84 protein-coding genes and 2 pseudogenes are annotated in these 106821 nt (G+C 69.3%); 46 read left to right on the top strand and 40 right to left on the bottom strand.

Annotation, left to right across the window (positions count from 1 at the left end):
* Window positions 1-108: 108 nt before the first annotated feature.
* A pseudogene (locus tag PSH25_RS27000) lies at window positions 109-520 on the top strand (DALR anticodon-binding domain-containing protein); the annotation flags it as partial.
* 103 nt (window positions 521-623) lie between these two features.
* Here PSH25_RS27000 and PSH25_RS27005 read toward each other — a convergent pair.
* Window positions 624-1232, bottom strand: a complete 609-nt coding sequence (locus PSH25_RS27005) for a hypothetical protein (RefSeq protein WP_238661708.1) — start codon at window positions 1230-1232, stop codon at window positions 624-626.
* Window positions 1233-1260: 28 nt separating this feature from the next.
* On the opposite strand from PSH25_RS27005, the gene PSH25_RS27010 reads away from it, so the two are divergent.
* Window positions 1261-1668, top strand: coding sequence for a winged helix-turn-helix transcriptional regulator (locus PSH25_RS27010; RefSeq protein ID WP_238661709.1), 408 nt, complete (start codon window positions 1261-1263; stop codon window positions 1666-1668).
* 266 nt (window positions 1669-1934) lie between these two features.
* On the opposite strand, the gene PSH25_RS27015 is transcribed toward PSH25_RS27010, so the two are convergent.
* The 6 genes from PSH25_RS27015 to PSH25_RS27040 all read right to left on the bottom strand — a co-directional run bounded on the left by PSH25_RS27015 (window position 1935) and on the right by PSH25_RS27040 (window position 8467).
* Window positions 1935-3605, bottom strand: coding sequence for a hypothetical protein (locus tag PSH25_RS27015; RefSeq protein ID WP_238661710.1), 1671 nt, complete (start codon window positions 3603-3605; stop codon window positions 1935-1937).
* Between the two features lie 443 nt (window positions 3606-4048).
* Window positions 4049-4144 (bottom strand): ATP-grasp domain-containing protein, encoded by a 96-nt coding sequence (locus tag PSH25_RS27020; RefSeq protein ID WP_238661711.1) that lies wholly within the window; start codon window positions 4142-4144, stop codon window positions 4049-4051.
* Between the two features lie 192 nt (window positions 4145-4336).
* Window positions 4337-4549 carry a hypothetical protein gene (locus PSH25_RS27025; protein WP_238661712.1) on the bottom strand — a complete coding sequence of 71 codons (213 nt, stop codon included), beginning with the start codon at window positions 4547-4549 and terminating at the stop codon, window positions 4337-4339.
* Between the two features lie 223 nt (window positions 4550-4772).
* A complete protein-coding gene (locus PSH25_RS27030; protein WP_238661713.1) occupies window positions 4773-5927 on the bottom strand; it encodes a GNAT family N-acetyltransferase in 1155 nt (384 codons plus the stop codon).
* A 3-nt stretch (window positions 5928-5930) separates the two neighbouring features.
* Window positions 5931-7139, bottom strand: a complete 1209-nt coding sequence (locus PSH25_RS27035; RefSeq protein ID WP_308193739.1) for an ATP-grasp domain-containing protein — start codon at window positions 7137-7139, stop codon at window positions 5931-5933.
* Window positions 7140-7210: 71 nt separating this feature from the next.
* Entirely contained in the window at window positions 7211-8467 is a 1257-nt protein-coding gene (locus PSH25_RS27040) for an MFS transporter (RefSeq protein WP_238661714.1), read from the bottom strand.
* Between the two features lie 1137 nt (window positions 8468-9604).
* On the opposite strand from PSH25_RS27040, the gene PSH25_RS27045 reads away from it, so the two are divergent.
* Both PSH25_RS27045 and PSH25_RS27050 read left to right on the top strand, forming a co-directional pair.
* The gene (locus PSH25_RS27045; protein ID WP_238661715.1) at window positions 9605-10660 is read left to right on the top strand and encodes a cytochrome P450; all 1056 of its coding nucleotides are present in this window, start codon (window positions 9605-9607) and stop codon (window positions 10658-10660) included.
* A gap of 1045 nt (window positions 10661-11705) precedes the next feature.
* Complete coding sequence (locus PSH25_RS27050; protein ID WP_238661716.1) at window positions 11706-12359, top strand: hypothetical protein; 654 nt, start codon at window positions 11706-11708, stop codon at window positions 12357-12359.
* Window positions 12360-12768: 409 nt separating this feature from the next.
* Here the strand turns inward: PSH25_RS27050 and PSH25_RS34055 are convergent, their stop codons facing one another.
* Window positions 12769-16803 carry a golvesin C-terminal-like domain-containing protein gene (locus tag PSH25_RS34055; protein WP_238661717.1) on the bottom strand — a complete coding sequence of 1345 codons (4035 nt, stop codon included), beginning with the start codon at window positions 16801-16803 and terminating at the stop codon, window positions 12769-12771.
* 209 nt (window positions 16804-17012) lie between these two features.
* Here PSH25_RS34055 and PSH25_RS27060 point away from each other — a divergent pair, with 209 nt between their 5' ends.
* The 4 genes from PSH25_RS27060 to PSH25_RS27075 all read left to right on the top strand — a co-directional run bounded on the left by PSH25_RS27060 (window position 17013) and on the right by PSH25_RS27075 (window position 22421).
* On the top strand, window positions 17013-17279 hold the full coding sequence (locus PSH25_RS27060) for an AfsR/SARP family transcriptional regulator (protein ID WP_238661718.1): 267 nt from the start codon (window positions 17013-17015) through the stop codon (window positions 17277-17279).
* 74 nt (window positions 17280-17353) lie between these two features.
* Complete coding sequence (locus tag PSH25_RS27065; RefSeq protein ID WP_238661719.1) at window positions 17354-17845, top strand: hypothetical protein; 492 nt, start codon at window positions 17354-17356, stop codon at window positions 17843-17845.
* A gap of 212 nt (window positions 17846-18057) precedes the next feature.
* Window positions 18058-21309 carry an AfsR/SARP family transcriptional regulator gene (locus PSH25_RS27070; protein ID WP_238661720.1) on the top strand — a complete coding sequence of 1084 codons (3252 nt, stop codon included), beginning with the start codon at window positions 18058-18060 and terminating at the stop codon, window positions 21307-21309.
* Window positions 21310-21641: 332 nt separating this feature from the next.
* The gene (locus tag PSH25_RS27075) at window positions 21642-22421 is read left to right on the top strand and encodes an AfsR/SARP family transcriptional regulator (RefSeq protein WP_238661721.1); all 780 of its coding nucleotides are present in this window, start codon (window positions 21642-21644) and stop codon (window positions 22419-22421) included.
* Window positions 22422-22833: 412 nt separating this feature from the next.
* On the opposite strand, the gene PSH25_RS27080 is transcribed toward PSH25_RS27075, so the two are convergent.
* The gene (locus PSH25_RS27080; protein WP_238661722.1) at window positions 22834-23754 is read right to left on the bottom strand and encodes an immunity 49 family protein; all 921 of its coding nucleotides are present in this window, start codon (window positions 23752-23754) and stop codon (window positions 22834-22836) included.
* A gap of 120 nt (window positions 23755-23874) precedes the next feature.
* Here PSH25_RS27080 and PSH25_RS27085 point away from each other — a divergent pair, with 120 nt between their 5' ends.
* From PSH25_RS27085 to PSH25_RS27130, 10 genes and pseudogenes are all read left to right on the top strand, one after another.
* The gene (locus PSH25_RS27085; RefSeq protein WP_238661723.1) at window positions 23875-27051 is read left to right on the top strand and encodes an AfsR/SARP family transcriptional regulator; all 3177 of its coding nucleotides are present in this window, start codon (window positions 23875-23877) and stop codon (window positions 27049-27051) included.
* Window positions 27052-27168: 117 nt separating this feature from the next.
* A pseudogene (locus PSH25_RS27090) lies at window positions 27169-27348 on the top strand (response regulator); the annotation flags it as partial.
* Between the two features lie 243 nt (window positions 27349-27591).
* Window positions 27592-30681, top strand: coding sequence for an AfsR/SARP family transcriptional regulator (locus PSH25_RS27095; RefSeq protein ID WP_238661724.1), 3090 nt, complete (start codon window positions 27592-27594; stop codon window positions 30679-30681).
* 308 nt (window positions 30682-30989) lie between these two features.
* The gene (locus PSH25_RS27100; protein ID WP_238661725.1) at window positions 30990-31520 is read left to right on the top strand and encodes a hypothetical protein; all 531 of its coding nucleotides are present in this window, start codon (window positions 30990-30992) and stop codon (window positions 31518-31520) included.
* 1651 nt (window positions 31521-33171) lie between these two features.
* Window positions 33172-34398, top strand: coding sequence for a condensation domain-containing protein (locus tag PSH25_RS27105; RefSeq protein ID WP_238661726.1), 1227 nt, complete (start codon window positions 33172-33174; stop codon window positions 34396-34398).
* The gene (locus PSH25_RS27110) at window positions 34395-35660 is read left to right on the top strand and encodes an MFS transporter (RefSeq protein WP_274528019.1); all 1266 of its coding nucleotides are present in this window, start codon (window positions 34395-34397) and stop codon (window positions 35658-35660) included. Before PSH25_RS27105 ends, PSH25_RS27110 begins: the two co-directional genes overlap by 4 nt.
* A complete protein-coding gene (locus PSH25_RS27115; RefSeq protein ID WP_238661728.1) occupies window positions 35653-36750 on the top strand; it encodes a condensation domain-containing protein in 1098 nt (365 codons plus the stop codon). The genes PSH25_RS27110 and PSH25_RS27115 overlap by 8 nt, the downstream gene beginning before the upstream one ends.
* Window positions 36734-36964, top strand: coding sequence for a phosphopantetheine-binding protein (locus PSH25_RS27120; RefSeq protein ID WP_238661729.1), 231 nt, complete (start codon window positions 36734-36736; stop codon window positions 36962-36964). Before PSH25_RS27115 ends, PSH25_RS27120 begins: the two co-directional genes overlap by 17 nt.
* The gene (locus PSH25_RS27125) at window positions 36961-38172 is read left to right on the top strand and encodes a cytochrome P450 (protein WP_238661730.1); all 1212 of its coding nucleotides are present in this window, start codon (window positions 36961-36963) and stop codon (window positions 38170-38172) included. Before PSH25_RS27120 ends, PSH25_RS27125 begins: the two co-directional genes overlap by 4 nt.
* Entirely contained in the window at window positions 38169-39494 is a 1326-nt protein-coding gene (locus tag PSH25_RS27130; RefSeq protein ID WP_238661731.1) for an amino acid adenylation domain-containing protein, read from the top strand. Before PSH25_RS27125 ends, PSH25_RS27130 begins: the two co-directional genes overlap by 4 nt.
* A gap of 8 nt (window positions 39495-39502) precedes the next feature.
* Here PSH25_RS27130 and PSH25_RS27135 read toward each other — a convergent pair whose 3' ends face one another.
* From PSH25_RS27135 to PSH25_RS27150, 4 genes are all read right to left on the bottom strand, one after another.
* Entirely contained in the window at window positions 39503-41806 is a 2304-nt protein-coding gene (locus tag PSH25_RS27135) for an ATP-binding protein (RefSeq protein ID WP_238661789.1), read from the bottom strand.
* A 745-nt stretch (window positions 41807-42551) separates the two neighbouring features.
* Entirely contained in the window at window positions 42552-43256 is a 705-nt protein-coding gene (locus PSH25_RS27140) for a hypothetical protein (RefSeq protein ID WP_238661732.1), read from the bottom strand.
* A 194-nt stretch (window positions 43257-43450) separates the two neighbouring features.
* Complete coding sequence (cspE, locus tag PSH25_RS27145; protein ID WP_238661733.1) at window positions 43451-43654, bottom strand: transcription antiterminator/RNA stability regulator CspE; 204 nt, start codon at window positions 43652-43654, stop codon at window positions 43451-43453.
* A gap of 301 nt (window positions 43655-43955) precedes the next feature.
* The gene (locus PSH25_RS27150; RefSeq protein WP_238661734.1) at window positions 43956-44390 is read right to left on the bottom strand and encodes a hypothetical protein; all 435 of its coding nucleotides are present in this window, start codon (window positions 44388-44390) and stop codon (window positions 43956-43958) included.
* Between the two features lie 460 nt (window positions 44391-44850).
* Here PSH25_RS27150 and PSH25_RS27155 point away from each other — a divergent pair, with 460 nt between their 5' ends.
* Both PSH25_RS27155 and PSH25_RS27160 read left to right on the top strand, forming a co-directional pair.
* On the top strand, window positions 44851-45213 hold the full coding sequence (locus PSH25_RS27155; protein ID WP_132344441.1) for an SH3 domain-containing protein: 363 nt from the start codon (window positions 44851-44853) through the stop codon (window positions 45211-45213).
* A gap of 240 nt (window positions 45214-45453) precedes the next feature.
* Window positions 45454-45798: a cupin domain-containing protein gene (locus tag PSH25_RS27160; protein ID WP_238661735.1), complete on the top strand. Its 345-nt coding sequence runs from the start codon at window positions 45454-45456 to the stop codon at window positions 45796-45798.
* 116 nt (window positions 45799-45914) lie between these two features.
* Here PSH25_RS27160 and PSH25_RS27165 read toward each other — a convergent pair whose 3' ends face one another.
* Window positions 45915-47159: a PQQ-dependent sugar dehydrogenase gene (locus PSH25_RS27165; protein WP_238661736.1), complete on the bottom strand. Its 1245-nt coding sequence runs from the start codon at window positions 47157-47159 to the stop codon at window positions 45915-45917.
* A 226-nt stretch (window positions 47160-47385) separates the two neighbouring features.
* Here PSH25_RS27165 and PSH25_RS27170 point away from each other — a divergent pair, with 226 nt between their 5' ends.
* Together PSH25_RS27170 and PSH25_RS27175 are read left to right on the top strand one after the other, a co-directional pair.
* A complete protein-coding gene (locus PSH25_RS27170) occupies window positions 47386-47895 on the top strand; it encodes a hypothetical protein (protein WP_238661737.1) in 510 nt (169 codons plus the stop codon).
* Between the two features lie 106 nt (window positions 47896-48001).
* The gene (locus PSH25_RS27175; RefSeq protein ID WP_238661738.1) at window positions 48002-49240 is read left to right on the top strand and encodes a low temperature requirement protein A; all 1239 of its coding nucleotides are present in this window, start codon (window positions 48002-48004) and stop codon (window positions 49238-49240) included.
* Between the two features lie 99 nt (window positions 49241-49339).
* Here PSH25_RS27175 and PSH25_RS27180 read toward each other — a convergent pair whose 3' ends face one another.
* Entirely contained in the window at window positions 49340-49948 is a 609-nt protein-coding gene (locus tag PSH25_RS27180) for a TetR/AcrR family transcriptional regulator (RefSeq protein WP_238661739.1), read from the bottom strand.
* A gap of 181 nt (window positions 49949-50129) precedes the next feature.
* On the opposite strand from PSH25_RS27180, the gene PSH25_RS27185 reads away from it, so the two are divergent.
* From PSH25_RS27185 to PSH25_RS27195, 3 genes are all read left to right on the top strand, one after another.
* A complete protein-coding gene (locus PSH25_RS27185) occupies window positions 50130-50690 on the top strand; it encodes a hypothetical protein (RefSeq protein WP_238661740.1) in 561 nt (186 codons plus the stop codon).
* A gap of 1 nt (window position 50691) precedes the next feature.
* Window positions 50692-52113: a dihydrolipoyl dehydrogenase family protein gene (locus PSH25_RS27190; protein WP_238661741.1), complete on the top strand. Its 1422-nt coding sequence runs from the start codon at window positions 50692-50694 to the stop codon at window positions 52111-52113.
* Between the two features lie 122 nt (window positions 52114-52235).
* Window positions 52236-53099 carry an alpha/beta fold hydrolase gene (locus PSH25_RS27195; RefSeq protein WP_238661742.1) on the top strand — a complete coding sequence of 288 codons (864 nt, stop codon included), beginning with the start codon at window positions 52236-52238 and terminating at the stop codon, window positions 53097-53099.
* On the opposite strand, the gene PSH25_RS27200 is transcribed toward PSH25_RS27195, so the two are convergent.
* From PSH25_RS27200 to PSH25_RS27215, 4 genes are all read right to left on the bottom strand, one after another.
* Entirely contained in the window at window positions 52980-55274 is a 2295-nt protein-coding gene (locus PSH25_RS27200) for a HelD family protein (RefSeq protein WP_238661743.1), read from the bottom strand. The two genes, PSH25_RS27195 and PSH25_RS27200, sit on opposite strands and share 120 nt — an antisense overlap.
* A gap of 219 nt (window positions 55275-55493) precedes the next feature.
* Window positions 55494-56048 carry a hypothetical protein gene (locus PSH25_RS27205; RefSeq protein ID WP_238661744.1) on the bottom strand — a complete coding sequence of 185 codons (555 nt, stop codon included), beginning with the start codon at window positions 56046-56048 and terminating at the stop codon, window positions 55494-55496.
* Between the two features lie 125 nt (window positions 56049-56173).
* The gene (locus PSH25_RS27210) at window positions 56174-58021 is read right to left on the bottom strand and encodes a glycoside hydrolase family 15 protein (protein ID WP_238661745.1); all 1848 of its coding nucleotides are present in this window, start codon (window positions 58019-58021) and stop codon (window positions 56174-56176) included.
* 151 nt (window positions 58022-58172) lie between these two features.
* Window positions 58173-59177, bottom strand: coding sequence for a LacI family DNA-binding transcriptional regulator (locus tag PSH25_RS27215; protein ID WP_238661746.1), 1005 nt, complete (start codon window positions 59175-59177; stop codon window positions 58173-58175).
* A 262-nt stretch (window positions 59178-59439) separates the two neighbouring features.
* Between PSH25_RS27215 and PSH25_RS27220 the strand changes: the two genes are divergently transcribed.
* From PSH25_RS27220 to PSH25_RS27235, 4 genes are read left to right on the top strand one after another with little or no spacing between them, the layout of a single operon-like run.
* Entirely contained in the window at window positions 59440-60624 is a 1185-nt protein-coding gene (locus PSH25_RS27220) for an extracellular solute-binding protein (RefSeq protein WP_238661747.1), read from the top strand.
* The gene (locus PSH25_RS27225) at window positions 60621-61619 is read left to right on the top strand and encodes a carbohydrate ABC transporter permease (protein WP_238661748.1); all 999 of its coding nucleotides are present in this window, start codon (window positions 60621-60623) and stop codon (window positions 61617-61619) included. Before PSH25_RS27220 ends, PSH25_RS27225 begins: the two co-directional genes overlap by 4 nt.
* Before the next feature lie 2 nt (window positions 61620-61621).
* On the top strand, window positions 61622-62482 hold the full coding sequence (locus tag PSH25_RS27230; RefSeq protein WP_238661749.1) for a carbohydrate ABC transporter permease: 861 nt from the start codon (window positions 61622-61624) through the stop codon (window positions 62480-62482).
* Between the two features lie 38 nt (window positions 62483-62520).
* A complete protein-coding gene (locus tag PSH25_RS27235; RefSeq protein WP_238661750.1) occupies window positions 62521-64845 on the top strand; it encodes a beta-xylosidase/alpha-l-arabinosidase in 2325 nt (774 codons plus the stop codon).
* An 82-nt stretch (window positions 64846-64927) separates the two neighbouring features.
* Here PSH25_RS27235 and PSH25_RS27240 read toward each other — a convergent pair whose 3' ends face one another.
* From PSH25_RS27240 to PSH25_RS27260, 5 genes are all read right to left on the bottom strand, one after another.
* Window positions 64928-65854, bottom strand: a complete 927-nt coding sequence (locus PSH25_RS27240) for a hypothetical protein (protein WP_238661751.1) — start codon at window positions 65852-65854, stop codon at window positions 64928-64930.
* Window positions 65855-66045: 191 nt separating this feature from the next.
* Window positions 66046-66906 carry an oxygenase MpaB family protein gene (locus PSH25_RS27245; protein WP_238661752.1) on the bottom strand — a complete coding sequence of 287 codons (861 nt, stop codon included), beginning with the start codon at window positions 66904-66906 and terminating at the stop codon, window positions 66046-66048.
* Window positions 66903-68141 (bottom strand): MAB_1171c family putative transporter, encoded by a 1239-nt coding sequence (locus PSH25_RS27250; protein WP_238661753.1) that lies wholly within the window; start codon window positions 68139-68141, stop codon window positions 66903-66905. Before PSH25_RS27250 ends, PSH25_RS27245 begins: the two co-directional genes overlap by 4 nt.
* 7 nt (window positions 68142-68148) lie before the next feature.
* Window positions 68149-68721, bottom strand: coding sequence for an ImmA/IrrE family metallo-endopeptidase (locus PSH25_RS27255; protein ID WP_238661754.1), 573 nt, complete (start codon window positions 68719-68721; stop codon window positions 68149-68151).
* 2 nt (window positions 68722-68723) lie between these two features.
* Complete coding sequence (locus PSH25_RS27260) at window positions 68724-69245, bottom strand: hypothetical protein (RefSeq protein ID WP_238661755.1); 522 nt, start codon at window positions 69243-69245, stop codon at window positions 68724-68726.
* Between the two features lie 581 nt (window positions 69246-69826).
* Here PSH25_RS27260 and PSH25_RS27265 point away from each other — a divergent pair.
* Together PSH25_RS27265 and PSH25_RS27270 are read left to right on the top strand one after the other, a co-directional pair.
* On the top strand, window positions 69827-70342 hold the full coding sequence (locus tag PSH25_RS27265; protein ID WP_238661756.1) for a hypothetical protein: 516 nt from the start codon (window positions 69827-69829) through the stop codon (window positions 70340-70342).
* Window positions 70339-73167 carry a M48 family metalloprotease gene (locus PSH25_RS27270; protein WP_238661757.1) on the top strand — a complete coding sequence of 943 codons (2829 nt, stop codon included), beginning with the start codon at window positions 70339-70341 and terminating at the stop codon, window positions 73165-73167. Before PSH25_RS27265 ends, PSH25_RS27270 begins: the two co-directional genes overlap by 4 nt.
* Before the next feature lie 192 nt (window positions 73168-73359).
* Here PSH25_RS27270 and PSH25_RS27275 read toward each other — a convergent pair whose 3' ends face one another.
* Entirely contained in the window at window positions 73360-74406 is a 1047-nt protein-coding gene (locus tag PSH25_RS27275) for an SMP-30/gluconolactonase/LRE family protein (RefSeq protein WP_238661758.1), read from the bottom strand.
* Window positions 74407-74688: 282 nt separating this feature from the next.
* Here PSH25_RS27275 and PSH25_RS27280 point away from each other — a divergent pair, with 282 nt between their 5' ends.
* The 4 genes from PSH25_RS27280 (at window position 74689) to PSH25_RS27295 (ending at window position 78178) form a co-directional block, all read left to right on the top strand.
* Window positions 74689-75867 (top strand): MalY/PatB family protein, encoded by a 1179-nt coding sequence (locus PSH25_RS27280; protein ID WP_238661759.1) that lies wholly within the window; start codon window positions 74689-74691, stop codon window positions 75865-75867.
* A gap of 119 nt (window positions 75868-75986) precedes the next feature.
* Window positions 75987-76502 carry a SigE family RNA polymerase sigma factor gene (locus tag PSH25_RS27285; RefSeq protein WP_238661760.1) on the top strand — a complete coding sequence of 172 codons (516 nt, stop codon included), beginning with the start codon at window positions 75987-75989 and terminating at the stop codon, window positions 76500-76502.
* Window positions 76499-77668 carry a hypothetical protein gene (locus tag PSH25_RS27290; protein WP_238661761.1) on the top strand — a complete coding sequence of 390 codons (1170 nt, stop codon included), beginning with the start codon at window positions 76499-76501 and terminating at the stop codon, window positions 77666-77668. Before PSH25_RS27285 ends, PSH25_RS27290 begins: the two co-directional genes overlap by 4 nt.
* 126 nt (window positions 77669-77794) lie before the next feature.
* Entirely contained in the window at window positions 77795-78178 is a 384-nt protein-coding gene (locus PSH25_RS27295; RefSeq protein WP_238661790.1) for a hypothetical protein, read from the top strand.
* Between the two features lie 15 nt (window positions 78179-78193).
* Here the strand turns inward: PSH25_RS27295 and PSH25_RS27300 are convergent, their stop codons facing one another.
* Together PSH25_RS27300 and PSH25_RS27305 are read right to left on the bottom strand one after the other, a co-directional pair.
* Entirely contained in the window at window positions 78194-78589 is a 396-nt protein-coding gene (locus tag PSH25_RS27300) for a hypothetical protein (RefSeq protein ID WP_238661762.1), read from the bottom strand.
* 170 nt (window positions 78590-78759) lie between these two features.
* Complete coding sequence (locus PSH25_RS27305) at window positions 78760-79485, bottom strand: TetR/AcrR family transcriptional regulator C-terminal domain-containing protein (RefSeq protein ID WP_238661763.1); 726 nt, start codon at window positions 79483-79485, stop codon at window positions 78760-78762.
* Window positions 79486-79580: 95 nt separating this feature from the next.
* Between PSH25_RS27305 and PSH25_RS27310 the strand changes: the two genes are divergently transcribed.
* The gene (locus PSH25_RS27310; RefSeq protein ID WP_238661764.1) at window positions 79581-79811 is read left to right on the top strand and encodes a hypothetical protein; all 231 of its coding nucleotides are present in this window, start codon (window positions 79581-79583) and stop codon (window positions 79809-79811) included.
* 7 nt (window positions 79812-79818) lie between these two features.
* On the opposite strand, the gene PSH25_RS27315 is transcribed toward PSH25_RS27310, so the two are convergent.
* On the bottom strand, window positions 79819-80694 hold the full coding sequence (locus tag PSH25_RS27315; RefSeq protein ID WP_238661765.1) for an alpha/beta fold hydrolase: 876 nt from the start codon (window positions 80692-80694) through the stop codon (window positions 79819-79821).
* 105 nt (window positions 80695-80799) lie between these two features.
* Window positions 80800-81144 carry a DUF1330 domain-containing protein gene (locus tag PSH25_RS27320; protein ID WP_238661766.1) on the bottom strand — a complete coding sequence of 115 codons (345 nt, stop codon included), beginning with the start codon at window positions 81142-81144 and terminating at the stop codon, window positions 80800-80802.
* Between the two features lie 167 nt (window positions 81145-81311).
* Between PSH25_RS27320 and PSH25_RS27325 the strand changes: the two genes are divergently transcribed.
* Window positions 81312-82157, top strand: a complete 846-nt coding sequence (locus PSH25_RS27325; RefSeq protein WP_238661767.1) for a helix-turn-helix domain-containing protein — start codon at window positions 81312-81314, stop codon at window positions 82155-82157.
* Here the strand turns inward: PSH25_RS27325 and PSH25_RS27330 are convergent.
* A complete protein-coding gene (locus PSH25_RS27330) occupies window positions 82130-83137 on the bottom strand; it encodes a hypothetical protein (RefSeq protein WP_238661768.1) in 1008 nt (335 codons plus the stop codon). The genes PSH25_RS27325 and PSH25_RS27330 overlap by 28 nt on opposite strands.
* A 101-nt stretch (window positions 83138-83238) precedes the next feature.
* Between PSH25_RS27330 and PSH25_RS27335 the strand changes: the two genes are divergently transcribed.
* Together PSH25_RS27335 and PSH25_RS27340 are read left to right on the top strand one after the other, a co-directional pair.
* Window positions 83239-84225, top strand: coding sequence for a hypothetical protein (locus PSH25_RS27335; protein WP_238661769.1), 987 nt, complete (start codon window positions 83239-83241; stop codon window positions 84223-84225).
* A 352-nt stretch (window positions 84226-84577) separates the two neighbouring features.
* Window positions 84578-87574, top strand: a complete 2997-nt coding sequence (locus PSH25_RS27340; protein WP_238661770.1) for a glycoside hydrolase family 95 protein — start codon at window positions 84578-84580, stop codon at window positions 87572-87574.
* Between the two features lie 213 nt (window positions 87575-87787).
* Here the strand turns inward: PSH25_RS27340 and PSH25_RS27345 are convergent, their stop codons facing one another.
* Together PSH25_RS27345 and PSH25_RS27350 are read right to left on the bottom strand one after the other, a co-directional pair.
* Window positions 87788-91249: an alpha-glucuronidase family glycosyl hydrolase gene (locus PSH25_RS27345; RefSeq protein ID WP_238661771.1), complete on the bottom strand. Its 3462-nt coding sequence runs from the start codon at window positions 91247-91249 to the stop codon at window positions 87788-87790.
* 148 nt (window positions 91250-91397) lie between these two features.
* A complete protein-coding gene (locus PSH25_RS27350; RefSeq protein ID WP_238661772.1) occupies window positions 91398-92480 on the bottom strand; it encodes a LacI family DNA-binding transcriptional regulator in 1083 nt (360 codons plus the stop codon).
* A gap of 185 nt (window positions 92481-92665) precedes the next feature.
* Here PSH25_RS27350 and PSH25_RS27355 point away from each other — a divergent pair, with 185 nt between their 5' ends.
* The 4 genes from PSH25_RS27355 to PSH25_RS27370 are packed head-to-tail and all read left to right on the top strand — an operon-like array spanning window position 92666 to window position 96781.
* Window positions 92666-93886 carry an ABC transporter substrate-binding protein gene (locus tag PSH25_RS27355; protein ID WP_238661773.1) on the top strand — a complete coding sequence of 407 codons (1221 nt, stop codon included), beginning with the start codon at window positions 92666-92668 and terminating at the stop codon, window positions 93884-93886.
* Window positions 93883-94995: an ABC transporter ATP-binding protein gene (locus tag PSH25_RS27360; protein ID WP_238661774.1), complete on the top strand. Its 1113-nt coding sequence runs from the start codon at window positions 93883-93885 to the stop codon at window positions 94993-94995. The genes PSH25_RS27355 and PSH25_RS27360 overlap by 4 nt, the downstream gene beginning before the upstream one ends.
* The gene (locus PSH25_RS27365; RefSeq protein WP_238661775.1) at window positions 94992-95891 is read left to right on the top strand and encodes an ABC transporter permease; all 900 of its coding nucleotides are present in this window, start codon (window positions 94992-94994) and stop codon (window positions 95889-95891) included. Before PSH25_RS27360 ends, PSH25_RS27365 begins: the two co-directional genes overlap by 4 nt.
* Complete coding sequence (locus tag PSH25_RS27370; protein ID WP_238661776.1) at window positions 95891-96781, top strand: ABC transporter permease; 891 nt, start codon at window positions 95891-95893, stop codon at window positions 96779-96781. The genes PSH25_RS27365 and PSH25_RS27370 overlap by 1 nt, the downstream gene beginning before the upstream one ends.
* A 26-nt stretch (window positions 96782-96807) precedes the next feature.
* Here the strand turns inward: PSH25_RS27370 and PSH25_RS27375 are convergent, their stop codons facing one another.
* From PSH25_RS27375 to PSH25_RS27395, 5 genes are all read right to left on the bottom strand, one after another.
* Window positions 96808-98391 carry a gluconokinase gene (locus PSH25_RS27375; protein WP_238661777.1) on the bottom strand — a complete coding sequence of 528 codons (1584 nt, stop codon included), beginning with the start codon at window positions 98389-98391 and terminating at the stop codon, window positions 96808-96810.
* An 804-nt stretch (window positions 98392-99195) separates the two neighbouring features.
* Window positions 99196-99381: a DUF397 domain-containing protein gene (locus PSH25_RS27380; RefSeq protein WP_238661778.1), complete on the bottom strand. Its 186-nt coding sequence runs from the start codon at window positions 99379-99381 to the stop codon at window positions 99196-99198.
* A 254-nt stretch (window positions 99382-99635) separates the two neighbouring features.
* Window positions 99636-100349 carry a hypothetical protein gene (locus tag PSH25_RS27385; RefSeq protein WP_238661779.1) on the bottom strand — a complete coding sequence of 238 codons (714 nt, stop codon included), beginning with the start codon at window positions 100347-100349 and terminating at the stop codon, window positions 99636-99638.
* A 106-nt stretch (window positions 100350-100455) separates the two neighbouring features.
* Window positions 100456-101118 (bottom strand): response regulator, encoded by a 663-nt coding sequence (locus tag PSH25_RS27390; RefSeq protein WP_238661780.1) that lies wholly within the window; start codon window positions 101116-101118, stop codon window positions 100456-100458.
* Window positions 101119-101143: 25 nt separating this feature from the next.
* On the bottom strand, window positions 101144-102274 hold the full coding sequence (locus PSH25_RS27395; protein ID WP_238661781.1) for a sensor histidine kinase: 1131 nt from the start codon (window positions 102272-102274) through the stop codon (window positions 101144-101146).
* A gap of 144 nt (window positions 102275-102418) precedes the next feature.
* Here PSH25_RS27395 and PSH25_RS27400 point away from each other — a divergent pair, with 144 nt between their 5' ends.
* Genes PSH25_RS27400 through PSH25_RS27410 form a run of 3 tightly spaced genes read left to right on the top strand, consistent with a single transcriptional unit; the run spans window position 102419 to window position 104113 of the window.
* Complete coding sequence (locus tag PSH25_RS27400) at window positions 102419-103408, top strand: carboxymuconolactone decarboxylase family protein (RefSeq protein WP_238661782.1); 990 nt, start codon at window positions 102419-102421, stop codon at window positions 103406-103408.
* Window positions 103409-103418: 10 nt separating this feature from the next.
* A complete protein-coding gene (locus PSH25_RS27405) occupies window positions 103419-103871 on the top strand; it encodes a DUF6220 domain-containing protein (RefSeq protein ID WP_238661783.1) in 453 nt (150 codons plus the stop codon).
* The gene (locus tag PSH25_RS27410) at window positions 103868-104113 is read left to right on the top strand and encodes a hypothetical protein (RefSeq protein WP_238661784.1); all 246 of its coding nucleotides are present in this window, start codon (window positions 103868-103870) and stop codon (window positions 104111-104113) included. Before PSH25_RS27405 ends, PSH25_RS27410 begins: the two co-directional genes overlap by 4 nt.
* A 7-nt stretch (window positions 104114-104120) precedes the next feature.
* Here PSH25_RS27410 and PSH25_RS27415 read toward each other — a convergent pair whose 3' ends face one another.
* The 3 genes from PSH25_RS27415 to PSH25_RS27425 all read right to left on the bottom strand — a co-directional run.
* On the bottom strand, window positions 104121-104732 hold the full coding sequence (locus PSH25_RS27415) for a dihydrofolate reductase family protein (RefSeq protein ID WP_238661785.1): 612 nt from the start codon (window positions 104730-104732) through the stop codon (window positions 104121-104123).
* A 16-nt stretch (window positions 104733-104748) separates the two neighbouring features.
* The gene (locus PSH25_RS27420) at window positions 104749-105315 is read right to left on the bottom strand and encodes a hypothetical protein (protein WP_238661786.1); all 567 of its coding nucleotides are present in this window, start codon (window positions 105313-105315) and stop codon (window positions 104749-104751) included.
* 17 nt (window positions 105316-105332) lie between these two features.
* Window positions 105333-106821 (bottom strand): S9 family peptidase (locus PSH25_RS27425; RefSeq protein WP_238661787.1); only part of this gene is annotated, 1489 nt, incomplete at its 5' end.

Below are 106821 nucleotides of genomic sequence, written 5' to 3' on the forward strand. Positions count from 1 at the left end.
CCTTCGAAGGTCCCTGCGCCCCTGGTCTGTCCCGGCCATCGCCACATGACGGGCGGCGGTGGCCGGTGCCGCTTCGATCTCTCACAACCATCTCACGGGCGGTCGGGCTCCAGCGACCGGCACAAGGGCTACGTGCTCGACTGAAAACGGATGCTGTCCCTGGACGGAAACACCGCGCCCTACCTGCAGTACGCGTACTCCCGAATCCAGTCGATCTTCCGGCGAGCCGGCGTGGCAGCACGGCCCGAAGCGGCGATCTCATTGGCCGAGCCGGCTGAGCTGGCGCTGGCGATCGAGCTGGTCGGCTTCGGTGCGGTGGTCGGGGAGGTGGCGGACAGTCTGGAGTTTCCACCACCTGGCCGGCTACCTGTACCGGCTGGCCGCGTCGTTCGGTGCGTTCTACGAACGCTGCCCCGTGCTGCGGGCCGACGGGCCGGTCCGGGACAGCCGACTGGTGCTCTGCGACCTGACCGCCCGGGTGCTTCGGCAGGGCCTGTACCTGCTCGGCGCGCCGGATCCCGGCCCTACACCTAAGGAAACTGCCCTGTGCCCAGTCGTGCAGGTTCCCCGCGTGAGAGGCACTTCGTAGGTGCATCGTGACTTGTCCGCCAAGGGGTCAGGTCTCAGCCGCCGTTATCAATTCGATTGTCCACGGCGATCCAGTTCGTCTCCCACGTCTGCCCACCGTCGTCTGAGTAGGCCTGTTCGAACCTCGCCTTGTCCGGGCCCTGCCGGAAGATGAGGAAGCGCACCGTGATGGCACGTCCCCTGAGCTGGTCGTCGCCGTAGAACTCGCCCACACCGTCGTGGAACCCGCCGTACACGGACGGGGTGAGCAGTCCATCTCGGATGTTGACAAAGGTCAGGCTCCAGCGCATCGCCTGGGGCTCATAGAGCCGCAGATTGAGGCCTTCGATCCGTCCGTTCGGCCCCGAGACCTTGAGTTCGACGACATTCGCACGCCGGTCCAGCAGCGGACGCACGACGCTCGTACCCTCGAACTGGAGCCATTCATCCTCGGATTCCGAGAGCGGATCGGCGAGCACCCGCACCTTGGTATGCCAGGCACCGATCTCCCAGTCGAAGTCACGTTGGCCATCCTCGACAGCCGCCGGAGCCCTGAAGGAGGCTGTCGCCGCGCCGCCCGACGCCGCCATCGCCAGCATGAGGAGCGGGAGGCACGTGACGAGGATTCGCTTGTATGGCACGGCGATTTTGGTGTGAAGGTTCATGATTCGACTATCTGAGTGGAGCACTCCCATGAGCAAGAAGGCACCTGCACGTAACCCCTCGCCGTCGCGCCCCAATCCTCTACCCGGCTGCCCGATGGCCGCGGCGTTCGCCGCGGTCGGTGGAAAGTGGAAGCTGACCCTTGTGTATTGGCTAGCCCATGGCGAGTGCCACTTCGCCGGCCTCCGCCGTCTGGGCGCGCCGATCACGCCCAAAGTGCTGGCCGAGCAGCTGCGCGAACTCCAGGCTGACGGGCTCGTCGAGCGCGTCGTGACCGGACCCATCCCGGCGCCGGTCATCTACAGGCTCACCTCCTATGGCACTACGGTTCTGCCTGTCGTGGAAGGCGTCCGGGTCTGGGGCGAGGCGCACCTCCAGCGCACCCATGGTCAGGCCACACCCGACGAGTCGATGCGCTGCCCGCATGCGATCGCGTAGGCCCGCCCCGGCCTTGGTCGGGTGTCGCCCCTGATCTTGGGCACTTGAACCTTTGGATCGTGACGGTCATCGGACACGATCTGAATTCCCACGGCACAACCACTGCCGCAGCAATCATCTGCGTATCAGTTGCAGTTCTGCGCGGACGGCGATCATGGATTCCTGGTCGACGTCGACCCACCGACATGAACCCCCATGTTTGCGGTAGGCGGGATCGCGACGGGTGGGACGCCCCGTGTCCCGAGGACACGCCCAACATCGTTTCGTTAGGGGTTCTTGGTGTTGGTGTCGATGGTGTAAACCACGTCTGGCCCGACGTCATGGCGGGTGATGCCGGGTACGTCGGGGATGTCAAGCAGTGGTTCGTACGGGGTACCTTGTACCCGGTCGCGCAGCAGGACGACGCTGCGGATGCCGAGCTGGTGCAACCGATCCAAGGCCGGCTCGCTGGGGAAGGTCGCCATAACGTCGCGGATCGACTGACGGTTGGGTGTGGTGTAGCTGGCCGCACCGTTGACCATGGTGGGAAAACCGTCGGTCGACCAAAGCAGGACGTGGAGGTCGATACCGTCGTTGGATGGCAATACCATTATGGGAGCGTGCGCGGAGGCTAGCGCCATCGCGGCCGGTTCGGCTGGGGTTTGGGGGTGGTCCAGGTCAGGCAGGCCCTCAGCTAGCACGAGGACCAGCAACGGAACGGTCAGCAGACGTGCCGCTCCCACCGACCATTTCGGCTTGGCGCCCCTGCGAGCCACCTCGGCCAGGTGGGTAACCAGGCCAGCCGCGAGGATGGCCAGGCAGAGAGTGGGCCACAAGATCAACCGGCCTGGTGTACGGGATCCATCGAACCCGGGCACGTAAAGATAGAGCAGGCGGTAGATCGGCCCGTTCGTGCCCAGCGCGAACAACACTCCGACGACCGCCCCAAACAGCAGCAGAAGCCGTTGCACCGGTGACCAGCGCGATAGGAACAGGCCGGCGAAGGCCAGTAGATACAGTGCATACCCGCATAGCAGCACTTTCTCAGTCGGTACGTCACCAAGAGCGGTGCGGGCGTCGCTGTGCAGGGTGCCCCAGGGCAGCGAGGACTGCGGCGCCACGAGAAGCCCGCGCAGTGTCGGGGAGAAGAACGCGACGTAGTCCCAGTCCCGGGTGACATCTGGGTTGAGCTCGCGCACGTGTTTGTACGCGTACGCGAAGTATCCGGTCACCGCGGTGAAGACCAGCCCGCCGATCAGATCACCGACGATCAGCCGGAGGCTAAGGCGTGGGCGGTGGATCAGCCAGGCTGCCAGTGTGATCAGGCAGAGGGCGGCGAGGACGTACACGAATCCCAGCCCCACGCCGAAGCCTAGGCTGACCTGCCAGGCCGCAACCAGCCAGCCAGCGAACGCCCAGCCCGGCCGGACTCGTTCGGCAAGGTAGCCGCGGGTGAACGAGAGTCCGTGGCCGCGCGCCAGCATCGCCAGGGCCAGAGTGATACCACCGGTGGAGAGAATATTCAAATGGCCGTCGTGGCCGTAGCGCCAGGGCGCGTAGGCGAGGGCGGCCCCGGCTACCGCGGCGGCGACCTTATTCGCGCCAAGCTGGCGCAGGAGCGCGTAGCCGCCGAGGAAGGCGAGCGCGAAAGCCAGCACGAACAGGATGTTGTAGCGCAGCACGGCGCCGACTACACCGTTGCCTATCAGCCCTGCCGGGGCATAGCCGAGCAGGCTGTCGTTCAGGGCTAGGCCGTACGTGTCGGGATAGAAAGCGTTGGTATCCCACAGGCCACGCAGACCGTGGGTGAGAGCGTGGCCACCCCATCCCACCAGCCATGCTTGGGCCGTCGGGTCACCCACGTCACCGACGATGGTGTGGGCCGGGTCGGCGATCGGCACAGTCTTGGCGCCGGCAGTCACCACGCGAACCGCGTACGGCGGAATCAGCCAGATCATCGCGACAGCGAGGAGCACTGAACCGAGGCCCGCGATGCTCAGTTCCCGCCGATGGGCCCCACGTGTCAGCCAATCCCTCGTGCCTGAACTGGCACGCGCGAGTCGGCCATTTTTTCCAAGCTCGCTGAGAGCGACGGCTGATGTGGGGCCTCCTGCCGGTGGCTCTACCTGCGTCATCACATTGACCCTCACTGTTGAACCGCCGCAGTAAATCATGAGCAGGGCGGCGCATAGAGTCAAGACCTCGATCAATGTCCTTCCGGTAGCCGGGCCTTAACGCTGTTTGTCAAAGGCGCCTTGTCACGCAGGAGTCGCGATCGGTGCAGCGGCGAAAGTTGCCGCTGTCGGAACAGGACACGCCAGGGTTGCTGCAGGCCCTCGCCCGGGTTCCGGACCCACGGGACAGTGGGCCGACCGGGGCCCAGGCGCATCTGCTGGCCGCACTAAACCAGGCAGGCGGTGGTCGGGTCGGTGAGGTCGGGGATGAAGGTGGCGTCGTGCCAGTGGTATTTCATCGACTTCGTGTAGTCGCGCAGCACGGCGGCGCCGGTACCGAGCCGGATGCGGGCCTGGGCGAATGCGGCCCGTTCCTTGCTGGTGGTCCAGGCGGAGGTTGGGGTGACCGGGGCGAGTTGGTGGTACCAGCCGGGAAGTTCGTGCGCGCGGCGGTAATCATCGCCGCTGGTGCGGAGGGTTACGCCACGAGCGGCGACGGCGTCGTCGAAAGCTGCTTACTGGTCGCTGCGGAGCATCCACCCGTGGTAAACCGCGGAACCGCTGGCGGGCACGGCCGCGATCGCGCGGTGCGGGTCGTCGCGGGTCAGCGCGTCGTGGTCGATCACCGCGACGTCGATCCCGGCGGCACGGGCCGCGTGGGCTTCGGGCGCGAAGTGGTCGGCGGGCCGGCGTGGCTGTAGGGGGTTCGCAGGGACCAGCAACATCATCCGGGCATCGTGCCGGAGTGACGACCTCGGGCTCTACCTGATATTCCGATCGGGCAGGTCATCCTGATGATGTCCCCCGGGTAACCGCCCACCCGTCCGCTCAGCGGTCGGCGTTGTTGCGGCAGCGGCCGCAAGAAAGTTCGTAGTCGGGCCGGGGTTGCCGTGGAGAAGCCGAAGACGTCTTCGTCGCTCATCATGGGGTAACGGACGCGTTGCGGTCGGGTTAAGCATCTACAGTAGACATCGACAAGCGTCGCCACTGGTCTCGGACAGTCTGTTCGATGCGGACCGCCTCGCTCGTGGCCATCGATCCCAGTCGCGCATCCGCCAGGTCTGCTGCTTGAGGGATATGTTCGGCCCGCGGTGGCAGTAGAGACCAGAGGGGTCTTATCCGGGCCCCCCGCCGGACCTTCGCCTCGTAGGAGCTCACTCCGAGGTTCAACCGTGGTATCCCGCGCTGATAACAGAAGTCAAGTGGGGCATGTACGGCTAGCCTCGCGTACTCGCCGACACCGGGCAGGGCGTCGTAGTCGAAGCCGACGCCGCGGAAGCTCAGTTCTCCCGCAGTCTTGTAGAACAGGGAGAAGCCGACTAGCCGATCGGCCAAGAAGCAGCCGAACACGACGGCGTCCTCGTCCAGCATGGCTGCTTGGCGAGCGAGAGAGGCAGCATAGACTTCGGTCGGGCTGTGGTCGCCGTACTTTCGCTGGACGTTGGCCAGCAACGGTGCCAGGTCTCGCCAGCTCTCAGAGAGGCGCAACTCCTTGATTCGTAAAGGGCTCCTGTCGAATCGCGCAGCTTCACGGCGGTAGTGGGACCGTCTGTTGGCCGTCGGTAGGGCTTCCACGTGATCCTCAACGCTCGAGCCTGCTAGGTCAATGACACAGTCTGCCCGAGCGAGCCGCGTGTGGGGCTGGGGAATGCCCCCGTCAAGTAGACTCGCGCTGAGCACTGATTCAGCATCCTCGAACAAAAGGAATGGCCACCAGCAACCACATTCCGGGTTCGCTGCCTCTATGGCGCGAAGCAGCTTGGCCAACGCAGATTCTACGACATGGGCTGGGAAACGCTGGTTCCGGATAAAGCCCGACAGGTAGCCCTGCCGACCGCCGAGGATCGCGGGTGCTGAGTAGTGGGATGTGTCGACGTCAAACAGTGCGCTGAAGTTGTACGCCTTGCTCATCAGGGACAGCGGATTATGCGATGAAACGCCCGCAACCAGGGAGCCGTCCGCATACGCACCCCAGTAAGTGCCTCGCCCGCGGGCATCCGAGTCAACATAAGCCAACCAGCGAGGGTTCAGATAGAAGGTCTTGTCGATAGCGAGCTCGCCCCATCCGGATAGATCTGCCGCGCGCTCGGCTTGCATGATGTTCATCCCTCAGCTGCCTTGGGGTTCGACGATGACCGAGACGCCCTTCAGCAACTCGTCGGCTCGTTGGTCGGCTGACGTCTCGTCCTCGGCGGTGACGATGAAGTAGGCGACGCGGGCGCTGTTGCTGTCCGGACTGGCCACCGATGCGCCGATTTCGGTGGTCACCTCGGAGAAGGGCACGTTGTCTCCGGTGCAGGGCATGCCCTGCACGGCGACGAGCCGGCCGCCGCGCGGCGCTAGGGGACGCCTGATGGCCGCGACGGCACGCCGAGTTGGGGCAAGTTCAACCGGTTGCCCGAGGGCGACCGCCAAGGCCGCTCCGGCCATGTCGATTCCAAGGGCGAGGCTGGTCAGCAACGTGATTCGGCCACCGCCGATCCGTGGAGCGATCTCCAGCACCACCCATGCACCATCCGGCTTCCGCTTCACCTCGCAATGTGACCAGCTATTGCGTATACCCGTTGCTGCTGCTGCCATCGTCACCTGCTGCAGAACCAGCCGCGTGGCGATCGGATCAAGGTTCGACGGGAGAGTGTGACCCGTTTCGACACGGTAGGCGCCAAAGGTCGTCTGCTTCTTGGTGATGCACACGTGCTCGGTCTGGCCATCCTGCGTCAGCGATTCGACGCTGAACTCCTCCCCGTCGATGTATTCCTGCACCACCACACGGGGGTCGAGGTGGATCCCATACGGTCCACGTTGCAGACGTACACGTTGGAACGCCGCGGTCAGCTCGTCCAGCCGTTCCACCACGCTGACCCCCGTTGAGCCGGCGTTCTCGGCAGGCTTCACGACAAGCGGAAATGAGAAGGTCTGGCGACGGAGGTGATCATGAACCTCTTCTTCGTCGGTCACCGCAATCGTCGATGGCACAGAAACTCCGGCTTCACGCAGCCGCTCGACCATTGTGATCTTGTTTCGAGCTGCCATGGCGAGCGTGGCGTCATTTCCGGCAAGACCCAAAGTCGCACAGGCGAGTGCTGCCACCGGGGTGAGGAACTCGTTCACGGTCGCGATCGCCTCTACCCTCCGGGAACGCGCAAACGCGACGATGTCTGAGACTGCCGCGTCGTAGGAGGAAAAGTCCACGACGACGGTGCCAGTGACCCCCCTCGGCGTTGTCGCAGACGTTTGACCGCGCGGTGTAGCCGCGTATACCTCATGCCCCATGGCGATGGCCGCCTTGAGTAGGTCCTCACGGTCAGGGCCGGACACATCTAGGAGCAGAACCCGATTCAATGCGTGCCCCTCATCGTCGTCGTCGCAGCGCCAGCACGACTGGTGCGCTAGCCGTGCCGAAGGTTGTAAACGGAGCGGGAAAGCAGCGGAAGAAGCGCCGCCGCGAGAAACAGGATGCCACCGACCAGGGCGACGCGCTCATTGCCGAATATGGCGCCGGCAGGGGCAGCGCACATCATCCCAATAGGAACTGTGACGTAGGAAAACAAGTCGTCGTAGGAAGCGACCCTGGACAGGGCGTTGTTCGGAACGTGCTCTTGTAGCGAAGTTTCCCATGCGGGACCAAACATGCCCGAGCCGATTCCAGCCATGAACGCCGCGATGAAGAGCAATAACGCGTTGGCACCGACCCCGAGCGCGATGAGGGGGAGGCACCCCAGCGCGAAGAACAGTTGGCCGGTGCCGAGTAAACGTCTCACCGTCAATCGGTACATCACAAGTCCCATGACCAGCAGGCCTACTGCACGCGCGCTGAGGACCCCACCCCACGAGGCAGCCCCGATGGTGGTGATAGCGATAGCCGGGCCAAGAACAACCCAGATCCCGGTCTTGAGGAGATTGGTAACCGCCAGGGAGGCAACGACGGACCAGACCCAGGGGATACTGCGGAACTCGCTCCACCCTTCGCGTACGTCCGACAGGACGCTCCGGGAACTGCGGGTGATCTCTTCGCTTAGGCGGATGCGGGAGATGAAGAACGCGGCCAGTAGGTAACTGGCCGAGTCGAGCGCAATCGCCCAACCGCCGCCGACCGTGGCGACCGTGATTCCCGCCGCAGTAGGACCTAAGATCGTTATTGCGTTCTTGGACGAGGCGACCAGGGAATTCGCCCGTCGCATCTGTGCCTTGGCGACCAGTTGGGGAATGATCCCCCGCATGGCGGGCTGAGTGAACGCGGTCAGGGAGCCGTTGAGAAATTCAAGAGCGATGATGAGCATGAGGCTGTATCTGCCCGACAGCAGCAGGAAAGCGACGACGCCTTGAGTGGACGCAGCTCCGAGGTTCGACAGCTTAAGGACCGTGCTGCGTGGGAATCTGTCGGCCACAGCACCGCCGACGAGGAGGAATGCCACTAGCGGAATGCTCCGTGCGGCTAATACCCAGCCGAGGTCATACACGCTGCTCGAATGCTCGAGCACGGAGAATGCCAAGGCTACCGGGGCCATCGCGGTGCCGAGGAGGGACACGGACGTGCCGGTGAGATACCATCTAAAGCCGGAGGTCCACAGTGTGGTTTCGGCATTACCAATATCCGCCTCCGCGGGCGCGTCCATTCCATGCTGCTGCAACTCTTTATCCTTCATGAGGAACAGGAAGTCCGAGGGTCTGGGGTAGTGGACCTCGACGGGTCAGTGAACCTCTGTCGGGCCCGGCGTGGTCGCCGAGCCCGACAGGCCTCAGGCTCAGTGGTCGTAGCTCATGATTACACCTCCTTTGTGAGGGAAATTTATCCCCGGGCGCCCTGAGGCGTCTCCGGTGGCATGGGCGTCCGTAAGGCGCGATATTGTTCAACGCGGCCTGTGGCCGTTTGAGAACCGACGGAGCTGCTGCCCGATTGCTCAGCATCGTGGCTGCTGTCGACACGCTGATAGCCGGCTCACGCGCTACGCCATGGTGACGACGAAAAAGCGAGGAGTCTCGGGATGCCCATTTACTTCAAACACTAGTTTGAAAAAATGGGCGAACCGTAGTTGCTGCCGACTAGCACGACTCTGTCTACCGACAACTGGGCACGGAAGTAGACATCGATCTAGAGCGCGGCGTGTTTCGCCACTGAGTGCGTGCGGCCTATGGCAGGCGCGCGCAGGCAACGCGGGCTTCTATAGAATGATCAACCATCACGCACTACCCCCGTGGTGTCATGTCGGCCTAGGTGATCGCTTGATCACGTGACGACTGCAGATTTGCATCGTTCCGCGACTAGCGTCAAGAGGCACTTTGATGAGAGTGCCTTGGGTGTGACCACGTCATGCATAGCAAAGTCGGCCGACGGCTGAAAGAGATCACCCCTGTTAATCGTGAATCCCTGGCCCCGCCAACCAGCCTGACGCATGTCGCACAGTAACCCGGACGGTTGCCTGGGGCAACCCCCTGGCCAAGCAAGAGGGGTTTCCGCAGGTGGGCGACCATTACACAAGGAGCTGCAGGCAGTTCACGGGTAAATTTTCTTCGCCTGCAGCCCACGTCGTTGACAACGATGTCCAGCCGGTCGTAGCGTCAAGTCAGTACCGATCACGGAGTCGGGCCTAGGACAAGCTGTCAATTGACCAGGCTCGGACGCGTCGTTATGTCGCGCACATTGCGCACGGGGAACCCATCAAAGGGGTGGCAATTTGACTACAGCCGTGGAATACGACCCTCTGTCTCCAGAAATGCTCGCAAATCCGTACCCTCAGTACGCTCGGTTCCGTAGAACAGCGCCCATCTTCTGGCACGAGGGAATGAAGTCATGGGTGCTCAGCCGGTATCAAGACTGCCGCGACGTGCTGCGCGACAACGACATGTTCGCGCGAGACCGCCGGCGGGTAGGGGCGGAGCTGCCGGAGTTCCTGCAGAACATCCAGACGATTGATCCACCGGACCAAGGCCCACTGAAGAGCGTCCTAATGAACGCCCTGCGTTCTCAAGACCTTGACACCGCTGGCGCCCAGGCTCGGGAGCAGATCACGGGGATCTTCGCCGACCTCGCGCAGCGTGAACGCTTCGATTGGATCAAGGAGGTCGCCGCTCCGGTCGCCCTCACGATCACCTCGCACTTGTTTGGAGTGCAGCGCCCCGACCTGCACTGGTACGTCAAGTTGTCCGACTCCATTGCCCGCCGGATGGATATCGGGCTGCGCCCCGAACGAGCAGCGGTCGGGAACGATGCCCGCACTCAGCTCAACTCGTTGGTCGACCAGTGGTACGCCGCCGAACGACGGCCTGGAGTGTTCGCCACCATCCGGGAAACCGCCGGCCAGCTCCAGGTTCCGCCGCACTACGTGCACAACACCGCAGGTGTGATGTTCAACGCGAGCTACGGGACCCTGTTTGCGACGGTCAGCAACATTGCTATGACACTGATCGAACGACCTGAAACGCTCGATGCCCTGCGCGGGGCAGACCGCAAACTCCTCGATTCCGCTACTGACGAGCTGATCCGCTTCGAGGGGCCGGCCCAGGGAACTAGTCGCGTCGCTACCGAGCGAACGGTCATCCATGGCACGACGATCGAGCGTGGCCAGATCGTGCTGACCCTGATGGCCTCCGCGAACCGCGACGAGACCGAGTTCACGCGTCCGGATGAGCTGGTGCTGGACCGATCGCCTAACCGGCATCTGTCGTTTGGCTGGGGCGTTCATGGCTGTCTCGGAGCAGCCTTCGGCAGAGTGGCGGTTCGCGAGCTGATTCTATGCTTGACCGAAGCCCCTCGGCTGCGGCTAGCTGGCACACCGGTGCGACGGACGACGGCAACGGTCCGAAGCCTCGATTCATTGCCGGTCTCCTTCACCGCCTGACGCCGTCATCGTCCGGCAGCCTCAGGGGACAACTAGGGCAGTTGCGAAAGAGAGCAGATCGGTAACCCTAGCCCGGGTAGCGGCCCGTTCCCCTACGTGCTGAACTCAAGCTCCTACTGCCGAACCTGCCGCCAAGACGCGGCCATGCCTGTCGACTAGTCGCAACCCTGGTCACACGCCCTGTCTGCGGCTCGGGTCGTCCGCCCCCGCCTACCCTTGGTGATGGGCGGACGACCTCAGCACGATCAATCGGGGGCGCGTCGGCCGTCTGCGCGATTGCGCGGGCACGGCGGACGTAGCTGCTCGCATGCCGGCCCTTATCCCGCGTCGTGCGCCGCGCGAGTTGAACGAGCCGAATCGTTCCGGCGGAAAGAATGCGCACGCGACGACGCCACTCGGACGCGATCCGTCGCCGGCTCCCCTTCGGCGGCCGGTAGCCACAGGACTCCGAACGGGTGCAGCCCTGCCGACGGCACGACACGAAGAAGCCCCGGGCCACCAGCGGAGGCAGCTCGGAGGTTGTGTCGTTGACGGCGAATCGGGGTCGCAGTACCGCCGACGCGGAGGTGGGAGGCGACGTGCTCTCATGACCGCCTGCAGCTGACGTCGTTGATCCGGGCAGTAAACGCAATTCTTCTGGGTGCAGTGATGTGGGGCATCGGCGTTCCGCTCATTTTCTACGCCCTCTCCCAAGGGATGCCGACGCTCGACCTCATGGGTTTGACAACCATGGCCGCGGGCAGTGGCATCGTCGCGACGTGTCTGCGGCAAGCGGCCTCCCGGCAAGCAGCCAGCGGCCGTCAGCTCACTGATCTGCGACACGTCTCGCTGCGGCGGTGCAGGCGGTATCCGAGCGGCACGACCCTACTCGGTGGCAGCGGCGGACCCGTTTGCCGCGCGACACGCGATCACCGGAGAAGTGCCACTCGACAGCGTCCGGCGAGTCGCCGTGCTGACCAACGGAGCAGCACGTTTGGTCGTATCAGGACCTGGGTGACACGGCTTGGGGGTAGCTGGGGCCTGAGCGATCAATCACGATGAGCGAGTGATCGAGCGATTGATCGAGCAACGACCGATGAACATCGTCCGTCGGCGGGTGATGGCAATCGTGCTCACCGGCCTGGTCGTCGTTGCGGTGCCAGCCGTGCTCGTTGCCTGGCGCAATCCGTGGCACTACGTACACCTCATGCCGTTCGGCAGCTCGTCAGTCGTGGCGGCTGTGCTATTCGCCGCATCGGTGTTGCTCGGCGTCGCGGCGTGGCTTGTTCTGCGCCCAGCACTCGCGCGGGCGGTGGCTGTGGTCGCAACCGTCTTGGCGTTGATGGCGGCCTGTAGTGGCGCCGAGTTTTTGGGGCCGTCGCTCTACGGCGTGGAGCCGGACCGGGATACCGAAGTTGTAGCCCTTTCCTCAGGCGGTTCGTTCGAGGTGGTCCTGCTGCACTACCCCGAATTTATGATGGGCTTTGATGTCTTACGTATTCGGTCGCGGGCGGGGCTGAGGAGCCGGGAGGCCAACCAGGACGTCGCATGCTTCGCCACGCCATTCGATGGACTTGGCCCCGAGGGCACCTTCGGTACCGCTCGTTTCCTCAGCGATCACGAGATCGAAGTCCGCACCGAGGCAGGCCAGCCCTGGACGACCCGGTTTGACCCGCGCACCCTCCTGGCCGTCTCCACCCTGTCCCACGGCTGCCAGTAGGCGGCGGTCTAGCCGCAATTGTCACCCACGTCCCGAGACTGATCTGTCACCCAGGTCCTGAGACCCGACACCGGCTGCCGGCGAAGTGGTGAGAACTTTCTGTACGTCTTCAAGGCGGCCCTGAACGGGCCGCACGCGCCGCCGCCTGGGCGCGCGTCCGTCGCTCCGCTGGCGCTCCGACTCCGGCCGCGCAGAACGCCCGGCGGCTGGCGCGGAAGAAAGGGCCGCCGCAGAACGACAGGCGGTTCATCGGTGTAGAAGTGGGCCGGCACCCGGCCGGGAGCCTACGACGACAGGTGCGCCAACTGCGCCCCCGAAAACGTACCGGTACTGGCGGTGACGAGCACGAGCGTGGCCAGGAGCCCGAGCGGCAGTCGGCCGCCCGGGCTCCCGGATCGTGACGCGTTCGTCACGGGTACATCTGCGTGACGGTGAAATTCATCGATTGAGCGAAGAGGCTGACACCGGTCGGGCTGTTGGGGTGGAAGGACTGCTGCGACGTCGGGCCGTCCGGGGTGTCACCCGGCGACTTGTCCGTCACGACCCCGTGGATGCCCGCCGGCGAGCCGCAGACCGACTTGCCCGCGAACTCGTCCATCGGGTCGGAGTAGTACGCGATCGTCCCGCCGCGCGCGGTGTTGAATTCGCGGACGACGTCCAACTGCTCGTCACGCAGCAGCACGCTCATTTCGGACAGCCACACCCGCTCCTCGTCGCTGAGGACGAGCTTGATGGCGCAGAGCGGGTCGCCGCCGATCTCGACGAGCTTCGGGTACCCCATGAGCATGATCTTGGCGTTCGGCGCCTTCTTGTGGATCTCCTCCAGCACCTTCGTGTTCGACCGGGGAATCGTGTCGGTGATGCGGCGCCTGGTCGAAACGTCCACGGTGTCCGTCTCGCCCGACAGGTTCGCCTTGAAGCAGTCCAGCGGGCCGGCCATGATGACGCACTCCTTGACCACCGGGCCGAACTTCGCGTCGTTGCCGCCGATCGAGACCGTGACGAGCGTGGTGTTCTCGTCCAGGTAGCCCTTGTCGAGCTGGGACACCTCCAGGTACTGGCCCTTGCCCCGTTCGTTGTCGGCGTTGCGGGGCTCGTTGCTGACGGTACGCAGTGGCAGGATGTTCTCCGTCTCCGCGCCCGAGCAGGCGATCAGGTGGTAGTCCATGTTGACGTCGTGCTGCTGGCTCGTGATGTCCGCCCGCGACCCGATCGGCGTGGACGACCCGGGCAGCACCGCCTTACGCGACCACGCGTTCTTCGAGCGGTGGCAGCCGTTGCGGAAGGCGTTGTCGCGGTTGTTGTCCGTCTCGCGGTAGTAGTCCGAGCCGTTCACCGGCGAGGCGCCCTCGCCCGACGAGAACGAGTCGCCGAGCGCCACCACCTGGTGCTGCGGCTTGCCCGGCAGCGGGATGAACGCCGCCGCGTCGAAGGCCACGTTCTCCTGCGGCCGGCCCAGGGCGAGGTCGCCCTGCCCGCTGGTCGGCACGTCGTCCCGCAGTTGCGCCAACTCCTCCGGTGTCAGGTCCGACACCATGTTGGTCAGCTCCACCTTCGGGACGTTGTTGAACTCGAACACGCCGAGCGCCACCCAGCGGTTCGCGTACCCGCGCTGCTGGACCATGCGGGTCTTGACCACGCCGTTCTTCGTCGTGATCTTGTACGCCGCCTGCTGGGTGGTGCCGAGGTGATCGGGGATGTGGACCATGACCCGCATCCAGCCGTTCACCGTCCGGTCCAGCGTCCACGTCCCACTGACGTAGAGGTTGCTGCCCGGCTGGCGGGTGTGCGTGAACCAGTAGTGCGCGCCGTACCCGCCGCCGACCTGGTGCAGGTCGATCTTGCCGGGGTACTGGAGCGTGCCGTTCTGCGTCTCGCCGGCGAACCCGTGCGTGAACGTGCCGCTGTTCGTCCGTCGGGTGCAGAGCCAACCGGCCTCGTCACGGCGTGGGCTGACGACCTCGTTGATCACGTCGTCCACCACGAGCGCGTTCGCCGGCAGGTCGGTGCCGCACTTCGGGTAATAGCTCACCCCGGCGGCCGGATACGCCCAGCCGGGGTCGTACCTGATGGCGGCGTTACCACAGTCCAGACAGCCCGGTTTCCAGTCCGCGGATCGGTTGTACCAGCACTTGAGGTCCCGTTCGCCAATGCCGTTCACGTGGTGGCACGGGCCGGCCGGCTCGTCGATCACATCGGGCGCCGTCGGCGGGAGGTTGTTGCCGTAGAAGCAGTCGTTGGACTGGTCGCAGAACGTCTGGAGGTGCGGCTTTACCCGCGCGCGCCCGTCGTTCGTGCTCCACCACGCGTACCGGTAGCCGTCGGTGTAGGTGTCCGGCTTCTCGATCGCGTTGAGCGGGTGTCCGGCCCAACCCATGATCTTCTCCGGGTACGGCCAGTGGCTCGGGTGCCGCGCGTCGTCGTAGGTGAACTCCAGGAACGCCTTGCGATTCGCCGGGTACCGCGGGTTGGCCGGGTTGTTCGCCCAGCCGACGCCCCACGGCCCGTCCGTGCTGCCCTCCGGCGCGTAGAACCCGGTGTTGTAGGCCCACACCGCGAAGAACCAGCTCTCGATGTACTGCGGGTCGCCGCCGTTGACCTTCATGTTGTACGCGTGGACCTGGTTCCACTTGTCCTGCAGGATCCGCAGCGACTGGGAGATGTTCGCGGCGAAGTCCACGGTGATGGCCAGCTGCTGGTTGTACGGCAGCGGGACCTCGTTCGGCTTCTGGAACCCGGGCTTGCGCATGCCGTCGGTGACCTGCCCGACGCCGTAGCCGCAGTCGGATTTGTCCCAGCGGATCGTCCAGTCGTCGCTCGTGTCGGCGTCGTAGATGTCCAGCCCGTAGTAGTTACCGACGAGCGGGTTGCCGAACTCGCCGGGCAGGACGTGCGGCGAGGCCTGCCACAGGTTCGACTCCTGGGCGAGGATGCCGAGCATGATCTGCGCGGGCACGTGGCCACCGCCGTTGAGCGGCCGCATCGGGAACCAGTCTGCGACGTTGTAGCCGGGCAGGCCGGACTGGTTGAAGTTGTTGCCCCGGTTGAGGACCAGCGCGTCCTGCACCGCCATGTCGACGACCCACTCGATCTCCCGGGCGCGGGGCTGGTACACCTGTACCCGCACGTCGTTGCGGGGGATCGCGCACCAGGCGGCCGTGTCGACCGGGTCGTGCAGCGGTGTCGCCAGCGTCGTGGCGCCCGGTGCCGACCGGGCCCGCCCCGGCGTCTTCGGGTTCGCCCGAGCGCCGGCGTCGCCCGACGCCGGCGTGGTTGGCGCGACCGCGAAGTCCACGCTGCGACCGGTCGCCGGCACCTTGGCCTTCATGGTGAGCGACCGTTCGCGGCGGCCGTCCGCGGCCTGCGCCGCCCGCGGGTCGGTCGTCCACCGGATGTCGTCCAGCAGCAGGTCACCCTCGCTGGACATCTCCGCCTGCACGGTCGCGTCGAGCTTTGCGACACCCGTGGGCAGCTTGTGCACCTTGCCGGGGGTACCGGTGATGCCGACCCGACCGCCCGCGCCCTTGACCACGTTCATGTCGGTCGTGCCGCCCTCGGCCAGGGTGGCTGTCGCGCCGGACTTCACGACGGTCCGCTTGACCCGGCCGGCCTTGCTGTCGGCATCCATGTACACGACGGCGTCGCCGTTGGCCGCCAGCCGGAACGGTACCCCGGTGGTCCTCGCCACTGCCGACCGGCGCCCCTTGCCGTCGACCCTGACCAGCGCGCCGTTGTCGGCGGCGATGATCTCGTTCTTGACCGGTAGCGCCGAGGTGAGCTGGCCCGCCACCTGAATCGGCGCGGCCACGGTGCCGGTCGCGGCGTCGAGCTGCGTCAGGCGGGTCCTGCCCGAGCCGGTGTCGCCGCCGGTGAACGTGCTCAGCACGACGTTCTCACCGGTACCGCAGCCGGGGCTGAAGTATGCGAGGGACGCGTGCGCGGCCACCTTCCGGACGGACTGGTCCTTGATGTCCACGACCGCCACGAAGGCGCCGCGGTCGAACAGGTCGGGTTTGTTGGTGTAGGCGCGCGGCGCGTACGTGACGACCAGCCGCCGGCCCGACTCGGTGAGGCAGCCGTTGCCGATCCACTGGTCGGTCTCCAGCCCCGGCTCGCTCAGCGTGGCTGCGGTCGTCCAGCTGTAGCCAGAGGCCGCCGATGCCACGAGCACGTGCAGGCCGGTCATGTCGCCGGAGAGGGTCCAGGCCCGGTCCTGCGACGTCCGCCAGCCCTGCTTGAGGGCGGAGTCCCGCTGACCGGGCGGTATCGTCGTGGACGCCGCATACTTCGGGGGCGGGTCCGGCGCCGCGGCGGCCGGCGCGGGGAGCGCCACGAGACCGCTGGCGACGATCGAGGCGGTGGCGAGCGCGACGGTGGCGCCGCGACGGGCGGTTCCGGGGCTGAGCCCGCGCGGCGGCGCGGGGCGGTGCGGTGATGCTGACACTGCGGTTCCTCCAGGATGGCTTGGGGTCGATGCAGTGTCGGAGCCGCGCTCATCGTCGGCGCATCACGATGTCATCGTGGGCGTACCGCGCCGGCGTCACGGCACGCCCGAGGGGCATCACGAAACGCGCACATGCTTCGACACTCCGCATCACCACAGGCGCCGGCCCGATCGAGGTCACGGGCCGGCGCACCCAGCGGATCACCGCGATGCTGCTCGTCAGCTACCGCCGGACGGTCGCGACCACCGACGTGACCGACGCGCTCTGGTCGGGCAACCCGCCCACCACGGCGGTCGACCAGGTTCGGAACGTGTCCCGGCTCCGGCGGACGCTCTTCCGCGCCCACCTCGACCGGAGCACGGGCGGCCACACGCTCGAGATCGCCGCCGAGTACGTGGACGTCGCCCGCTTCGAGCGGCTCCTGACGGTCGCGCGCGAGGAGAGCAAACGCCGCAGCATGACACGGTGCGGATGAGCTGACGATGCGGCCGCAGTGCAGGGACGCCGAAGGATCACCCCACGACATGCAGCACGACTGAGGAGGACGGCATGACAGTAGGGAAGGTTCGGAAGCATCGCCTGGTGGGGGCGCTGGTCGCCCTGATGGCGTTCATGGGACTCGGTGTGGTCACCGCGGCGGTACCGGCGTCGCCGGCGCTGGCCGCGTGTTCGGGCACCGGCTGTTACAACGTCAATCCCAACGGCCAGTGCAGCGGCACCCGGTACGGCTGGACCGGCGGCGGCTATGACAGCGGACTCGGCATCGTCGTCGTGAAGTCGTCCGGCTGCAGGGCGGCCTGGGCACGCCTGCAGAACGACCAGTACATCCGGTACGCGGGTGCGACCTTCACCGTGCGCATCGAGCGCCGGGTGTGGTCGTCTTACGGCTGGTGGTACACGGGCAGCCTCAGCAAGCAGTTTCTCTCCACCAACGGCGGGGTGTGGACCAACATGCTCGAGGATTTCGACTCCTCGGACGAGCACCAGGCCTGCTTCAGCTTGAATGGCGGCGCCTGGACCTGCACCCCCTGGGTCTTCTGAACAGCAGGCGGACGTCAGGGCCCCCGGCGGCGCGGGGGCCCTGAGATCCGTCATCCGGCCAGCTGGGTGTCGACCCGGGGGAACTGCGGCATCGGGTCATCATCCCCCGTCGTGGCGGACATGCCGAGCACCGGGGAAACTGCCCGCCGGGTACGCCCCGCATAGACGTATGGCCCTCCATCGAAATCAGTTTGCCTTGTTAGCCTGCGGCTGTGGAGCTGCGCCTGCTTGGCCCCGTCGAGGCTGTCATCGACGGACGGGTCGTGCCCGTCCGACGCCGTCAGGAGCGACGGCTGCTCGCCATCCTCTCGATGCGACCGGGCCAGTTCCACTCCGCGGAGCGACTCATCGACCTGCTCTGGGAAGACCGGCCTCCGGCCCAGGCACGAGCGGGCCTGCAGGCCATGATCTCGCACCTGCGGTCCACGCTGGAGCTGGGCCGGTCGATGGAGCCCGCCTTGCTCGCCCGACCCAACAGCTACGCACTGGAGATCCGGGCAGAGCGTGTCGACGTGCACCGGTTCACCGCCCTGGTGGCCCAGAGCAGGGGCGTCACCGACGCCGATCAGCGCATCGCGATGCTCAGCACCGCGCTCGGTCTGTGGCGGGGCGCCGCCCTGGCCGACGTCTTCGACGACGCCCAGCGGGGCCGGCTCTTTCCGGATCTCGACGAGGCACGACTGACCGCGCGGGAAATGCTGCTCGACGCGCGCCTCGACGCCGGCCAGCACCGAGAGATGTTGGCGCCGCTGCACGAGCTGATCAGTGAGGCGCCGACACGCGAGCGCCCGGTCGAGCTGCTGATGCTGGCCCTGAGCGGGACCGGTCGTCGCACCGAAGCCATCGCGGCCTACGCCGCCCTCACCGAGAGGCTCGCCACCGACCTCGGTGTCGCTCCCGGTAAGCAGATCCAGGAGACCTACCGGACGCTGTCACGCGCCACCGCACCCTCGGACGCCGCGCTGACGTCTCCCGGCGGGCCGGCGCAGCTACCGCGGCCGCCGGGGCACTTCGTCGGCCGCGGCGCCGAGTCGCGTCAGCTCGACCGCCTGCTCGCCAACGCCGCAGGGGCGCAGGTCCTGATCCTCTCCGCAGTCGTCGGCACGGCAGGTGTCGGAAAGACGGCGACCGCCATCCGGTGGGCGCACAGCGTCCGGGACCACTTCCCGGACGGGCAGCTCTTCCTCAACCTGCGTGGTTACTCTGCCGGCCGGCCCATGCGCTCGGCGGAGGCGCTCGGCGCGCTGCTGCGGGGTCTGGGCGTGCTGGCGGCCCACATTCCGGCGGATCCTGAGGAGGCAGCGGCCCTCTACCGCACTGTCGTCGCCGATCGCCGGCTGCTGATCGTGCTGGACAACGCCCTCGACGCCGAGCAGGTGCGGCCGTTGCTGCCCGGGTCCGCGGACAGCCTGGTGGTGGTCACCAGCCGCGACCGCCTGACCGGGCTCGTGGCCCAGCAGGACGCCCACCGCCTGACCATCGGACTGCTCCCGGAACCGGACGCGATCGAGCTGCTCACCGTCCTGCTCGGTGCCGACCCGCGAGCCGCCGAACGCGACGCGATCCGGGACCTCGCCCAGGTCTGCGGTCGGCTCCCGCTGGCCCTGCGGATCGCGGCGGCGCTGCTGCACGACGAGCCTGACCTCGCGGTGTCGGCCTACGTGCGGCAGTTGCGGCAGCGGAGCATCGCCGCCCTGGCGATCGACGACGACCCCAGCGTCGCCGTGCAGACGGCGTTCGACCTCTCCTACACCCGGCTTCCCGGCGAGGCCCAGCGGATGTTCCGCCTCCTCGGCACCGTTCCGGGGCTCAGGCTGTCGGTCGACGCGGTCGCGCACCTGGCGCAGACAACCGTGGACGCGGCCCGTCGGACGCTGGCCCGACTCTTCTCGGCGCACCTGCTGGAGTTCGACGACGATCGCGTCGCGCTGCATGACCTGCTGGGGCGCTACGCGGGTCAGCACAGTGCGCGGCAGGCCGGCCGGCCGGAGGCGCAGACCGTCCTCGCCCGCCTGTTCGCGTGGTACCTGGTCCGCGCGCAGGCTGCCGGTGACCTGTTGGCGCCGGGGCGGGTCCGCCTGGAGCTGCCGGCGGGCCTGGCGGCCGGTGACGCGGGCCTTCCGGACCGTGACGCGGCACTGGCCTGGCTCGAGGCCGAGGAGTCGAACATGGTGGCACTGATCAGGGCGGGCGCCGACGGCACGTCGAGGGCCGCTGCCGCCCTGCTCGCCGACCAGCTACGAACGTACTTCTGGGTCACCCGCAATTCACTGAACTGGCTGCTCGTGGCGCAGGCGGCGCTGCACGCGTCGGGTGGGGACGCCTACCCGGCCCTGCGGGCGTCGGCGCACATGAGTCTGGGCAACGTGTACCACCTCACGGGCAACCAACTGGTCGCGATCGCGCACCAACGACGGGCGGGTCACCTGTTCCGCAGCGCCGGGCACGCGCAGGGCCAGGCCGCCGCGGCCGGCTCGCTCGGCGCGGTCTTCGGCGACCTCGGGCAACTGGCGAAGGCGGCGGCCTGCTTCGAGCACGCGTTGCGGCTCAACGAGCGGATCCGCCACCGTTACGGCATCGCGGTGATGTCGAGCAACCTCGGGACGATCTACGCTATGGCGGGTCGACTGCGGCTGGCGGTCGAGCGACTCACCGCCGCCATCGTCATCCACCGGGAGGACGGCGGACGACCCAACGAGGCGGTCATCCTCACCAACCTTGGCCTCGTGCGAATCATCCGGGGTGAGTACCCGGCCGCCCTGGGCGATCTTCACGCGGCGGTGCGGATGGCCCACGAGGTCGACATGGCGTCGATCGAGGCGAATGCGTTGGCTGGGATCGGCCAGATCCACACGCTACGCGGCGACGTGCCGGAGGCGAGGTCGGCGCTCGCCGCCGCGCAGCGTCTCGCCGACCGTACCGACGACTGGCACTGCAAGGCGTCGATCGACATCGCCGAGGGGTGCCTGCTCCGGCTGACCGGCGACCCCGCCCGAGCGGCGGCCCGGTACACCCGGGCCGCCGAGTGGGCCAGGTCGGCGCGCACGCTGGCGACGGAGGCCGAGGCCCTGGTCGGCCTCGCCGCATCCGTCGCGGAGCGGACGCCGCTGTTGGCCAGGTCATCCCTGGAGCGGGCGGTCACGTTGGCCCGACAGTCCGGAGCCGCGGTGATCGAGATCGACGCGCTGGCGGCGTTGGGCGAGGTCGCCCGGAGGCACGGCGACCCCGTGCAGGCGGCCCGGCTCGCCGGCGAGGCGGCGCATCGCGCGGAGGCGATTGGGGCACCCCTGGTTCGCGCCCGCGCGCTGATCACCCTGGGTCACCTGGAGGACTCCTCGCGGGCCTGGCAGGAGGCACTGAGCATCCTGGATTCGCTCGGCACTCCCGAGGCGGACATCGTCCGGGCCCTGCTGGAGCGGCACGACGGCCGTCCGGCCGGTGTCCCGGCCGGACAGCCGACCTGACCTTCTCTCCCGGGGCGGGACCGGCGCCCGGGTGTAGTACCTCCGGCAACTGGTCGACAACCCGCTCACCGAGCAGTAGTCGCTTGTCGCTAGCGGCGGCGACGCGACAAGCAGCGGCGCCTCCGCTCCCGCGACCGCTGCGGCGGCCAGGCATCTGCGGGCCCGTCTGGTGATTTCCACCGTGCCTCCTGATGGGTGTTCTCAGCCCCGCGAAGCCGGGGACGCTCCGTTTGGTTGCCACGGCGTACGCGCTGCCAAGGAAACGCCAACCCGTGCTGCGCAACCTGATGACCAGGCCGTGCGCGGGGTGCGGTCGGCATGGAGGTCATCGCATGGAGTTCCGGATCCTCGGCCCGCTGGAAGCGTCCGTCGAAGGAACGCCCCTGCCGCTCGGCGGACGCCGGCAGCAGCGGATCCTGGCTGTGCTGCTGCTGCGGGCCGGCCGGGTGGTCCCGGCCGACAGACTGGTCGACTGCCTGTGGCCGCTGCGGCCGCCGGCCACCGCGGCGAGTCAGATCCGCAACTGCGCCGCGGCCCTGCGCCGCCAGCTCATCGCCGGCGGCCTGCCCGAGCGCTCGCTGGTACGCCGGCCGGGCGGTTACCTGCTGACGGTGGAGCCCGGCGCGCTGGATCGGACCCGGTTCGACGATGAGGCCCACCGGGCTCGGCGAGCGCTGGCCGCGGGTCGCGCGGCGGAGGCCGTCGGGTCCTTCCTGCGGGCCGAGGACCTGTGGCGCGGACCCGCCATCGCCGGTCTAGCCGATGGCATGCTGGAGCCGGAGGCCATGAGCCTGGAGGAGTCGCGGCTGCAGGTGATCGAGGAACGGCTGGAGGTCGAGCTGAGCCTGGGCCGGCACGCACGGGCCGTACCGGAACTCACCGCGCTGGCCCGGACTCATCCCGGCCGTGACCGGCTGCAGGCGGCCCTCATGGTCGCGCTCTACGGCAGCGGGCGGGGTGCCGACGCGCTGGCCTCCTTCGACCGGCTGCGCTCGTCGCTGCGCCGTGAACTCGGCCTGGAGCCGAGCCGGCGGCTGCGGGACCTGCGCCAGGCCATCCTCACCGAGGACGAGGCCCGGCTGCCGCCGATGGGCGTGGGGGCCGGCGCGTGACGGTGAGCCTCATCGGCGGGCATCTCCTCTTCGTCCGCAAGGAAGGTGACGAGATGCAGCTTGGGCAGTCGAGACATCAGCGGAGCATCGTCACACCCCCGATGTCGTCCGGTGCCGTCTGCACCGGTCGCTGCGAAACAGCATCGAGAGGCCACCGTCGGGTGAGGTCCCGGTGACGGTTGTACTGGCCGAGAAAGGGCTGCCACAGGTTATGTCAGTCTGCATGCCGTGCGGCGGGCGCTGCGCGCCAGCGGAAGGAGATTAGACCTGGCGGGTTCTGTATGGGACCCCCGTTCGCCCCCCGAAAACCCTGCCCAACACCGGGGTCGGCGACCAGTATTCGTCATCCCTGTGCATCGTTGGGCAATGCGGGTGTGGGACGTCGCCCGTGGTCGGTGCCGAGCGGCGCCACCTACGGCTGCGGGGCAGCCACTAGTGCTTCGGGCAGATAGGCGGACCGGATGCCCAATTGCCAGCCGTGCGCGAGATGGGCGAGGGCGGTCAGCGTGACGGCCCCGACCGGTAGCAGGCTCCGTGCGGCCGGGTCGGCGCCGACGCTCTCGCGGTGCGTCACGAGGCGTTGCTGAAGGGCCTGCTCGAACGCGGGCTGGTCGTCGTCGAGCAGGACGCGCAACAACCGCTGGTCCGGTGTCAACGTCCCCGCTGCGTCGAGCTGCTCGGCCGCACGCGTGCGCTCGAAGGTCGTTGGCTTCTGCAGCGGCGCCGGCTCGGAACGTGCGTCGGGATAGCCCCCCTGGACAAGGGGCAGGTATCCGCACAGAGCATCCATCTCGGCGAGGTCAGCCGCGGCGGACACCGACTCGCGCTTCGAGTACGGAACGCCGTCACGGATGGCGGGAGCGTAGTCGTCGCGCAACAGGGGGCCGAAAGCGCGGTCCGGCTCCCACAGCAGTCCGCTGAGGACGGACCACGCGAACGCGTCGGTCCACGTCCGCGCCGAGGTCCCGGGTAGGGCCGGCTCCCACGCCTCCTCATAGTGCAGCTCCTCGCTGTCAAGTGTCCTTGTCGCGAGCGGGAGGGGCACCGAAAAGTCACCGTCAGGGAAGCAGGCGAGGCTGAGCACGCCCATCGCGCACTCGGCAGCTGTGATCAGGGCGGTGCGCGACTCGGGCGCACGTAGAGCCGGGTCCGGCAGGGTGCGCGCGGCGAGGTGGTCGGTCAGCTCCTCGCCGAGTTCCCGCAGCCCGCGCCGCAGCGGCATGTCGCCGTAGCGCATGTCGTGCCATCGGCTGAAGGCCCGCCCCGACATGTCCTCAAGTGCCGGCATTATTCGCTGCTCCGCGACTGAATGACGCGTCACCTCAATCGTCATGCGTACCATCCTGACAGGGCCACGACAGCGCGGTCCCCGCTGGGTCATCCGTCAATCGATGTCAGTACCGACGGTGCCCGTCGTCATCAGGGCACTGCCGCCCGTGGCAGGATCTGCCGCGTGAAGATCGGGATGCTTGGGCGTTTCGAGGTTCGCACCGACGATGGCGCTCTGGCCGACGTGCCGGGCGCGCGGCTGCGCGGCCTGTTGATCGCCCTCGCGCTGCAACCTGGTCGCGTGGTCCCCAAGGCGGCGCTCGTCGACTGGATCTGGGGTGAACATTCCCCCGCCGACGCGACGAATGCCCTGCACCGTCTGGTTTCCCGGCTGCGCAAGGTGCTGCCGGAGGGATCGGTCGAGGGACAGACGGACGGCTATCGGTTGGCGGTGGGACCCGACGACGTCGACGCCGTGCGTTTCGAACGCCTCGTCACCGCTGCCCGGGTCCGAAATGACGACGACCCGCAACGGGTGCGTCTCCTGCGTGAGGCTCTGGCGTTGTGGAGCGGCGCCGCCATGCAGGATGTCGATCTGCCGGACAGCGGAGCATTCGACGCGGCGGCCGCCCGGCTCGAGCGGCTACGCCTGACGGCCATGGAGGATCGGTTCGAGACGGAGATCAGCCTCGGCCACGGCGCGGAGCTAATCGCGGAACTGACTGACCTGGTGGCCGCACAACCGCTGCGAGAGCGGCTTGTCGCGGCGCTGATGCGGGCACTTGTCGCGACCGGTCGCGACACCGAGGCGCTGCTCGTGTACGAGCGCACGAGGGAAGCGCTGGCTGACACGCTCGGTGTGGATCCCGCACCGGAGCTGTCCGCGCTGCACGTCGCACTCCTGCGGGGTGAGGTGGGACGGCGGGAGGAGGAGCGGAAGACGAATCTGCGTGTCGAGCTGACCAGCTTCGTCGGCCGGGACGCCGACGTTGCCGCGGTCTGCGAGCGCATCGGCGTCCATCGGCTCACCACCCTGATCGGGCCGGGTGGGTCGGGGAAGACCCGGTTGGCCACGGAGACCGCGCGCACGCTGCTCGGCGACCTGCCCGACGGGGTCTGGCTGGTGGAGCTCGCGGCCGTCGGCGCCGACGGTGACGTGGCACAGGCCACGCTCGCCGGGCTCGGTCTCCGGGATGCCCTGCTCGGCGAGACACCGGGCGCGGAGCCGACGGATCGGGTCATCGCCGCAGTCCGCGACCGGGCGATGCTGCTGGTGCTGGACAACTGCGAGCACGTGATCGGGTCGGCGGCGACATTCGCCCATCGGGTGCTCGGAGAATGCCGATGGCTTCGGATTCTCGCGACGAGCAGGGAACCACTCGGCATCACCGGTGAGTCACTGTGGCCGGTCGCGCCACTGGTCCTGCCCGCGCGAAACGCGAACCCGGGCGAGATCGCGTCCGCGCCGGCCGTACGGCTGCTGCGGGACCGGGCCGGCGCGGTGCGCAAGGATCTCGCGGCCGACGTCCACACGTTGGCGATGATGGCGCGCGTCTGCCGTGCGCTGGACGGGATGCCACTGGCGATCGAACTCGCCGCGGCCAGGTTGCGCACCATGTCCCTCGATCAGCTCGCCGACCGGCTCGACGACCGGTTCCGCCTGCTGACCGGTGGTAGCCGCACGGCACTGCCGCGGCACCGGACGCTGCGTGCCGTGATCGACTGGAGCTGGGAACTGCTCACAGACGCCGAGCGAGTGGTGCTGCACCGGCTCTCGGTGTTCTCCGGTGGGGTGAGCCTGAAAGCGGCCGAGCGGGTCTGCGTCGGCGACACGGTCGAGACGGATCAGGTGTTCGACCTGCTGACCGCGCTGACCGAGAAGTCACTGGTGCTCACCGAGGGGGAGAGAGCGCCGCGCTACCGCATGCTCGGCACGATCAAGGAGTACGCCCAGCAGCGTCTCGCCGAGGAGGGGGAATCGGAATCGGCCCGCCGCGCGCACCTCGCGTACTTCACCGAACTCGTCGAAACCGCGGAGCCGCATCTCTACCGCGCTGAGCAACTGGATTGGCTTGCAGTGCTCGATGCCGAGCACGACAACATCGGTGCGGCGATGCGCGGTGCGATCGCGGCCGGCGAGGCCGACGAGGCGATGCGGCTCGCTGCCGCGGCCGGCTGGTACTGGTGGCTCGGCGGGCACAGGGCGGAGGGCAACGAGCTGATCATGGCGGCCGCTGCCCTGCCGGGCGAGGTGGCCGACGAGAGCCGGGCCGTGGTGTACGCCCGCGCCGTCCACGCCGGCGTACACGCTGGTCGTTCCGTTCGTGACCTCGCGACCTGGGGGCCGGGTGATCAGCAGCAGGCGGAGGAGTGGATCCGCAAGGCGTACGAGATCAGCCAGCGTGTCCCCAGACACCACCGCGCGCTGAGGTTCGTCGCCGCGCTGGAACGCCTGTTGCACGCCCCGGACGCGGCCATGCCCGCGTTCGAGCAGCTGCTCACCGACGAGGATCCCTGGCTGCGCGCCCTCGCCCGGCTGCACCTCGGCAGATTGCGGATCGTGCTCGGCCATGACGGCTACGACGCCGACGTGCACCTGGAGACGGCGCTCGGCGAATTCCGTGCCCTCGGTGACCGGTGGGGGACGTCGTTCGCCCTGACCGAGCTGGCGAACCGGATTGCGATGCGTGGCGAGTTCGCCGGTGCCTGCGAGTACTACGAACAGGCGATCGCGGTCGTGACCGAGGTCGGCGCCAACGAGGATGTCGTCTCGATGCGGTCGCGGCAGGCCCAGTTGTACTGGCTGTCGGGGGATGCGGAGTCGAGCGCGGCCGCTCTCGCGGAGGCGCAGCGGCTCGCCGAGCAGGTCTCCTGGCCGAACGCGCTTGCGGAGCTGGCCCTGGCAAGGGCGGATCTCGCCCGCTGGCGCGGCGACGCCGAGCAGGCACGCCGGCAGCTCGACGTCGCGACAGCGATGCTGGGCGACGAGGCCAGGCGTGCCTACGTACGCGCCGTGGCACATGACCTGCTCGGCTACCTTGCCGAGGACCTCGACGAGGCTCGCGAACACCGCATCGCCGCCTTTCGCACGGCGACCGAGACGGGACACGGGCCCCTGATCGCCCAGGTTCTCGTCGGGGTCGCGGACCTGGCACTGCGCCTCGACCAGTACGAGCAGGCCGCGCGGTTGCTCGGGGCGAGCGCCGGAGTGCGCGGACTGCCGGACCTTTCCCATCCCGATGTGGCGAGGATCGAGCGGACGGTGCGGTGCCGCCTCGGCGAAGCGGTGTTCGCCGAGGCGACGCTGGAGGGCGCCTCTGCGGACTGGGGTCAGTTGGTGACGGTCACGCTCGCTTCGTGAACGTGGATCGGGCCCAGAAGTATCCGACGAGGGCGATGCCGACGCACCAGGCGAGGGCGGGGATCACGTCGTTGGCGGCTGGTGCGCCGTTGAGGCATCCGCGCAGGGTTTCGATGATCGGTGGCCGCCGCGCTCGTGGTGGCCCCGTGCGACCTGCTGCTGCTGGACCTCAACCTGCCGGACGGCGACGGCATCGAGGAGTGCCGCACCCTGCGAGGACGCAGTGCCGAGCTGGGCATCATCGCGGTCACCGCGCGGGGTGAGGAACGCGACCGGGTCACCGGGTTGCGGGTGGGCGTACCCGGGTCCAGGCAGCTTCCAGACTCGCCGGCCAACGGAACCGCCTCGCGTCGCGGTGAGCCCGGGTGGAGCGCCAGTCAAGATTTGCTCACGCTCGCGCGCGATCTCCCAATCGTCGATCTCCGAAGTGGCACCGCCGGTCGGGATGGGCGCGATGACTCGCAGCCAGCGCCCAGGAACCACGCAGCCAGCTGACCGACCGTCCACAACGGACAGGCATACTCACGGGCAGGAGGTTCGATGGAGTTCCGGCTGTTGGGCGCGGTCGAGGCGTGGGCGCAGGGCGCCCGGATCGACCTGGGTGGGCGCCAACCCCGACTGGTTCTCGCGGTGCTGCTGCTGGAGCCCGATCGAGTGGTGACGGTGGACCGGCTGGTCGACCTGGTGTGGGGCCACGCGCCGCCCCCCAGCGCCAGGGCCACCGTGCAGGCGTTGATCTCGCGGCTGCGCGCCGCGCTGCGCCGGGCCGGGGCGCCGGTGGAGCTGATCAGCCGCGTACCCGGCTACCTGCTCCGGGTCGACCCACTGGCGGTCGACGCCCACCAGTTCACCGCACTGATCGCGCGAGCCCGTACGGTCGACGACGACACCGCCGTGGACCTGTTCGACCAGGCGTTGGCCCTGTGGCGGGGAGAGCCGCTCACCGACGTGGCCGACGAGCAGGTGCGGCACCAGCTCTGTGCGGGCCTGCGCGAGGCCCGCTGGTCGGCGGTGGAGGATCGAGCGGAGGTGTTGTTGCGACAGGGCCGTTCCCGACGGCTGATCGACGAGTTGACCGACCCGGTGGCTCGGGAGCCCGGCCGTCAGCGGCTGGTCGGCCAGCTCATGATCGCCCTGTACCGGGAGGGCCGCGCAGACGAGGCGTTGGCCACCTATCGGCGGGTCCGGGACCGTCTCGCCGATGAGCTGGGCCTTGACCCGGCCCCGACGCTGCGCCTGCTCGAGGCACGGATCCTGCGCGCCGACCCGACCCTGGGGTCGCACGCTGACGCCGTCGCGACGGGCGGGGGAGCGAGCGCCGTGCCGATCCGCCCTGCCGGGCTGCCGCACAGCCTTTCCAGCCTCGCCGGGCGGGACGCCGAGCTGGCCCAGCTCGATGCCGGGCTGGCCCAGTCTGGCACCGGTACCCGGATCTGGGTGGTCAGTGGAACCGCCGGGGTAGGCAAGACCGCCCTCGTACTGCATTGGGCGCACCGGGTTCGCGCGGCGTTTCCGGACGGCCAGCTGCACCTGGATCTGCGTGGCTTCGACGCCGATCGGGATCCGCTGCCGCCCGAGGCAGCGCTCGCCCACCTGCTGACGGCGCTCGGGGTCGACCCGAGAGCGGTGCCGGATGACCTGGACAGCCGGGGGGCACTGCTCCGGTCGCTGCTGGCCGGCCGCGACGTGCTCCTGGTGCTGGACAACGCCCGTGACGTCAGCCAGGTCCTGCCACTGATCCCGTCCGCCGGCACCGTGCTGGTCACCAGCCGGCATCGCCTCGGCGAGCTGGTGGTGCGAGCCGGGGCACGGTCGCTGCCGCTGGGCGTGCTCACGCCCGGGGCGTCGGTACGGCTGCTGGCGACGCTGTTGGGCGAGGCGGCTGTGCAGGCCGAGGCGGCCGCGGTGGCGGAGCTGGCCCGGCTCTGCGGTCACCTGCCGCTGGCGCTGCGCATTGCTGCGGCCAACGTTCAGGCGGCGGGCGAGCCGGACATCGCCGGCCTCGTCCGCGAGCTGACTGACGGTGACCTGCTGGCAGGTCTCACCCTCGATGGCGCCGAGGAGGGCGCGGTCACGAAGGCGTTCGCCGTGTCGTACCGCGCGTTGCCGGCGCCGCAGCAGGAGATGTTCCGCCGCCTCGCTCTGGTGCCCGGGTCGAGCGTCACCGCCGGTCCGGCGGGCGCGGTCGCGGGCGTTCCGGTGGCTGCCGCCACCCAGCGACTGCGCGCGTTGGCTGCGGCGCACCTGCTCGAACGGCACGCCGGGGAGCGCTACCGCTTCCACGACCTGCTGCGCCGCTACGCCGTGGACCGGGTCGTCCGGGAGGAGGACGGAACCTCTCGGGAGGAGGCCCGGCGGCGGCTGCTCGACCACTACCTGAACACGGCGGACGCAGCGGGTCGCCGGATCATCCCGCACTTCGTGCGGTTGCCGCGCCCGGCGACCGCGGATCCGTTTCCCGACAACGATGCGGCTGTCGCCTGGTTGGACGCCGAGTCGTCGAACCTGACCGCCGCGGTGGAGCAGGCTGCCCAGCGCGGTCCCCGCCGGTACGCCTGGCACCTCACCGACGCGCTGCGCGCCTACTTCCACCAGCGGGGTCGGCGAGCGGAGTGGCTGACCGCGGCGACGGCCGCGCTGGTCGCGGCCCAGGCCGAGGGCGACGCTCAGGCCCAGGCCGCCATGCACCAGAGCATCGCGCTGGTGCAGGTCAACAGCGGCCGGTACGAGGAGGCCCGCCAGCATCTGCTCGACGGGCTGTCCTGCATCGACGCGGACAGCTGGGAGGAGGGACGAAACGGCATCCTCAACAACCTCAGCGCCGTACACCAGCGGCTCGGCGACCCGCAGGCGGCGATCGACTGTGCCCGTCTCTCGTTGGCGCTGAGCCGCCGATCGGGCAATGACGGCGGGGAAGCGATGTCCCTGGCCAACCTGGGGTTCTCCCACTGGCAGCTCGGCGCGTTCGCGGAGGCGGACGCGCACTTCAAGGCGGCGCTGGAACGGGGTGAGCGGGCCGGGGCGAACTACAACGTGGCTGTGCTCCTGGTCGACCTGGCCAATGTGCGCCGGGATCGGGGTGACCACCGCAGCGCCGAGGACCTCTATGCCCGGGCGCTCGCCGCCAATCATGACCTGGGCTACCGCTACGGCGAGGCGACCGCTCTGGCCGGCCGGGCCGTGCTCCGGTGCGACACGGGTCGGGCGGAGCTCGCCCGCGCCGACGCCGAGCGGGCGGTGGCGCTGACCCGCGAGATCGGCGACGCGGGCACCGAGGCGTGGGCGGCGGATGCGTTGGGGCGGGCGTTGCTGGCGTTGGGACGCCCGGGGGAGGCGGCCGAGCAGCACGGCCGGGCACTCGAACTGGCACGGCGTACACGCTTCTGCTGGTGCGAGGCGACGGCCCTGACCGGCCGCGCTGCCGCCGAGCTGGCCGCGGATGACCCGCTGGCCGCCGGGCGGCACGGCCGGGCGGCGATGGCCCTGGCCGTCCGGTCCGGCTACCGGCCGATCGAGGTACGGGTGTCCCGCATCCTCGCCCGTGTCGCCGAGCGATGCGGCGACGCGGCTGAGGCGCTGCGGCTGAACGATCGTGCCGCACGACTGGCCGAGGAGATCGGGTACGCGTAGCCGTGCGGATCGGCTCCACAGTCGCGGCGGGCGCCCCGACCCCGACGACGACGAGCGCGAAGGAACCGGCCCGGTCCGGCTGAAACCCCATCTTCCACCGCTGATCGGCGGATCGTTGGCTTCTTCCGCAGGGCGCTGCAGGGCCATTGCAAGCGCGTTGCAGGTGCTGGTCGAAACCATGCCACGAGACAGAGCGTTGCGACCGGAATGGCAGGTGGGCGCTGCGGCGCAGCTCGGGCGGTCCGGTGCAGGGGCAGCTCGAACGACCACGCCGCCCCCGACCGTACCGGCCCATCTCAAGGAGATCCGTGAAGAAGCTCATCCGTTCGGCCGCGGTGCTGATCGTCGCCGCTGCCGCGGGCGCAGTCGTGGTTGCGACGCCCGCGCAGGCAGCGACCACGAAGTGCTACGGCGAGGTCGGCAATTTGTGGGAGGTCGACCTGCCCAACAAGACCGACCTCCTGCTGGGCGCCGACCCCTGCATCGTGCGCGACGGCAGCGGCCTGTACGCGTACTTCTCCGTCCGCTGGCAGCAGTGCTGTATCCCGGCCTACGGCAGCGGCCACAAGTTCGACGGTGTGAAGATCACCGTTCGGCTGGAGCGCCGACCCAACGGCTCCAGCGACGACACGGTGATCACCTCGCGCACCTGTGACATCACCAGCGCCGTGAATTCCACCTGGAGTGACATCAGAGCGACGTGTTTCACCGACATGAAGTTCGTGTACGACTCCAGCTACGACTGGTCCGCCGACGGCACCATCCAGTGGGACATTGACAACGACGGCGATTCCTGGAAGCCGGCCAAGGCCCTGAACGGCAGTCCGTTGATCACCTGAACCGCCGGTTGCGGCGGCGATCGACGCGAGGAATCCCGGCCGTCTCACTTCAGCTGGGATCCGAATTACCAGAGGCGTACTTCGCGAACGGCAGCGATACCAGCACGGTCCAAGTCGGAATACCCACAGATAGGGAGAGAATTATGAGGAAGGTAACGGCGAAGCGACTCGTAGCAGCGGGAGGGACACTCGCGCTCGCCTTTTACGGCAGCCTTGCTCTCGCGGCACCGGCATCTGCGGCGGTCGCACCCGTTCCCAGCGCAACGGCGATCGAGACGGAAGTCGGAACCATGGCCTCATGCTCGGCCTGGACGCCGCACGTCAGGCGAGTCATCGTCGCCAACGCCGCCGTCCACAGCAGCTATTCGGGGTCGTCCTCCGTGATAGCTACGTGGAAGTTCAGGCAGCTCTTCCGTGTCGACAAGCGTTGCGTGAACAGTGCCGGAAACCTGTGGTGGCACTCGGACTGCTGCACCGGTGTGCAGGGCTGGATCTGGAACGATTACACAGAGGTGGCCGAATGGAACTAGCAGTAGCGCAGGCCATGGCATAGGGGACCAGCGTCGCGCCTTGGAGGTGGAGTGGCTAGGGCGATAAGGCGGTGCAGCGTCGTATCGGCACACAGCTTTGTCGCCCTGGCCCCTGCTGCCTCGACATCAGCGGAGGCACAGCCGACGGTTCCCCGGCCGTAGCGTGTCCCACCGTGCCGTGGACCCAGATTGACAGCGAATTCCGGTCGGGCGGTCGAAGGCGCACTCCGACGGTTCGTCGTTCGAGGGATGGGACCGCCCGCCGTTGGGCGGGCGGTCCGTCGACAAACCCGAGCAACCGGTCGCGAGGTGGTGCGCCAGGGCCGAGGGGTGGCGGACCGTTGTCGATCGCGACGTGGATGCGGGTCGCGTGCTCGGCGAGCACTTCCTGAGACGGCCCAGTTGCGAGCGGGCGCGTCTGCCCGTTCGACAGCCATCACGCCTTCTGAAGACCGGACCACGAGTCCGGCGGTGCGACAGACCCGGTCAATCTCTCGCCTCAGTCCGCGGTTTCGTGCTGGCGGACTGCCCGGTCTATGCGGCGGTCGGGAATGATCCAGATGATCGCCGTGGCGACGAAGCACGTCACAGCACCCCGCCGCGGACCTGCCGCACCAGATGGAACATGTGATGGTGGTTGCCGGGAACAGGGCGCCGATTTTCGCGGTAGCTCTGCTGGGCTTTGCGCAGGCTGACCGTGGGGTGCTCAGAGTCCGCTGACCTAGGTGCCGCAGGCCGCACGGACATGCGAATCGGCGGTGACCGTCAGCACCGCCTCTGCGACGGCGTGGAACTCGCCCTATCGCGCCCACATGAGCCAGCTCTCGATGACAGTGAAATCGCGCTCGGTCAGCCCCGCGGTGTGGAAACCACAACAGGTTGAGCGGCGACCCGCGTGATCTCGCACGCTTTCGGACACTCGCGTACGGCCCCTTCCGTTGACGCTGCTCGCCGCCGGATGTCAAGGTCGACGGTGTTCCGAACACCAATCCGGAGCAACGGGGGAGGTGAAAAGAATGGTGAAGAACGACTGCGCTGGCTGAGTCCGGCAGAAACCATGCTCGTAGGGTCGGGGCGGCCGGTGCGACAGCCGCGACCGCCCCGATTCCTGTGGAGATGCCGTGGTGGCTGGGAACGCTGAGAACGTCTATCCGCTGACGATGGGGCAGTTTTCGCTATGGCAGGACGCTGTGCGTCGCCCCGCCGGTCAGCGGTGGGAATCAAATATGAACCCGGTCTGGTCCGTGCCGCCGGGCATTGGCACGGATAAGGTCAGGTGGGCGCTGGCCGCACTTGCGGATCGGCATGAATCACTACGGACGCACTACGTCACGGCCGGCGGCTCCAGTGATGTCCGCCAGGTTGTTGCCGCATCTGCTCCAGCCGCCTACCAAGGAACGGTCGAGCAGGAACAGTGGTCAACGATGGCTGCCGAGCAGCTTCGGCTTCCGTTCGACCTGACCCAGCAGGCGCCGTGGCGGGCCTGGGCCGTCCAGAAGGACGGCTTGACGTCCCAGGTCCAACTGGTTGTCCACCACCTTGCCGCCGACGGCGCGGCCCTGGCGGTCCTCCAGCAGGACTTCCAATCACTGATCGAATCACGACAGGCAACGCGGCCGGCCCCCACCCCCCGAGGGCTGGCCGCACGGCAGCGAGAACCGGTATACGTAGCGAGGCTCGCGGCTGCCGCCGAATATCGTGAACAAACGATTGCTGCCGCGCCGCAGGAGGCGGGGATTGTGCGCGAGGGCCTTCTGCGGGCCTGTGCTCATACCGGGATCTCCTTCGGTCTTGCTCGGCGAACCGCACAGAGACTCGAAGTAACGTTACCCAATCTACTTTTCGCGGCCTATTCGCACGCTCTTGCCGGCGCGGCCGGCGGCGACTCGCCCCTGCTGTGCCTGCTGTCCGCGAACCGGCTGGAGCCATCGGTGCGAAACCTTGTCTCATCGATGACGCAGTGGGTTCCGGTCCGCAGCGCCGGAGACGCGGGACGCCCGTTCGCTGCCGTTGCCGCCGACGCCAACATCAACGCGATACGTGCCCTTCAGCACGGGATCGTGGACCCCGCTACGGTCGCGCCACTGGACCTCGACCGGGGGTGCTTCTTCACGTTCGTCTCGCCGCCACCCGGAACTGATGCCGCAGCCGGTGGTGGTCTTGGACCGAGCCGGATTGAGTGGTTGCCGCCACGAGGACGCAGCGGTCCTAGCTTCTACCTCATTGCCAGCGTCTTTCCTGAGGTCAGTCTGACCCTTCGTGTCATGCGATCGGGTTATGAGCGGGAGGACCTGGAGAGATTGCTGAGCTCGATGACGACGATGTTGCGGCAAGAGGCGACACGATGAGTCGGAGCCTTTGGCGTCACCGCGATTTCATGGTGCTCTGGTCGGGGCGGACGTTGAGCGAAACCGGCGACGCGATCTCGTTGCTCGCCATTCCTCTACTTGCGGTGACCGTTCTTGAGGCGAGCGCGATAGAGGTCGGCGTGCTAACCGCGACAAGGATGGTTGCGTATCTGTTGATCTCACTGCCGGCGGGGGTTTGGGTAGACCGCTGGCCGAAACGAATGCTTATGATCATTTGCCACCTGCTGCGGGCCGGGCTGGTGGCCACGGTCGCCGTGGGCGCCTGGTCGGGCTGGGTCACGATGGCGCAGCTTTGGATTGTCGCGCTGCTTTCCGGCGTGTGCACCGTGCTCTACGAAACTGCTCACCACAGTCTGGTGCCGACCATCGTGCCGGCTGACCAGTTGCTTGACGCCAACGGGAAAATGAGCACGACCTATTCGGTTTCGATGATCGCCGGGTACAGTGTCGGCGGCGCGCTCATTTCGATGATGGGTGTGGCAAGAACGGTGGGGTTGGATAGCTTGGCCTACGTCGGCAATGCCTTCTCGCTGCTGTTGATCCGTCGAGATGAGCCGGCGCGGGCCGTGGCGCGCGAACGGCACTTCCGCCGAGAGTTGGCCGAGGGGCTCTCGTTTGTGTTTCGTCATCCCATCATGCCGAGGCTGGTTGCGGCGGCGGCGACCCTGAACCTGTTCAGCCAGATGATTTTCGCTCTCTCGGTGCTGTATCTGGTGCGGGTCTTGCAGCTGTCCGAGGGGCAGGTCGCGCTGACTCTTGCCCTGGTCACCATCGGTGGCGTCAGTGGGGGGCTGGTATCGGGACGATTGGCCCGTGTGGTGGGCTCGGCGAGGATCATCTGGGCTGCGCCGCTCGGCCTGGGCTGGCTGGTTCTGCTCGTTCCCGCGTCGCAGCCGGGCTGGGGCATGGCGACCTACACCCTCGGCATGGCCGCGCTCAGCGCTCTGTTCGCCATCTACAACGCCGCGTCGATCAGTTACCGCCAACGGGTCTGCCCACCGGAACTGCTCGGTCGGATGACGGCCTCGGTGCGGTGGGTCATCTTCGGGGTGATGCCGTTGGGCGCGCTCCTGGGCGGCGCGCTGGGCTCCTGGATCGGCGTCCGTCCGACCTTGTGGATCGCCGCAGCCGGGGTGTGGGCCTCAGGACTGTGGGTGCTTCTCTCACCGCTGCGCCGGATGCGCGACCTGCCCGCTGACACTGCCGAAAAGCGAAACGAGGAGGCGATACGCGTTGGCTGACCTGCCGTACGGACAGCGGATTCTCGCGTGGGCCGGTTGCGGGGTTCCCGCCGAGCGGTTCGTCGCCGTTGGCGGCGTGCGGCTTTCGGAGAAGCCGGATCTTGACTGGATTCAAGACCGCCTCGACACCGTCGTGTCCCGGCATCCCGTGCTCGGCGCCGGCCCGGTGCTGCTGGCGGACGTAGACGATGTCTGGGCGGCGGCGTCGGCGGCAAGCTATCCGCCGGAGTCGCCGTGCCTACTCTGGGCGTACGTCAACGGCTGCGAGCTACTACTCGTGGCGCACCACACCGTGTCCGACCCCTGGTCGATACGTGTCCTGATCCGTGACGTGCTCCAGGGAAACGGGACTCCGGCCCCGTCTTATCGGCACGAGGTGTCGGTGAGGCACCTCCGAAGGATGCCCCGGGCTGTCCCGTTCTGGGAGCACGCGCTCGCCGATGTCCCAACGCTGACCACGGACGGTGGCTCCGGCGAGCCCGAGACCACACGAGAGCTACGGATCAGGACCGATATCACACTGGCCCAGGCGGACGCGGTCGGCCGTGCGGCGCGAAGCACCGCGTTCGTGGCGCTGTTCGCTGCATTCGCCCATGCTCTTCAGCCGCTGAGCCCAGGCCGAGATTTGGTCATCCCGGTGCTGACTTACGGGCGCGACAGGTCCGAGTGGGACACCGTGGGCCTCTACATGAACGTGTTGCCGGTGCGGCTGACGACTACGGACCTGCCCGCTGTGCAGCAAGCCTTCATTGAGGCCTACGCCCAGGAGATTCCCTTCCCGGTGCTCGTGGAGACGATGCCTGCTGCCGGCGCCGCCTTCGCCCGCGGTGGCCCGGCCCTGGCTCAGTTCGAGGTGATACAGGTTCCGGCTGACGAGGGCATCGAGCCGTTGACCATTCCCGCCGGTCTGGGTCTCGGCGGACCAATACTGCCCGTCAACGGGCTCGCCTTCTGGCTGGAGCTCGGAAGCGGTGGCGTCTACACGGTGTGCCTGCGCTACCGGGATGATCTTTATCGCGAGTCTGGGATGCGGGCCCTCGTCCAACGGTTCGTCGACACGTGGGGAGACCTTTATGCAGCAGCGAGCTGAACTAGAGGGCCGGCTGATCGAGCTGTGGAGCGAGAAACTCGGTGTTCCCACGGTCACCGCCGAGGACAACTTCTTCGCCCTCGGCGGCGACTCGCTTCTGGCCGCGGACCTCCTGATGGACATCTACGAGGAGTTCGGCCTGGAGATCGACGCGGCGGTCCTGTTCCTCAGGCCCACTATCGCCGATCTTCTGCAGGAGGTCTCGGCGGTATGAACCTGGTCCCGTCAACCGATGTGGCGGCCATCGACCTCGCACGGATCGACCTCAGCGATCCGGCGCTGTTCGCCGACGGCGACCCGCACGCGGTATGGCAGGCGATGCGCCAGCGAGATCCGGTGCGGTGGCAGGCTGTCGACAGTACGGGCTTCTGGGCCGTCTCCACGTTCGACGGGGCCGAGAGGGTGCTGACGGACCATGCGACCTTCTCGTCCACCGGTGGCGTCGTGCTCAACATGCTCGGCCGACCGGAGCCGGCCCAGGGGCAGCAGTTCTCTGCGACCGATCCGCCGGAACTCGCCCGAATTCGCGGGCCCCTACAACGTGAACTGGCGATGCGTGCTGTCCAGCAACACGCTGCCGTCGTCCGGGAACACGTCCGAGGTCTGCTTGGGTCGCTGTCGGGAAGCTTCGACTTCGCGACCGCCGTCTCGCCGCTCCCGATGGCGTTCCTTGGGCCGCTCATGGGCATCCCGGCCCAGGACTGGCCACTGATCGCTCGCCTGGTGGCGATGTCGGTCGCCGAACACGACCCGGACACAGCGGTCGAAGAGGGCCCTCAGGCGACCCTCGACCGGGGTCACCGCGAGCTGTTCGCCTACCTGCTGAACCTGTCGCTGGAACACCGTAAGCGTCCGCGTGGCGACCTGGTGAACGCGCTCTTGGCGCTTCCGATCAGCGCGGGCGGAGTAGTGGCCAACTGTTACAGCCTGATTCTGGGAGCCGCGGCCGCCATCGCTCACGTTCCCACGGGGACGCTCGCCGAACTGCTGCGCACCGGGCAGTACCCGACGTGGGCCGCGCGGCGCGCTCACATCCCCGGCGCAGTGGAGGAAGCGATCCGCTGGACCTCCCCTGCCGGGCATTTCCTGCGTACGGCGACCCGGGACACGTTCATCGACGGAACGGCAATCGCCGCCGGAGATGCGGTGGTGCTGTGGATCGGCTCCTCCAACCGCGACGAGCGCTACTTCCCTGATCCCCACCGGCTGAATCCCTTCCGCCGAGGGCAGCGCCATCTGGCCTTTGGCGCCGGGGCGCACTACTGCATAGGGGCGGCGCTCGCGCGGCTCGCGCTGAGGATCGTCTTCGAGGAGATGTTTCAACGGTTCTCCTCCTTCGAGCTTGCCGGCGACATCGTGCACGTCCGCTCGACGTGGCTTGCCGGCATCAAGAGCCTTCCAGTGGTCGGCCGACCGCGATGACCAGCGATGTGTTGGGGATGATCCAGGCACATATGCGGGAGACCCCGGCTACCGTCGCGCTCGTCGACCGTGACGGATCAACGACGTACGGGGAACTGGATCGCGTGTCGGGCTCCATAGCGAGCTATCTGAAGACCCGGGACGTGGCCGTGGGGGAGCCCGTTGGTGTGCACGCCCCGCTGTCCCGATGGGCGATCGCCGGGATGCTGGGGGTGCTGCGGGCCGGCGCCCGATACGTGCCCATCGACATGGCGTTTCCCGCTGAGCGGCAGCAGCAGATGAAGCAGCGCAGCGGGGCGCGTATCCACCTCACCCGGGACCTGATCGCCACACTGCCCGAAGGGGAAACGCCCTGGCGGGACGGCCCGTTCGCCTACACCATCTTCACCAGCGGCTCGACTGGCAATCCTCAAGCGGTGACAGTCTCCCGGACAGCGCTGAGCTACTCCACCACAGCCCGGATCGAGTACTACCGTGAGCCACCACACCGCTTCCTGTTGTGCTCGTCCATATCCTTCGACAGCTCGGTGGCGGGCATCTACTGGACGCTGTGCACCGGCTCGACACTCATCATCCCCAGCGACAGGCCAGCAAACCTACCCGCCGTCCTGAAGGCCGGTCGGGAGTACCAGCCGACCCACGCGCTCATGGTTCCCTCGCTCTACCGGCTCCTGCTGCGTTCACCGATTGAATCGCTCACGACGGTGATCGTCGCCGGGGAGACCTGCTCGGCCGAACTTGTTCGGCAGCATTTCGACATCGTGCCGCGAACCGCCTTGTACAACGAATACGGCCCAACCGAGTGCACGGTGTGGAGCACGGTGCACAGGTGTGCCCCTGGCGAAAACCCCGTGCCCATCGGCAGGCCGATTCCCGGTACGTCCGTATCCATTCAGGACGGGGAGCTCGTCATCTCGTCGCCCGGAGTGGCGAACGAGCAACGCGAGTACCGTACCGGGGACATCGTCAGCCTCGGTGACGATGGTCTGCTGCGATATCACGGCCGCGCCGATGATCAACTCAAACTGGGTGGAATGCGTATCGAGTCAGCCGAGATTGAAAGCGCTCTGCTCACCTTTCCCGGAATTACCGATGCGGCCATCGGCGTGCACGAGTCCCGCGTCGCCGCCTTCCTCACCGGCCTGTCCAGCATCGACGAGGGGAGGCTGAGAGCCCACCTGCTGCGGCGACTTCCAGCAGTCGCGGTACCCAGGGCGTTCCGACCCGTCACCCGCCTTCCGTCGCTCCCGAACGGAAAGCTGGACCGTGCGGAGCTGGCAAGCCGCGCCGCGGCGATCTTCGACGACGTGCCGTCGCATTGACGCAGGTATCACCCGACGCGCGGCGGCGTCGGTTCCTGGCTGCACTCGGGCCCGTGCGTCGAGATGTACGGGAGGAGTTCGGCGAGTTTGGCGGTGTCGCCGAGCCGGGTGAGGATGGCCCCGGCCTCCTCGAACGCCCCTCGCGCGGCCAGCGGCTCGGTCTGCGCGTACGCCTTGCCCAGATTCGTGAGCGCAGTTGCCTGCATCGAATGCCACCCGCGGGTACGCCAGATCGCGACCGACTCCTCAAGGTGACCGATCGCCCGTGCGGGGAACCCGTCGGCCAACTCGATTTCGCCCAGTACCTCCAGCGCCTCGGCCAGGTGGTGGCTCATGTGGTACTCCCGGCTGAGCGCCACCGACGCCTCAGCCGTGGTGCGCGCGGCCGGATCACCGCGCTGGAGGTCCAGCCGAGCCAGCGCGAGCAGGGTCAGGACTTCGGTGTACGTGTCCCCGTAATGACGCGAGATGGTCAGCGACTCGCGGAGCATGTGTTGACTGTGCTCGAGGTTGCCGAGCTGGCGATGGGTGATGCCGGCGAACTGCAGAACGGTTGCGACCCAGCGCGGATTGTCCAGGGCTCGGGCCTCGTCCAGCGCGTGGACCAGGCCAGCGGCGGCCTGGTCGAACCGTCCCTGCTCGTAGTGGGCGATGGACAACGCCAACCGGGCCCGGATCCGCCCGCCCTGGTGCTCCGATTGGTTGGCCAACTGAAGGGCGCGGGTGGCGTAGGTGATTGCGGCGGAGTGGTCGCCGGCGGCGGTGAGCGCCCAGGAGCACATCACCGCGGCGTCGCAAATGCCCTGCTCGTGCCGCAGCAGGGTGAACATTCCCAACAAGCGGAACGCGTCGTCGTGCATCCGGGACATCGCGTCGCCGTCGCCGCCTTCGCTGATCCACGTGGTTACGTCGATAAGGCCGCGTAGCATGACCGCCTCACCGAGCAGGTTGCCTGCCGCGCGGCACGCCGACATGACCTCGGTGTTTGTGTCGACCCAGTCGCTGTACATGCCGCGCACGTCGAAGTATTTCTCCAGGCAGCCGGCCAGGTCGAACGCCACGTCGTCGCGGCCGAGTCGACATGCCTGCCGGATCAGGGACAGCAGCGCCGTCCGCTCGGCATCGAACCACAGGCCCGGTTCGACGCTCGGCGCGTACCGCTCGACCCAGCCCGTGGCCGGGCGCGGCCCGGGCCCACTGATCGCCGCGTAGCACGGCCCCGGGATGTGTCGAGCCATCCGCTCGGTGAGGGCCAGCCAGCCACCGAAGCCACGGGTGAGCGCGCTGGCAAGCGACTCGCCGGTCTCCTCGACCTCTGCGCGTTCCCGAGCGAATATGCGTACCAGGTCGTGGAAACGGTAGCGTTGCTGCCCCGCCACATCGGTGTCAGCTGCGGTGAGTAACTGCGCATCCACCAACGTCTCGGCGTGCTCGATCCCCGTGTCCAAACTCGACTCGAGCATGGCCGCGGCGAACCAGGCCGGAAAGTCTGGCAGGTCGAAGAGGCCGAGCAGCCGGAACAGCCGCCGTACCGTCGGATCGAGCCCCTGGTAGCTCAGCGCGAGCGAGGCCCGCACCGCAAGGTCGCCGGCCGTCAACTGGTCCAGACGGCGTCGCTCGTCGCCGAGCATCGTCGCCAGGTGTCCGAGGTGCCAGGTGGGTCGAGCGGCGAGGCGTGCACCGGCGACGCGCACCGCCAGTGGTAGCCCACCGCACAACGTGACGATCTGTGCCGCCCCCGTGTGCTGCGCGGTCACCCGCTCGTCCGTGGTGATCCTGGCCAGGAGTCGAATCGCCGTGTTAGGTGGGAACACGTCGAGGTCGACGCGGCGAGCACCCTCGATGCCGGTGAGTCGGGTCCGGCTGGTCAGGATGACAGCACAGCTCGCCGTGCCGGGCAGCAACGGTCGGACCTGTTCCTCGGTGGCGGCGTTGTCGAGGACCAGGAGTACGCAGCGGTCGGCGAGGCGACTTCGGTACAGCTCGGCGCGTTCGGTCTCGTCGGCCGGAATCACCTGGTTCGGTACGCCCAGCGCGCGCAGGAAGCGGGCCAGGACGTCGCCGGGCTGCAACGGCGACGCGTCGGCACCGCGCAGGTTCACGTAGAGCTGACCGTCGCTGTGGGCGCCGGCCAGCCGGTGTGCGACGTGCACCGCGAGGGCGGTCTTGCCGATGCCACCCATGCCGCTGATCGTCGCAATGGCGGGCGCGTGGTGGTGCCGGTCGGTATTCGTCGCGCCCGAAAGGAACCGGTGCAGCGATGCCACGTGATCCTCGCGACCGGTGAAATCGGCGATGTCGGCGGGCAGCATGGCAGGCACGGATCCATCGTTCGGTGCGGGCTGCGACGCGTCGTACATGACAGGTGCCGCAGCGGCCGGCCGGGTGGATGCGGCGGCGAGCGTGTTGCGCGCCGTAACCCACATGGCGACGACCGTCTCGTCGAGCCCGCAAGCCCGGATGAACGTCGCGACGGCCTCGCTCCTGGGCAGGCTCGAGCGCGCAAGCATCGAGGCCGTCGTACTCGCTGGCAGCATCTCGCCCGCGGCCTCCGCCCGGCGGGCCAGCTGCCGATATGACAGATCCGACCACGCCCGCAACTGGCGGAGGGCGGCAACGTACTCGCCCGGGCCGGTGAGCCCATTCGGGGGGCTCGGCAACCCGTCAACAAGCTCAGTCATACGTTCCCCCGTACCGACGTTGGCCTGTAGATGATCACCATAGTCGTCGATCGGTTGTGCGGCCAGCGCCGCCCGGGCTGTCTTGGACCGACCCGAACGCTCGATCCATTGTGGTGCATATACGCAGCTGATGCGGTTGCCGCACGTCCAACATGGTCGATCGATTGGAGCCGCGTTGAAGAAGCGAATACCGGCGCTGATTGCCGAGTTCTTCTCTTGCTACATCAAGGCGGCCCGCAAGCGGGCCGCGCCGGCCCGGCCCCGGCCTGCTGGCGGCTTCGGCCTGCATCAGCCGGATCGGTCGGGCACACCTGGGGACGACACGGGCTCCACCCCGAATCCCGGCCCGCAGAGATCCGCCGCAGCAGCGCGGTTGTCAGGCGTTGCCACCGGGCCCCAGCAGCAAACTGACCTGAGCCAGCATGTCCGACGACATAGCCCCAGGGCGGCGGGACGCGTACCTGGTCTCGCTGATCCGCCCGGCCGGGGTCAGAGTCCAGTGCTGCGGACCCCAGCAGCCCTGCTCCTCAAGGAGTATCCGAGCCAGCGCCCCGGTCTCTCCAGCGGCGCCGCAGGCGGTCAACATCGCAGCGAGGACGTCGCCCGCGTCTGAGGGGAGGTCCGCGTCACTCATGATCGGCAACAACAGAAGGAAGGTGTGAGGGTCAAGGCGCGGGGCCGATCCGGCTTCGGCCGCCTTGAGCGCGACGGCGAGCAACTCTGGCCAGCACAGCCCAGGCCCCCGGAAGCAACCTTCGACCCTCGCCAGGGGAACCGCCGCGTTCCAGTCAGGATGGTGCAGCAGATAGTCGTACCCTCCTTCCCCGGGAAGGTTGCGGTACAAGACATGAAGGACGTGCCCTGCCGAGAGCGGGACTGACAGCGTTGGCCACTGGCGCTCAGCGCTGACCCGTTCGAAAAACTGCAACAGGTCGGCCTTGCTGACCCCGAATCCCGCACACAGCGGCTCTTCGACGCCGTTGGTGCATTGCAGCAGGTGGCTCGCCCAGAACAGTGGCTCGTCCATCAGGTACGCCCCATCGACCAATGGGTCGTCTTCATAGCCTGGAATCATGGGCATCGGCGGATTCTGGCACAGACCTCTGACCCCAGCTCGACCCCCGCATGACGCCAACGGCTACCAGGATGAACGCTGGCTACGTCGAGATGGCCGGACTTCTGCCTATCAGGCGATCGTGAAATGCCGTGGTGAGCGCATGAAACGCCGAACGGCGGCCCGCTGAATCAGTCGGGCCGCCGTTCGCAGTGTGTGGATCAAACCGGGCGGATGTTCTCCGCCTGCGGGCCCTTCTGGCCTTGGGTGATGTCGAACTCCACCTTCTGGTTCTCGTCGAGGCTGCGGAAGCCGCTCGCCGAGATCGCGGAGAAGTGGGCGAAGACGTCAGCGCCGCCGTCGTCCGGGCTGATGAAGCCGAAACCCTTGTCGGCGTTGAACCACTTCACGGTGCCTGTAGTCATGTCTGCTCCTTCGCAGGCTGTTAGAGACCGCACTGTGCGGACCCTTACGCCGCCGCGTTGATCACCCGCGTCGAAACGACACGAAAAACGAAAAGCGCCTGGGGGGTTTCAGATGCCCCCATCAGGCGCTGGATAACGTCTACGGAAATCAAAACTGCAACGCGGCTACCGTAGCACATGATCCATCGTCGAGCCGATCAAGGTGAGTGGGCCCGGTCACTGGTCTGCTTCATCGGTGCCGCCCTGGCCACCCGGGAAGGAACGTCGACCAGGCCGCCGCTGCCGCGACCACACCGGTCGGTCAGCCGCCCGGGCAGCGGGTGTCACCGCCGCTGTGTTCCACGCAGTGCCCCGGCGGGCCGGGCGTCGTCGCTGCCGGCGCCGGATCGAGGTCCCGGCCGGCGAGGACGGCGAACGGTACGGCGGGCACGGCGATCACGACGGTGAGCACCAGGAAGACGACTGCGGTGCGTGCCCGCCGCAGTTGGTACGCGACGAGCGCGATGATTGCCGGCCCGGCGGTCGCGACCAACGCGGCGACCAGCAGGGCGACGCTCGCCCGACGTTTGAGGTCCTCGAACTCGCCGGGCTGGTCGCCGTAGCTGACGCTCCACTGCTCCAAGCCGATGCCCACCCACCACACGGCCGCCGCGATCAGCCCGCAGACCCAGACCAGGACCAGGAATCCCACGATCGGACCACCCCGTCGACCCGCGCCGACCGCATCAGACGTCATGCCGTCCAGCGTGGATGGGTCAACACGGCCGGGCATGAGTCGGCGTACTCAGGTTTGCCCGGCGGGGACGGGCGGGGGGACCACCTGGTCGCACGGGTTGCCGGCGACGCAGGTCGAGGCGTCGCGCCGTGCCGAGTCCCGGCTTCCGCCGATATCCACGACGGCGGCCGCCACCGACACCCTCACCGTCGGCCTGGCCCAGGAACTCGTCTCCGCTCGCACACCATCGCGACGCCGATCCGCGCCCGCGCTGACGCGGACGTATCTGGCGCCAACCGGCTACCCCTCATATTGGCTGGCATAGAACAGGTGAAGCGTCGCCGCGACCTCGACCGCGCACATACCTTGTTCGGACAGGTCAAATTCCACCGAGGTTCACCAGCCACTGTGTAAAAGCGACACGTCGAGTACGTCTATCGATATAGGCTGGGCTGGAAGTCACCTTCGTGAAGGGAGACCGATGACCACGCGACGAATGAGTGCTCGGCTGGCAGGTATCGCGCTGCTCGCGGCGGCGGTGACCTACGTTGTGCCCGCGACACCGGCGTCGGCGGCCTGCGGGCAGGGCTGGTCGGACCGGAGCAGCCGTACGGCCGTGGTGACGGCGGACGGTGTCCGTTACCGTACCGGGCCGCACACGTCCTGCACCGCCTATGGCCAGGTGAATCGCGGCGTGACGGCGTACCTGGACTGCGCCACGCGCGGGGACACGGTCAACGGCATCGCCGTCTGGTGGCACGCTCGCTTCAGCACCGGTGGGTCCGGATTCATCAGCGGGGCGTACCTCAACCCGTGGGTCCAGTACACCACCGAGAACTGCTGATCGGCCGATCGGCCGGAGCCAGGGCTCGCACTCGCGACCAACGACCTGGTTCCGGTCGATCGACGGCTCGACGTGGGTCCGGTCCTCGCGGCCCGGTAGGTTCTCGCCGCTGGTAGTGCTTTGTCAGGTGCTGGTGGCGCTGTTCGACGGCACGTTCGCCGGTGGCGAGCAGCTGCGCGGCACATGCTTCGGCACCGTCGAGTTCCCCGGCGGAAATCTGGATGGAGCTAGGCTCCCGCCATGCTGATCATCGAAGGCGCGGGCCGGTGGACCGCACCCACCGGGGTCGCCAACGACTGGGTCGAACACCTCAGAGTGCCGGACCTGTCGGTGGGAACGTACTGCATCCCTGCGGGCGGTCTCGACGATCAGAGCCCGCACACCGAGGATGAGATCTACGTGGTCACCGCAGGACGGGCCCGGACCGTGACCCCGGACGGCGCGGCCGAGGTGGGGCCGGGGTCGGTGATCTTCGTGCCCGCTGGCGAGGAGCACCGGTTCGAAGAGGTGACCGAGGATTTGGCGCTGCTGGTGGTGTTCGGTCCGGCGTACGGCTCGCGCGCTCCGGGTCGGCGAGCCGAGTAGGGCGGGCCGGGGCCGCCAGCTCCGAGGTCGGCGTCGGTCCTAAGGAGAACCAGATGACCTGGGGACGGCCGCCGAACGCGGCCGTCCCCAGGGGTGGTGCGCAGGTGGAGCGAGGTTCAGCGGTGCGCGGCTCCGCCGGTGGGGGCTGGCTGCACTCGCTCGAACCGCACCCGGCTCAGCCACCCCGGGAGGTCACTGAGTACGTACACCTCGCCGTTCACGTCGGTGCCGAACGCGGTCGGCTGGGTGGGGAAGGTGCCGATCTCAGCGGACTCGTAGCCGCCCGTGGACTTGGGACGCACGGCGAACGCGCGGGTCGAGCAGTAGTCGCTCGCGATGTAGGTTCCCCGCGCCTCCGGGGTGGCGGACCCCCGGTACACCAGACCGCCGATGATGGAGCAGTTCTCCGTCATGTAGTGGTCGTATTCGACGACCGGGTCGGTAAGCCGCACACCCGGCCGGCACTGCGTCTCGTCGAAGACCGGCGTGCCCTCTCGGCAGGACCAGCCGAGGTTCGCGCCACGCTGCGACGGGCGGATGTGGTTGATCTCCTCGATCAGGCCCTGACCGACATCACCGATCCACAGCGAGTTGTCGACCGGGTCGATGGAGAACTTCCACGGGTTGCGCAGCCCGTAGACCCAGATTTCTGGACGCGCGCCCTGCGTGCGGACGAACGGGTTGTCGAAGGGCACGCAGTAGGGCTTGCCCCCGCAGGAGCGGTTGACGTCGATCCGCAGAATCTTGCCGAGCAGGGTGCCCAGGTTCTGACCGGACTTGAACGGGTCATTCGCGTAGCCACCGTCGCCAAGGGACCAGTAGAGGTAGCCGTCGCGACCGAACGCCACCTGGCCGCCGTTGTGGTTGCCGTACTCGGCGTGCTCCTGAGTGAGCAGCACCTGGACCCGGTCGGGAGCGCCGATGGGCACCCGCGCCAGGGTCAGCGCGCCGGCCGGCAGGCTCGTGTAGGCCACGTAGAGCATCCCGGTCCGCGCGAAGTTCGGCGCGGGAGTGATGCCGAGGAGGCCGCGCTCGTTGTCCGACGTGTCGATCCGGGCGGTCAGGTCGAGCACCGGCTCGGCCGCCAGACCGGTGTCGGGGTGGTAGGCGCGGACGGTGCCGTTCTTCTCCGCGATCAGCATTCGGCCGTCCGGCAGGCCAGTGATCGCGATCGGACGCTGCAGACCGAAGGCCACCTGTTCGGATACCACGGTCAGCTCAGCGAGTGGGGCAGCGCGGGGGTGGGATCTGTCGGCCGCGGCGGTGGCGGCCACTGGCGCCGGTGGCGACAGGGACGCGGCCAGGGCCAGAACGATCAGCCCGGCCAGCATGGTGGCCGGGCGATAACGCCGTCGTGACATGGTCAGCTCCTCGGGCAGGTGGATTGGTGTGCGGTGTGGGAGCGTTCCCACGATAACATCGGCTTGGATCAATATCCAACCGACGTCTGGCCGCCATCCGTTCGAGTTGGCGACTCCGACTCGCTACGCCCAGGGGCACCGGCGGACCCGGGCTGTCGCGCGACCTCCGGAGCGGGTGACAACGGGCGGTAGGGTGAGTTACCGATCGATACGAACGGTGGTGCCGGTGAGTGTGGTCCAGGCGGGTGTCACCGCGACGACGACGTTGCTGGCGGTCCTGATCGGTGGATGGCTCACCGTCCGGGCTCAGGACCGGCTGTGGCGGCGCGACCAGGATCGACAGTGGCGTGACATCCGGTTGAACGCGTACACCGAATTCATCGGCGCGGTCCGGGAGTACGTGGCCTTCGTCCTCAACCCGGCCGCCCGCATCACCGCGGTGCCGCGCCCGCGTGATCCGGGTGATCTCATGCCGTTCTTCGACGACGAGGGCAGCCGCTACCGGGAGCGGCTGGAGAGCACCAAGACCGCGCTTCGGCTGGTAGCCGGCCAGGTCGAGGTGGTGAGCGGTTCGTCGGAGCTGGTGCGCCAGGCCCGGCTCCTGGCAGCCACCCGGGCGGGCAGCGACGCCCAGGCGTTGCCCGCCGATCGGTTCGACGCCCTGTGGGAGGCCGAGCGCCGATTCATCGAGGTGGCCCGGGCCGAACTCGGCCTGCCCTCCGCGTTCGCGACCTGATGGCCGCCACGTGACCGATTGAGGCAACCCCAACTCACACCAGGTGAGGGCTGGCGCAACTCCGCTGGCTGCCGGCTCGTTGGTCACAAGGGGCGGACGGAGGCAGATGATGGCGGCGGGTCGGGGTGCCGAGCTGCTGCGTCCTCCCACCAGCTCGGGCCGTGCGACGTTCCTGGAGCTGTTCTTCGATCTGGCCTTCGTCGTGGCCCTCACCCGGGTCTCGCAGCGCTTCGCCGGTTTGAGCGATGACAGTGGCTGGGCGCTCGTCACAGGGTTCGGACGTACCCTGCTGCTCTTTCTGGCGTTGTGGCTGATCTGGTCGCACACCGCCTGGATCACCAGTCGCTACGAACCAGAGCGGCCGATCATTCAGGCCGTCGTGGTCGGCACCATGTTCGCCGGCCTGATCATGGCGGTGACGCTGCCGCGCGCCATGGAGGAGCGGGCGCTGCCGTTCGTGGCCGCGTACCTGATGGTGATGGTGGTGCGGCCGCTGGTGGTCGCCGCCGCGCTGCGTGGTCATCCGCGACGCCTGGTGCCGTTCCGGCTTGCCGTGTGGGCTTCGGCGAGCGCGCCTCTGTGGCTGGCCGGCGCGTTGGGTCCGGACCGACTTCGCCTGCCGCTGTGGGCTGCCGCCCTCGCCGTCGACTACCTCGCCTGGTCCCTGGGCTGGCCGCTGCCGTGGCTCGGGGCCTCGAATGTGAGCCGCTGGCGGATCGCGGGGACTCATCTCGCCGACCGTTACCAGCAGGTGTTTCTCATCGCGCTCGGTGAGTCGATTCTGGTCATCGGCGTGGTCTTCAGCGGCACGGACTATTCCGCCGAGCGGGCAGCCGCCTTCGCGGTCGCGTTCGCCACCAGCGCGTTGCTCTGGCGGATCTACTTTCACCGCGCCGGTCTGCTGCTGACGGATGCGTTGGATCGGGCGGTCATGCCCGGCCGGCTGGGCGCGGCGTCGGAACGGACGCACCTGCTGATCGTGCTCAGCGTGCTCGTCACGTCGGTCGGCTACGAACTGGTGATCGATCAACCGTTCGGGCAGCCGAGGCCCAGTTGGCTGCTGTTCGTGGTGGGCGGGCCCATGCTCTTCCTCGTCGCCCGTATGCGGCTGGAGTACGAGATCTTCGGCCGGGTCACCCAGTCCCGCGTCATCGGATTGGTGGCCCTGCTGGTGTTCACGCCGGCGTTGGCCCGTTGGACGCCGATGGTCGGGCTGAGCGTGGTGGCCGGAGTGCTGGCCCTGGTCGCGCTCCTCGACGCGCTGCGCAGTCGGGGACAGCCGGTGGAGGTTCCCGCCTCGCCGATCGGGAGGGCGGCACCCGAGGTTCGCGATTCCGAGGCGTGACCGCGCGGCCGTGGCGGACCCGCGACCACGTGAAGACGTCACCGCCGTGATCGCCTGCCCCGCCGCGTAACACGGCGTCGTCGCGTGGCTGTCGTGGTACTAGCCGGAGGATCCGGTCGACTGGCGCTCGGCATTGATCGAGAGAAGGCCTTCGACGCCGCGCAGGAAGGTCTCGGACACGAGCGCGGGGTCGAAGAGGCATCCGGCTGCCATGGCGCCGTCGCGGAGCATGACGAAGTGGCGCGCGGCGGGATCCGCCGTCTCCTGGTGAACCTGTGCCATCAGTGTGCTGAGCGTGTCCAGGAACCATTGCCGGTGGGCGATGATCTCCTGGCGTACGGGGTGGTCCGCGGCGGGATATTCCGCTGCGGCGTTCAGGAAGGCGCATCCACGGAACCCGGGGGACTGGATGTGCTGCGCGATGGAGCCGGCGATGGCCCGGAGTGGGTCGACCGGCGACGAGCCGGTGGCGATGGCCGCGTCGACCGTGCTGCGCTCCATCTCGTGGACTTCCCGCAGGTAGGCGAGGATGAGGTCGTCCTTGCTGGGGAAGTGCCGGTAGAACGTCGCCCGGGTCACCTTCGCCTCGGCGATGATCCGGTCAATGCCGACGGAATGGATGCCCTCCGCGTAGAAGCGCCTGGTCGCCGTGGCGAGAAGCCGGAGGCGCGCCTCAGAGGGCCGAGCGTCGGGTTTGCCGCGCGTCATACCACCATCTTAGCGGATAGAACGTTCGGTCTGCTGGACGTGAGCAGCGGCAGCGGCGTGTCGATGGCGAGGGACCCGCTCAAGTAGATAGAACGATCGGTCTTGACGATGGGAGCTGAGCCTGTCATGCTCGGTAGGTAGAACGTTCGGTCTCCCTACCTCTCCGCTGAAAGGGTCACCCGTGACCACCATTGCTGCTCCGACCGGCATCTCCCAGACCGCGTCCGCACTGCGGCGGTTGTACTTCGTCCGCTTCGCGTTCGCCATCGTGTGGGCACTCGTGACCATCGCCACCGCCAAGGAGATCGGTCCGCTCGCGGTGGCGCTGTTCGTGCTCTACCCGCTGTTCGACGTGGGCGCCGCCATCTACGACCTCCGGTCCTCACGGGCCACCGGCTCGCCGGCCCTGCTGTACGTGAACGTCGCGGTGAGCCTGATCACGGCGATCGGCGTGGGTGTCGCGGGCGCGTCCGGCGTTCCCGCCGTCCTGCGTGTGTGGGGCGCCTGGGCGATCGTCGCCGGGTTGGTCCAGTTGGTCGTCGGTGTCACCCGGCGGAAGATGGGCGGCCAGTGGCCGATGATCATCAGTGGCGGCATCTCCGTTCTGGCTGGTGGGTCCTTCATCGCCGGTGCTTCCGCGGATCACCCGTCGCTGACCAACGCTGCCGGCTACGCCATTCCCGGCGCCATCTTCTTCCTCATCGCGGCTGTCCGCCTCGGCCGTACCGCGAAGGGCAACTGACATGACAACCATCGAGTACGACGTCGTCGTGATCGGTGCCGGACCGGTCGGGGAGAACGTTGCCGACCGGGTCGTGCAGGGTGGGCTGACCGCGGCCATCGTCGAGCGGGAGTTGGTCGGTGGCGAGTGCTCGTACTGGGCCTGTATGCCGACCAAGGCGTTGCTGCGCAGCGCGTCCGCGTTGCGGGCGGCGCGCCAACTGCCGGGTGCGCGTGAGGCGGTGACGGGAGCCCTGGACGCGGCTGCGGTGCTGGGCCGGCGGGACTCCTTCGCGTCGCACTGGCAGGACGATGGGCAGGTTTCCTGGCTGGAGTCGGCTGGCATCGCGCTGCACCGTGGTCACGGGCGGATCGCGTCCGCACGGGTTGTCGAGGTGACCGGCATCGACGGTGTCACGACGAGGCTGACGGCGCGGCACGCGGTGGTCGTCGCGACCGGCAGCAGCGCTCTGTTGCCGGACATCCCCGGTCTACGTGATGCGGCGCCGTGGTCCAGCCGCGAGGCCGCGTCGGCCAGGTCGGTGCCCCGCCGGCTCGCCATCATCGGTGGTGGCGTGGTGGCGGCCGAGATGGCGACCGCGTTCGCCGCCCTGGGGTCGTCCGTGACGGTGCTGGCCCGCGATGGGGTGTTGCCGTCGGCGGAGCCGTTCGCCGGTGAGCGGGTCACGGATTCGTTGCGCGAGGCCGCCGTTTCGGTACACCTCGGCGCGGAGGCCGTTTCCGTCAAACGCGACGACAGCGGAACCGTCCACATCGTGACCGCCTCCGGCGAGCGGGTCGAGGCTGACGAGGTGCTGGTGGCGGTTGGTCGTACGCCGAACACCCAGGACCTCGGCCTCGACGGCGTCGGGCTGGCGCCGGGTGCGTGGCTGGCGGTCGACGACACCCTGCGCGTCGTCGGCGGCGGTGAGTGGCTGTATGCCGCCGGCGATGTGAACCGGCGGGTGCTCCTGACCCATCAGGGCAAGTACCAGGCGCGGGCGGTGGGCGATGTGATCGTGGCCCGGGCGAAGGGTGCCAAGGTCGAGGACGGCCGGTGGGGCCGGCACGTGGCGACGGCAGACGAGCGTGCGGTGCCGCAGGTGGTCTTCACCGACCCGGAGATCGCGTCGGTGGGCTTGACGGCGGCTGCGGCCGAGGCGGCTGGGCTGCGGATCCGGGTCGTGGACTACGACCTGGGTGCGGTTGCCGGGTCCACGCTCCACGCGGATGGCTACCAGGGGCACGCCCGGATGGTCGTCGACGAGGACCGGAAGGTGATCGTCGGCTTCACTCTGGCCGGCCCGGACGTGGCGGAACTGATCCACGCCGCGACGATCGCCATCGTCGGTGAGGTACCGCTGGACCGGTTGTGGCACGCGGTTCCGGCGTACCCGACCGTCAGCGAGGTGTGGCTGCGGCTGTTGGAGACATACGGCCGCTGACGGCGAACCGAGCACTCGTCCCGGCGCTGTTCGCGCCGGGACGGGAGCGAGGTGCCGATCGGCGTCCGCGCATACGGGTGGATGGATGTTTTCCCTGACCGGGGCCGGGATACTTGTCGCGCATGTTCGACGGTTTCGAGGACGAGCGGATCGACGTCGGGGAGGTGGAACTCCGGGTCCGGTATGCGGGGCACGGGCCGCCGGTCCTCCTCATTCACGGACATCCGCGTACCGGGTCGACGTGGCATCGAGTAGCGCCGCAGCTGGTTGATCGCGGGTTCACCGTCGTCTGTCCCGACATGCGCGGCTACGGGCAGTCGGGCAAGGCGACGATCCTCGCGGATCACTCCCAGCAGTCCAAGCGGGTGGTCGCCGCGGACATGGTCCAGTTGATGGCTGAACTGGGCCATCCGAGGTTCGCGACGGTCGGGCACGACCGTGGGTCGTACGTGGCGTTACGCCTGGCGCTTGACCACCCCGATTCGGTCAGTCACCTGGTGGTCATCGACGGTGTACCCATCAGTGAGGCGCTTGCCCGGTGCGATGCCAAGTTCGCCCATGACTGGTACCACTGGTTCTTCTTCGCCCAGCCGGACAAGCCGGAGCGAGCCATCGCCGCCGACCCCGATGCCTGGTACGCCGGTAAGGCTCGGCCCGAGAGCATGGGAGCCGAGAACTACCAGGAGTTCCGGCAGGCCATCCACGACGCGGCCACCGTACGGGCCATGCTGGAGGACTACCGAGCCGGCCTCGGCGTCGACCGGGCGCACGAGGAAGCCGACCGGCGTGACGGTCCCGCTGTCCGCTGCCCCACTCTGCTGCTGTGGTCGACCCGGGACGACCTGGAAGACCTGTACGGCGATCCGCTAGCCATCTGGCGCCCGTGGGCCGCCGATCTCCGCGGCCACTCGATCGACTCCGGCCACCACGTCGCCGAGGAGAACCCCGACGACCTGACCGCGGCGCTGCACCACTTCCTGTCCTGAGCCCCTCGCCGTGAGCAGCAGCTGCCCGAGTTCCTGGGTGCATCGGGTGAGCGCGACGTAGAGGCCGTTCCAGCCGCGCGGTTCGGCGGCGATGCCCTGAGGGTCGATGAGGAGCGTCGCGTCCCATTCCAATCCCTTGGACTGGGTCGCGGTGAGCACCGGCACCTCACTCAGCACGGCTTGGAGTGCGGCGATGCGGGCCGCGGGAGCGATGACGCCGACCGTGCCGCCGTGCCACCGTTGCTGCAACTGCCGCACTGCTTCGACGGCGGCACCGGCAAGCTCAGCGGTGGTGACGGTGAGCTCCCACGGAACGATGCCGGAGGAGCGTACCGCTCGTGGCGGGGTGTTGTGGCTGCCAGCCTTCCTCAGGACCGGTTCGGTGAGGTCCATGACCTCGCGCGGGGTCCGGTAGCAGATGGTGAGTTCCGCGGCGGTCCAGCGGTCTGCGAAAACGGCCTGCACCGCTTGTGCCCAAGTGGTGTGCCGATGCGCTGCCTCGGCCTGGTCGATGTCGCCGACGGCGGTGATGGAGCGACTGGGACACCGCCGCAGGACCATCTGCCACTGCATCTCGGACAGCTCCTGCGCCTCGTCGATGACGACGTGCCCGTACACCCAGCCGCGCTGGCGGCGCGCACGGTCGGCGACGAACTCACCCTGTGGTTGCGGGGCGTCGACCTCGCCGAGCAGGTCGGCGAGGGCGTCGAGCAGAGGGATGTCGCTCGATGCCCATGGGGCGGGCTCGGCCGCGACGGCGGTGATCTCCTCGGGGGACAGCCCCGGAGCGAACCGGGCCAGCAGGGTGCGGTCGGTCAGGAGATCACCCAGCAGGGTTTCGGCGTCGCGGGTGGGCCACCATGCCTCGACGAACCGGGCGATGGCGGCGTCCTCGGCGATACGACCACGCAGTTGCTCGATCTCCTCTTCGGAGAGCAACCCGTCGATGTCACTGCCGGTGGACGTACGGGCGGAGTGGTGCTCGTACCCCATGCCCCTGTCGACGCGGGCCAGGATGTCCTCGAACCCCTCCTCCATCTCGTCCATCAGCGCCTCGCGCTGCTCGGCGACGACATCGGCAAGGAGATGGTGCAACTGCTCGGCGAACACCGCGCGGGCACGGTGGTACGGGCGTCCCTGCACCGCCGAGGCGAGCGCCTGCGCCACGGTTGCGGCGGTGATGACGTAGAACTCGCCCTCCCAGCGCAGCTTCAGCTCGCGGGGCCGGGGGAGCAGCGACGCGACGTAGCTTTCGAGCGCGGGCTGCCAGAGGGCGCGGCCCTTGATCTCGGCGACGAGCCGGCTCTCGTCGCGACCCACCTGGATGTCGCTGAGCAGGGTGTCGCAGGTCGCCGAGACGACGGCGGTCTCACCGAGCGCGGGCAGCACCTGGGCGATGTACCGGAGGAACCGCGGCGAGGGGCCGAGGACCAGGACCGCCTGGTCGGCCATCTTCCGGTGGGTGAACAGGAGGTACGCGACGCGGTGCAGAGCAACCACGGTCTTGCCCGTGCCGGGACCGCCCTGGACGATCAGCGGGCCGGTCGCCTCCGCCCGGATGATGTCGTCCTGTTCGCGTTGCAGGGTGGAGATCGCCGTCGACATGCGCCCGGTGCGCCGCTGGTCGAGGGCGGCCAGCAGGGCGCCTTCGCCGACGAGTTCGGCCGTTGTGGTCCCGTCCAGTGGCTCGTCGTCCACGCCGACGACTGTCGACCCCGTCGTACGGATGTGCCGTCGCCGTGCCTGGCCCTGTGGGTCGACGGCCGTCGCGGTGTAGAACGGCCGAGCCGCGGAAGCGCGCCAGTCCACCAGCAGCGGCTCACCGTCCTCGGCATCGTTGCGGAGACCGACCCGGCCCACGTGGCGCACGGTGCCGTCAAGGCCGTCGAGGCGGCCGAAGACCAACCCTTCCCCTGCTCGCCGGAGCTCGTCGTACTGCCGGCGGAGCATGCGCTGCCGGGCCTGCTCCAACGCGTCCAGGGCCTCTGCCGAAAGCTCGGCCTGTAGGTGGTCGGCCAGCCTGTCGCGCTGGGCCGTGGCCACGTCCAGGAACGCCTGTTCCTCGGCGACCGCGGATCGCCGCGCGGCACCCTCTGCGGTAGAGGGCAGTTGGCCGTCCGGTGTTGCTTCGCTGACGTCAACAGTGCCGTTGCGCAGAGCAGACTCCCGGTGCATTCGCAAATCCCTGTATCGGTGTAACCCTCGGCCCGGACGAGCCGCAGTGCATTCGGCGGCAAGCATAGAGTTGCTTTTCCCCATCGGCCAGGAAATTCGCCGGCAGAGATCGGAGTCTCAATGCCTTGCAGTTCCGGGGTTGCTTGTGGCCTCACCAATCCGGATTCGCTTATTGACAGTCCAGTCCTTATCTGTTCTGCAGGTGCGTCCCCGCCCGGGTCAGCTCAGCGTGAAGGTCGCGTCGTCGACGTCGAAGGCCGTGGCGCCGTTGCCGGCCGTCTCGCTGGCGAGGAAGCTGACCGTCGCGGTGCGCTCGGTCGTCGCGGTCCCGCTCGACATGGCGTACTGCCGCCACTGCGCCCCGCCGTCGAAGGCCAGCGAGAACCTCGTCTTCGGGGGTATCCCGGTGACCGCCAGTCCGACGTTCAGGTAGTCGCCGCGGGTGGTCTCCGTGGTGGTGGTCCGCACCCAGAAACGGACCGTCAGGTCGCAGTTGGCCGGCACGGTGACGGTGGTGCGCAGCAGGTCGCTACGCGTCACGTCCAGCCCGGCGAAGGTGGCGTACGCGTGGCCGGTGTGTGCGGGCCGGGTCGCGTCGCCGAACACGACGATGCGGGGGCCGGCCGTCCAGCCGGTGGTGCCGTGCTCGAACCCGGGGTTCGGGTGGACCTGTCCGGTGCAGGGCGGGTCGGCGGCCGGCTGGCCGTGGGATGCCCCGGCCGTGGCCAGGAGTAGCAGGACCGCGGCCGAGGCGGTGGTGACGAAGGCCTTCATCGGTTCTCCCCGCGTCAATACATTCGAGGTGGTCAATACGTATCGACCATGCGCGATGGAGATGGGCGCGTCAAGCCCTTCCCGACGTCGGCCACGCGACGGTGGCCGACCGGAGCGTGCCCGTGTTACCGGCGGCGGCGGGCGTCAGCCTCGGTGTCGAGCAGGTCGTTGAGCGTCAGCGCGGAGTTGATCAGTGAGAGATGGCTGAACGCCTGGGGGTAGTTGCCGATCTGCTCCCCGGTCGCGGCGATCTCCTCGGCGTAGAGGCCGAGGTGGTTGCTGAAGGTGAACATCTTCTCGAACGTGAGGCGGGCGTCGTCGAGGCGGCCGGAACGGGCCAGCGCCTCGACGTACCAGAAGGTGCACATGTTGAAGGTGCCCTCGTGGCCCGGGAGACCGTCGGGGGAGTGGACCGGGTCGTACCGGTGGACCAGGCTGTCGGAGACCAGCTCGCGCTCGATCGCCTGCAAGGTGGACTGCCACAGTGGGTCGCTCGGCGTGACGAAACCGACCGCCGGCATGGCGAGCAGCGCCGCGTCCAGCACGGTCTCGTCGTACGCCTGCACGAAGGTGCCGCGGGCCCGGTCGTATCCGCGGGCCATGACCTGGTCGTAGATGCGGTTGCGTTGCTCGGTCCAGCAGGTCATGTCCCCGGGGCGGCCGGTGCGGGTGGCCAGCCGGATGGCCCGGTCCAGCGCGACCCAGGACATCACCCGGCCGAAGGTGTAGTTGCGGGGGTGGTGGCGGCTCTCCCAGATGCCGGCGTCGGGCTGGTCCCAGTTGTGGCAGAGCCAGTCGACGAGCCGGACGGTGCTCTTCCACACCTGGTGCGAGACGCGGATGCCCTGCTCGTCGGCGAGGTGCATGGCGTAGAGCGCCTCCCCGTGGATGTCGAGCTGGACCTGGTCGGCGGCGCCGTTGCCGATCCGCACCGGCCGGGAGCCGCGGTAGCCCTCCAGGTGGTCCAGCACCTCCTCGTGCAGGTCCGAGGAGCCGTCCACCCGGTACATGATCTTCAGTGGGTCCTGGTGGTCGCCGGCCTCGCGGATCCGCTCGTCCAGCCAGTTCATGTACCGGCCGACCTCCTCGGTGAAGCCGAGGCCGAGCAGCGCGTGCACCGAGAACGACGTGTCGCGTACCCAGGTGTAGCGGTAGTCCCAGTTACGGGTCCCGCCGACCAGTTCCGGCAGCGCGGCGGTGGGCGCGGCGATCATCGCGCCGGTGGGCGCGTACGTCATGAGTTTCAGCGTGATGGCGGAGCGCTCCACCATCTCCCGCCAACGGCCGGTGTAGCGGGAGCGTTCGAGCCAGCGTCGCCAGTAGTCCCGGGTCCACTCGAACATGCCCTGGATCTCTTCCGGCGGGATGACGCGCGGCTCGGCGCCGCCGGTTTCCAGGACCACCCCGCCGGTGTCGCCTTCGTTCAACGTGCCGTACGCGACGAGGTCGCCGCCCTCGAGGTGGACGTCACCCTGTTCGGAGATCAACCGCCGCACGGGGTCGACCGGGTTGAACGTCAGCGTCGCCGACCGGCTGCGGAAGACGTAACCGTTGTGGTGGCGTTCCAACTGGTGCTCTTCGCGGGCGTAGTCGAACCGCGGCCGGCACTCCACCCGGAAACGCATGCTGCCTCGGACCATGGTGACGGTGCGGACCAGCCGGTGCGCGTCGGTGGCCCGCTCGCCGGTGACCGGCATGAAGTCCATCACCTCGGCCACACCGTCGGCGCTGATGAACCGGGTGATCAGGATGGGTGTGCCGGGGAGGTAGAGCTGCTTGGTCACGTACCGCACGTCGTGCGGCGCGATCTGGAAGTAGCCGCCCTTCTCCTTGTCCAGCAGCGCGGCGAAGATGCTCGGCGAGTCGAACCGCGGCGCGCAGAACCAGTCGACCGTCCCGTCACACGTCACCAACGCGGCGGTCTGCAGGTCGCCGATGAGCCCGTGATCCTCGATCGCCGGATAGCTGTCCACGTCTCTCCCCGGTTCGGCTGCGTCCTGCGCATCGAACCTAGGGGGAGAATCGTCGACTTAGGTGAGATTCACGTTCCGCCACCCTGTCGCGTGCCCCCAGGTGCCACGGCGACGGCCGCGGCGGCGCTGGAGCCGTGGTTGGCCCGGGGTGTCAGTGGTGCGGGCGGCAGGACGACCGGATGACCAGCTCGGTGGGGAGCCGGATGTGGGTGTCCCGCTCGACGCCGGCGATCAGGTCGATGAGCAGGCGCAACGCCTCGGCGCCCATCCGCTGCAGCGGCTGCATGATGGTCGTCAGCGGCGGGTTGACCAGCGCCGACTCCGGGACGTTGTCGAAGCCGATCACCGACAGGTCGTCGGGCACCGACAGGCCCATGTCGCGGGCCACGGTCATCGTGGAGATCGCGGAGAGGTCGTTACCCGCGAAGATCGCGCTCGGCCGGTCGGTGAGGGCGAGAAGCTCCGCGGCAGTGCCGGCGGCGCTCTCGATCCGGAACCCGCCGACGCGGACGAGCCGCTCGTCCACCGGCACGCCGGCCTCGGCCATCGCACTGCGGAAGCCGGCCTCGCGTAACTGCGCCGACTTCAGGTCGGTGCGGCCACTGATGTGCCCGATCCGCGTGTGGCCGAGGGACAGTAGGTAGTTGGTCGCCAGCACGGCGCCGGCGAAGTTGTCCGAATCGACGGTGGGCAGGTCGGACGGCCCGGTGTGTGGGTCGACGGCCACGACGTGGAAGCTGTGTTCGGTCTCGACCACGGTCGGCGTGACGATCACGGCGCCGTCGATGAGAGTGCCGGAGAGTCGGGCGAGTGAGCGCCGCTCCCACCCCACGGCGGCGCCCTCGCCGTCCCCGCTGGAGTAGGCCAGCAGCTGGTATCCGCTCCCCGCGACCTCCTGGGACGCCCCCTTGAGCAGCTCGGTCGAGAACGGCTCGAACTCGGCGACCAGGATGCCGAGCACGTTGGTGCGGTGGCTGCGCAGGCTCTGCGCCCCCAGGCTCGCCTCGTAGCCGAGCTCGTGGATGACCTGCTGGACGCGCTCCACGGTCGCCTGGGCCACGCCGTAGCGGCCGTTGACAACCTTCGACACGGTCGCGACCGAGACGCCGGCAGTACGTGCCACATCCGACATCTTGACGCGCTGCTGAAACACCACGTCGATGATGATAGGGCCCCGCCGGGGGTGCGTCGTCGGCGACTCGAAAACGTTATCGATACCGATTGACATCAAGTTACATGACTGTAAAACTTCGCCGCAGGCCGAGTACCGCGACTGACTAGTCGAGGAGACATCGATGGCAACGAAGCGGCGTGCGAGTGCCGTTCTGGCACTGTTAATGACAAGTGTTGTCGTCCTCGCCGGGTGTTCCGGCGGCGGCGAAGAGGCAGCCTCTCAGAGCGAGCTGTACAAGGACCCGGTGACCCTGACCTGGTGGCACAACGCCTCACAGGACGGGCCCGGCAAGACCTACTGGGAGAAGGTCGCCAAGGACTTCTCCGCGCTCCACCCCACCGTCAAGATCGAGATCGAGGCGATCGAGACGAACCAGCTCCAGCGCACCCGGCTCCCTGCCGCGCTGCTGAGCAGCGACCCGCCGGACATCTTCCAGGCCTGGGGCGGCGGCGAGATGACCGAGCAGGTGGAGGCCGACTACCTCAAGGAGATCACCGACCAGACCAAGACCGAGGTCGGCAACATCGGCAGCGCCGCGGAGATCTGGCAGGTCAAGGGCAAGCAGTACGGCCTGCCGTTCCGGATGGGCATCGAGGGCATCTGGTACAACAAGGAAATGTTCGCCAAGGCGGGCATCGCGGCTCCGCCGACTACCTTCGAGGAGCTCAACACCGCGGTCACCAAGCTCAAGGCGACCAACGTCATTCCGATCGCCGTGGGCGCCGGTGACAAGTGGCCGGCCGCGCACTGGTGGTACAACATGGCGCTGCGCGCCTGCTCGGTCGACGCCCTCAAGAAGGCCTCGGCGGAGAAGAACTTCGACGACCCGTGCTTCGTCAAGGCCGGGCAGGACCTGAAGGCGTTCATCGACACCAAGCCGTTCCAGCCCAACTTCATCGCCACGCCGGGCCAGAACGACCCGACCAGCGCCAACGGCATGCTCGCCAACGGCAAGGCCGCGATGGAGCTCATGGGTGACTGGAACCGCGGCACGCTGGACACCGTCACCACGGACAAGGCGAAGCTCGCGTCGTTCCTCGGCTGGTTCCCGGTGCCGGCGATCTCCGGTTCGCCGGGCGACCCGAAGGCCGCTCTCGGCGGTGGCGACGGGTTCTCCTGCGCCAAGAACGCCCCGGCCGAGTGCGTCGAGTTCCTCAAGTACCTCGTGAGCCCCGAGGTGCAGAAGGGCTACGCCGAGACCGGCACCGGCCTGCCTGTCGCCAAGGGCGCGGCGGACGCCGTGAAGGACCCCGCGCTGAAGTCCATCCTGGAGGCCACCTCCGGGGCGAGCTACGTCCAGCTCTGGCTGGACACGGCGTACGGCAGCACCGTCGGCAACGCGATGAACGACGCGATCGTCGCCATCTTCGCCGGCAACGGGACGCCTGAGAAGGTCGTCTCGGCAATGAAGGCGGCCGCAAGCAAGTGACCTCCGCCAACCAGATCCGTATGCCCGCCGGCGGCGCTTCCGCGTCGCCGGCGGGCCCCCACAAGGCCGGGCGCGAGTCCGCCCGCCGAGCCGACAACCGCCGCAAGTGGTACGAGATCATCGGGCTCACCACGCCGGCCGTCGTCATCTACGTGATGTTCGTGCTGGTCCCGATGGGCTTCGCGGTCTACTACAGTCTGTTCCGGTGGCGCGGGGTCGGGCCTCCCACCGAGTTCGTCGGCCTGCGGAACTACACCCTCGCCTTCCAGGACCCGATCTTCCTCGACGCGTTGCGCAACAACGCCATCATCGTGTTCGGGTCGCTGCTGATCCAGGGCCCGATCGCCCTGGGCGTCGCCCTGCTGCTCAACCGCCGCTTCCGTGGGCGGGCGGTGTTCCGCCTGCTGGTGTTCGTGCCGTACGTGCTGGCCGAGGTCACCGTCGGCATCATGTGGAAGCTGTTGCTGACCGACCAAGGCACGGTCGATGCTCTGCTGCGGTCCCTGGGAATGGGCGGCCTGGTGCAGGCCTGGCTCGCCGACCTGGATGTGGTCATCTGGACCCTGCTGGCCGTCCTCACCTGGAAGTACGTCGGCTTCGCCATCATCCTGCTCCTCGCCGGACTGTCCAACGTGCCCGACGAACTGACCGAGGCGGCGGCCATCGACGGCGCGAGCTGGTGGCAGATCCAACGGCACGTCACGATCCCGCTGCTCGGCCCGACGATCCGGATCTGGATGTTCCTGTCCATGATCGGCTCACTGCAGATCTTCGACATGATCTGGGTGACCTCGGTGCCCGCGGTGCGGTCCCTCGGCGCATCGGCCACCATGGCGACCTACATGGTGGACAACGGGTTCTTCGCCCGGCTCTGGGGTTACGGCAACGCTGTGGCGGTAATCCTGTTCGTCATCTCCTTCGTGGCGGCGCTGCTGTTCCAGCGGTTCCTGCTCCGCCGCGACATCGAGGGCGCCATCACCGGAAGGGCGAAGTGACGATGGCCGTGAACACGGTTCTCCCCCCGTCCACCGGGCGCCGCCAGGTTTCCTGGGGCACGCCGCTCACCTACGCGCTCGCCCTCGCGATCGCGGCGGTGTCGATCGCCCCGGTCCTCTACGTGGTCATCGGCGGGTTCCGCACCACCCCGCAGATCGTCGCGGACCCGGCCGGCCTGCCCGACCCGTTCGTCTGGGACAACTACGCCAGGGTGCTGACCCAGAGCAACTTCTGGCAACAGGCGTTCAACAGTGCGGTCATCGCCCTCGGCACCACGCTGGCCGTGGTCGTGCTCGGGCTGGCCGCCGCGTTCGTGCTCGCCCGCTACCACTTCCGCGGGCGGGAGGGGCTCTACACCTTCTTCACCCTCGGCCTGCTGTTCCCAGCCGGGGCGGCGATCCTGCCGCTCTACCTCATGTTGCGTGACCTGAACCTGATCAACTCCTACTACGCGGTGATCCTCCCGCAGGTCGCCTTCTCACTACCACTGACGATCGTGATCCTGCGTCCCTTCCTCTCGGCCATCCCGAGAGAGTTGGAGGATGCCGCCGCCATCGATGGCGCGAGTCGGCTCGGTTTCCTCTGGCGCGTCGCGATGCCGCTGTCGCGGCCCGCGCTCGTCACCGTTGGCGTCCTGGCGTTCGTGGCGAGCTGGAACTCGTTCCTGCTGCCGCTGCTCGTGCTCAGCGACGTCAACCTGCACACCCTGCCGCTGGGCGTGCAGAACTTCTCCAGCCAGTACACCACCGACACGGCAGGCGTACTCGCCTTCACCTCGCTGGCGATGCTGCCGGCACTGCTCTTCTTCACGCTCGCGGAGAAGCAGATCGTCGGTGGCCTGCAGGGTGCGGTCAAGGGCTGAGCGGCAGCGGTACGAGCACAACCACAGGAAGGCACAGCATGACTGAGGTCCACGCGGTGGTGGACGGGCCGGCGCCGGCTCAAGCAGGTCCGGGGCACGGTCGACCGGACGGGCACGACGGCGGGGCGCGCCTACGCGATCTCCTCGGCCGGATGACGATCGAGGAGAAGATCGCCCAGCTCGTCGGCTTCTGGGAGAAGGAGGACGGCGAGGCGGTCGCACCGTTGCAGGGGGAGTTCGGCGACGCCTTCAAGCTTGAGGACTTCTCCCGGCACGGGCTCGGTCACCTCACCCGCGCCTACGGCACCCGCCCCCTGGACGCGGTGGAACGCGCGGCCTGGCTGTGGAAGTTCCAGCGGGACCTGGTCACCGGGACCCGGCTCGGCATCCCGGCGATCGTCCACGAGGAATGCCTCACCGGGCTGTCCGCGTGGAAGGCGGCCACCTTCCCCACCCCGCTGGCCTGGGGTGCCGCGTTCGATCCCGAACTGGTCACCGAGATGGCCGCGGCGATCGGCGCCTCGATGCGGGCCCTGGGCGTTCACCAGGGGCTCTCTCCGGTGCTCGACGTGATCCGTGACCCCCGCTGGGGGCGGGTGGACGAGTGCATCGCCGAAGACCCGTACCTGGTCGGCACCATCGGCACGTCGTACGTGCGCGGCCTGCAGTCGCAGGGGGTGCACGCCACCCTCAAGCACTTCGCCGGCTACTCCGCCTCGCGCGCCGGGCGCAACTTCGCCCCGGTGCACGTCGGCCGCCGGGAACTGGCCGACGTGCTGCTCCTCCCGTTCGAGATGGCGATCATCGACGGCGACGCCCGCAGTGTCATGCACTCGTACGCCGAGATCGACGGGGTGCCCGTCGCCGCCGACCCGACGATGCTGACCGGCATCCTGCGGGACCAGTGGGGCTTCGACGGCACGGTGGTGGCCGACTACTACGGGGTCGCGTTCCTCAACCTGCTGCACCACGTGGCGGGCGATAACGCGGACGGGGCCGGGCAGGCGTTGACTGCCGGTGTCGACGTCGAACTGCCCACCGGCGACGCCTATCTGACCCTGCACGAGTCGGTGCGGGCGGGCAAGCTCGACGAGGCGCTCATCGACCGCGCGGTGCTGCGGGTGCTGCGGCAGAAGCAGGACCTCGGTCTGCTCGACGCGACCTTCAACGACGAGCCGCCCCAGGCGATCGACCTCGACTCGCCGGAGCACCGGTCGATCGCCCGCCGGCTCGCTGAGGAATCGATCGTGCTGGTCGCCAACCGGGACGCGCTGCCGCTGCCGGCGGGGCGACGGGTGGCCCTCATCGGCCCGAACGCCGACCGGCAGGGTGCGCTCTTCGGGTGCTACTCGTTCCTCAACCACGTCCTCGTCCAGCACCCCGGCGTGGAGACCGGCATCGAGGTGCCGACCGTGCTCGACGCCGTGCGGGCCGAGTTCGGCGACGACCTCGTCGCCTGGGCGCGCGGCTGCGACGTTGACACCGACGACCGAGCCGGCTTCGACGAGGCTGTCGCCACGGCCTCCGGCGCGGACGTCGCCGTCCTGGTCGTCGGCGACAACGCCGGCCTCTTCGGACGCGGCACGGTCGGCGAGGGCTGCGACCGGGACGACCTGGAGCTGCCCGGCGTCCAGCGCGAGCTGGTCGAGGCGGTGCTGGCGACCGGCACACCGGTCGTCCTCGTGCTGCTCACCGGCCGGCCGTACGCGGTCGGCTGGGCGCTCTCGCGCTGCGCGGCGGTGGTGCAGGCGTTCTTCCCCGGCGAGGAGGGGGCCGGGGCGATCGCGGGGGTGCTCTCCGGGCGGGTCAACCCGTCGGGCCGGCTGCCGGTCAGCCTGCCCAGGTCGGCCGGCGCGCAGCCGTACTCCTACCTGCACCCCACCCTCGGTGCGGGCAACGAGGTGACCAACCTGCCGGCGACACCCGTGGCGCCGTTCGGCCACGGCCTGTCCTACACGACGTTCGCGTACAGCGACCTCACCGTGCCCGGCACGGTGCCCAGCGACGGGGCGGTCGGGGTGACCGTGCGGGTGACGAACACCGGCGCGGTCGCCGGCGACGACGTGGTCCAGCTCTACGGTCGCGACCTGGTCGCCTCGGTGACCCGACCGGTGGCGCAGCTGCTCGGCTACCGGCGAGTCCACCTGGAACCGGGCCAGTCCGTCACGGTCGAGCTGACGGTTCCCACCACCCGCCTGGCCTTCTCCGACCGGACGTTCACCCGCGTCGTGGAGCCCGGCGACGTCGAACTCTGGGTCGGCACCAGCGGGCGGCGGGACGCCCAGGCACTGACCACGCTGGTCGGTGACACGATCCCGGTCACCAACGCCTCCCCACGCTGGACCACCACCGACATCCGCTGAGAAGCCGGTCCGCCGACTGTCCCCAGCCGACAGTCGGCGGACCGGTCCCAGCTGTGCCGGGGGGAGCACTGCGCGCCCTCCCTCAGCAGTAGTCCTCCGTGCAGTTCCGCAGCCTGATCTCGCCACCCTTTCCGAGAGTGGCCGTCACGGACATGTCGCGTGGGTTCAGGCCGCTCAACCTCGCGTGACGCAGGAGTTCCGGTGCGAAGTCGACCTCGATCGTGGTGAAGGACTGGGGATCGAGCGCAACGGTCACGTCGAAGGAGACCGAGATCGACGAGATTTCCCTCGTGCCGCAGCCTGGTACCCGGATCCGGCCATCCACCGGCAAGCTCGCGGCCCCGGCGCTGCGAGCGGATTTCGCTGCGCCAGCCTCCTCGTCGGTGATCTCCTCGGCCGAGACCTCTTCCTGTGCCGAGCCGGTGAACCGCTGGTCCCGGCCCGACTTCAGACCAACCGCGCCGGTGATGGTGTAGGTGTGCCGGCGCTCGGATTCCCCACTACGGCAGTCGAGCCGCACTCTCCGTTGTGACGCGATTTCCAGGTGGGTGACCAACCTGGGCCGGGCGGACGGGTTCCCGATCACGATCCGAGCCCGCCGGTAGGTCGGCTCCACCGGCGTGGTGGGCGAGGTGGGTGCCGGTGCCACCGCGAGGACCTGTTCGATCCCCGTGGCCTCGTCGGGCCAGCCGAACGCCTTGTGCAGGAGGAGATCTCGCCCGGCGGGCACCGCGACGACCGTCGCCGTGCCCAGCAACACGGCTGCGGAGATGACCCTCAGTGACAGCACGACGTGACGCGGGCGCCGCGTCAGGCCACCGCGGATGGTCTGCCACAGGGTCAGGGCAGGCAGCGCCACCAGGAGCAGCACGCCGAGCAGCGTGGTGGAGACGGGCCTTCCGGCCTGCAGCGCAGCGGGGACACCGGCGGCGGTGGCGACCAGCATGACGGCCCACATGATCCGGTGATCGCGGCTGTCCTCTGGCCGGCCCTGGCGATCATCGGTCATGTCGCCTCCGTGACTGCTCGCGTCATCCATGCGTCGAAGCTGATTCCACGTTACAAGCAGGGAGGAAGCTCTCACGGGTCACTGCGCATCGCCCGCCCCGGCCGGCCTCGATCCGGCCGGCCAACCTCCCGTCGAGGCGGCAGACCAGACCAGCTAGCGGCTGAGCCGACGACGCTGGCAGGGCCGACGTGCTACTCGTGCACGCGGTCGTGGTGCGGGCCGAGCTGGCTGATCTCGTACCCGTGGGGGTAGCTCCTGGCTTTGATCCCGTCGGCGAACAACGGCGTCGTCCGTGGCGCCCCGAACCACCGTTGCAGCCGCGAGCGCGTCTTCAACGCCAGGTGCAGCCCCGTCCGGACCGGCCAGGCTGGCGTGTCGACCCGCGTTGCGCGTCGCAGCGGCGCGTCGTACATGGCGCTGACCAGTGCGTTTCCCAGTGGCGCGAGCACGCGGGGGAGGCGGGTGAGCATCAGCATGCGAGTGGCACGTTCGATGGCCGCCGCGTCGTCGTTGGGCCGCAGGTGAGCCGCGTCGTGCGCGTCGAACCAGGTCTCGAACTCGTCGTACGACCCGGGGATGTCGGTGATGCCCATCCGCCGGCCGAGCTCCCGGTAGAAGAGGTACGTGGCGTGACGTTCGTGGCAACAGGGTTGGCGCCAGCCGTACTCCTGCAACCACCGGGTGGGGATCACGACCAGGCAGCCGAGGACGTAGCGGAAGTCGTCGTTGCTGATGTCGTACGGACGGTGGAGCTGGTTGACGCGCCGCAACGCCTCGCGGCCCCGCGGCTGGTCGAAGCCGTTGAGCACCATCTCGTACATCAGGAGGCCGGTGTCGTCGATCCGCTTCTGGGTGCGTTCGGTCAACTCGCCCGTGGCGGTGTGCACCCTGGCGATGGCGGGGACGGAGAAGGACCGGTTGAAGGCGAGGTTGAGCCCGAGCTTCAGGTCCCACGGAAACTCGTAGCGCAGCATCGTCTGGTAGATGTCGAGGTAGTCGCGCTCCGGGTCGAGAGCGCGGGTACGGGTTAGGTTGGCGTAGCGGCCTCTCATCGGCGGGCGTCTCCAGCGGTGGGATGCGGGGTGCCCGGGGTGGCGGGTTCCCGGGTCGCGGCGATCGTCTGGGCCACCACCGGCGAGCGGGCGTAGACCTCGGTGACCAGCGTCAACCAGGCGACCTCACCGGCGTAGCCGCCGTCCGGGCGGTGCAGCTCGTCGGCGGGCTGCGGGACCGCGGCCACCAGACCGGCGCCGTGGCGACGCAGAGCGCAGGCCAGGTGGGCGGCCTCGACGCATGCCCGTCGCTCCTCGGCGGTCAGCCCGGCTCGCTCGGCGAACTGCTCGGCTAATGCCGTCACGCTGACGTCCAGGTACGGGCGCAGCGCCAGGCGGCCGTCGCGGATCTCGGCCACCCGGCGGGTCAGCGCGTAGTCGGTGTCGCGGAGGGCTGCCCGGCGTCGGCGCAGGGTGGGGTCCAGTTCGAGTTCGGGAAGGGCCGCGATGAGGTCATGCCAGAGCGGTTCGAGTCGTCGGTAGGACTGGTAGTCCTCCCAGCGTCGCGTGATCTTGAGGGTGGGCCCCCACGCCGGCATGGTGAGGCCGATCGTGATGAGTAGAGCGCCGATGCTCACCAGGACCGCGGCGATCTGTCGCTCGCCGGCCGGTTGGTAGCCGGCCCAGTAGGCGACCAGATACCCGATCTTGTTGGTGCTGTAGAGCAGCGCGAAGGCGGCCCCGACTGCGGTGATGCGTAGGCCACGGCGCAGCCAGGGTCGTCCGCAGATCTTCGCGAAGCTCCAGCACAGCCGGGTGATGTCGAAGCAGTAGGCGAAGAAGCCGAGCATCAGGAAGATCAGCAGGTAGGCGGTCACGACGGGGTCGGTGGCGTACTCGACCGTCAGGAGCACCGGTTCGTCGTAGGTGAGGGTGTAGGCGAACAGGCCGACCATGACGAGAAACGCGCACGCGGTGACCCAGATCCACTTGCGGGCCCGGGCGGTGGCCGTCGCCGGGGGAAGCGCGAAGTGCAGGAGCATGATCTCGGCGTTCGCCGAGATGGTCAGCGCGCCGGCGTGGGCCATCACCTTGGCCAGGTTGGGTAGCCCCGACATTTCGTCGATCGCGGTCGCGACGGGCGGGATGGCGACCGTGATCCCGGCGGCGAACGCGCCGAGACCGAAGCAGATCGCGCGGCGGGCGTGGCTGGGGTGCCGGCGCTGGAGTCGCGCCATGTAGCCGAGGGCGATCCAACCGACTGCGGCGCATACCGCGTAGAGGACGGTGTCCATTCCGGCGCTACCAGTGGGGATGTTCGAGTGAGTGCCGCAGCCGGCCGTACAGCTCGACGTCCTGGCCGGTCAACGGCGCGTCGTCCACGTCGCTGCGGTTGCCGCGGACCCGCCGCAGGAGCAGTGAGCCGATCATCTCGGCCTCGCGTTCCTCGGCTGCGGCGTAGTTGCTGCGACCGAGGCTGCGCTGGACCAGCTGCGGGTCGAGGTCCGGCAGTAACAGCCGGGAGGCGTCCGCGTCCAACACCTCGGTCGCCCGGTGGCCGGCGAGCAGGTGACCCAACTCGTGGCCGATGATCAGCAACTGGTGCAGCGGAGAGGTGTCCTGCTCGAAGAAGATGGCGTCGAAGTCGCGGGTTGGCACGCACATCCCGCACACGGTCTGTGCCGGCAGCTTGATCGGCACCAGGTGGATCGGCCGGCCACGCCGCTCGGCGAGGACGTCGCACAGCTTCCGGATGTCGAAGGGCTCGGGCACCTCAAGCTCGGCAACGATCCGCTCGCAGCGCCTGCGTAGTCGGTGCAACTTCACGTCAGCGTTCTCCCGCTCGTCGGTGTACTCCCACCGAAGGATCTGCACGACTAGGCGCGATCGGCCGGCGTGGAACTGGTCGTGCCAGCGCCGACACCTGCCGCCACGGCTCGCAGTCGGGCCACCATCTGCTCGATGAGCACGGTGTCCGTCGCGGAGAGCCCGTTGTCGGCCAGCACCTGGCGCAGCGCCACCTGCTTGACATCCATCCGGCGCAGCTCGTTGAGCAGCGTGATCTGGTCCGCTGTTCGTCGTGCTGCCGCGTCGTCGACGAAGTAGCCCGAGTTGACCCCGAAGGCGGCGGCCAGGGCGCGGACGTGTGAGGTACGGGGATCGCTGGCCACGCCCCGGCGCAGCTCTCCGATGTAGGCGGCGCTGATCGTCACACCCGTCTCGGCCGCCACCTCGTTGATCTTGTCGGCGATCTCCCGGTTGGTGTACCTGCGCCCGGACTCGTCGGAGTCGCTGAGCTCGTCGGGCGTCGGGCGGATCTTGTCGAAGAGGTACTCCAGCCTCGCGGCCAGCGTGTCGAGGGGTGGCAGCTCCCGCTCTGTGTATCGATCGTCAACCATGAATTTTCACCTTCCAGCCGCCTAAACGACAGTGTCGCAGATGCGCCGCGAGGCGAAACAGATGTTGACACGTGCACGGAACGTGAGCGTATGCTCGCTCCTGTTTGGAGCAACGTGTGTTGAGTGTGAACCCGATCGGCTCAACACCCGTTGCGCGCCGGATGGGGGTGTCCGGCCGGCCGAACCGGACGCGCCACCGGTGGGAGGAGTTAGCTCCGCAAGGAGTGGAACGGGGGGCTCCTCCCGCGGCGTTGACCGGCGCGTCGGGTCGGTGGCGGCAGGTTTCCCCGCCGGCCGCCGCTTGTTGGTGGGGGGTCGCTGGGCCGCTCTGGCAGAGGACCGTTGTCTGCCAGCGGCCCAGCGACAGTGGCGCCGGACGTCAGCCGGCAGCCGGCTCACGGTCTCCGACCATTCCGTCCGCGAAAAGCGAATCGTCATCGCGTGTATCAATTGCTCCTTTGCGAGAGCCATTAATTTGACACACCCAAGCTCCGGGTTGCGGCGCGATAATCGCTACGGTGGCTGGCGGGGAGGAATGGCGTGACGCCGATGTCGTGACGCTCGGACGGAATGAGGAACCGGTGCGGTCTGCCGAGAACGAACAAGCCGTGACCGACCTCGCCCGGCTGATGGTGGACCGCGCCACGGTGGTCGAGCCCTCGGTCGACGCCGAGAAGGCGTTGTTCCCGGTGCTGGCGTCCGCCTTCTTCCGGGACCGGCGCCGCGCGCTCGCCGGCGCGCCTTCGGGTGGTGCCCTGAAGTTCGGGGCGGACGAGACGGTTCTGCTGTTGACCCCCCTCATGCTCGAAACAGCCCGGGTGGTGTGGGCGTACCTGGTCGAAGATGCCACCCGGCGGGGGATCAGCTGGTCGGGTGCGGCGGCGCGGCAGATGTTCGGTGACCAGTCGGCGTCGTCGGATAGCGAGCAGTCGAGTGACTCGTCACCGTTGGCACTGACTGTCGAGCAGTGGAATCACGTGCACCAGCTCGTCACGCAGGTGCTGACCGGCCCCGGCAAGATCCCGGCCAGCCGGGCAGCTCTGCTGGCGGACGCGGTCGTGGGCCGGGGCAGACTCGGCGAGGTCCCGCAAACGTGACCACCGTCCTCGATCCGCCCCAGCGCCGCCACGACGACACCGAACGCGTCCTCGCCGCGCCGTCCGGGACGCACCTGCGGTTCCTGCTGCTCATCACGGCCGCGCTGGCGACCAGCGCGGTCATCCTCGCGATGGTCTACCTGGCGATCCCACCGCACCTGCAATCGCACCGCACGGTTTTCGCGCAGTGTGAGCCGGTCCTACGCGGCCCGGTCGGCTCGGTGCCCACGACACTCGTCGACAACCTGGCCCGGGACGAAGCGACCGTCGCCGCGTTCGTGGAGTGCACCGCACCCGCCACGCTGGCCCAGGCCACCTGGGTGGGCTGGGCGCTGGCGGCACAGGTCGGGCTCGTGCTGCTTGTGTACGGGCTGCACCCCTGGTGGGTACGCCGCCGGGGCCGGCTGGAGAGGCTCGACGGGAATGCCGACCCGGTGCTGCGGGACGAACTGACCGACCTGCTCGACCGGTTCCCGCCGAGGCGAGGGCCACAGTGGATGCTGGCCCCCTACTCGTACGGGCAGAGCGGGCAGGCGTACGGCCTGCCGTGGAGCCCTCGGATCAGGCTCGATGTCGGGCTGCGGGTGCTCCTGGCGACCGACCGGCCCCGCTTTCGCGCCGTCGTCCTGCACGAACTGGCGCACCTGCGCAACCGCGACGTCGGCATCACCTACCTGACCATCGCCGTGTGGTGGGTCTTTGTCGGCACGGCGTTGCCCCTGCTCCTGCTGACCCTGCTCGCGCCCGTGCTGCCGGGAACGATGATCGGCGCAGGGCTGGACAGCGGGTGGCAGTTGGTCGCTGTGCTCGCGTCCATCGCCCTGCTGACCGCGATGGTCTACCTGGCCCGCAACTCGGTGTTACGCACCAGGGAGCACTATGCCGACGTGGCTGCCGCCGCGGCCGGGAGCCGTTCTGCCCTGCTGGCGGCGATCGACGTGCTGCCGTGGCCGCCCGGCCGCCGATTCTCCTGGTACGGCACCCATCCCGCCCCCGGTCTGCGGCGGGCCACTGTCGTCGACCCACTGCGGTTGTTGCGGACCCGCGCCACCGACGTGGTGGTCTTCGGTCTCGCCGTCGGCGTCGCGCTGGCCAACCTGTACTTCGTGCCCGCCGCGGTGGGCGCGACGCCGGGCCGCGTACTCGTGTGTGCTCTGGTGGCCGCCGCCCTGGCCCTGTTCCTCGCGGCCTGCGCGCGACGGGCCGTCGCGGGGGCATACCCGACGAATCCCACCAGCGGACACTACTGGGGTGTGCCGGCCCTGCTCGGGCTCAGCGTGAGCGCCGGATCTGCGGTCTCCGCCCTGTCCGCCTTCACCGGCGGGGCGGGAATGGTGGGCGCGGACGGGTCCTTCGCCGCCGCCGCCCTGTTGTGCCTGGGCGCCTGCCTGTTGCACGTCTGGTTCACGTCGGCCCACCGAGCCTCGTGGCGGCCGGACCGGGCCACCCGGTTCACACCCGTCCTGACCACGCTGTTCGTGCTGGTCGGCGCGGTGTTTCTGTTCTTCTGGCTGGTGGGCGCCGAGCACCTGACAGCCGTCCGGCTCGGCCCCCCGCCCACCTACGGGGCGGACATCACCTGGTACCGCGACCTGGCCCGGGTGATGTCGACGACCTATCTGCCCGTGGTCACCCTCAGCAACCTGCCCCTCGGTCTCACCCTCGTCACCCTCGCGTGTGCGCCACTGCTGGCCGCACGGGTCGCCCTGGCGCGGCTGCGCCCCACCCTCATCACCGGAGTCGTCGCGGGAGCAGCAGCCCTGCTGGTCGCCGTGGCGTTGCCGTTCGCCGCACAGTGGTCACTGCCCGAGGCTGTCCGGCACCCCACCGAGGAATTCGAGCTGGCCGGGGCACCCCCGTTCACCGTCGTCCTGCTCTACAGCTACGGGTTGGCCACCGCCGCAGCGGTGCTGCTGGCGACCGCGACGGTGGCCTTCCGCAGCGAACGGATGCGGCCCGCGCTCGTCACGCTGGCCGCGCTCGTCGCGGTGACCACCGCGGCACCCGGTCTCTATCTCCTCAGGACGGGGGCCCGCTGCCTGGACATCTACGCCGACGGTGTGACCTGCGGCGTGAGCGGTGCCCCCATCAGGGAGCACACCCTCTACCTGGACACCGTTCTGGCCTGGGCCGTGATCGTGGCGGTGCCGGTCGCGCTGCTCGCCGCCGGGGCCGGCACGGTGTGGCGGGCACGGCGGCCTCGACGACCCGCACCGGACGAAGCCGCGCCGCCCGCCGACGGGCAGGCCAGCGGCCGGGCACGTACGCGCGGGCTCGTGCCGGTGCTGGCCGTGCTGATCGTCGGCACCGTGTTCGCCGCGACCGAGCTACCCCGGTTGAAGGTCCTGCTCCTCCCGGCGGCCACCGACGGCGCGACCTCCACGGTCGCGGACGGATGCCTACCCGGCTACTGGGTGGAGCGGTCCAGGCGGCAGATACAGCCGGTCAGCACCACCGACGTCGCCATCTTCGCCAGCTCCGGCGCGGTGTGGTCGTTCGGCCGGCAGGGCACCGCGACACTGCATCTCGGCGACAGCACGGCCCTGTCCGAGACAGCGCCGCAGGAGCACATCGCCTATCTCAGCGCCGGCATCATCCAGTGGCGTTATGCCGCGACCAACGGTCAGCTCACCTTCACCGCGGACCGGGTCTCGGCCACCCTGACCGGCAGCATCGGCGGCGCGCGGCGCGGCTCCATCGCGCTGGGCACCGGTGACGTCGTCGACTACGCCCTGCCTGCCGGCTACAGCTGCACCGGGGACACCCTGACCGCCGCAGCGCCCGGACACGTCGTCACCCTGCACCGGATCGGCGGGGCCGACTGAACCGACCGCCGCGGTGGCTGCTCGCCACCGCGCACGCCTGGCAGGTCCGGGAGGCGTTGCGCCGGGCCCGCCGGCAGACCTTCCTGGCTCCCGCGCTGGTGGTGGTCGGGGCGCTGGTGTTCGTCGCCGCCACCGCTGGGTAGCGCGCCGCCACGTCGGCCACGACGGAAGCGGCGCGCCATCAGCCGTCGCTCAGTACGGATATCCGGGGACGTTGAGTCGCACGCTGTACAGCCCGGAGTCGCCCCACGGGCCCGACGTGACGTAGAGGGTCTGCCGGTCGGGGCCGCCGAACGCCACGTTTGTGGTGCCGGTGTTGCCGGGCCGGATCGTGCCGAGCTGGGTGCCCGTGGGGGAGTAGACGTGGACCAGGGAGTCGCCGCCCGACGCCCAGTACACGTTGCCGGCGCAGTCGATCGTCCCGCCGTCCGGGCCGCCGATGTAGTTGACGAAGACGCTGCGGGCGCCGATGCTGCCGTCGGGCTGGACGGCGTACTTGTAGATCTTGTTCTCGGAGTAGGCGCCCACGTACAGCGCGGTCCCGTCCGGCGAGAGCGCGATGCCGTTGGGTTGGCGCAACCGGTCGTCCACCAGCGACACCTGCCCGTTGGAGACGCGGAAGACGCTGGTCCGCCCGCTCATCTGGTCGGCGCGGTTGCCGCGCTGGAAGTTGGGGTCGGTGAAGTAGACGACGCCGTCGGAACGGACCGCGACGTCGTTCGGCGAGTTGAACGCCCGGCCCTGGTAGTTCGCCGCGACGGTGCTGCGGGCCCGGTCGCTCAGCCGGTACGTGGACACGCTGCGCTGGTCGTGGGTTGCCGCGACGAGTTGTTGGGCGTCGGCGCTGAGCGCCAGGCCGTTGCTGCCGGCGTTGGCGATGAACGTGTCGAAGGTCGCCGGCGGGGTGAACCGGCGGATCGTCGACGGCTGGACGTTGTACGGTCCGGTGCCGGCGGCCATGTCGGACAACAGCAGGTAGCCGCCGTCGGCGACCCAGACCGGCCCTTCCAGGAAGGTGAACCCGCCCTGGATCCGCGGGGCCGTCATGGTGCTGGCCGGTAGCGGTGAGCCGTAGCTGGCTCCCGTCGGGCAGACCCCGGGTGGTGCTCCGGGCGGACCGGCGAGCGTGGCGTGAGCGCTGACATGCGCAGCGTCGACGGCAGCACCGGCGGGCAGTGTGGTGGCGCTGACCGCGAGGCACAGGCCGGCCAGTGCGGCAATGGTGGGACGCCAGGTCATCGAATACTCCAATCGGCGTCGAGGGTGGCGATGGCCGGCGTGCGAGGTCGGTGGCTGGCACGGCGTGAGGGCGGGCCGTCGATGTGGGTATTCGGGAGCCTAGGTTATGAACTGGCAACCCGCAGCAATCTTTCGCCGTTGATCCCGAAACGGATCGGGGCTCACACGCAAAGACGCTGGTCAATGCCAAAGAACATCGGAAAATCCTTCCGGTACGACCACAGTGGACGGATCAGCGGTGGCTCGGGTCGTCGGGCCGGACGCGGGGAATAGGCTCGGGTCATGACTGGCCTGCTCAGTGGTGCCCCAATCGCTGTCAACCCCCTCCGCCAGCTCACGATCGACCAACTCCGGCAGCGAACGAGCCTCAAGTGGCGGGAGTACCCCGACGACGTGCTGCCGCTCTGGGTGGCGGAGATGGACGTGCCGCTGGCCGAGCCGGTCGCGCGGGCGATCACCGACGCCGTCGCGCGCGGCGACACCGGGTACACCGCCGGCACGGCGTACCCGCAGGCGTTGGCCGAGTTCGCCGCCCGGCGGTGGGGCTGGGACGGGCTGGTCGTGGAGCGCACGGCGCTGGTGCCCGACGTCATGCACGGCGTCGTCGAGGCGTTGCGACTGGTCACCGAGCCGGGGGACGCGGTGGTCGTCAACTGCCCGGTCTACCCGCCGTTCTACGAGTCCGTGGCGCACGCCGACCGCCGGATCGTGGAGGCGCCGCTCGGCGAGGACCTGCGGATCGACCTCGGCGCGCTGGAGGACGCGTTCCAGCGGGCTCGCGCCGGTGGACGCCCGGCGGCGTACCTGCTCTGCAGCCCGCACAACCCGACCGGCGTCGTGCACAGCGCGGCCGAGTTGTCCGCCGTCGCCGGTCTGGCCGAGCGGCACGGGGTGCGGGTGGTCGCCGACGAGATCCACGCTCCGGTGGTGGCTGGGGGAGCGCGGTTCGTGCCGTACCTCTCGGTGCCCGGCGCGGAGAACGGCCTGTCGCTGATGTCCGCGTCCAAGGGATGGAACCTGGCCGGCCTGCGCGGTGGGCTCCTCGTCGCCGGTCCGGCCGCGGCCGGGGACCTCGCCCGGGTCCCGTTCGGGGTCAGCGTCAGCACCAGCCACCTCGGCGTGATCGCCCACACCGCGGCCTTCCGCGACGGCGGCGAGTGGCTCGACGCCCTGCTGACCGGCCTGGACGACAACCGTCGGCTGCTTTCCGCGCTGCTCGCCGAGCACCTGCCGGCGGTCCGCTACCACCCCGGTCCGGCCACCTGTCTGGCCTGGCTCGACTGCCGCGCCCTAGGCCTCGGTGACGACCCGGCCACCGTGTTCCTCGACCGTGGCCGGGTGGCGCTCAACCCCGGCTCGGCGTTCGGCACCGGCGGTGGCGGGCACGTGCGACTGAACCTGGCCGCCGCGCCGGAGCTCATCACCGAGGCGGTCCGCCGGATGGCCAGCGCCGTCGGCTGAGACCGGAGCGGGGCCGACCCCCCGACTCGGCCGGGTGGTCCGGCTTCCGGCCGTCCTTCGACGGGGACGCAACCTGATGGGCGTCCCGTCCCGTCGAGCTTGCGGAGGAGGGAGCCTCGATGGTGGATGCCGAGGGTGAGTTCGTGGAGTACGTCTCCGCGCGACTGCCGAGCCTGCATCGGACCGCGTTCCTGATGTGCGGCGACGCCCATCTGGCCGACGACGTGGTGCAGCAGACGATCACGGCGCTCTACGTGAACTGGCGCCGGGTCAGCCGGGCCGACAACGTCGACGCGTACGTACATCGGATGCTGGTGCACAAGCTGGTCGATGAGAAGCGGTTGAGCTGGACGAAGGTCCGGCTGCTGGGGTCGGTGCCGGAGCCGGAGCGTTCGCCGGTGACGCCGCATGACGACCTGGCCGAGCGGGACAGCCTGCTCGCCGCGCTCGCCCGCCTCCCGCGCGGGCAGCGCACCGTGCTGGTCCTGCGGTTCCTCTGCGACCTGTCGCTGACCGACACGGCCGCCGCGATGGGCTGCTCCGAAGGCAACGTGAAGTCGCAGACGGCTCGGGCGCTGGCGGCCGTTCGCCAGGTGCTCGACGTCACCGAGATGTCAGTGAGGAGTCCGAAATGACCACGGTGGACGACCAGCGGATCGCCGCACTGCTGCGGTCGGTGCCGGTTCCCGAGCCGCGGGTCGACGTGAGCCGGGCGGTCCGCGACGGCCGGCGGCGCCGCAGGCGTCACCGCGTCGGTGGGATCGCCGCGCTGACGGTGCTGGCCGGGGTCGGCGTCGTGGGTGCCGTTCAGGTCGGCGGGACCGCCAGCGCGCCGACGCCGACCACGCCGGCGCTCGCGGTGTCACCGGCCGAAACCGGGTCGGCCGCTGCGCGCCCGCCGGTCACCTGCCAGGCGTCGTGGTTGTCGCAGCCGATCGACGGTCCGGTCGCGGTGGCCAACAGGGTCGACCCCACCGGGCGGCACATCGTCGGTGACATCGGCACCGGGCAGGAGGACGGGCGGGTCGTGCTCTGGACCGACGGCCGGCCGGTCGTCCTGCCGGCGGCCGCGCGGCACGCGGCGGCGGTCAACGCCAGCGGCCATGTGGTCGGCACCAACGGCGACGGCACCGGGTGGGTGTACCGGGATGGGAAGCTGCGTTTCCTGGCCACGCCGCCCGGTTACGACGCGGTGCTCGTGCACGCGGTCAACGGCCGGGGCGACATCGTCGGCACCGCCCGCAGGTCCGACGACTCGCACCACGCCGTGCTGTGGTCGACGGACCACCCGCAGCGGTACCGGCTGCTCGGCCAGCGCGGATCGTCGGCGACCGGGATCACCGAGGACGGCACGATCGTCGGCACGATGGGCGAACTGCCCTACCGGTGGACGCCGCAGGGCGTCGGGGGGGCGCTGTCGGTGCCCGACGGCTACCCGCGTGCGTCGGTCGACTCGGCGCACGGCGAATGGGCGATCGGCATGGTTCCCGGCGGCCAGCAGGGCGGCGCCGTGCAGATGCTGCCGGTGCGGTGGAACCTCGCCACCGGGGCGGTGAACCTGTTGCCCTTCCCCGGGGCGGCCGGCATAGCCGGCAATGGTGAGGTGTTGGTCGCCGACGGCACACCGCTGGTCGTGGCCCCGGACGGCACCTCCCGTCGGCTGCCGGGCCGACCCGAGGTCCGGGCGACCGAGGCGGGCACGTACACGGCCGAGGGGATCAGCGACGACGGTCTGACGGTGGTCGGGGCCGTCTACGAGAACCAGGCGTATCGGCCGCTGGTGTGGCGGTGCACCCGCTGACGGTTTGATCGGCTCGGCCTCGAACTCCGTCGTGGGGGCGTGCCGTCCGGACCGTTTCAACCGAGCGGGTCCGTGGGTACGCTCCCACCGGCTGATCACCCCGATCGACGGAGAATTCCCGTGATTATGGCTCTGCTGCTCGACCTCGCCAACATCGTCGGTGGCTTCCTGCTCGCCGTGGCGGTGCTGCGGCTGCTGCCACGGGTCGGCGACGACCTGGGCCGCCTCGCCGGCCGGGCCGCCCCGATCGCGTGGGTGGTCGGCCTCGTGGCGTTGGTGACCGGCGGTTACTACCTCATCGTCCACCTGGTGTCCGGGCCCCGGGTGTTCCACTTCGAGGTGGTGGGGATCGGTGTGGGGCTCGCCCTGCTGTGGGGCCGGTTGACCGGGCGGTCGACGCCGCGCGACGATCAGTCGGACGGCGCCATCGGTGTCCGACTGTTGCTCGCGATCTTTGGCCTCATCGCGATCGTCGTGGGCGTCCAGGGGCTGTTCACCCCGGACGGCTGACGGCGAGTGCCCGGGTCACGTGGTGGACGGTCGCGGCGCCCAGGTGCCCGCGGCGCTGGCGATCAGGAGTATCACCGCTGGTAGGAACGCGACACCGATGCCCAGCCCGAGCAGCAGGCCCCATCCGGTGAGGATGAGCGCGGCCACCAGATCGGCGACCACTGTCAGTCGACCGATCCGCTGCGCGAGAACGGGCAGCAGTGCCGCGACCACGGGAACGCCGAGCAGATAGCTGGCCGCGGTGCCCGAGTCGTCCACGGTGAAGGGAGCCAGCACGGCGGCCACCAGCGTGGTGATCGCCAGGGCCGACCATCTGAGCACCGACCGGGTGTTGGCCGGCTTGCGGACCAGGACCACGAGACCGACGAGCAGGACGCCCACGATTGCGCCGACGGCCGTCAGACCAGTCATCTCGTTCTCCTCGACCGCCGCGGGAGGAACTTCATCGAAGGCGGCGGATCGTCGCCTCCGCTTCCCACGATACGGCTGGTCGGCCTAACTGCACGAGCTCCCAGCCTCCTCGTTCCGGACGGTGCGGCGTCGGCGACGTCTGCTGGCACCGGTACCGATGGGCTCGCTCGCTAGCGCCGGGCCGCCGTGCGGAGAATGCCGTTGAGGCCCTCCTCGAACAGCAGGTCGTCGTCCCATTGGGTGTCGTCGAGGTGGCCAGAGGCATCGAGGGTTGGATAGGCGTCGGCGTGCGCGACGATATGGGCCCGGGCCGCGGCCCGGGTTTCAGGCTCCGCGGTCCGTCGCCAGGTGGCTTCCGTGAGCGAGGCGCCGATGACGTAGTTGGCCAGCAGGCGCGTGGTCACCGCGAGGTGAAGCCCGCTGCAGCCGCCGCGTACCAGCGCCGATTGCAGGAACTCGGTGCGGGCCAGGACGTTGGGACCGAGCATGGGGCGCCCGACGAGCCCTGGCGCCCAGGGGTGGTCGAGCATGGCACCGCGCCAGGCACGAGCGAGGACGCGGATGTCCTCCGGCCAGTTGTCGCTCGCGTCCGGAACCGGTACGTCGCCGAAGATCCGGTCGACGGCCAGGTCCAGCACGTCGTCCTTCGTCCGCACGTGCCAGTACAACGCGGTCGCCGTCACGTCGAGCCGCTGCGCGAGGCAGCGCATCGTCAGGCCCTCGGCGCCAAGCTCGTCCAGCACGATCACCGCCGCGTCCACAATGCGCTCGATGCTCAGTGGCGGCTTGCGCCGCGCCCGCGACGGCGCCGCACGCAGCCATACCGGCGGTGCGGTGCCGTTGTCCTGGCGTGCCATCGACGGCGAGGTGGACATACCGGGTTCGACGGTGGTCATGGGGGCCATCCTAAACACGTGGACAGGCTATTTAACGACGGTAAGGTAGGTGTCCGTACGTAAGCTGCGTTGACGGTTGCCAAGGAGGTTCCGGCATGCCTCTCCTGCGAGTCCACCTCGACAGCGACCGGACCACCGCCCGTCGGGTGCTGCAACTGCACCAGCAGGGCAGGTTCCATCACGAGTCACGGGAGGCGGCCCGGGAGCAGGCGTGGCGCCAGGGTCGCACCCCGGCCGGTGACCCGGTCTTCGTCGGCATCACCAACGGGCGCCGCAACGTCCAGCTGCTCTACGACGTCGAGGTCTACACCGACGCAACCCGTTGAGCAGGGGTCAGCCCGCGTCCAGTACCTCCCGCAGTCGCGCGGCGAACTCCTCGGGCTTGCCCGCGTAGCCGAACTCGCCGCCGAGGAACCCGCCGTGGTGGCTCGGGAACACCACGGCCTCCTGGCCGAGCAGCGCCGCGAGGCCCAGGGCGGTGCGAGCGGTGTACGTGCCGGCCGACTCCTCACCGACAGCGACCACGATCCGGGTGGGCGCAGCGGTGAGCAGGCTCGCGTCGGGACGATAGTCGGTGATCGCCCACGAGCTCTTTGACAGCAGCGGATCGTCGCGGCTGCCGTCGTCGTCGGCGGGCATGCCGAACATCGCCGGGTCGGGGGTGGGCTGGGCGAAGTAGGCATCGGTGAACTCGCCCTGCCACGACGTCATCGCGATGAACGCGGCCATCCCGGCACCCGAGCCCTTCGCCTGGTACGCCTCGTAGAAGCCGGCCCGGGCGCGCTCGGCGGCCGTGGCGTCGGGGAGCACGGCGTTGATCGGCGGTTCGTGCGCCACCAGGGTGGCGACGTCGCCGGGGTGGGTGGCGACCAGTTCGAGTGCGGTCACCGCACCGCCGCTGCTGGCGAACACGTCGACCGGACCGACGTCGAGCGCCTCGACGAGCGCATGCAGGTCGGCGGCCTGCTGCTGCGGCGTGTGGTCGGATCGACCGTCCTTGCGGACGCTGCGGCCCAGACCACGCGGGTCGTAGGTGAGGACCGTGCGGTCCGTGAAGTGTGGGGCGAGCGCTCCGAAGCCCTCCGCCGTCATCGGCTGGCCGATCATGAGCAGCACGCGATGGGCGCCAGTGGGAGGTAGCGGGCCGCGGACGTCGTAGACCAGGTCGACGCCGGGAATGACCAGGGTGTGCGTCTGGATGTCCTGCATCCGATGAGACTACGGCCGGCTGACCTGTGTCAGGGTGCCGTGCGGGCGGCGAGCCATCGGTTCTTCGGGACGGCGCTCGTGCCCTGGCGGGGAAGAGGTCAGGTGCTACCGATCGGTGGCGCGGCGAATGGCCGCGGCCATCTGCGACGAGTCATGCCCGGACTCGACTCCGTCGACGAGAATCAGCTCGCCGGTGAGGTGCCTCGTCCGCAAGGGCTTGATCTCCTGATAATCGCTGGACTGGTACCAGGAGCGGGCCTGCTGCAGGTCGGGAAACTCAATGACGATCAGGTCGCCCGGCCAGTCGCCCTCCAGGACGTCGATAGCACCGCCGTGGACGATGAACCGGCCCGCGAAAGGCGCGAGGGTGGCGTCGATTCGCTCCAGGTACGTCAGCACCTCGGCGTGGACGGGTGCCTTGCGGAGGTGGGCGAGTGCGTACGCGGTCATGATTGTCCGTCCTTCGCGTCTGGTTTTCTGACATGGGTCGCGGTGGTGGCCGCCGCCTCACGGCAGCGGATCGGTCGTTCCGGAAGCGATCTTTCCGACGTCGTGGTGGGCTGTCGATTACCTCTGAGGTAATGGCCCGGCTGTCGGTGCGGAAGTACGGTCGGCGAGTGACGATCTCGACCTGGCACGGGCGACCAGTGGGGGAGTTGCTGCGCGACTGGCGCCGGACTCGCGGAATGAGCCAGCTCGACCTGTCGATCGAGGCGGGAGTGTCGACCCGGCATCTGAGCTTCGTCGAGACCGGGCGATCCCGGCCGAGCCCCGACCTCATCCTGCGGCTGGCCGAACACCTGGAGATGCCGCTGGCCGAGCGCAACACGATGCTGCTGGCCGGCGGCTACGCGCCTGCCTACCCCCGCCACGAACTGAGCGACCCCGAGCTGGCACCGGTACGTGCCGCCGTACGGCAGATCCTCGACGGTCACCGCCCGTACCCTGCGCTGCTGGTGGACCAGCACTGGCACCTCGTCGACGCCAACCCTGCCGTCGCCCTGTTCACCATGGACGCGCAGCCGCACCTGCTCGCCCCACCGATCAACGTGCTGCGCCTCAGCCTGCACCCCGACGGTCTGGCACCGCGCATCGTCAACCTGCCCGAGTGGCGTGCCCACCTGCTGCAACGGCTGCACCAGCAGGCGGCGTCAACCAACGACCCGATCCTGTACGACCTGCACGAGGAGCTTCGCGGCTATCCCGGTGGCGACGTCGACACGACACCGGTCAGCGATGCCCTCTCCCGTGTCCTCGTCCCGCTGCGATACCGGCACGCTGACCAGGAGTTGTCCTTCGTCAGCACCACGACCCTCTTCGGTACGCCGCGGGATGTCACAGTCGCCGGGCTGGCCGTCGAGGCGTTCTTTCCCGCTGACTCGGCGACCACGCAAGCCCTCCGAGCCCGTGCCGATCGTGACTCGGCTGCCGCCCGTCACCCTGCCGGAGCGGGCGGCGGCTGACGGAGCGCGTCGTCGATGATGCCGGGCATCCGCCGGGCCACTCCGGCGAGAAGATCCGCGACCTGCACGCGCGGATCGTCGCGGGAGTCGACCATCACCAGCCCTGCCAGGGGTGACACCCCGTTCGGCAACGTCCCGGCCCGGTCGACGCCGGCCGACGGTGGGTGGCCATCATCGGCCAACACCCGCTGGAGGCGGGTCAGCCGGTCGGCCGTCAGGGCGCTCTGCTCGTCGTGGGTCACCAGCACCTGCCGCTGACCGCCGCTCCAGGACAGGACCGTCTCCGCCAGCGCCGGCAGCAGCGGTTCCAGTGGGGGAGGGACCGTGCGGTCGTCGACGTCGAGCCTGGCCACCACGGCGCGCACGTGGCTCGGGCCGAGCCCGTCGAGGACGGCGTCGGCCACCGCGCCGAGCCCGTGTCGCCGCAGCGCGTCGCGGGCCTGGAAGAACCGCCGCACCGTCTGGTCGACCGGAAGCCGCCGCTTCATCCGAACCAGGTCGACGAACGCCGACAGGAAGGCGTCCCAGTCGCTTCCGGTCGAGCGGCCGGCCTCGTACAGGGCGAGAGCGGCCGGATGGTGCTCGCGAGCAAGGCGGGTGCCCGCCGCGTACGACGGCTCGGTCAGCAGAAAGTCGACGACCCGGGTGACGAGGAAGAACTCCTTGTCGATGAGGTGGACGTGCGCGCGGCCGGCCAGCGCCGCCAGGAACCACTCCAGTGCCTCGTCCGCGCCCGAGCCGCGCAGGAACCGCCCGGACTTGAGTTCGTGCGGTGCGAACCGGAACCCGGACCGCAGGGCGGTGATGAGCGCGACGGCTTCGTCGAGGGTCAGGTCGACGCTCGCGTGCGTGATCACCGGGGCAGCCGAATGCAGCAGGTTCGTGCCCGAGAACCCCGACTCGTCGCAGGCGATCTCCACGACGGCCCCGACCACCACCGCGCCGCCCGGCGGTAGTCCACCTTGAAGGGGCGACCTCACCCCCGAGCTCCCGCCATGCCGCCCATGGTCACCCGTGTGCCGGCGGAGAACAACCCGATTGCGTACGGGAGCGGCTGTGCGCGATGCCCGATGATCGGTGCATGAAGGCGGCGACCTGGCGGGTGGTGGGGCGGTCGATCCCCGGACCGATGGCTCTGGCGGTGTGGCTGCTGGTGACGGTGCCGGCCCCGCTGGTCTTCTTCGAGTGGACGCACCGGTGGGAGGAGAACGCCAGGGTCGGCGCGGCGGTGTGGTGGACCGTGGCGGCGGCGCCCGTCCTCGCGGCCACGGTGGCAGCGCGGCGACCCGGTCCGCGTCGTGCCGGGCGGGCCCTGGTCGCGGCGGTGGTCGCGGTCACGCTGGTCAGCGCGGTGTTCGTGGGTACGACGATGGCGGTCTACCGGTGGGTCATCCCGCTCACCGGGTCGGCGCCGTGGCGGAGCGTACTGGTCGGGAGCGTTCTGCTGGCCGCCTGCGGCGCGACGGTCGGCCACCCGCTCGCCCGAGGCCGGGAGCGGCCGGACCATCCACCGGCCCGACGTGGTTACGTCGCCGGGGCGATCGTCGCCATGGTGGGTGCCCTGCTCGGGCAGGCGACGGTCCAGCTCGGTGCGGAGGGCAGCACGGAATCGCAGGACTGGGTCGAGTACGGGGCGGTCGGACCGTATGCGGCCTCGGCCAGCCACTCGGGCGGGCTGAGGCTGCCGGCAGCCGGCCGGTACGCGGTCTTCGCCGTGGGTTCCGCGCCGCGAGATCCGGACTGCCGGGTCACCGGCGTCGATCAGGTGGTCGTGTCGGCGACGGTGGTCACCATCGCGCCGGGCGACTACGGGGGCGACTACGCCTCGTACGCCTGGGTCGCCTCCTTCGACGTGCCCGTGCCCGGCGCCTATTCGTTGTCCTGCCGAACCTGGGACCAGCAGGCGTCGTACACCGTCGGAGAGATCCCGCGGATCCGCGGTGCGGTGGGCGCGCTGATCCACTGGCCGCTGATCGCGGTCTGGTTGCTCGGTGCCATCCCTGGTCTGCTGATCATCGCGGACACCGGTTGGCGGCGTGCCGAGCGACAGTCGCGCACCCTGATGTGATCGGGCTCGGCTGCTCGCCTCCGTACATCTGATGTATGTCCATCCGGGTGGGTGGCCGTGAGGGCTAATCTCGCGATCCACACTGCGCCGCCGCCTCGTTTCGCCGCTGCTCACCCGTCCCTGCGTCTTGCTGACCGGCCGGATGAGCACCGTGATCACCCATCGATCGACCGTTGCCTATTCTGTGGCCCCGGAGTAACCTTCCCGAAACACATCAGATGTCTGGCTCGTCAAGGCCTGCGTCCGCCTGCTCCGGCAGGGTTCCGGTTGGCCCCACCAAGCGGATCCCCATGTCGAGTCCCACAGTTGTCACGCTTCGGGGTGGCCGGACTGGTCACCGTTTGGAGGATCGATGTCAGACCTGACCCGACGGCAAGCCCTCAAGATCGGCGCAGCCGGCGCGGGCGGCGCTCTCCTGCCGGTGCCGTGGACCGCCACGGCGCGGGCGGACGCGGTGGCGCCGCCGCAGGTGTTGGCCGCCGGGGACCTCGCGCTCTGGTACGACGAGGGGGCCGGCACCGACTGGCTGCGGGCGCTGCCGATCGGCAATGGCCGGCTCGGCGCCATGGTCTTCGGCAACGTCGACGCCGAGCGACTTCAGCTCAACGAGGACACCGTCTGGGCCGGCGGCCCGCACGATCCCAGCAACCCCCGAGGCGCGGCAGCGCTCGCGGAGATCCGGCGCCTGGTCAACGCCAACCAGTGGACCCAGGCCCAGGATCTGATCAACCAGACCATGATGGGCAACCCCGGCGGCCAGCTGGCCTACCAGACCGTGGGCAACCTCCGGCTCGCCTTCGGGTCCGCCAGCGGAGCGTCCCAGTACGACCGGACGCTCGACCTCACCACCGCCACCGTCACCACGTCGTACGTGCTGAACGGCGTGCGACACCAGCGGGAGGTGTTCGCCAGCGCGCCGGACCAGGTCATCGCGATGCGACTGACCGCCGACCGGGCCGGCTCGATCAGTTTCACCGCCACCTTCGACAGCCCGCAGCGCACCACGGTGTCCAGCCCGGACGGCACCACCATCGGCCTCGACGGCGTCTCCGGAAGCATGGAGGGCGTCACCGGCGCGGTCCGCTTCCTCGCCCTGGCCAACGCGACCGTCAGCGGTGGCAGCGTGTCCAGCTCCGGCGGCACCCTGCGGGTGACCAACGCCAACAGCGTGGTCCTGCTGATCTCCATCGGCTCCAGCTACGTCAACTACCGCAACGTCGGCGGTGACTACCAGGGCATCGCCCGGCAGCGCCTCACCGCCGCGCGGGCCAGCAGCTACGACCAGCTGCGCAGCCGGCACGTGGCCGACTACCAGGCGCTGTTCGGCCGGGTCACGCTCGATCTGGGCCGCACGTCCGCGGCCGACCAGACGACGGACGTCCGGATCGCCCAGCACAACACCGTCAACGACCCGCAGTTCTCCACGCTGCTGTTCCAGTACGGCCGGTACCTGCTGATCTCGTCGTCGCGGCCCGGCACCCAGCCGGCCAACCTCCAGGGCATCTGGAACGACTCGCTGGCTCCGGCGTGGGACTCGAAGTACACGATCAACGCCAACCTGCCGATGAACTACTGGCCGGCCAACACCACCAACCTGGCCGAGTGCCACGGTCCGGTCTTCGACATGGTCAGAGACCTCGCCGTCACCGGAGCGCGAACCGCCCAGGTGCAGTACGGCGCCGGTGGCTGGGTTACGCACCACAACACCGACGCGTGGCGGGCCACCGCGGTGGTCGACGGCGCGTTCTGGGGCATGTGGCAGACCGGCGGCGCCTGGCTGTCCACGTTGATCTGGGACCACTACCTGTTCAACGGCGACATCGAGTTCCTGCGGGCGAACTACCCGGCCATGAAGGGCGCGGCGCAGTTCTTCCTCAACACCCTGGTGACCGAGCCGACGCTCGGTTACCTGGTGACCAACCCGTCGAACTCGCCGGAGCTGAGCCACCACGCGAACGCCAGCGTATGCGCCGGCCCCACCATGGACAACCAGATCCTGCGGGACCTGTTCGACGCGTGCGCCCGGGCGAGCGAGATCCTCGACGTCGACAGCACCTTCAGGGCGCAGGTTCGCGCCACCCGGGACCGGCTCCCACCCATGAAGGTCGGCTCGCGCGGCAACATCATGGAGTGGCTCTACGACTGGGTGGAGACCGAGCCCAACCACCGGCACATCTCGCACCTGTACGGGCTGGCCCCCAGCAACCAGATCACCAAGCGCGGCACCCCTCAGTTGTTCGAGGCGGCCCGGCGGACCCTGGCGTTGCGCGGCGACGACGGCACGGGCTGGTCGTTGGCCTGGAAAATCAACTTCTGGGCTCGGATGGAGGAGGGCAAGCGGGCCCACGACCTGATCCGCTACCTCGCCACCACCGCCCGGCTCGCGCCCAACATGTTCGACCTGCACCCGCCGTTCCAGATCGACGGCAACTTCGGCGCCACCGCCGGCATCGCCGAGATGCTGTTGCAGAGCCACACCGGCGAGCTGCACGTCCTGCCCGCGCTGCCGCCGGCCTGGCCGAGTGGGCGGGTGACCGGCCTGCGCGGTCGGGGTGGGCACACGGTCGGCATCACCTGGGCGAGCGGTCTGGCCACCGAGATCCTCATCCGACCGGACCGCGCCGGCACCGTCCGCCTGCGCTCCCGGATCCTGACCGGCACCGTCACGGTGGTCGACACCGCCGACGGTACGGCGGCCCGGACCACCCGGATCGAGTCCGACCTCATCGAGGTCACCGTGCAGGCCGGGCGCACCTACCGGGTCACCAGCTCCGGTGCCACCACACCGACGCTGGAGCAGAGCTTCAGCAACGTCGGCATCACCAACGACAACAACACCAACGTCGGGAACTTCGACGGCGGCGGGGCCTCGCTCTCCGCGCAGGCCCTGGCGCAGGCCGGCGCCAGCCCGGGCGGCACGGTGAGCCGCAACGGGGTCAACTTCCGCTGGCCCAACGTCAGCTCCGGGGCACCCGACAACGCCATCGCCTCGGGCCAGACCATCGGCGTGACCGGCACCGGCAGCACGCTCGGCTTCCTGCTGACCGGCACCTACGGCGCGGTGTCGGGGACCGGCACGGTGGTCTACGCCGACGGCACCCGCCAGACGTTCACGTTGACCACACCCGACTGGTACGGCGGGCCGCACGCCGGGGGCACCGCGGCCATCGTGTCGGCGTACCAGAACCGGCCCAACAACGCCCGCCAGGCCACCGCCGCCTGCATCTACTACGTGGGTGTCGCGTTGCAGAGCAAGGCGGTGGCCTCGGTCGTGTTGCCGAACATCAGCGCCCGACCCGCCACGAACGTGCCGACCATGCACATCTTCGCCATCGCGATCGGCAGCTGACGGCAACGGATCCCGCTCGGGGGAGCGCGACCGGGCCCGTCCCAACCGGGGACGGGCCCGGTCGCGGCTTCCGGTGCTGCGGTGGTCCTGACCGTCGGTCGCCTCCGTCGGGGCGGACGCGGTGTTGAGCGGTATACCTCAGAGGTATGAATATGACTCTCAGGTATACCGCTCAACAGCACATCGAGATGCCGGGCCAGCCAACGCGCAGGCTCAGCGGATGCGCTCGCCGCGGCTCTCGATCCGGAAGTAGTCGAAGGCGACGTCGAGGTCGGTGGACGTGCCGGCCCGGTTGAAGGCCAGCAGCCCGGCCTTCGTCGGCTCGGCGTTCAGCGTCGTGGAGCCGATGTAGCGGTAGACGCGTCCGTCGCTGGAGTAGTAGGCGCGGTAGCTGTCCCCGACCTTGGTCAGTCGTAGCCAGATGGCGCCGTCGGCCCCGACGATCCGTTGGGCGTCGGCACCGGTGATCTCCAGGGTCGACGCCGTACCGTTCTGTTCGCGCAGGAAGACGATCCGGGTCTTGTTGACGGCGGCGGTCGCGTTGCCCATCTCCCAGGCGAGCTTCACGTAGTTGTTGTCGTCCGCGTACCCGAGCACACCGCCCTGCTCGTTGTTGGCGGCGAGTGGGCGGGAGAAGACGACCCTGGACTCCGCCGTCCAGTCGCCGTCGACGTCCTGCAGGGCCAGGTTCCTCGCGGTGTTGGTGTTGCCCTGGAGGTCGCCCTGCTGCGCGGTGACGACCAGGGACCCGTCGGCCAGGCGTCGGCTGCTCTCGTCCGGCCGGACCCACTGCCACTGCGGGCCGAGCTGGGTCGAGTCGAACTCGTCGCTGCCGGTGATGGTGGTGTTCAGGTCCACGGTGTAGACCGACGAGGCACCGCCGTTGGTGACGGTGACCCGAGCCTGCCCGGTGGGGCTGGTCGCCTGCTCGACCGTGACCGTGGCGGCGGGGTCGGCGGCGCTGGCGGTGACCGTCGGCACGGTGGTGGTGCCGGCCGGCGCGAGAGCGTTGTAGCGCAGCACCGTCGGCGAGAAGGACGTCAGGCGCGTGCCGTCGACGCGCAGGGCCGTGAGCGTCGTGTCCGGCACCAGGTTGAAGACGTAGTTCTTCACCAGGGGGCCGAAGAAGCTCTCCGTCGTGACCTTGACGACTGCCTGACCGGGTACGTCGGTCGCCTGGGAGATGATCTCGTAGCGGGCCTTCCGGTCGGCCGTCCGCACAGTGGTGATGGTCGGCGACGCGCCGGCCGGCAGCGGGATGGTGTACGAGGTGTCCGACAGGTTGAAGCCGCCGAACGTCTTCCCGTCCACGACGATCGTCGCCGACAGTGGCGCGTCGTCGACCGGGACGTCCCGCCCGCTGAACTCCCTCCAGTAGTTCACCGAGGTGTCCCGCCAGTCGGCGGCGTCCGCCTCGTGCACCGCCAGTTTGGCGCGTACCTCCGCGAACCGGCGTGCGTCGATGTCGGGCTGGAGCGCTTCCCAGGTCTCCCGCATCCAGGTCACGTACTGCACGCCCATCTGGTAGCGGTAGACCAGCTCCTTCCAGAACGTCCGACCGCTGTCCATCCGATGGCCCCACGGCACGTGGTGGAACCACATCAGCAGGTTCTCGGGGACCGAGTCGATGTTGCCGTAGCGCTGCCGCAACCGGGGGAAGTACTGGGCGGCCAGGTTGCTGCCGGTGGGGGAGCGGTCGAAGCCCAGACCGACGCTGTCGGCCTTGTTGTAGTAGATCGGGCTCCAGTCGTCGCGGCCCGCCCAGTCGGCCGGGTCGGGACGGTAGTGGGCGCCCTCGGCGAACTGGTGACCGATGCCCAGCGGCGTCTGGTAGCTGACCAGCGACTCCCACGAGCCCATCATCATCCTGCGGATGGTGTCGACGACCCGCCGGTCGTTGCTCCAGGTCATCCGCGTCCAGTCGGTCGCGATGTCCGCCGAGTCGAGCGTCCAGTCCCACGCCTGGCGTCCGAAGGCGAAGAGGTTCGCCTGGGCGAAGTGGTGTCCGGTCAGGTTGTCGGCGTTGCCGAGGTTGGCGACCCCCACGATGGCGGTGTCCGAGTGGTGCTGGGCGGTTCCGTCGACGATGTCGCCGACCAGGCGCTCCTTGAGCAGCTTCCCGTTCGCGTCGGTCGCGTACGTGTCGGTCTTGAGGATCTCCTCGTACATCGGGCCGAGGTAGGCCAGCATCCAGTTCTGGCCGGTGTACTCCTGCGTGATCTGGAGTTCCAGGGCTTGGTTGGTGTTCTCCATCCGGCCGAACATGGGGTGGATGGGCTCCCGGGCCTGGAAGTCCAGTGGCCCGTTCTTGGTCTGCAGGAACACGTTGTCGGCGAAGCGTCCCCGGCTGCCGTCCGGCTGGACCTCGTCGTCGATCGGCCCGAACTCCAGGTAGGCCCGCTTGAGCCGGTCGTTGTCGACCTCGGCGTTGTAGACGAACGTCCGCCAGTGCACTGTCATCCCGAGCGGCGCCACCGCGGCGGCGATGGCGTTGGCGCCGTCACCGTGGTCGTACCCGAAGTCCTGTGGCCCCGGCTGGCCCTCGGAGTTGGCCTTGACGGTGAGGCCCATGAAATCCGGGATCGCGGCCTGGATCTGCTGCGCGCGGCGCTGCCACCAGCCCCGGAAGTCCGCGCCGTACGGGTCGAGTTGGCTGTTGGTCAGCGTGTCCGGCGCGAACCGGCTGTCGGTGGGCGCGGTGTAGCGGATCGACAGGCCCAGCCTGATGCCGTACGGACGCAGCGCGTCGGCGAGGGCGGCCTCCTGCGCGATGCGGGCGCTCGTCAGGTACGCGTTGTCGGCGTTGACGTTGTTGATGGTGATGCCGTTGATACCCAGCGACGCCAGCGCGCGGGCCATCACGAGGTAGCGGTCGAGGATGACGGGCAGGTTCCGGCCGGCGCTGGCCCCGGTCGCGGCGAAGTTGAAGATCGCCCCGCTCTCCCCGTTCAGCCCGCCCAGCCCGGAGGCGTTGTTGCCCGCGTAGAGACGCTCGGTCTCCCAGTTGTTCAGCAACCGATGCTTGATCTTCGGTGACTCCGCGACACGGAGGTGGTCGATGGGTTTCTGGGTCTGCAGGAGCCGGAGGAAGGCGAAGGTGCCGTACAGCGCGCCGAGGTCGGTGTTGCCGGCGATGACGGTGAACCGTGCCCTGCCCTTCGACACCGAGCGGACGAGGTAGCCCTCGTCGCCCACCCGGGCCAGGTCGCGGGCCGAAATGGTGCGGCCCACCAGCGGGGAACTCGTCGGTGTGCCCACCACGATCGCGCCGTCCGGGACCGTGCCGCCGTCGAGCGTCGCCACGGGTGTCGGCTGACCGAGCAGCCCACCCAGGCCGCGTACCAGTTCGTCCCGGGCCGCGCCCAGCGTGGTCTCGACGAGCTTCTCGCCGGAGCCGGGCTCCATGGCGAGGTCCGTCGTGTGCCGGTGGACCTTCGTGGCGTCGGCGTTCTCGACCACGATCGCGGTGGCCGCGCGGCGGTAGTCGCGCAGCAGCTTCGCGTCGTCGACTGGCACGTACCGCAGCCACAGGTCGGAGCCGTTGTAGTCGTCCGGTGACGGGGCCGCGGCGACCGGCGTGGTGGTGGCGACCGTGAGGGTGGCCGCGACGGTGGCGAGTGCCGTGCCCAGCACGACGAGCGTTCGCCGTAGCCGGGGCACCGAAGCTCGGTTCATCGCCATCTCCTCGTTCGTCCGCTGGGGACGCCGTTCGGCCCGTCCCACGAGCGCGACGACGTCGATGGATGGATGTGCGTCGATCCTGTCCGGGGCGGCTCCGCCTCGGCAACGAGTTGTCGTTTCTTGTCGCGGGGCCGTGCGACCCTCACGGCAGGTGGGCCGCCGGGCCGGGAACGGGCCGCTGCCGTACCCACGGTGGTCGGGCCCGACCGGGTCTCGGGTTGCGCGCCGCGGTCGAGTCGCGGACCACGAGGCGGACCGGCAGCACCATCGGCGGGCCAGTGTGCCCGGGCGCCCCTCCGATCATCGTGAGCAGGTGCCGGGTGGCGGCCGAGCCCTCCGCGTAGAGCGGTGCCGCGACGGTGGTGAGCCCGGGCGTGACGATGTCGGCGGCAAGGATGTTGTCGAAGCCCACGACGCTGACGTCGCCCGGAACGTTGACGCCCATCCGGCTGAGGCCGCGGATGATCCCGATGGCCATCTGGTCGTTGAAGGCGAGGACCGCTGTCGCGGGCCGCGCGCACAGCTCCTGCGCGGCCCGCTCACCGCCCGCCATGGTGGGACTGAACGGCCCGATCTGGCGAACCTTGATCTCCAGCTCCATGCCCGCTTCGAGCAGCGACCGCCAGCGCACGCCGTTGGGCCAGGACGCCTGTGGCCCCGCGACGTAGGTGATGTGGTCGTGCCCCAGCTCGCCGAGGTGCTCGGCGGCCCGCCGCACCCCACGGGGGTTGTCCGTGACGACGCAGGGCACGTCGGCGAGAGCGCGGTTGAGGACCACCACCGGCCGCTGCTTGGCGACCATCCGGATGGCCGAGTCGGACATCCGGCTGCTGGCCAGCACGATGCCGTCGACCGTCGACATGGTGCGTTCGACCGCCGCCCGTTCCAGCCGGTCGGACTCCTGGGCGTCGATCAGCACTGTGGTGTACTCGCCGTCGGTCGCCGCCTCCTGCGCACCGCGCACGATCTCCGCGTACACCGGGTTGGTGATGTCGGCGATGACCAGCGCGATCATCTGCGTGCGGGACGTGGTGAGGGCGCGGGCGAGCGGGTTGGTCCGGTAGCCCAACCGCTCGGCGACCTGCCGGATCCGTTCGGCGGTCTCGGAGTTGACGCGACTCGGGCGGGAGAAGGCACGGGACACCGTGGACGGTGAGACGTCGGCCTCCAGGGCGACGTCGTAGATCGTGACTCTCTTTCCGGGCGGCCTGGTGTGGTCGGGCATCTGCATGCTCCTCCCGGCTACGCGCCGTGATCATGCTATGGCGGCCGTGAATACTCGGCAATGCCCCCGCAACAATCCGGCCGCCCGATCGCATTCGCGCGAGGCAATACATGGCAACCCATTGCCACCGCCGTGCACCGGCTGTCTCAATCACCAGGGATGACACCTGGCGGAGGGAACGGCTCATGGGTATGACGCGGCGCGGCGCTCTCCTGGTCACGGCATCGTCGCTCCTGGTGGGCGCGGTCGGGTGCGGGGCGCCCGAGGCTCCCGGTGACACCACGGGCGACACCACCGGCGAGGTGCCACAGCGTCCCGGCAAGGCGGTCACGCTCAACGTCCTCGACGTGGCGGGCAACCTGCAGCTGACCCAGGGCATGATCGACGAGTTCGTGTCGAAGAACCCCGGCGTGATCTCCCGGGTGACCTACTCGAAGGCACCGGCGCCCGAGCTGGCCGGAAAGATCAAGGCCCAGCAGGGGGCGGACCGGGTGGACATCGGCCTCGTGCTGACCGGCGTCGACGGCCTGGCCGCCGGGATCGAGCAGGGGCTCTGGATCGACGTGTTGCCCACCTTCCAGGACCGCCTCGGCGGAATGGGCAACTACCTGGAGCCGGCCGCCGCGATGCAGAAGCTGGCCGGCAACGCGGGCGTCACCGTCACCTACTACCCGTCCGGTCCGCTGCTCGAATATCTGCCGTCCCGCCTCGCGACGCCGCCCACCAGTGCCGACGCGCTGCTCGCCTGGGCCAGAGCCAACCCCAGGAAGTTCCAGTACGCCCGCCCGGCCAACTCCGGCCCGGGCCGGACCTTCCTGATGGGCCTGCCCTACATCCTCGGCGACTCGAACCCCAAGGACCCCACCGCCGGATGGGACAAGACGTGGGCCTTCCTCAAGGAGTTGGGCCAGTACGTCGACTACTACCCGTCCGGCACCACCGAGACGATGAAGAACCTGGCCAACGGCACCGCGCACCTGATCGTCAGCACGACCGGTTGGGACATCAACCCGCGGGTGCTCGGCACGGTGCCCAAGGAGGCCAGGATCACCCCGATCGACGGCTTCCACTGGGTCACCGACGCGCACTACGCCGTCATGCCCAAGGGCGTGTCGACCGACACCCAGGCCGCGGTGCTGGCCCTGCTGGCGTTCATGCTCACTCCCGAGCAGCAGGCGAAGGCGTACGACGAGGGCTACTTCTACCCGGGCCCGGCGATCAAGGAGGTCCAGCTCTCCTCGGCGCCGCAGAAGAGTCAGGACGCGATCCGGGAGTTCGGTCGCCCCGAGTACGACGCGCTGATCGCCGGTAACCCGACCGAGGTCCCGCTCGACGCGAAGAGCCTGGTGGCGGCGTTCAGCCGCTGGGACCGCGAGATCGGCGGCGGGAAGGTCAAGCAGGGATGAGCGCCTTCTCCCAGCTACGGCTGGACGGGGTGTCCCGCCGGTTCGGCGGCCAGGCCGCGCTCACCGAGCTGGACCTGACGATCGAGGCGGGGGAGTTCATCGCCCTGCTCGGCCCGTCCGGCTGCGGCAAGTCGACGGCGTTGAACTGCCTGGCCGGGCTGCTGCCGTTGACGGCGGGGAGCATCTGGCAGGACGAGCGCCGCATCGACACGCTGCCACCGGAGCGGCGCGGCTTCGGCATGGTGTTCCAGAGCTACGCCCTCTTCCCGCACCTCACCGTCCGGGCGAACATCGCCTTCGGGCTGCGGATGCGGCGGCTGCCCAAGGAGGAGACCCGCCGGCGCACGGAGGAGGCGGTGCGGCTGGTGCGACTGGAGGACCACGTCGACAAGCTGCCCGGCCAGCTCTCGGGCGGCCAGCAGCAGCGCGTCGCCATCGCCCGCGCCGTCGTGTTCGAGCCGTCCCTGGTGTTGATGGACGAGCCGTTGAGCAACCTCGACGCCAAGCTGCGCCTGGAGATGCGGACCGAGATCCGCAGGCTGCACCAGTCGCTGGGCCTCACCACCGTCTACGTGACCCACGACCAGGAGGAGGCGCTCTCCCTGGCCGACCGGCTGGTGGTGCTGCGGGAGGGGCGGGTGCAGCAGATCGGCTCCCCGCGCGAGCTGCACACCCGGCCGGCGAACTGGCACGTCGCCGACTTCATGGGCTACCGCAACCTGTGGCGCGGGCAGGTGGAGCAGGTGGACGGCGCCCGGGCCACCGTGGAGTCGTCCGGCCACCGCCTGCTCGGCGAGGTGGTGGGGAGCCTCCAGACCCGGGCGGACGCGGTGGTCGCGGTACGCCCCGAGGACATCCGTGTCGACGGACCCGGCGAGACCCGCAACGCCATGTCGGCGACCGTCGAGGTGGTGGAGTACCAGGGCCGCGAGTTGGCGGCCGAGGCCCGCACCGACACCGGGCTGGTGCTGCACCTGCGGACCGAGCAGCGGATCGCAGCGGGCGACCAGGTCAAGCTCGCCGTCGACCCGCAGCGGCTGCTCGTCTATCCCGCCGACGCGTCGGCGGCGACCGACCGCCAACCGGACGCCTCGGGGGCGGCGCGGTGAGCGGCGCCGGGCCCGGAAGGCCGCTGGCGCACTGGCGGCACCGGCTCGCCGAGCGGGGCGTCGACCGTCAGCTCTGGTTGCTGGTCCCGGCCCTGGTCTTCGTCATCGCCCTGTTCCTCTACCCGTTCTTCTACGGGCTGACGCTCTCGTTCCAGCCGACCAGAGGTGGGCCGTTCAGCGACTACGCCCGGTTCTTCTCCGACTCCTACGAACGCGGCACGATCTGGATCACGCTGCGGATCGCGTTGCCCGCCGCGCTCCTGAACGTCCTCGCCGCGGTGCCGATCGCCTACCGGATGCGCGGCCGGTTCCGGGGCAAGCGGCTGGTCACCACGCTGCTGGTCGTGCCGATCACGCTCGGCACGGTCCTCACCGCACAGGGGTTGCTGAACTTCCTCGGCCCGACCGGCTGGTTCAACCGGATCCTGCTGGCCAGCAACCTCGTCGACGAGCCGGTGCGGCTGACCCACAACTACTGGGGTGTGTTCTTCTCGCTGGTGATCACCGGTTTTCCGTTCGCGTTCCTGCTGGTGCTCTCGTACCTGTCCGGCATCGACCCGACCCTGGAACGGGCGGCCGCGACGCTCGGCGCGGACTGGCGTCGCCGCTTCACCCGGATCACCCTGCCGCTGCTGATGCCCGGTCTCGCCACCACCTTCTGCCTGACGTTCGTGCTGGCGTTCAGCGTGTTCCCGTCGGCGGTGCTGGTCGGCAACCCGGCCGGTGAGACCCGGGTCATCTCCCTGGCCGCCTACCAGGCGGCGTACGAGCAGTACGACTACCCGTACGCGTCGGCGATCGCCATGATCATGGGCTTCGTCGAGCTGGTCATCATCGCGGTGGTGCTGGCCGCTCGTAGCCGTTTCTACACCGGCTCCACCGGAGGCAAGGGCTGATGGCAACGACCACGCACGCGCCACCGGCGCGGCCCCCCGCCACCACCACCGACCGGCGACGGCGCATCGCCGCGCGCCCGGCCGCCTGGGTCGTGTGGGGCGTCGTCATCTTCTTCTTCCTCAACCTGCTGGGCGTGGTGGCGTCCGTGCTGGTCAGCTCGTTCGGCCGGCGGTGGTTCGACACCTGGCTCCCGGACGGCTACACCACCAGCTGGTACGCGCGGGCCTGGGACGAGTTCGCGCTCCTGCAGGTCATCGTCGTGACACTGGAGGTCTCGGTCCTCGTCGTGGGCCTCTCGCTGGTGATCGGCGTGCCGGCTGCCTACGCCCTCGCGCGGCGCTCGTTCCCGGGCAAACGGCTGATCTTCCTCGTGTTCCTGCTGCCCATCCTGATGCCCCCGATCACGTACGGCATCCCGCTGGCGACTGTCCTCTACAAGTTCGGCCTGGCCGGGCACATGTCCGGGGTGGTGCTCGCCAACCTCGTACCGTCGGTGCCCTTCGTCATCCTGACCATGACCCCGTTCATCGAGCAGATCGACCCGCGGATCGAGAGCGCGGCGCGGATGTGCGGCGCGGGCCTGCGGACGGTGTTCCTCCGGGTCCTCACGCCGCTGCTCGTGCCGGGCATCCTCGCCTCCGCGATCCTCGTGCTGGTGCGGACCGTGGGCATGTTCGAGCTGACCTTCCTGACCGCGGGGCCCGACTCGCAGACCCTGGTGGTGGCGCTCTACTACTCGATGTCCGCGTCCGGGATCAGGGCCCAGCAGTCGGTCGACGCCATGGCGGTCATCTACACCTCGATGATGCTGGTCCTGCTCGTCGTCGCGCTGCGCTACGTCAACCCGACCCAGCTCGTGGCGCAGGTCAAGGACGAGCCGGAGCACTGAGGCCGACGCTGCCTCGACCGTCCCGGTCACCCGCGCATGACGCCGCGCGGCAGCGCGTCGGCCCGCCGCTCGATGCGCGGGCCGGCTGCCACCTCGTCGAGGATCTCACCCAGCCGGCCCGCGACCGTGATGAGAGCGGGCAGTTTCGTCCGCAGGCCGCGGTACGCCGCGGCGAGGGCAGGGTCGACCGTGATCGGCTCGGTGCGGGCACCCTCGGGGTCGAGCTGGGCGACGGCCCCGGGGAGATCGGGGGCCAGGCCGATCGCGAAGAGCCCGAGCGCGGCCGCGCCGAGGGCGACGTCGTCGGCCGCACCCGACGCCCGCACCGGGCAATCCAGAACCGCGGCCATCACCGCACGCCACAGCGGAGATCGGAACGCGCCGCCGGCCAGGCGAACGCTGCTGACCGGTGTCAGCTCGGCGAGGCGGTCACGGACGCCGCCGAGCTGGAGGCAGACACCCTCCACGGCGGCCCGCACCAGGTGACCGCGAGAGTGCTCGCTGCGCAACCCCAGGTACGCACCCGGCGGGCCAGATTCTCCCTCCTCGGCCCGGTCGGCCAGCAGATAGGGCAGCATCACCAGTCCGTCGCTTCCCGGGGCGACCCGTTCGGCGAGAGCCAGGAGTTCGGGCGCGGCGAGCTGGTCATCGGACGCCGGGCGAAGGCCGGGTTCGAGCGCCCTACCGGTCCACCGCACAACGTTGCCGCCGTTGTTCACCGTCTCGCCGATCACCCAGGCGTCCTCGGTCAGCGCAGCGCAGGAGAAGGTCTCCGCCGGGTCGACGAGCGGCGCCGCGACCACCGTCCGCAGGGCCCCGGTGGCCGCGAGCGTCAGACCGGCGACGGTGCTGTCGATCGCCGCCATGCCCAGGCTGCTCGACGGACCGTCACCCGCGCCCACGACGACAGGTGTGCCGGACGGCAGGCCGACCGCCTGCCCGGCCGCCGAGGAGAGCCGCAACACGCCCGTCGTGGGCAGGACCGGGGGCAGTTGGCTGCCGGACACCCCGACGAGGTCGAGTACGCCCGCGCTCCACACCCGACGATGGACGTCGAACATGCCGGTGCCGGACGCCGACGACAGCTCGGTCACCAACGTCCCGGTCAGCCGATGGACCAGGTAGTCCTTCAGGCCGATCCACCACCGTGTCACGCTGCAGAGGTACGGCTCGTGGCGGGCGAACCACATGAGTTTGCAGAGCGGGCTTCCCGGGTGCACGGGTGTGCCGGTAACCCGGTGCAGCTCCCGGCTCTGGCCGGAAACCCGCAGGTCGCGGGCCACCTCCGCGGATCGCGTGTCACGCCCGGTCAGCAGCGGCGTCACCGGGCTGAGTGTCGTGTCCAGCCCGATCACGCCGTACCTGGGGGAGCTGACCGCGAGGGCGACGACCTCCGCCCCAGCGGTGTCGGCGACACACGCGGACACCGCCGCCAGGGTGGCCGCTACCAGCACGTCGGGGTCCTGTACCTGCCAGCCGGGCAGCGGTTGGAGCAGCGGGTACGCCCGCGTCCGGACGTGTCGGGCGGCGCCGTCCAGCGCGAACGCGCCCGCCCGCACGGCGGTGGTGCCCACGTCGACCCCGAGGATGAAACGACGCTCCGGCCCCATGAGCACATGGTCGAGCGGTGTTTGACGGGTGGGCAAGCGGTTGCGCGCAGTTGTCCTGTCGTGTGGCGCACGAAAACCGGCACCCCCACGTACCACCGGGCCGCGTTCTGTCTGTGACGCGACCTGAGAGGCCATTCGCGATGGCGTCGTGCTACATCGGTCGGGTACTCTGACTAAGCCCCGCCGCCGGTTGCCACCGGCCGTGGGGCGCAGAGCCTGGCTTCCTGTATTTGCTTAATTCTGGAAGCTGGGAGCCTTGAGGGGGCGTCGCCGACGGACGCCTGCCTAAATTACTTTGCAGCAGATCTGACGCTAATCAGACCGATACGTGGGTGCCTCTGAAGGCACTCGGCCACACCTGAGATCTTGCCCAGTCGGTGCAGGACCTCAGCTTCACCAGTCATTGCGTACTGGTCGAGCTGAGACCTGCGCGCCTCACTCGACCAGAGTGAGGAGACATGAGTCGTGGGGCTCACCGATCCAGGGCTCTGGGTATTGGTTCCTGGGATTTCGACTGCCGTCTTGGCATTGACTGGCCTGTGGCGCGTCAAAATCAAAGCGGACCGTGATCGAGCGCTGGCTGAGATGGCGCTGCGCGACTCTACGCCCGACCAGAGAGCGGTCATCCTTGGCGGTCTGGCCGGGCTACGTCCGTTCAGTCCTCAGGCGTCGGATGGGCCGGTGCCAGATGACGACCCCCTGTTACCAGCGCGGCTGCCCAGGAGACGCCGATCCCGACAAGTCGACGGACATTTGCGGTAGCCGGGTGTGGTGACCGTCAGTGACCGCACCCGGCACCCTTGCTCAGGCGTCGAACTTGCCTGCCTTGGTCCCCTGGACGAAGTTAACCCATTGACCCGCGCTGAACGCTAGCGCCGGTCCCTGCCGGTCCTTGGAGTCCCGGACCATGACTGTCGGGGTTGGCGTGGCAACCTCGACGCAGTTCCCCTCGTTGCTGCGGGTGCTCGTCTTCCAGTTGAGCGTGGTCATGTTAGTTCCTCTGCGATCGATGCCATGAGTTTGCGAGACTGCGCTTCGGTCAGCGCCGGGTTCTCCATGATGTCCCACGCCTCTCCGTACGTTGCGACCTCGGCGGGCTTATCGAGCTAGAGCGCACCTGTGAGGCTGTCGGAGTAGATAAGCGACGGCTCGGCTCCCCCCTCGAATTCGAGGATCGTGAACGTGCCGCTGGTCATGTTGCCCCGGTGTAGACCCCCGGCTAATGGAAAAGCGCCCGAGGGCGCTCAGACCAGGAACTCCTCCCGCATCCGCGCGCCCAGGTTGATCCCACCCACCGCCCGTGGACCGGCCGGATCGTGCACCGCGACGGTGTTGTTGCGACGCATCAGCTCACGGACCGCGGGCGGCAGTCGCGGCGGGTCGTCCATGGCCGCGAGAACCTTCCCGGCACTGACGATCAGTCGATCGGCCAGGGTGGCGGCGTCGGTGTCCACCCGCACCCGGCCGTACTCCCAGCCGGACGTGGTGAGGTCGAGCACCTCGAACATGCGGGTCACCAGCGGGTTCGGGTCGATCACCCGGTCGAGCCGGGGCGCCCGGTTGCCGACCACCGTGATAGCGGCGGCCACCTGCGCGTACGGGTGGAAGCCGCACGGCAACGCGAACAGCGGCCAGCGCAGGGCCGGGCCGGCCTCCTTCCACAGCGGCCGGTAGTTGCGGCGGTGCACGAGCAGTCGCCGGCCCGTCCGTCGGTGGATCTCCTGGGCCTGGGCCCGAAGGTCCACGTGGGCCTCGTCGGCGACCTGACTCACGATCCGGGTCGCCACCACCAGGCCGTCGTCGCTGTCGAGCGAACCGGTGAGCGCCTCGACCTGCTCTGTGAACCGGATCCGCGCGTGGGGGCCGTACCGGGACTGGACGTCGTGCAGCAGCGCCTGCTGGCGTCCCGGGTCGAGCTGGACCTTCCTACCGCCCAGCAATCGACGGAGCCAACGCATGTCGCCTCGATTCAGCAGAGCCGTCGCGGACGGCGGCAATGCTAGTGCGTCGGCCCAGCCTCATGTTCCCAAGGGGGTTGATCGACTGTGCTCTCGGCGACCGCGATCACCGTCGACGCGGCGTGATCAGCCCCGACTCGTACGCCCACACGACCAACTGGGCCCGGTCGCGGCAGTGCAGCTTCGTCATGGCCCGGTTGACGTGTGTCTTGGCGGTCAGCGGACTGATCACCATGCGCGCGGCGATCTCGTCGTTGGTCAGCCCGCGGGCGACCAGCTCGACGATCTCCTGCTCCCGGGCGGTCAGCACGTCGCGTCCGGCCGTCGGCACGGCCGGCGGTGGGCCGGCAACGAACTCACTGATCAGCGTGCGGGTGACGGTCGGCGCGAGCAGCGCGTCACCGCGCGCGACGACGGCGACGGCGTGCAGCAGGTCGGCGGGGTCGGCGTCCTTGAGGAGGAAGCCGCTGGCGCCCGCGCGGAGGGCGGCGAAGACGTACGAGTCGAGCCCGTAGTTGGTGAGGATGAGAACGCGGATCGCGGCGAGGTCGGGATCCGCGGCGATGCGCCGGGTGGCCTCGATGCCGTCGAGGCCCGGCATCTGCACATCCATCAGGACGACGTCCGGGCGCAGACACCGTGCCAGGTGGACGGCCGACGTGCCGTCAGTCGCCTCGCCGACGACCTCCAGGTGGTCCTCGGCGTCGAGCAGTGCCCGGAAGCCGGCTCGCATCAGCGCCTGGTCGTCGGCGAGCAGCACCCGGATCATCCCGTCCCCTCCCCGCGGCGGGCGGTCATCGCGGGCCGTCCAGCGGGAAGGTGGCCCGTACGGTGAACCCGTGGTCGTCGTGCGCGGCGGTCCGCAGCGTGCCGCCCAGGGCGCTGACCCGCTCCCGCATGCCGCGCAGGCCCACGCCGGGGGTCAGGGGCTCAGCCGGCGACGCCTGTCCGTCGTCGGTGACCGCGACGGTCAGCTCCGCCGGGGCGTACCGCACCTGGACGTGTGCGGTCGCGGGGCCGGCGTGGCGGGCCACGTTGGTGAGCGCTTCCTGGATGACCCGGTACCCGGCCTGGTCGACCTCGTCGGGCAGGTCCCAGCGCTGACCGGTGACGGTCACCTGCACCGGTACGCCGACCGCCCGGGTCCGCTCGGCCAGCTCGTCCACCCGGGCCAGCCCGACCCGATCGACGTCGGTGGGCGCGCGTAGGACGTCGAGGGTGGTGCGGAGTTCCCGCATCGCGGCGCCGCTGGCCTCCTGGATCGCCAACAGCGTGGCCGACGGCTCCTCGCCGTGCTTGCGGGCCAGGTGCACGGCGATCCCCGCCTGCACCTTGATCAGCGAGATGCTGTGGGTCAGGGAGTCGTGCAGGTCGCGGGCGATGCGCAGGCGTTCCTCCCCGGCGCGCCGCAACGCCATCTCCTCGCGGGTGCGTTCGGCCTCGATCGCCCGCTGCTCGACCTGCTCCAGGTACGCCCGGCGCTGCCGCGCGACGAGCCCGGCGACGTTGGCCGCCACGAACCAGCCGAGCAGCAGGGCCGTCCGCTCGGCGACCAGCTGGCCTGGTCGACCGGCCGGCGCCATCGAGATGTCGCGGGCCAGGAAGCTACCGAGGAAGGCGAGGCTGGCCACGGCGGCGGCCCACCGGTGTCCCTGCCAGGCGCTGACGTAGACCGCGCAGAGGACGGGGAACGCGGCGGACACCCCGGGGTGCACCCGGACGTGAACGGCCAGCATGGCGACGGTGACCACGCCCAGCGCCACCACCGGGTGACGCCGGCACGCCGCCAGGGCCACCACCGTGGCCAGGACCAGGGCGACGTCGAGCACCTCGACCGGCGCGGCGTCCGGGGTGAGCAGGGCGTTGCCGAGCAGGAGGACGCCGAGGGCGAGACCGCCGAGGGCGTACGGGAGGTCGCGGCGCATGGTCGCACTGTAGAGCGGCCGTCGTCAGTGGAGCATCCCGCGCGCGTGGTACCTGCGGCGTACCACGGACGCGGTATGAGCGGCGGGGCAAGTGTCTGCGGCGGCACGACGCTTTCCCGGCCCGCCGGAACAAGCATCGAGCCCATGACATACCGCTTCTTCACCCCCACGCCGACGAGGGCGGCCACCGGCCGCACCGCGGCGGTCTACCAACAGTTGCGCGACGACTTTCTCGGGCCGTTGCCGACCTTCCAGGCGCTCTCGGCCGTGCCGGAGGTGCTGGCCGCGACCTGGGCGCTGATGCGGGAGGCGCTGCTCGCCGGGGACGCGCCCCGGGTCGACCGCGAACTCGTCGCGGCCGCGGTGTCCCGGGCCAACCGCTGCCAGTTCTGCGTCGACGCCCACGTGCTGCTGCTGCACGCGCTGGGCGAACCGAAGCTGGCCGAGGCCGTCGCCCGGGGCGAGATGCCCCCCGAGCCGCGGCACGCCCAGCTCGTCGACTGGGCACAGGCGAGCCGCAGCCCCAGAGCCGCCGACTGGACCAGCCCGCACCGTCCGGAGATCACCGGCACCCTGCTCGCCTTCCACTTCATCAACCGGGTCGTCTCGGCGTTGCTCGACCCCGATCTGCTCCCCGGTGGCCTGCAACGCTCCCCACTGGTGCGCTCGGTCGGGGGGCGGCTCTACACCAGGGCGGCCCGGGAGCCGAAGGAGCCCGGCCGGAGCCTCCCGCTCCTCGACGCCGACGCGACGGCGGCACCGGCCTGGGCGGGGGACAGCCCGGTGGGCGTCGCCTACGCGTCGTTGGTGGACGCCGCCAACCGGGGTGGGGACCTGCTGGGCGACGTGGCGCGCCAGACCGTCACGGCCACCGTGCGCTGGGAGGACGGGCGGTTCCCGGCCCGGCCCGCGGACTGGGCCGTCGACCTGGTCCGGGACGTACCGGGCAGGGACCGCATCGGGACCCGGATCGCGTTGCTGGCGGCGTTCGCGCCCAGCGCGATCAGCCCGGGCGACGTCGCTCTCTGGCGGCTCTCCCACCCCGCCGACGCCGACCTCGTGCGGCTGGTCGCGTACGGGGCGATCACGGCCACCGATCATGTCGCCCGGGCCCTCGCCTCGGCGCACCTCTAGGAGGTAACCCATGCGCAAGGCATTCGTCATCATCAGCGCGGTGTTGCTCGTCGCGTTCGCCCTGCAGTTCGTCTTCGCCGCCGTGGGCGGGTTCACGAGGCCCGCCGGCGACGACGCGTACGCGCTGCACAGCGTCAACGGCATGGCGGTCATCCCGGTGCTCACCCTGCTCACCGCCCTGTTCGCCGCGCTGGCGAAGGCGCCGGGGAAGCTCATCGGGCTGGCGGTCCTGCCGATCGGCCTCGTCGTCCTCCAGCCGCTGATCGCCATGCTCGCCGAGGCGTTCACCGACGCGTCGGGTGTCAGCACCCCGCTCGGCCTGACCATCGGTGGGTTGCACGCGCTCAACGGAATCATCGCGGTGCACGTCGTGGTCGGCGTACACCGGGCGGCGCGGCAGCTTGCCGTCCCGGTGCCGGCCGGCGCGGCTCGGGTGGTCACCCGGGAAGGAGAGCCGGCATGACCACCGGGTCACTGCTTGCGGCCGACCTCGTGATCGCGGTCCTCGCGGCCGCCGCCTGGTTGGGTGGTGGCGCCGCGGCCGCCGCCCGGCTCGCCACGCAGTCCCCCGCCGCGCCAGCCGAACGCGACGACACCGACCGGGTGACCGCACGACTGCGGGCCGAACTCGGGCCGGAACGCTTCGACGCGCTGCTCGCCGAGGGCGCGCAGCTGAGCCCGGGCGAGGCCCGGGCCCAGCTCTGACCGGTGCTCAGGGGGTCACCTTCGGCTGGTACGAGGCGATGATCACGCCGCTCTTGTGCACCCGGGTGTCGACCAGGTCGAACGACGCCTTGACGTCGGTCAGCGGCGCGGTGAGGCTGGGGCCGCCCTCCAGCACCGGGTGGATCCAGAACCGGACCTCGTCCACCAGGCCCGCCCGGATCAGCTGGGCGGTGACCGAACCGAAGCCGTACTGGATGATGTTCTTGCCCTCCTGGGCCTTGAGCGCGGTGACCGCCTCGACCAGATCGCCCTGGAGCACCTCCGTGTTGTTCCAGGTGGGGTTGGTCAGGGTGGTCGAGGCGACGTACTTCTTGACGTTGTTGAAGTACGCGGCGCCGGTGGTCGGGTCGCTCTCGTCCATGTTCGGCCAGGCGGCGGACATGCCGTCGTAGGTGGCCCGGCCCATCAGCATCGCGTCGGCCTCCTCGGTCTGCGCCCCGGCGAAGCCGGCGGCCTCCTCGTCGAAGTACGGAGCGGTCCACATCGGGTTGTCGATGACGCCGTCGAGGGTGATGTAGGTCGAGTTGACGAGCTTGCGCATCGGGATCTCCTGGGTGTCTGTCGTGCTCTCCGGTGACACCCAGAACTCTGCCGGCACCCGCTTACGATTCGCTTCAGATGCCCTTACCCAGGCCGTCGGCCGGGCCCGGGGCCTGGTCGGTCAACGGGATCGGCAACGCCTGCGGGGTCACCGTGCCGGCGCCGGTCGAGTGTGCCGGGGCGGGGCGGTCACCGACGCGGCTGTGCAGACGCCCGCGCCCGGCCGGCCCGGCCCGCCGGGTCACCTCGACGGTCACCATCCGCACCGGCGGTGGCGGCACGGTGAAACGCCCGACACCCCACCGCACCCAGATCGGGATCCGGCCGGCGTCCGCCTCCGCGCGCAACTTCTGCACCGTACGGGCCCGGTCGGTGTGGTCGACCTCCACCACCACGGGCGGGCCGTCGGGACGGGCGCACGCCACGTCGAGCACGGAGTGCCGCTCCTGGAGTGGCGGTGGCAACGGCAGCACGCTGGGCGCGCGCCGGTAGACCCGCCAGCCCTGGGCCTCGGCCCACCGCACCACCGCGTCGATCACCCGCGCGGTGACCTCGTCGGTGTCCAGGTCGACGAATGTCACCTCGGCCAGCCAGCGACCCAGGTCCGCGGCCAACCGCTCGCCCTGCGCCGCGACCTCCACCGCCGCAGGATAACGCCTCAGCCGACGACGGTCGCGGTCGCGGCGAGGTGCCGGGTCAACCAGTCGGTGGTGGCCGTCCGGGCCGCCTCGGCGTTGGCCCGTGCCAGGAAGTCGTGCCCCTCCCCGGCGAGCACCAGGTGACCGTGCGGCATACCCCGGGCGGCGAGGGCCTGGGCTACCTGCACGGACTCGCCCGCCGGCACGTTTGTGTCGTTGGCGCCGTGGATCAGCAGCACCGGCACGTCCAGCCGGTCGATATGGGTCAGCGGGGAGAGGTCGCGCAGCAGGTCGGCGTCGCGCTGCGGGTCGCCGTACTTGCTGACGGCGGCGGCGGCGATCCACGGCTCGGTGCCGGCGAAGAAGGTCCGGAAGTCGGAGATGCCGCACTCGGCGACGCCGGCGGCGAACAGTCCCGGGAAGTTCACCAGCACCGCGAGGACCAGGTAACCGCCGTAGGAGCGGCCCAGACAGCCGAGCTGACCGGGCCGGGCGATGCCGGCGTCGACGAGGTGGTCGGCGCAGGCCGCCACGTCGGCGATCGCGCCGTACCGACCGGCGAGGTTGTCGGCGGCGACGAACGAGCGGCCGAACCCGGAAGAACCCCGGACGTTGGGCGCGAAGACCGCGACGCCCTGCGCCACGAGGGCCTGGAACAGTGGGTTGTAGCCGGGACGCTCCTGCGCCTCCGGGCCACCGTGCAGGCTGATCGCGGTGGGCCAGGGGCCCGGCCCGGCCGGGCGGTAGAGCCAGCCGGACAGCGGCAGCCCGTCGCGGGCGCGCAGGTCGACAAGTTGCGGCGCGACACCCGCATCGTCCGCACGCGGGGCGCCGGTGTCCGGCCGCAGCGGGCGCGGCGCCCCGGTCGACGGGTCGACAAGCCACACCTCCCGAGGCTGCACCGGCCCCTGGGCGGTGAGGCAGAGCAGGCCGCCGTCGGCGGCGAAGACGGCGTCGCCGAGCACCTCGCCGGGGGCGGTGACGGTCCGCTGCACACCGGTGGTGAAGTCGATCAGGCTCAGCTCGCTGCGCCCGCCGTAGGTGTTCCACAGCAGCGCGCCGCGGTGCCCGTCCGCGCTGGGCGTGACGTGTTCCAGCTCGGCGTCCGGTCGCCCGGCGAGCCGGGTCGGGGTTTGCTGCGGTCGGGTCAGGTCGACCCGCACCAGCGCGGCGAGTTCGGAGTACGCGTCGGTGCGGGCCAGCACGCTCGTGCCGTCCGGGCCGAACCAACCCTGGTCGGTGCTGCCCCGCCCGGTGTCCGGGAACAGTCGCCGCCGCTCGCCGGTCGCCACGTCGAGCAGCTCCAGCCACCGGGCGTTGCGCGGGCCGCGACGCAGCAGCGCCACCCCGGCGTCGGGGGTCACGTCCAGGAGGGTGAGCAGGTCACCCTGGGCGAGCACCCGCCGGTGCCCGGTGGCCGCGTCGACCAGGAGGGCCTGCCCGTGCTCGTCGGTCTCGGTGACCGCCATCGACGCGCCGTCGGGCAGCCAGCCGGCCAGCGCGGCGCTG

Source organism: Micromonospora foliorum (assembly GCF_022229015.1).
Classification (GTDB): Bacteria; Actinomycetota; Actinomycetes; order Mycobacteriales; family Micromonosporaceae; genus Micromonospora; species Micromonospora foliorum.

What these genes read in the sequence shown, in the direction of transcription:
- PSH25_RS27005 (WP_238661708.1), bottom strand. Translation starts at nt 1,232, where the DNA reads ATGAACCTTCACACCAAAATCGCCGTGCCATACAAGCGAATCCTCGTC.
- PSH25_RS27010 (WP_238661709.1), top strand. Translation starts at nt 1,261, where the DNA reads ATGAGCAAGAAGGCACCTGCACGTAACCCCTCGCCGTCGCGCCCCAAT.
- PSH25_RS27015 (WP_238661710.1), bottom strand. Translation starts at nt 3,605, where the DNA reads ATGATCTGGCTGATTCCGCCGTACGCGGTTCGCGTGGTGACTGCCGGC.
- PSH25_RS27025 (WP_238661712.1), bottom strand. Translation starts at nt 4,549, where the DNA reads ATGATGTTGCTGGTCCCTGCGAACCCCCTACAGCCACGCCGGCCCGCC.
- PSH25_RS27030 (WP_238661713.1), bottom strand. Translation starts at nt 5,927, where the DNA reads ATGAACATCATGCAAGCCGAGCGCGCGGCAGATCTATCCGGATGGGGC.
- PSH25_RS27040 (WP_238661714.1), bottom strand. Translation starts at nt 8,467, where the DNA reads ATGAAGGATAAAGAGTTGCAGCAGCATGGAATGGACGCGCCCGCGGAG.
- PSH25_RS27045 (WP_238661715.1), top strand. Translation starts at nt 9,605, where the DNA reads ATGAAGTCATGGGTGCTCAGCCGGTATCAAGACTGCCGCGACGTGCTG.
- PSH25_RS27060 (WP_238661718.1), top strand. Translation starts at nt 17,013, where the DNA reads ATGCTGCTCGTCAGCTACCGCCGGACGGTCGCGACCACCGACGTGACC.
- PSH25_RS27065 (WP_238661719.1), top strand. Translation starts at nt 17,354, where the DNA reads ATGACAGTAGGGAAGGTTCGGAAGCATCGCCTGGTGGGGGCGCTGGTC.
- PSH25_RS27075 (WP_238661721.1), top strand. Translation starts at nt 21,642, where the DNA reads ATGGAGTTCCGGATCCTCGGCCCGCTGGAAGCGTCCGTCGAAGGAACG.
- PSH25_RS27080 (WP_238661722.1), bottom strand. Translation starts at nt 23,754, where the DNA reads ATGACGATTGAGGTGACGCGTCATTCAGTCGCGGAGCAGCGAATAATG.
- PSH25_RS27095 (WP_238661724.1), top strand. Translation starts at nt 27,592, where the DNA reads ATGGAGTTCCGGCTGTTGGGCGCGGTCGAGGCGTGGGCGCAGGGCGCC.
- PSH25_RS27110 (WP_274528019.1), top strand. Translation starts at nt 34,395, where the DNA reads ATGAGTCGGAGCCTTTGGCGTCACCGCGATTTCATGGTGCTCTGGTCG.
- PSH25_RS27120 (WP_238661729.1), top strand. Translation starts at nt 36,734, where the DNA reads ATGCAGCAGCGAGCTGAACTAGAGGGCCGGCTGATCGAGCTGTGGAGC.
- PSH25_RS27125 (WP_238661730.1), top strand. Translation starts at nt 36,961, where the DNA reads ATGAACCTGGTCCCGTCAACCGATGTGGCGGCCATCGACCTCGCACGG.
- PSH25_RS27130 (WP_238661731.1), top strand. Translation starts at nt 38,169, where the DNA reads ATGACCAGCGATGTGTTGGGGATGATCCAGGCACATATGCGGGAGACC.
- PSH25_RS27135 (WP_238661789.1), bottom strand. Translation starts at nt 41,806, where the DNA reads ATGCTGCCCGCCGACATCGCCGATTTCACCGGTCGCGAGGATCACGTG.
- PSH25_RS27140 (WP_238661732.1), bottom strand. Translation starts at nt 43,256, where the DNA reads ATGCCCATGATTCCAGGCTATGAAGACGACCCATTGGTCGATGGGGCG.
- cspE (WP_238661733.1), bottom strand. Translation starts at nt 43,654, where the DNA reads ATGACTACAGGCACCGTGAAGTGGTTCAACGCCGACAAGGGTTTCGGC.
- PSH25_RS27150 (WP_238661734.1), bottom strand. Translation starts at nt 44,390, where the DNA reads ATGACGTCTGATGCGGTCGGCGCGGGTCGACGGGGTGGTCCGATCGTG.
- PSH25_RS27155 (WP_132344441.1), top strand. Translation starts at nt 44,851, where the DNA reads ATGACCACGCGACGAATGAGTGCTCGGCTGGCAGGTATCGCGCTGCTC.
- PSH25_RS27160 (WP_238661735.1), top strand. Translation starts at nt 45,454, where the DNA reads ATGCTGATCATCGAAGGCGCGGGCCGGTGGACCGCACCCACCGGGGTC.
- PSH25_RS27165 (WP_238661736.1), bottom strand. Translation starts at nt 47,159, where the DNA reads ATGTCACGACGGCGTTATCGCCCGGCCACCATGCTGGCCGGGCTGATC.
- PSH25_RS27175 (WP_238661738.1), top strand. Translation starts at nt 48,002, where the DNA reads ATGATGGCGGCGGGTCGGGGTGCCGAGCTGCTGCGTCCTCCCACCAGC.
- PSH25_RS27180 (WP_238661739.1), bottom strand. Translation starts at nt 49,948, where the DNA reads ATGACGCGCGGCAAACCCGACGCTCGGCCCTCTGAGGCGCGCCTCCGG.
- PSH25_RS27190 (WP_238661741.1), top strand. Translation starts at nt 50,692, where the DNA reads ATGACAACCATCGAGTACGACGTCGTCGTGATCGGTGCCGGACCGGTC.
- PSH25_RS27195 (WP_238661742.1), top strand. Translation starts at nt 52,236, where the DNA reads ATGTTCGACGGTTTCGAGGACGAGCGGATCGACGTCGGGGAGGTGGAA.
- PSH25_RS27200 (WP_238661743.1), bottom strand. Translation starts at nt 55,274, where the DNA reads ATGCACCGGGAGTCTGCTCTGCGCAACGGCACTGTTGACGTCAGCGAA.
- PSH25_RS27205 (WP_238661744.1), bottom strand. Translation starts at nt 56,048, where the DNA reads ATGAAGGCCTTCGTCACCACCGCCTCGGCCGCGGTCCTGCTACTCCTG.
- PSH25_RS27230 (WP_238661749.1), top strand. Translation starts at nt 61,622, where the DNA reads ATGGCCGTGAACACGGTTCTCCCCCCGTCCACCGGGCGCCGCCAGGTT.
- PSH25_RS27235 (WP_238661750.1), top strand. Translation starts at nt 62,521, where the DNA reads ATGACTGAGGTCCACGCGGTGGTGGACGGGCCGGCGCCGGCTCAAGCA.
- PSH25_RS27240 (WP_238661751.1), bottom strand. Translation starts at nt 65,854, where the DNA reads ATGACCGATGATCGCCAGGGCCGGCCAGAGGACAGCCGCGATCACCGG.
- PSH25_RS27245 (WP_238661752.1), bottom strand. Translation starts at nt 66,906, where the DNA reads ATGAGAGGCCGCTACGCCAACCTAACCCGTACCCGCGCTCTCGACCCG.
- PSH25_RS27250 (WP_238661753.1), bottom strand. Translation starts at nt 68,141, where the DNA reads ATGGACACCGTCCTCTACGCGGTATGCGCCGCAGTCGGTTGGATCGCC.
- PSH25_RS27260 (WP_238661755.1), bottom strand. Translation starts at nt 69,245, where the DNA reads ATGGTTGACGATCGATACACAGAGCGGGAGCTGCCACCCCTCGACACG.
- PSH25_RS27275 (WP_238661758.1), bottom strand. Translation starts at nt 74,406, where the DNA reads ATGACCTGGCGTCCCACCATTGCCGCACTGGCCGGCCTGTGCCTCGCG.
- PSH25_RS27280 (WP_238661759.1), top strand. Translation starts at nt 74,689, where the DNA reads ATGACTGGCCTGCTCAGTGGTGCCCCAATCGCTGTCAACCCCCTCCGC.
- PSH25_RS27285 (WP_238661760.1), top strand. Translation starts at nt 75,987, where the DNA reads ATGGTGGATGCCGAGGGTGAGTTCGTGGAGTACGTCTCCGCGCGACTG.
- PSH25_RS27290 (WP_238661761.1), top strand. Translation starts at nt 76,499, where the DNA reads ATGACCACGGTGGACGACCAGCGGATCGCCGCACTGCTGCGGTCGGTG.
- PSH25_RS27295 (WP_238661790.1), top strand. Translation starts at nt 77,795, where the DNA reads ATGGCTCTGCTGCTCGACCTCGCCAACATCGTCGGTGGCTTCCTGCTC.
- PSH25_RS27300 (WP_238661762.1), bottom strand. Translation starts at nt 78,589, where the DNA reads ATGACTGGTCTGACGGCCGTCGGCGCAATCGTGGGCGTCCTGCTCGTC.
- PSH25_RS27305 (WP_238661763.1), bottom strand. Translation starts at nt 79,485, where the DNA reads ATGACCACCGTCGAACCCGGTATGTCCACCTCGCCGTCGATGGCACGC.
- PSH25_RS27310 (WP_238661764.1), top strand. Translation starts at nt 79,581, where the DNA reads ATGCCTCTCCTGCGAGTCCACCTCGACAGCGACCGGACCACCGCCCGT.
- PSH25_RS27315 (WP_238661765.1), bottom strand. Translation starts at nt 80,694, where the DNA reads ATGCAGGACATCCAGACGCACACCCTGGTCATTCCCGGCGTCGACCTG.
- PSH25_RS27320 (WP_238661766.1), bottom strand. Translation starts at nt 81,144, where the DNA reads ATGACCGCGTACGCACTCGCCCACCTCCGCAAGGCACCCGTCCACGCC.
- PSH25_RS27335 (WP_238661769.1), top strand. Translation starts at nt 83,239, where the DNA reads ATGAAGGCGGCGACCTGGCGGGTGGTGGGGCGGTCGATCCCCGGACCG.
- PSH25_RS27340 (WP_238661770.1), top strand. Translation starts at nt 84,578, where the DNA reads ATGTCAGACCTGACCCGACGGCAAGCCCTCAAGATCGGCGCAGCCGGC.
- PSH25_RS27345 (WP_238661771.1), bottom strand. Translation starts at nt 91,249, where the DNA reads ATGAACCGAGCTTCGGTGCCCCGGCTACGGCGAACGCTCGTCGTGCTG.
- PSH25_RS27350 (WP_238661772.1), bottom strand. Translation starts at nt 92,480, where the DNA reads ATGCCCGACCACACCAGGCCGCCCGGAAAGAGAGTCACGATCTACGAC.
- PSH25_RS27355 (WP_238661773.1), top strand. Translation starts at nt 92,666, where the DNA reads ATGGGTATGACGCGGCGCGGCGCTCTCCTGGTCACGGCATCGTCGCTC.
- PSH25_RS27360 (WP_238661774.1), top strand. Translation starts at nt 93,883, where the DNA reads ATGAGCGCCTTCTCCCAGCTACGGCTGGACGGGGTGTCCCGCCGGTTC.
- PSH25_RS27370 (WP_238661776.1), top strand. Translation starts at nt 95,891, where the DNA reads ATGGCAACGACCACGCACGCGCCACCGGCGCGGCCCCCCGCCACCACC.
- PSH25_RS27375 (WP_238661777.1), bottom strand. Translation starts at nt 98,391, where the DNA reads ATGGGGCCGGAGCGTCGTTTCATCCTCGGGGTCGACGTGGGCACCACC.
- PSH25_RS27380 (WP_238661778.1), bottom strand. Translation starts at nt 99,381, where the DNA reads ATGACCACGCTCAACTGGAAGACGAGCACCCGCAGCAACGAGGGGAAC.
- PSH25_RS27385 (WP_238661779.1), bottom strand. Translation starts at nt 100,349, where the DNA reads ATGCGTTGGCTCCGTCGATTGCTGGGCGGTAGGAAGGTCCAGCTCGAC.
- PSH25_RS27390 (WP_238661780.1), bottom strand. Translation starts at nt 101,118, where the DNA reads ATGATCCGGGTGCTGCTCGCCGACGACCAGGCGCTGATGCGAGCCGGC.
- PSH25_RS27395 (WP_238661781.1), bottom strand. Translation starts at nt 102,274, where the DNA reads ATGCGCCGCGACCTCCCGTACGCCCTCGGCGGTCTCGCCCTCGGCGTC.
- PSH25_RS27400 (WP_238661782.1), top strand. Translation starts at nt 102,419, where the DNA reads ATGACATACCGCTTCTTCACCCCCACGCCGACGAGGGCGGCCACCGGC.
- PSH25_RS27405 (WP_238661783.1), top strand. Translation starts at nt 103,419, where the DNA reads ATGCGCAAGGCATTCGTCATCATCAGCGCGGTGTTGCTCGTCGCGTTC.
- PSH25_RS27410 (WP_238661784.1), top strand. Translation starts at nt 103,868, where the DNA reads ATGACCACCGGGTCACTGCTTGCGGCCGACCTCGTGATCGCGGTCCTC.